This window comes from Flintibacter faecis, assembly GCF_014287875.1.
Classification (GTDB): Bacteria; Bacillota; Clostridia; order Oscillospirales; family Oscillospiraceae; genus Lawsonibacter; species Lawsonibacter faecis_A.
Genome location: NZ_JACOPN010000001.1, coordinates 57,672 through 173,014 on the forward strand (window position 1 = coordinate 57,672; position 115,343 = coordinate 173,014).

106 protein-coding genes (2 of these 106 cut by a window edge) are annotated in these 115,343 nt (G+C 61.9%); 51 read left to right on the forward strand and 55 right to left on the reverse strand.

What is annotated here, in order from left to right; translation table 11 throughout:
- The 19 genes from H8S55_RS00250 to H8S55_RS00345 all read right to left on the reverse strand — a co-directional run.
- On the reverse strand, positions 1-595 hold the start of the coding sequence (locus H8S55_RS00250; protein ID WP_186877323.1) for a UDP-N-acetylmuramoyl-tripeptide--D-alanyl-D-alanine ligase. Its footprint begins 803 nt before the window's first position; only the first 595 of its 1,398 coding nucleotides appear in the window; the start codon lies at positions 593-595; the stop codon falls past the left edge of the window.
- Between the two features lie 5 nt (positions 596-600).
- Positions 601-1,653, reverse strand: coding sequence for a D-alanine--D-alanine ligase (locus tag H8S55_RS00255; RefSeq protein WP_186877324.1), 1,053 nt, complete (start codon positions 1,651-1,653; stop codon positions 601-603).
- Between the two features lie 169 nt (positions 1,654-1,822).
- Entirely contained in the window at positions 1,823-3,202 is a 1,380-nt protein-coding gene (locus H8S55_RS00260; RefSeq protein ID WP_366467047.1) for an MATE family efflux transporter, read from the reverse strand.
- A gap of 273 nt (positions 3,203-3,475) precedes the next feature.
- A complete protein-coding gene (gene aroQ, locus H8S55_RS00265) occupies positions 3,476-3,910 on the reverse strand; it encodes a type II 3-dehydroquinate dehydratase (protein ID WP_186877326.1) in 435 nt (144 codons plus the stop codon).
- Positions 3,907-5,136 (reverse strand): shikimate kinase, encoded by a 1,230-nt coding sequence (locus tag H8S55_RS00270; RefSeq protein ID WP_243200411.1) that lies wholly within the window; start codon positions 5,134-5,136, stop codon positions 3,907-3,909. Before H8S55_RS00270 ends, aroQ begins: the two co-directional genes overlap by 4 nt.
- Position 5,137: 1 nt before the next feature.
- Positions 5,138-6,286, reverse strand: a complete 1,149-nt coding sequence (gene pheA, locus H8S55_RS00275; RefSeq protein ID WP_186877327.1) for a prephenate dehydratase — start codon at positions 6,284-6,286, stop codon at positions 5,138-5,140.
- 31 nt (positions 6,287-6,317) lie between these two features.
- Entirely contained in the window at positions 6,318-7,433 is a 1,116-nt protein-coding gene (aroC, locus tag H8S55_RS00280; RefSeq protein ID WP_186877328.1) for a chorismate synthase, read from the reverse strand.
- Complete coding sequence (aroA, locus tag H8S55_RS00285; RefSeq protein ID WP_186877329.1) at positions 7,414-8,652, reverse strand: 3-phosphoshikimate 1-carboxyvinyltransferase; 1,239 nt, start codon at positions 8,650-8,652, stop codon at positions 7,414-7,416. The genes aroC and aroA overlap by 20 nt, the downstream gene beginning before the upstream one ends.
- Positions 8,649-9,707 (reverse strand): 3-dehydroquinate synthase, encoded by a 1,059-nt coding sequence (aroB, locus tag H8S55_RS00290; RefSeq protein ID WP_186877330.1) that lies wholly within the window; start codon positions 9,705-9,707, stop codon positions 8,649-8,651. The genes aroA and aroB overlap by 4 nt, the downstream gene beginning before the upstream one ends.
- Positions 9,708-9,740: 33 nt before the next feature.
- Positions 9,741-10,763 (reverse strand): 3-deoxy-7-phosphoheptulonate synthase, encoded by a 1,023-nt coding sequence (gene aroF / locus H8S55_RS00295; RefSeq protein ID WP_186877331.1) that lies wholly within the window; start codon positions 10,761-10,763, stop codon positions 9,741-9,743.
- 428 nt (positions 10,764-11,191) lie between these two features.
- Positions 11,192-12,352, reverse strand: a complete 1,161-nt coding sequence (locus H8S55_RS00305) for a sodium ion-translocating decarboxylase subunit beta (protein ID WP_186877333.1) — start codon at positions 12,350-12,352, stop codon at positions 11,192-11,194.
- A gap of 15 nt (positions 12,353-12,367) precedes the next feature.
- A complete protein-coding gene (locus H8S55_RS14565) occupies positions 12,368-13,036 on the reverse strand; it encodes an OadG family transporter subunit (RefSeq protein ID WP_186877334.1) in 669 nt (222 codons plus the stop codon).
- A 14-nt stretch (positions 13,037-13,050) separates the two neighbouring features.
- Entirely contained in the window at positions 13,051-13,464 is a 414-nt protein-coding gene (locus tag H8S55_RS00315) for a biotin/lipoyl-containing protein (RefSeq protein ID WP_186877335.1), read from the reverse strand.
- A gap of 202 nt (positions 13,465-13,666) precedes the next feature.
- On the reverse strand, positions 13,667-14,803 hold the full coding sequence (hgdB, locus tag H8S55_RS00320; RefSeq protein WP_186877336.1) for a (R)-2-hydroxyglutaryl-CoA dehydratase subunit beta: 1,137 nt from the start codon (positions 14,801-14,803) through the stop codon (positions 13,667-13,669).
- Positions 14,800-16,263 carry a (R)-2-hydroxyglutaryl-CoA dehydratase subunit alpha gene (gene hgdA / locus H8S55_RS00325; protein WP_186877337.1) on the reverse strand — a complete coding sequence of 488 codons (1,464 nt, stop codon included), beginning with the start codon at positions 16,261-16,263 and terminating at the stop codon, positions 14,800-14,802. Before hgdA ends, hgdB begins: the two co-directional genes overlap by 4 nt.
- 61 nt (positions 16,264-16,324) lie before the next feature.
- The gene (hgdC, locus tag H8S55_RS00330; RefSeq protein WP_186877338.1) at positions 16,325-17,122 is read right to left on the reverse strand and encodes a (R)-2-hydroxyglutaryl-CoA dehydratase activase HgdC; all 798 of its coding nucleotides are present in this window, start codon (positions 17,120-17,122) and stop codon (positions 16,325-16,327) included.
- 117 nt (positions 17,123-17,239) lie between these two features.
- A complete protein-coding gene (locus H8S55_RS00335; protein WP_366467207.1) occupies positions 17,240-18,988 on the reverse strand; it encodes an acyl-CoA carboxylase subunit beta in 1,749 nt (582 codons plus the stop codon).
- Between the two features lie 106 nt (positions 18,989-19,094).
- On the reverse strand, positions 19,095-19,898 hold the full coding sequence (gene gctB, locus H8S55_RS00340; protein ID WP_186877340.1) for a glutaconate CoA-transferase subunit B: 804 nt from the start codon (positions 19,896-19,898) through the stop codon (positions 19,095-19,097).
- A gap of 22 nt (positions 19,899-19,920) precedes the next feature.
- A complete protein-coding gene (locus H8S55_RS00345) occupies positions 19,921-21,018 on the reverse strand; it encodes a CoA transferase subunit A (RefSeq protein ID WP_147563414.1) in 1,098 nt (365 codons plus the stop codon).
- 276 nt (positions 21,019-21,294) lie between these two features.
- On the opposite strand from H8S55_RS00345, the gene H8S55_RS00350 reads away from it, so the two are divergent.
- Positions 21,295-22,131, forward strand: a complete 837-nt coding sequence (locus H8S55_RS00350; RefSeq protein ID WP_186877341.1) for a helix-turn-helix transcriptional regulator — start codon at positions 21,295-21,297, stop codon at positions 22,129-22,131.
- A 207-nt stretch (positions 22,132-22,338) separates the two neighbouring features.
- Here H8S55_RS00350 and H8S55_RS00355 read toward each other — a convergent pair whose 3' ends face one another.
- The 15 genes from H8S55_RS00355 to H8S55_RS00425 all read right to left on the reverse strand — a co-directional run bounded on the left by H8S55_RS00355 (position 22,339) and on the right by H8S55_RS00425 (position 39,779).
- Positions 22,339-23,652, reverse strand: coding sequence for a 5-methylcytosine restriction system specificity protein McrC (locus H8S55_RS00355; RefSeq protein ID WP_186877342.1), 1,314 nt, complete (start codon positions 23,650-23,652; stop codon positions 22,339-22,341).
- Positions 23,627-25,192: an McrB family protein gene (locus H8S55_RS00360; RefSeq protein WP_186877343.1), complete on the reverse strand. Its 1,566-nt coding sequence runs from the start codon at positions 25,190-25,192 to the stop codon at positions 23,627-23,629. The genes H8S55_RS00355 and H8S55_RS00360 overlap by 26 nt, the downstream gene beginning before the upstream one ends.
- 27 nt (positions 25,193-25,219) lie before the next feature.
- Positions 25,220-26,095 carry a YitT family protein gene (locus H8S55_RS00365; protein ID WP_147563417.1) on the reverse strand — a complete coding sequence of 292 codons (876 nt, stop codon included), beginning with the start codon at positions 26,093-26,095 and terminating at the stop codon, positions 25,220-25,222.
- A 40-nt stretch (positions 26,096-26,135) separates the two neighbouring features.
- Positions 26,136-26,660 (reverse strand): CDP-diacylglycerol--glycerol-3-phosphate 3-phosphatidyltransferase, encoded by a 525-nt coding sequence (pgsA, locus tag H8S55_RS00370; protein WP_147563418.1) that lies wholly within the window; start codon positions 26,658-26,660, stop codon positions 26,136-26,138.
- Between the two features lie 49 nt (positions 26,661-26,709).
- Positions 26,710-28,035 (reverse strand): 30S ribosomal protein S12 methylthiotransferase RimO, encoded by a 1,326-nt coding sequence (rimO, locus tag H8S55_RS00375; RefSeq protein WP_186877344.1) that lies wholly within the window; start codon positions 28,033-28,035, stop codon positions 26,710-26,712.
- 24 nt (positions 28,036-28,059) lie between these two features.
- Positions 28,060-28,686: a regulatory protein RecX gene (locus H8S55_RS00380; RefSeq protein ID WP_186877345.1), complete on the reverse strand. Its 627-nt coding sequence runs from the start codon at positions 28,684-28,686 to the stop codon at positions 28,060-28,062.
- 3 nt (positions 28,687-28,689) lie between these two features.
- A complete protein-coding gene (recA, locus tag H8S55_RS00385; protein ID WP_186877346.1) occupies positions 28,690-29,820 on the reverse strand; it encodes a recombinase RecA in 1,131 nt (376 codons plus the stop codon).
- A 134-nt stretch (positions 29,821-29,954) separates the two neighbouring features.
- A complete protein-coding gene (gene prmC, locus H8S55_RS00390) occupies positions 29,955-30,818 on the reverse strand; it encodes a peptide chain release factor N(5)-glutamine methyltransferase (RefSeq protein WP_186877347.1) in 864 nt (287 codons plus the stop codon).
- Between the two features lie 39 nt (positions 30,819-30,857).
- Positions 30,858-31,853 (reverse strand): DUF1385 domain-containing protein, encoded by a 996-nt coding sequence (locus H8S55_RS00395; RefSeq protein ID WP_243200412.1) that lies wholly within the window; start codon positions 31,851-31,853, stop codon positions 30,858-30,860.
- A 42-nt stretch (positions 31,854-31,895) separates the two neighbouring features.
- A complete protein-coding gene (locus tag H8S55_RS00400; protein ID WP_186877348.1) occupies positions 31,896-33,323 on the reverse strand; it encodes a sensor histidine kinase in 1,428 nt (475 codons plus the stop codon).
- Positions 33,324-33,377: 54 nt separating this feature from the next.
- Positions 33,378-34,067 carry a response regulator transcription factor gene (locus tag H8S55_RS00405; protein ID WP_147563424.1) on the reverse strand — a complete coding sequence of 230 codons (690 nt, stop codon included), beginning with the start codon at positions 34,065-34,067 and terminating at the stop codon, positions 33,378-33,380.
- A 42-nt stretch (positions 34,068-34,109) separates the two neighbouring features.
- Positions 34,110-35,576, reverse strand: coding sequence for a hypothetical protein (locus H8S55_RS00410; RefSeq protein WP_186877349.1), 1,467 nt, complete (start codon positions 35,574-35,576; stop codon positions 34,110-34,112).
- Between the two features lie 218 nt (positions 35,577-35,794).
- Positions 35,795-36,994 (reverse strand): M20 metallopeptidase family protein, encoded by a 1,200-nt coding sequence (locus tag H8S55_RS00415; RefSeq protein WP_366467058.1) that lies wholly within the window; start codon positions 36,992-36,994, stop codon positions 35,795-35,797.
- 86 nt (positions 36,995-37,080) lie between these two features.
- On the reverse strand, positions 37,081-38,493 hold the full coding sequence (locus tag H8S55_RS00420) for a YfcC family protein (RefSeq protein WP_186877351.1): 1,413 nt from the start codon (positions 38,491-38,493) through the stop codon (positions 37,081-37,083).
- An 83-nt stretch (positions 38,494-38,576) separates the two neighbouring features.
- Positions 38,577-39,779, reverse strand: a complete 1,203-nt coding sequence (locus tag H8S55_RS00425) for an MFS transporter (RefSeq protein WP_186877352.1) — start codon at positions 39,777-39,779, stop codon at positions 38,577-38,579.
- Positions 39,780-40,032: 253 nt separating this feature from the next.
- Between H8S55_RS00425 and H8S55_RS00430 the strand changes: the two genes are divergently transcribed.
- Positions 40,033-40,923: a LysR family transcriptional regulator gene (locus H8S55_RS00430; RefSeq protein WP_186877353.1), complete on the forward strand. Its 891-nt coding sequence runs from the start codon at positions 40,033-40,035 to the stop codon at positions 40,921-40,923.
- A 67-nt stretch (positions 40,924-40,990) separates the two neighbouring features.
- Here H8S55_RS00430 and H8S55_RS00435 read toward each other — a convergent pair whose 3' ends face one another.
- On the reverse strand, positions 40,991-41,464 hold the full coding sequence (locus tag H8S55_RS00435) for a pyridoxamine 5'-phosphate oxidase family protein (protein ID WP_147563427.1): 474 nt from the start codon (positions 41,462-41,464) through the stop codon (positions 40,991-40,993).
- Positions 41,451-42,035, reverse strand: coding sequence for a DUF4364 family protein (locus tag H8S55_RS00440; protein WP_186877354.1), 585 nt, complete (start codon positions 42,033-42,035; stop codon positions 41,451-41,453). Before H8S55_RS00440 ends, H8S55_RS00435 begins: the two co-directional genes overlap by 14 nt.
- Positions 42,036-42,240: 205 nt before the next feature.
- Here H8S55_RS00440 and H8S55_RS00445 point away from each other — a divergent pair, with 205 nt between their 5' ends.
- A complete protein-coding gene (locus H8S55_RS00445) occupies positions 42,241-43,098 on the forward strand; it encodes a hypothetical protein (protein ID WP_186877355.1) in 858 nt (285 codons plus the stop codon).
- A 49-nt stretch (positions 43,099-43,147) separates the two neighbouring features.
- On the opposite strand, the gene H8S55_RS00450 is transcribed toward H8S55_RS00445, so the two are convergent.
- A complete protein-coding gene (locus tag H8S55_RS00450; RefSeq protein ID WP_186877356.1) occupies positions 43,148-44,356 on the reverse strand; it encodes an S-layer homology domain-containing protein in 1,209 nt (402 codons plus the stop codon).
- A 190-nt stretch (positions 44,357-44,546) separates the two neighbouring features.
- Here H8S55_RS00450 and H8S55_RS00455 point away from each other — a divergent pair, with 190 nt between their 5' ends.
- The 3 genes from H8S55_RS00455 (at position 44,547) to H8S55_RS00465 (ending at position 47,602) form a co-directional block, all read left to right on the forward strand.
- Entirely contained in the window at positions 44,547-46,004 is a 1,458-nt protein-coding gene (locus H8S55_RS00455) for a PstS family phosphate ABC transporter substrate-binding protein (protein ID WP_207721650.1), read from the forward strand.
- 44 nt (positions 46,005-46,048) lie between these two features.
- On the forward strand, positions 46,049-46,867 hold the full coding sequence (locus H8S55_RS00460) for an MBL fold metallo-hydrolase (protein ID WP_186877357.1): 819 nt from the start codon (positions 46,049-46,051) through the stop codon (positions 46,865-46,867).
- A gap of 180 nt (positions 46,868-47,047) precedes the next feature.
- On the forward strand, positions 47,048-47,602 hold the full coding sequence (locus H8S55_RS00465; protein WP_186877358.1) for a biotin transporter BioY: 555 nt from the start codon (positions 47,048-47,050) through the stop codon (positions 47,600-47,602).
- Positions 47,603-47,699: 97 nt separating this feature from the next.
- On the opposite strand, the gene H8S55_RS00470 is transcribed toward H8S55_RS00465, so the two are convergent.
- A complete protein-coding gene (locus tag H8S55_RS00470) occupies positions 47,700-48,965 on the reverse strand; it encodes a competence/damage-inducible protein A (protein WP_186877359.1) in 1,266 nt (421 codons plus the stop codon).
- 358 nt (positions 48,966-49,323) lie between these two features.
- Between H8S55_RS00470 and H8S55_RS00475 the strand changes: the two genes are divergently transcribed.
- From H8S55_RS00475 to eno, 6 genes are all read left to right on the forward strand, one after another.
- The gene (locus tag H8S55_RS00475) at positions 49,324-49,812 is read left to right on the forward strand and encodes a tRNA (cytidine(34)-2'-O)-methyltransferase (RefSeq protein WP_366467063.1); all 489 of its coding nucleotides are present in this window, start codon (positions 49,324-49,326) and stop codon (positions 49,810-49,812) included.
- A 65-nt stretch (positions 49,813-49,877) separates the two neighbouring features.
- Positions 49,878-51,074: a phosphoglycerate kinase gene (locus H8S55_RS00480; RefSeq protein WP_147563935.1), complete on the forward strand. Its 1,197-nt coding sequence runs from the start codon at positions 49,878-49,880 to the stop codon at positions 51,072-51,074.
- 126 nt (positions 51,075-51,200) lie between these two features.
- Complete coding sequence (gene tpiA, locus H8S55_RS00485) at positions 51,201-51,974, forward strand: triose-phosphate isomerase (protein ID WP_147563934.1); 774 nt, start codon at positions 51,201-51,203, stop codon at positions 51,972-51,974.
- Between the two features lie 54 nt (positions 51,975-52,028).
- Entirely contained in the window at positions 52,029-52,187 is a 159-nt protein-coding gene (locus H8S55_RS13985) for a triose-phosphate isomerase (RefSeq protein ID WP_227144393.1), read from the forward strand.
- A gap of 55 nt (positions 52,188-52,242) precedes the next feature.
- Complete coding sequence (gpmI, locus tag H8S55_RS00495; protein WP_186877360.1) at positions 52,243-53,757, forward strand: 2,3-bisphosphoglycerate-independent phosphoglycerate mutase; 1,515 nt, start codon at positions 52,243-52,245, stop codon at positions 53,755-53,757.
- A 108-nt stretch (positions 53,758-53,865) separates the two neighbouring features.
- A complete protein-coding gene (gene eno / locus H8S55_RS00500) occupies positions 53,866-55,170 on the forward strand; it encodes a phosphopyruvate hydratase (protein ID WP_186877361.1) in 1,305 nt (434 codons plus the stop codon).
- Between the two features lie 62 nt (positions 55,171-55,232).
- Here eno and pdxR read toward each other — a convergent pair whose 3' ends face one another.
- Positions 55,233-56,633, reverse strand: a complete 1,401-nt coding sequence (gene pdxR, locus H8S55_RS00505) for a MocR-like pyridoxine biosynthesis transcription factor PdxR (RefSeq protein ID WP_186877362.1) — start codon at positions 56,631-56,633, stop codon at positions 55,233-55,235.
- 134 nt (positions 56,634-56,767) lie between these two features.
- On the opposite strand from pdxR, the gene H8S55_RS00510 reads away from it, so the two are divergent.
- The gene (locus tag H8S55_RS00510; protein WP_186877363.1) at positions 56,768-57,286 is read left to right on the forward strand and encodes an ECF transporter S component; all 519 of its coding nucleotides are present in this window, start codon (positions 56,768-56,770) and stop codon (positions 57,284-57,286) included.
- Positions 57,287-57,348: 62 nt separating this feature from the next.
- On the opposite strand, the gene H8S55_RS00515 is transcribed toward H8S55_RS00510, so the two are convergent.
- Positions 57,349-57,642: a hypothetical protein gene (locus tag H8S55_RS00515; RefSeq protein WP_186877364.1), complete on the reverse strand. Its 294-nt coding sequence runs from the start codon at positions 57,640-57,642 to the stop codon at positions 57,349-57,351.
- 287 nt (positions 57,643-57,929) lie between these two features.
- Between H8S55_RS00515 and H8S55_RS00520 the strand changes: the two genes are divergently transcribed.
- Both H8S55_RS00520 and H8S55_RS00525 read left to right on the forward strand, forming a co-directional pair.
- The gene (locus H8S55_RS00520) at positions 57,930-58,745 is read left to right on the forward strand and encodes a collagen-like domain-containing protein (RefSeq protein ID WP_186877365.1); all 816 of its coding nucleotides are present in this window, start codon (positions 57,930-57,932) and stop codon (positions 58,743-58,745) included.
- 61 nt (positions 58,746-58,806) lie between these two features.
- On the forward strand, positions 58,807-59,901 hold the full coding sequence (locus tag H8S55_RS00525) for a tetratricopeptide repeat-containing glycosyltransferase (RefSeq protein ID WP_147563927.1): 1,095 nt from the start codon (positions 58,807-58,809) through the stop codon (positions 59,899-59,901).
- Between the two features lie 158 nt (positions 59,902-60,059).
- Here the strand turns inward: H8S55_RS00525 and H8S55_RS00530 are convergent, their stop codons facing one another.
- The 3 genes from H8S55_RS00530 to H8S55_RS00540 are packed head-to-tail and all read right to left on the reverse strand — an operon-like array spanning position 60,060 to position 62,181.
- Positions 60,060-60,617: a peptidoglycan-binding domain-containing protein gene (locus H8S55_RS00530; protein ID WP_186877366.1), complete on the reverse strand. Its 558-nt coding sequence runs from the start codon at positions 60,615-60,617 to the stop codon at positions 60,060-60,062.
- Position 60,618: 1 nt separating this feature from the next.
- Positions 60,619-61,773, reverse strand: coding sequence for a peptidoglycan-binding protein (locus H8S55_RS00535; protein WP_186877367.1), 1,155 nt, complete (start codon positions 61,771-61,773; stop codon positions 60,619-60,621).
- A 9-nt stretch (positions 61,774-61,782) separates the two neighbouring features.
- Complete coding sequence (locus tag H8S55_RS00540) at positions 61,783-62,181, reverse strand: spore cortex-lytic protein (protein ID WP_186877368.1); 399 nt, start codon at positions 62,179-62,181, stop codon at positions 61,783-61,785.
- A gap of 270 nt (positions 62,182-62,451) precedes the next feature.
- Between H8S55_RS00540 and H8S55_RS00545 the strand changes: the two genes are divergently transcribed.
- The 10 genes from H8S55_RS00545 (at position 62,452) to ppdK (ending at position 75,639) form a co-directional block, all read left to right on the forward strand.
- Positions 62,452-62,931: a MarR family winged helix-turn-helix transcriptional regulator gene (locus H8S55_RS00545; RefSeq protein ID WP_186877369.1), complete on the forward strand. Its 480-nt coding sequence runs from the start codon at positions 62,452-62,454 to the stop codon at positions 62,929-62,931.
- A 1-nt stretch (position 62,932) separates the two neighbouring features.
- The gene (locus H8S55_RS00550) at positions 62,933-64,672 is read left to right on the forward strand and encodes an ABC transporter ATP-binding protein (RefSeq protein WP_186877370.1); all 1,740 of its coding nucleotides are present in this window, start codon (positions 62,933-62,935) and stop codon (positions 64,670-64,672) included.
- Positions 64,672-66,726, forward strand: coding sequence for an ABC transporter ATP-binding protein (locus tag H8S55_RS00555; RefSeq protein WP_186877371.1), 2,055 nt, complete (start codon positions 64,672-64,674; stop codon positions 66,724-66,726). Before H8S55_RS00550 ends, H8S55_RS00555 begins: the two co-directional genes overlap by 1 nt.
- A 230-nt stretch (positions 66,727-66,956) precedes the next feature.
- Entirely contained in the window at positions 66,957-67,343 is a 387-nt protein-coding gene (locus tag H8S55_RS00560; RefSeq protein ID WP_147561537.1) for an Hsp20/alpha crystallin family protein, read from the forward strand.
- A gap of 138 nt (positions 67,344-67,481) precedes the next feature.
- Positions 67,482-70,076, forward strand: coding sequence for an ATP-dependent chaperone ClpB (gene clpB, locus H8S55_RS00565; protein WP_186877372.1), 2,595 nt, complete (start codon positions 67,482-67,484; stop codon positions 70,074-70,076).
- 205 nt (positions 70,077-70,281) lie between these two features.
- Entirely contained in the window at positions 70,282-70,662 is a 381-nt protein-coding gene (locus H8S55_RS00570; RefSeq protein WP_186877373.1) for a GntR family transcriptional regulator, read from the forward strand.
- Positions 70,659-71,519 (forward strand): ABC transporter ATP-binding protein, encoded by an 861-nt coding sequence (locus H8S55_RS00575; RefSeq protein WP_186877374.1) that lies wholly within the window; start codon positions 70,659-70,661, stop codon positions 71,517-71,519. Before H8S55_RS00570 ends, H8S55_RS00575 begins: the two co-directional genes overlap by 4 nt.
- A complete protein-coding gene (locus tag H8S55_RS00580; RefSeq protein ID WP_186877375.1) occupies positions 71,516-72,160 on the forward strand; it encodes an ABC-2 transporter permease in 645 nt (214 codons plus the stop codon). Before H8S55_RS00575 ends, H8S55_RS00580 begins: the two co-directional genes overlap by 4 nt.
- Positions 72,161-72,172: 12 nt before the next feature.
- Positions 72,173-72,682: a cob(I)yrinic acid a,c-diamide adenosyltransferase gene (locus H8S55_RS00585; RefSeq protein ID WP_186877376.1), complete on the forward strand. Its 510-nt coding sequence runs from the start codon at positions 72,173-72,175 to the stop codon at positions 72,680-72,682.
- A gap of 323 nt (positions 72,683-73,005) precedes the next feature.
- Positions 73,006-75,639 carry a pyruvate, phosphate dikinase gene (gene ppdK / locus H8S55_RS00590; protein WP_186877377.1) on the forward strand — a complete coding sequence of 878 codons (2,634 nt, stop codon included), beginning with the start codon at positions 73,006-73,008 and terminating at the stop codon, positions 75,637-75,639.
- A gap of 81 nt (positions 75,640-75,720) precedes the next feature.
- Here the strand turns inward: ppdK and H8S55_RS00595 are convergent, their stop codons facing one another.
- Entirely contained in the window at positions 75,721-76,647 is a 927-nt protein-coding gene (locus tag H8S55_RS00595) for a reverse transcriptase family protein (protein ID WP_186877378.1), read from the reverse strand.
- A gap of 429 nt (positions 76,648-77,076) precedes the next feature.
- Here H8S55_RS00595 and H8S55_RS00600 point away from each other — a divergent pair, with 429 nt between their 5' ends.
- Positions 77,077-78,027, forward strand: coding sequence for a 3'-5' exonuclease (locus H8S55_RS00600; protein WP_186877379.1), 951 nt, complete (start codon positions 77,077-77,079; stop codon positions 78,025-78,027).
- Between the two features lie 56 nt (positions 78,028-78,083).
- On the opposite strand, the gene H8S55_RS00605 is transcribed toward H8S55_RS00600, so the two are convergent.
- The 3 genes from H8S55_RS00605 to H8S55_RS00615 form a co-directional block, all read right to left on the reverse strand.
- Positions 78,084-78,878 (reverse strand): HAD-IIA family hydrolase, encoded by a 795-nt coding sequence (locus H8S55_RS00605; RefSeq protein WP_227144374.1) that lies wholly within the window; start codon positions 78,876-78,878, stop codon positions 78,084-78,086.
- A 172-nt stretch (positions 78,879-79,050) separates the two neighbouring features.
- On the reverse strand, positions 79,051-79,524 hold the full coding sequence (locus tag H8S55_RS00610; protein ID WP_186877380.1) for a DUF4358 domain-containing protein: 474 nt from the start codon (positions 79,522-79,524) through the stop codon (positions 79,051-79,053).
- Between the two features lie 45 nt (positions 79,525-79,569).
- Complete coding sequence (locus H8S55_RS00615) at positions 79,570-80,487, reverse strand: GDSL-type esterase/lipase family protein (protein ID WP_186877381.1); 918 nt, start codon at positions 80,485-80,487, stop codon at positions 79,570-79,572.
- A 320-nt stretch (positions 80,488-80,807) separates the two neighbouring features.
- Here H8S55_RS00615 and H8S55_RS00620 point away from each other — a divergent pair, with 320 nt between their 5' ends.
- The 6 genes from H8S55_RS00620 (at position 80,808) to H8S55_RS00645 (ending at position 89,348) form a co-directional block, all read left to right on the forward strand.
- On the forward strand, positions 80,808-82,406 hold the full coding sequence (locus H8S55_RS00620; RefSeq protein ID WP_186877382.1) for an HD-GYP domain-containing protein: 1,599 nt from the start codon (positions 80,808-80,810) through the stop codon (positions 82,404-82,406).
- Positions 82,406-83,014 carry an Hpt domain-containing protein gene (locus tag H8S55_RS00625; protein WP_186877383.1) on the forward strand — a complete coding sequence of 203 codons (609 nt, stop codon included), beginning with the start codon at positions 82,406-82,408 and terminating at the stop codon, positions 83,012-83,014. Before H8S55_RS00620 ends, H8S55_RS00625 begins: the two co-directional genes overlap by 1 nt.
- 95 nt (positions 83,015-83,109) lie before the next feature.
- Positions 83,110-85,644 (forward strand): ATP-binding protein, encoded by a 2,535-nt coding sequence (locus H8S55_RS00630; RefSeq protein ID WP_207721652.1) that lies wholly within the window; start codon positions 83,110-83,112, stop codon positions 85,642-85,644.
- Positions 85,645-85,754: 110 nt separating this feature from the next.
- Positions 85,755-87,077 (forward strand): electron transport complex subunit RsxC, encoded by a 1,323-nt coding sequence (gene rsxC / locus H8S55_RS00635; protein WP_186877385.1) that lies wholly within the window; start codon positions 85,755-85,757, stop codon positions 87,075-87,077.
- Positions 87,074-88,732: an RnfABCDGE type electron transport complex subunit D gene (locus H8S55_RS00640; protein ID WP_186877386.1), complete on the forward strand. Its 1,659-nt coding sequence runs from the start codon at positions 87,074-87,076 to the stop codon at positions 88,730-88,732. The genes rsxC and H8S55_RS00640 overlap by 4 nt, the downstream gene beginning before the upstream one ends.
- 28 nt (positions 88,733-88,760) lie before the next feature.
- Positions 88,761-89,348, forward strand: coding sequence for an Rnf-Nqr domain containing protein (locus tag H8S55_RS00645; RefSeq protein WP_186877387.1), 588 nt, complete (start codon positions 88,761-88,763; stop codon positions 89,346-89,348).
- Between the two features lie 57 nt (positions 89,349-89,405).
- Here H8S55_RS00645 and H8S55_RS00650 read toward each other — a convergent pair whose 3' ends face one another.
- Both H8S55_RS00650 and H8S55_RS00655 read right to left on the reverse strand, forming a co-directional pair.
- Positions 89,406-89,579, reverse strand: a complete 174-nt coding sequence (locus H8S55_RS00650) for a DUF1540 domain-containing protein (RefSeq protein WP_147561502.1) — start codon at positions 89,577-89,579, stop codon at positions 89,406-89,408.
- 51 nt (positions 89,580-89,630) lie between these two features.
- The gene (locus tag H8S55_RS00655; RefSeq protein WP_186877388.1) at positions 89,631-90,488 is read right to left on the reverse strand and encodes a DUF2238 domain-containing protein; all 858 of its coding nucleotides are present in this window, start codon (positions 90,486-90,488) and stop codon (positions 89,631-89,633) included.
- 116 nt (positions 90,489-90,604) lie between these two features.
- Between H8S55_RS00655 and H8S55_RS00660 the strand changes: the two genes are divergently transcribed.
- From H8S55_RS00660 to H8S55_RS00675, 4 genes are all read left to right on the forward strand, one after another.
- Positions 90,605-90,826 (forward strand): hypothetical protein, encoded by a 222-nt coding sequence (locus tag H8S55_RS00660; protein ID WP_366467075.1) that lies wholly within the window; start codon positions 90,605-90,607, stop codon positions 90,824-90,826.
- A gap of 57 nt (positions 90,827-90,883) precedes the next feature.
- Complete coding sequence (locus H8S55_RS00665) at positions 90,884-91,240, forward strand: sulfite exporter TauE/SafE family protein (RefSeq protein ID WP_147561496.1); 357 nt, start codon at positions 90,884-90,886, stop codon at positions 91,238-91,240.
- A complete protein-coding gene (locus H8S55_RS00670) occupies positions 91,228-91,602 on the forward strand; it encodes a TSUP family transporter (protein WP_366467077.1) in 375 nt (124 codons plus the stop codon). Before H8S55_RS00665 ends, H8S55_RS00670 begins: the two co-directional genes overlap by 13 nt.
- Before the next feature lie 140 nt (positions 91,603-91,742).
- A complete protein-coding gene (locus tag H8S55_RS00675) occupies positions 91,743-93,053 on the forward strand; it encodes an alpha-amylase family glycosyl hydrolase (protein WP_186877389.1) in 1,311 nt (436 codons plus the stop codon).
- A gap of 64 nt (positions 93,054-93,117) precedes the next feature.
- On the opposite strand, the gene H8S55_RS00680 is transcribed toward H8S55_RS00675, so the two are convergent.
- Entirely contained in the window at positions 93,118-93,915 is a 798-nt protein-coding gene (locus H8S55_RS00680) for a cell wall hydrolase (RefSeq protein ID WP_186877390.1), read from the reverse strand.
- Between the two features lie 192 nt (positions 93,916-94,107).
- Here H8S55_RS00680 and H8S55_RS00685 point away from each other — a divergent pair, with 192 nt between their 5' ends.
- From H8S55_RS00685 to gluQRS, 8 genes are all read left to right on the forward strand, one after another.
- On the forward strand, positions 94,108-94,845 hold the full coding sequence (locus H8S55_RS00685; protein WP_147561490.1) for a WecB/TagA/CpsF family glycosyltransferase: 738 nt from the start codon (positions 94,108-94,110) through the stop codon (positions 94,843-94,845).
- A 2-nt stretch (positions 94,846-94,847) separates the two neighbouring features.
- Positions 94,848-95,516, forward strand: coding sequence for a dTMP kinase (locus H8S55_RS00690; protein WP_186877391.1), 669 nt, complete (start codon positions 94,848-94,850; stop codon positions 95,514-95,516).
- A gap of 419 nt (positions 95,517-95,935) precedes the next feature.
- Positions 95,936-96,481, forward strand: coding sequence for a DJ-1 family glyoxalase III (locus tag H8S55_RS00695; RefSeq protein WP_186877392.1), 546 nt, complete (start codon positions 95,936-95,938; stop codon positions 96,479-96,481).
- On the forward strand, positions 96,462-97,040 hold the full coding sequence (locus H8S55_RS00700) for a 5-formyltetrahydrofolate cyclo-ligase (RefSeq protein ID WP_186877393.1): 579 nt from the start codon (positions 96,462-96,464) through the stop codon (positions 97,038-97,040). The genes H8S55_RS00695 and H8S55_RS00700 overlap by 20 nt, the downstream gene beginning before the upstream one ends.
- 33 nt (positions 97,041-97,073) lie before the next feature.
- On the forward strand, positions 97,074-98,201 hold the full coding sequence (gene mltG, locus H8S55_RS00705) for an endolytic transglycosylase MltG (RefSeq protein WP_186877394.1): 1,128 nt from the start codon (positions 97,074-97,076) through the stop codon (positions 98,199-98,201).
- Positions 98,202-98,263: 62 nt separating this feature from the next.
- The gene (locus H8S55_RS00710) at positions 98,264-99,484 is read left to right on the forward strand and encodes a peptidase U32 family protein (RefSeq protein ID WP_147561481.1); all 1,221 of its coding nucleotides are present in this window, start codon (positions 98,264-98,266) and stop codon (positions 99,482-99,484) included.
- 28 nt (positions 99,485-99,512) lie between these two features.
- Complete coding sequence (locus H8S55_RS00715) at positions 99,513-99,884, forward strand: metallopeptidase family protein (protein ID WP_147561480.1); 372 nt, start codon at positions 99,513-99,515, stop codon at positions 99,882-99,884.
- On the forward strand, positions 99,881-100,813 hold the full coding sequence (gene gluQRS / locus H8S55_RS00720; RefSeq protein WP_227144358.1) for a tRNA glutamyl-Q(34) synthetase GluQRS: 933 nt from the start codon (positions 99,881-99,883) through the stop codon (positions 100,811-100,813). The genes H8S55_RS00715 and gluQRS overlap by 4 nt, the downstream gene beginning before the upstream one ends.
- A 49-nt stretch (positions 100,814-100,862) precedes the next feature.
- Here gluQRS and H8S55_RS00725 read toward each other — a convergent pair whose 3' ends face one another.
- From H8S55_RS00725 to H8S55_RS00740, 4 genes are all read right to left on the reverse strand, one after another.
- On the reverse strand, positions 100,863-102,038 hold the full coding sequence (locus H8S55_RS00725) for a DUF4234 domain-containing protein (protein WP_186877395.1): 1,176 nt from the start codon (positions 102,036-102,038) through the stop codon (positions 100,863-100,865).
- A gap of 34 nt (positions 102,039-102,072) precedes the next feature.
- Positions 102,073-102,474: a DUF2752 domain-containing protein gene (locus tag H8S55_RS00730; RefSeq protein ID WP_207721654.1), complete on the reverse strand. Its 402-nt coding sequence runs from the start codon at positions 102,472-102,474 to the stop codon at positions 102,073-102,075.
- 75 nt (positions 102,475-102,549) lie between these two features.
- Positions 102,550-103,485, reverse strand: coding sequence for an alpha/beta fold hydrolase (locus H8S55_RS00735; protein ID WP_186877396.1), 936 nt, complete (start codon positions 103,483-103,485; stop codon positions 102,550-102,552).
- A 50-nt stretch (positions 103,486-103,535) separates the two neighbouring features.
- A complete protein-coding gene (locus H8S55_RS00740) occupies positions 103,536-104,120 on the reverse strand; it encodes a hypothetical protein (RefSeq protein WP_186877397.1) in 585 nt (194 codons plus the stop codon).
- Between the two features lie 295 nt (positions 104,121-104,415).
- Between H8S55_RS00740 and H8S55_RS00745 the strand changes: the two genes are divergently transcribed.
- The 5 genes from H8S55_RS00745 (at position 104,416) to H8S55_RS00770 (ending at position 113,432) form a co-directional block, all read left to right on the forward strand.
- Complete coding sequence (locus H8S55_RS00745; RefSeq protein ID WP_186877398.1) at positions 104,416-106,905, forward strand: ATP-dependent helicase; 2,490 nt, start codon at positions 104,416-104,418, stop codon at positions 106,903-106,905.
- A 408-nt stretch (positions 106,906-107,313) separates the two neighbouring features.
- Positions 107,314-109,023: an efflux RND transporter periplasmic adaptor subunit gene (locus tag H8S55_RS00755; RefSeq protein WP_186877400.1), complete on the forward strand. Its 1,710-nt coding sequence runs from the start codon at positions 107,314-107,316 to the stop codon at positions 109,021-109,023.
- Positions 109,024-109,035: 12 nt separating this feature from the next.
- Complete coding sequence (locus H8S55_RS00760) at positions 109,036-109,731, forward strand: ABC transporter ATP-binding protein (protein WP_147561471.1); 696 nt, start codon at positions 109,036-109,038, stop codon at positions 109,729-109,731.
- Positions 109,728-110,978 (forward strand): ABC transporter permease, encoded by a 1,251-nt coding sequence (locus tag H8S55_RS00765; RefSeq protein WP_186877401.1) that lies wholly within the window; start codon positions 109,728-109,730, stop codon positions 110,976-110,978. The genes H8S55_RS00760 and H8S55_RS00765 overlap by 4 nt, the downstream gene beginning before the upstream one ends.
- Positions 110,979-111,011: 33 nt before the next feature.
- A complete protein-coding gene (locus H8S55_RS00770; RefSeq protein ID WP_186877402.1) occupies positions 111,012-113,432 on the forward strand; it encodes an S-layer homology domain-containing protein in 2,421 nt (806 codons plus the stop codon).
- Positions 113,433-113,488: 56 nt separating this feature from the next.
- Here H8S55_RS00770 and H8S55_RS00775 read toward each other — a convergent pair whose 3' ends face one another.
- Positions 113,489-113,893: a hypothetical protein gene (locus H8S55_RS00775; protein ID WP_186877403.1), complete on the reverse strand. Its 405-nt coding sequence runs from the start codon at positions 113,891-113,893 to the stop codon at positions 113,489-113,491.
- 291 nt (positions 113,894-114,184) lie between these two features.
- Between H8S55_RS00775 and rimP the strand changes: the two genes are divergently transcribed.
- Complete coding sequence (rimP, locus tag H8S55_RS00780) at positions 114,185-114,640, forward strand: ribosome maturation factor RimP (RefSeq protein ID WP_186877404.1); 456 nt, start codon at positions 114,185-114,187, stop codon at positions 114,638-114,640.
- Positions 114,641-114,660: 20 nt separating this feature from the next.
- Positions 114,661-115,343: the 5' portion of a transcription termination factor NusA gene (nusA, locus tag H8S55_RS00785; protein WP_186877405.1), read on the forward strand. Its footprint extends 502 nt past the window's final position; only the first 683 of its 1,185 coding nucleotides appear in the window; the start codon lies at positions 114,661-114,663; the stop codon falls past the right edge of the window.

Sequence of the window (115,343 nt, forward strand, 5' to 3'; positions counted from 1 at the left end):
GCCGCTCGATGTGGGCATCGCCGATGTTGGTGATGACCCCAACGTCGGGCCGGACGATGTCGGCCAGATAGTCGATCTCGCCGGGGCGGTCCATGCCCATCTCCAGCACACACACCTGCACGGTGCGGTCCAGGCGCAGGATGGTCAGGGGCAGGCCGATGTTGTTGTTAAAGTTCCCCTCGGTCTTCAGCACCCGGAACCGGGTGCCCAGCACGGCGGCGATCATGTCCTTGGCCGTGGTCTTGCCCACGCTGCCGGTGACGGCCACAAATGGGATGTCGAACCGGGCCTTATACCAGGCGGCCAGGTCCCGCAGGGCCCGCTGGGTGTTGGCCACCTTCACATAGAACTTATCCTCCCGATAGCTCTCCCGCTCCCGGGCGGTGAGACAGCCCACTGCGCCGCTCTCCAGGGCGGCGTTGATATAGGCGTGGCCGTCGAACCGGTCCCCCACCAGGGGGATGAACAGGGAGCCGGGGTGCATGTTCCGGCTGTCCGTGTCCACCTTTTGCATGATGGCGGAGGGATTCTGAAAGGGGCCCAGCAGAGTTCCGTTCACGGCCTGAAGCAGCTGGCCCAAAGTGATCTCTTCCACGGGTGTTACTCCCCCTTCTTTCTGGCTTCCAGGGACTTCTGGATGACGACCTCGCACAGCTGGCCATAGCCGATGCCCACTGCGGCGGCCTCCTGGGGCACCAGACTGGTGGGGGTCATGCCGGGCAGGGTGTTGATCTCCAGGAAATAGGGGGTGCCGTCCTCGGTGACGATAAAGTCCGCCCGGGAGTATACCGCCAGCCCCACCGTCCGGAACACGGTGAGGGCCGCCTGGCCGATCTTCTCCTCCCACTCCCGGGGGATCTCCGCAGGGCAGACCTCCAGGGCCGCGCCGGGCTGATACTTGTTCTCATAGTCATAAAAGCCCTGCTTGGGGATGATCTCGATGGAGGGCAGGGCCTTACCGTCCAGCACGGCCACCTGGATCTCCCGGCCCTGGATATACTGCTCCAGCACCGTGCGTCCGCCCAGGCGAACGCTCTCCTCCAGGGCGTGACGCAGCTCCTGGCGGGTCTTGGCGATGAACACGCCGATGGACGAGCCGCTGGCGATGGGCTTTACCACCACGGGCAGCTCCGTTTCAGCCGTCAGGGTGTCCAGGTCCTCCTCCGTCACCGTCACGGTCTGCCACTTGGGGGTGGTCACCTTTTCGGCCACCAGCTGCTTGGTCAGGTCCTTGTCCATGGCGATGGCCGAGCCCAGATAGCCCGAACCGGTGTAGGGCACGCCCAGCAGGTCCAGGGCGGCCTGGATGCGGCCGTCCTCGCCGCAGGCCCCGTGGAGGGCCAGATAGACCACGTCCGCCCCGGCGCACAGGTCCAGCACCCCGGGCCCGATGGCAGAGGGACCCTTGGTCTTGCGGCTCTCCCGCACCTCATCCAGGTCGGGGGCCTGACGGCTTACCTTCAGGAAAGCCTCCGGGATGGGGGCCCCATACAGGGCCTCCGGCTCTTTATCCCAGTCATCCAGTCCAAAAAACAGATCGACCAGCGCCACCTGATGTCCCCGGTCCCGCAGGGCTTGACACACCATGGCTCCAGAGGACAGCGACACGTTGCGTTCCGGGCTGAGTCCCCCGGCCAGTACCACGATCTTCATATTCAACAGCACCTCGTTTTTCCTTTTCGGCACACTTACACTTATTGCATGATACACTATATGCTAGCTGAACATTTTAGCACATCCCCCGTCAATGCGCAAGCCGGGGAAGGATTTTTCCATTCCATGCGAAACCCCCGGTCCTCATTGGCCGGGGGTTTCGTCAAAATCACAGATGTCTGGGCAGCTTCTCCCCGTCTTTCAGCCGTCCCAGGGGGCGGTAGAGCGTGAAATACATGGTGGCAAAGCAGGCCAGGCCGCCCACCAGCTGAGAGGCCGCCTCGGCATAGAACACGCCCATGGTGCCCATCCAGATGGGCAGGATGACAGTGAGGGGGGCGTTGATGATGGCCTTGCGCAGCAGGTAGAAGAATACCGCCTGCTTGGACCGGCCCAGGGCCACGAATACCGACTGCCCCGCCGACTGCAGGGACATGGGGATGAACAGGGCGAAATAGACCCGCAGAGCGGGCACGCCGGCGGCGATGACCTCCGGCTCGCTGTTGAACACCCGGATCATCAGCTCGGGCAGGACCATGGCCGCAGCCCAGAAGGCGGCGGCATAGGCCACCGTCAGTCCGCAGCTGAACCGGATGGACTTGCGCACCCGACTGTAGAGCCCTGCGCCGTAGTTAAAGCCCATCACCGGCTGGGAGCCGTTGCTCAGGCCGTGGACAGGCATGAAGAACACCTCCCGCAGGGAGTTGATGATGGTCATCACGCCCACATACAGGTCGCCGCCATAGCTCTGCAGGGTGGCGTTGCACACGATCTGCACCAGACTGTTGGTCATGTTCATAAAAAAGCCGGACAGACCCAAAGCCACGATGCGCTTTACCCGCCGGGCCTGCAGAGGCAGACAGCCGAGCTTCAGGGTGAGCAGGGCCCGCCGCCCGGTGAGGAATTTCAGCACCCAGGCCGCCGAGATGCCCTGGGAGATGACGGTGGCCAGGGCCGCCCCCTTCACCCCCATGTCCAGCAGGAAGATGAAGATGGGGTCCAGGACGATGTTCACCGCCGCCCCCAGCACCACCGTCATCATGCCCACCGAACCAAAGCCCTGGGCATTGACAAAGGGGTTCATCCCCAGGCTGATCATCACGAACAGGGTGCCCATGAGATAGATGGTCATGTAGTCGTCGGCATAGGGAAAGGTGGCATCGCTGGCCCCGAAGAGATAGAGGATGGGCCGCTTAAAAATCAGAAAGAAGGCGGTGCAGATCGCCCCCAGGATGAGCAGCAGGGAGAAGGAGTTGCCCATCACCCCCTCGGCCTCCTCCCGGTCCCCCTGGCCCCGGCAGATGGAGAAGATGGGCCCGCCCCCGGTGCCGCACAGGTTGGCAAAGCCCATGATGATGGACACGATGGGGATGGTCACGCCTAAACCGGTGAGGGCCAGATGGCTGCTGCCCGGCAGGCGGCCCAGATAGATGCGGTCCACCACGCTGTACAGCACGTTCACCAGCTGGGCCGCCGTCATGGGCAGGGCCAAGGACAAAATATTCTTGGAGATGCTCCCCTTGGAAAAATCGCTTCTGTTCTCGCCCACCCGGGCCGCCTCCTTGGTCTTGCGTTTGATGACATATAGTTTAACACGCATTTTATAAAAAGAAAATAGCGATGTTTACAATGTCGTTTTGGGAAAACACCCCCCTGTCGCACAGTCCGCCAAACCGTAATGTAGGGGCCGCTGTCCTCAGCGGCCCCTTGGACAGACGAGGACATCCGCCCCCACGTCACGGGGACAGAATACGGCGCTGTTTCCCACAAAAAAGGGCAGAGGGCGGAAAACTTCTCCGCCCTCTGCTGTGGGTTCTGTGTGTTACTTCTGATATTTATCCGCCAGATACCGGATGGCCTCTACATAGCCCTGAAAGCCCAGGCCCATGATGGTCTTCTCGCAGGCCAGGCGGACGTAGGACACCTGCCGGAAGTCGTCCCGGCTCTTCACATCGGACAGGTGGACCTCCACCGCGGGCAGGGCCACCGCCTTCAGCGCGTCCAGAATGGCCACGCTGGTGTGGGTATAGGCGGCGGGGTTGATGACGATGGCATCCTTGGCCCCATAGGCCGCCTGGATTTTGTCCACCAGGTCCCCCTCGTGGTTGGACTGATAGACCTCCACCTCCACGCCGAGCTCGGCGCAGGTGTCCTCCACCAGCTTCACCAGCTGGGGATAGGTCTCCTTTCCATAGATATCCGGCTCCCGGATGCCCAGCATGTTCAGATTGGGCCCGTTCAGCACCAGCAGCTTCATAGCTTCAGCCTCCTTATGATCTCGTCCGCCGCCCGGTCCACCCGGTCATTGTCCACCGTCAGGTCGGCGGTCTGTTCGTACAGGGGCAGGCGCTTTGCGTACAGCTCCTCCAAGGGGGTCGTCTGGGACACGGGCCGCCCGTCCAGGGGCAGCTGGTCCAGGGGCCGCCGCAGGAAGATGACGGTGGAGTTCTCCCGCATGGGGGCCCAGTTCTCCCGCCGGGTGACGATGCCGCCCCCGGTGGCGATGACGGTGCCCGAGGCCCGGCCCGCCTGGCACAGGGCCCGGTGTTCCAGGGCCCGGAAGGCCTCCTCCCCTTCCCGGGCAAACAGCTCCGGGATGGGGCAGCCCGCCGCCTGGACCACCAGGGCGTCGGTGTCCACCAGCGTGCGGCCCAGCCGCTGGGCCAGGGCCCGGCCCACGGTGGTCTTGCCGCAGCCGGGCATACCGATGAGAAGCAGATTCCGGGTCTCCCGCTCCATCTGGGCGGTAATCTCCTCCACCCGGCCATCCGGGATGGCGGTGTCCAAAAAGCGCTCCGCCGCCGCCTTGGCCTGGGCCACCAGCATCCCCAGTCCGTTGGCCCGGCACAGCCCTCGCTCCTCCGCCTGGAGGAGCAGCCGGGTGCGGGCGGGGTTATAGATGAGGTCAAAGACCCCCTCTAAATTGGGCAGGCGGTTCAAATCCACCGGTGAGACCTCCGTGTTGGGATACATGCCCACGGGGGTGGCGTTCACCAAGATCTGTGCGTCGGCGTGGCGCTCCAGATTTTCATAGTTGTCCGGTCCGGACCGGGAGATGAACACGATCTCCCCCGCCCCCAGGTCCTCCAGCACGGTCTTCACCGTGGGGGACACGCCGCCCGTACCCAGGATCAGGGCCTTTTTGCCCCGGAGCTCCGCCCCGGCGGAGCGGAGCATATAGGCAAAACCGTCGTAGTCGGTATTGTGGCCCAGAAGGGTGCCGTCCTTCTGCCGGACGATGGTGTTCACGCTGCCGATGCGCCGGGCCTGGTCGGTCAAAGTCCGGCAGAAGGGGATCACCGCCTTTTTATAGGGGATGGTCACGTTCAGCCCCTGAAACGTACCGTGGGTGAGAAAGTCCGCCAGCTCCTCCGGCTTTTTCTCCACCAGCTGGTAGTCATACCCGGCCAGCTTCCTGTGGATGGCGGGGGAAAAGCTGTGGCCCAGCTTCTCCCCCAGCAGGCCATATTCCAGCTCGCTCATATCAGCAGATGACCTCGTGATAGGTGCCCAGATAGCGCAGCTGCTCGCTCTCGGCCTCCAGGTCCCGGAACAGCTTTTCCATCTCGGGGGCATAGACCGAGGCCTCCACGTCGAAATAGAACATGAACTCAAACTCCCGACTGGGCAGGGGGCGGCTCTCCAGCTTCTGCAGGTTGATGTTCAGGGCATAGAACTTGGCCAGCACGTTATACAGGGTACCGGGCTTGTGGGGCAGGGTCATCATCAAAGAGGTGCGGTCCGCCCCGGGATAGATCTCCGGCTTTTTGGAGATGCAGATGAACCGGGTGTAGTTGTTGTCCTGGTCCTGCACGTTGTCCCGGACGATCTCCAGGTCATACTGCTCGGCGCAGAGGCGGGAGGACAGGGCGGCCACGTCGCTGCGCTCTGACTGGGCCACCATGCGGGCGGCCACGGCGGTGTTCTCCACCACATGGACGGCCACATTTTTCAGCCCGGCCAGAAAACCGGCGCACTGGCTGATGGCCTGCTCGTGGGAATAGATGTCCCGGATGTCCTCCAGCTTCGTCCCGGGCTTGGCCAGCAGATTGTGGCTCACCTTCAGCCGGGCGGAGCGGACGATGGAGAAGTTGTGCCGGATCATCAGGTCGTACACCGCGTTCACCGAACCGGCGGTGCTGTTCTCGATGGGCAGGATGCCATACTGGCACATGCCGCTCTCCACCGCCTTGAACACGTGGTCAAAGCTCTGGAAATACAGGATAGAGGGGGCCTTGAACAGCCGGTCACAGGCGATCTGAGAGTAAGCGCCCTCGATGCCCTGGCAGGCCACGGTGGGCCGCTGGGGGAACAACTGAGGGGTCTCCTCCATGGCCTTTTTGATCCCGTCATAGACCTTAGAGCCCCGGCCCAGCTTGCCATTCTCATAGGAGCGGCTGGCAGCCATGATGGTGCGGTACATGGACTGAATATAGTCGGCCAGCTCCTCCCCGGCCTCCTGGCCCACCTTGCTCAGCAGAGCCCGCTCCCGCCCGCTGTCCAGCACGGGGATGTTGTTGGCCTTCTTATATTCGGCCACCTGGGCCACCGTCTCCATGCGCTGCTTCATCAGGTCCACGATCTGCCGGTCGATGGCGTCGATGTCCCCGCGCAGCTGCTCTAACTCGCTCATGACATTTCCTCCTTGTTATATCTTTATTGGTCTATACGGTTCGTTGTTGATTTTCCTTCAAAATTGCCGGGGCATCCAGCAGGGTGTCCAGCAGGACCAGGGCGGCGGCGGCCTCCACCACCGGCACAGCCCGGGGCACGATGCAGGGGTCGTGGCGGCCCACGATGGACAGTTTTTCCTCCGTCCCCCGGCTGAGGGACACGCTATCCTGCTCCCGGGCAATGGACGGAGTGGGCTTAAAGGCCGCCCGGAAGATGAGGGGCATCCCGTTGGTGATGCCGCCCAGAATGCCCCCGGCGTGGTTGCTTTTGGCGGTGACATGGCCGTCCTTCATGGTGAAGGGGTCGTTGTGCTCCGAGCCACGCATCCGGGCCGCCTTAAAACCGGCCCCGAACTCCAGGCCCTTCACCGCAGGCACGCCGAACAGGGCATAGGCCAGGCGGCCCTCCATGCCGCCGAACATGGGGTCTCCCAGTCCAGCGGGCAGTCCGGTGGCCATGCACTCCACCACGCCGCCCACCGAGTCCTGTTCCTCCCGGGCCAGCAGAATGACCCGGCGCATCGCCTCCCCCGCCTTGGGGTCCAGGGTGGGAAAGGAAGCGGTTTTCAGCTGCTGAAAGGTCTCCCGGCGCTCCCCCATGGGGTCGAAGGGCCGGTCCTCCACCTGGGCCACCGCCTGAATGTGGGCGGCGATCTCAATGCCCCGGCGGGCCAATATCTGTAGGGCGATGCCCCCGGCAATACACAGGGGAGCGGTGAGCCGCCCGGAGAAGTGCCCTCCCCCCGCCACATCCTGAAAGCCGCCGTACCGCACCTGGGCGGTGTAGTCGGCGTGGCCGGGGCGGGGCACATCGTGGAGGGAGGAATAGTCACGGGACCGGGTGTTGGTATTCTCAATGACGGCGGCCAGGGGGGCGCCGCAGGTGACGCCGTCCGTCAGGCCACACAAAAACCGGGGCTTGTCCGCCTCCTTCCGGGGGGTAGCGGTGGCATCCCGGCCCGGGGCCCGGCGCTGGAGAAAGCGGTCCAGCTCCTCCAGGTCCACCCGCTCCCCGGCGGGCAGGCCGTCCACCGTCACGCCGATGGCCGGGGCGTGGGACTGGCCGAAAATGGATACATGCAGATTTTTACCCAGATATGAGGACATCCAGATCCCCTCCTAACTGACGGTAGTCCTCCCAAAAGCCGGGGTAGGACTTGTTCACACACTCCGCCCCCAGCAGCGTCACCGGGCGGCGGCAGGCACAGGCCGCCACGGCGGCCATCATGGCGATGCGGTGGTCGTTGCAGCAGTCCACCGCCGCCCCACCTTCCAGGGCGGGCAGGCCGTGGAAGGTCAGGCTGTCCGCCCCCTCCTCCACCGCCGCCCCAAGGGTGCGCAGAGTCTGGGTGACGGTGGCCAGCCGGTCGCTCTCCTTCAAGCGCAGCCGGGCGGCGTTGACAAGGCGGCACTCCCCCGTCCGCACCGCCGCCATGGCGGCCAGGGGGGGCACCAGATCGGGACACTGGGACACGTCCAGCGCCACGTCCCCCGGCCGGGCCAGCTGCCGGGAATAGGGGACCACCCGCATGTCCCCCTGGGCGGAGGACCGGTTCAGATTCAAAATCTCCACCTGACCGCCCAGCAGGTTGGCCCCGTACCAAAAGGCGGCCTGGGACCAGTCAGTCTCCACCGCCCCGTCCGTCCCCACATAGGCCTGGGGGCCGGAGAGTCGATAGCCGCTTGCCGTCTCCTGAACAGATACGCCGAACTGGTCCAGCGCCTGGAGGGTCATGGACACATAGTCCCGGCTCTCCAAAGGGGTGGTCAGGGTGACGGCGCTCTCCCCCTCCACCAGGGGCAGGGCATACAGCAGTCCGGTGATGAACTGGCTGGACACGTCCCCGGGCAGGGCGTACTCCCCGGGCGTTAAACGGCCCTTCACTGTGAGCCCCCCGTCCCTCTGCTCCCAGAAGATGCCCTTCCGGTGGAACAGGTCGAAATAGGGCTTTTGGGGCCGCTGCATCAGCCGCCCGTGGCCGGTGAACACGCCGCCCCCCGCCGCCGCCAGGGCGATGGGGATGAGAAAGCGCAGGGTGGAGCCGCTCTCCCCGCAGTCAAAGCGGGGCAGCCGGCCGGCAAGCTGCGCCGCTCCCCCCAAACCCCCAACGGTGAGGGTGCGATCCTTTAAGCTCCATCTGGCCCCCAGGGCCTCCATGCAGCTCAGGGTCGCCCGGATGTCCTGGGACAGGTCCACATTTTCCAGCCGGCTCTCCCCCCGGGCCAGGGCGGCGGCGATGATCAGCCGGTGGGCCTGACTCTTGCTGGGGGGCGGGGTCACGGCCCCGGCCAGCTTGCCCGGCCGGATGACGACGGTGGTGCTCATAGAGGCATCCCCAGCTCCAGCACCCGCCGCAGCTCGTCATAGTTGGTGGGATAGAGCCCGCACCGGCCCAGCACCTGGGGCTGGATCAGGGTGATAGCATCCCCACGGCGCTTCTTGTCCGCGTGGGCGGCCTCCAGCAGCTCGTCCACGGACTTGTCCGTGGTCTTGGGCAGGTGATATTTGTCCAGCAAAGTCTCCAGCACCGTCCAACAGGCGGGGGGGCACTTCTTCTGGCGCACACAGGCCCGGGTCATGATGGCCATGCCCATGGCCACCCCCTCCCCGTGGTAGAGAGAATAGCCGCTGCAGCGCTCGATGGCGTGGCCGATGGTGTGGCCAAAGTTCAGCACCTGGCGCACGGCGTTGTCCTGCTCGTCCTGGGCCACCACATCCCGCTTGATGGACACGCAGTGGGCGATGACCCACTCGATGTCCGTGCCGGGGGTGTTCTCCAGCAGAAAGTTGATCAGCTCCTGGCTGCGGATCATACCGTACTTAATGATCTCCGCCCAGCCCTCGGCCTCCACCTGGGGGGACAGGGTGGCCAGTACGTTGGTGTCGCACAGGACCAGGTGGGGCTGGGTGAAGGTGCCCACCAGGTTCTTGCCCTCGGGCAGGTCCACAGCGGTCTTGCCCCCCACGGAGGAGTCCACCACCGACAGCAAGGAGGTGGGCAGCTGCACACAGGGGATGCCCCGGAGGTACAGGGAGGCGGCCAGCCCCGCCATGTCCCCAGTGACGCCGCCGCCCAGGGCAAACACGGCATCCGACCGGGTCATGCCCATTTGGGCCAGACAGGTCAGCAGCCGGACCAGGGTGTCGGTGTTCTTGGACTGCTCCCCGGCGGGGAATACGAAGTGGTCCACCTGAAAGCCTGCATCCTCCAGACTGGCCTGGACCATGGCCCCGTAAAGGGGCCACACGTTGCTGTCAGAGACGATCATGGCGTGCCGTCCTTTGATGAGGGGGGCGGACAGCTCGCCGGTGCGGGTCAACAGGCCAGAGCCGATGCGGACCTCGTAGTCCCGGGATGCGTGTACAGAAATGGTCTCCATGGAAAAAAGCGCCTACCTTTCTAAATTCGCTGCTTATTGCTCGTCCAGCCCGGCCACGGTGGCCCGGATGGCGTTCACCGCCTTGGCCACCTCCACGAACTGCTCTGGCCGCAGGGACTGGGCGCCGTCACACAGGGCGTGGGGCGGATCGTTGTGGACCTCGATGATCAGGCCGTCGGCCCCGCAGGCGGCGGCGGCCATGGCCATGGGCTTGACATAGCGGGCCACGCCGGTGGCGTGGCTGGGGTCCACGATGACAGGCAGGTGGGTCATCTCGTGGAGGGCGGCCACGGCGGACAGGTCCAGGGTGTTCCGGGTGGCCGTCTCAAAGGTGCGGATGCCCCGCTCGCACAGGATCACGTTCTCGTTGCCCCCGGCCATGATGTACTCAGCACTCATCAGCAGCTCCTGCAGGGTGTTGGCCAGGCCCCGCTTGAGGAGGATGGGCTTGCGGGTGCGGCCCAGCTCCTTCAGCAGCTCGAAGTTCTGCATGTTCCGGGCACCCACCTGGATCACATCCACGTCCTCGAACAGGGGCAGGTGGTTGGCGTTCATGATCTCGGTGACGATGGGCAGGCCGGTGGCCTGTTTGGCCTTCACCAACAGCTCGATGCCGTCGGCCTTCAGACCCTGAAAGGCGTAGGGGGAGGTGCGGGGCTTGAATGCGCCGCCCCGGAGCATGGTGGCCCCGGCGGCCTTCACGCTCCGGGCCACAGAGATGATCTGCTCCTCGCTCTCCACGGAACAGGGGCCGGCGATCATGGCGAAGTGGCCCCCGCCCACCAGGCGCTTGTCCTCGCCCACCTGGATGACGGAGTCCTGGGGGTGAAACTTGCGGTTTGCGCTCTTATAGGGCTCGGACACCCGCTTCACATTCTCCACGATATCCAGTCCACGGATGAGGTCGCTGTCCAGCTTGCTGGTGTCACCGATGACGCCGATGATGGTGGAGTAGTCGCCGGTGGACAGGTGGGTACGCAGGTTCTGACTCTCGATCCAGTGGATCAGGTCGTTTACCCGCTCTTTTTTTGTTTCCGGCTTGACAATGATGATCATAATGCTCGTCCCTTTCTTTTGTCTGATGCGGCGCTTCCCCAGGCCACGAAAAAAGGACCCGCGGTGAAGTGTTTCTCACCGCAGGCCCTGTAACGTCCTTTGAATCCTTACGCAAAGGTGGTCACGCCATTGTTTGCAGCAAAAAGCACTTTTACTTTGTCGGTCCAAAAGCCGTAAAAGTAAAAGTAGCCAAAAAAGAAAGCGGCAAACAGATTCAGCATGACGGTACTCCTTTCCGCAGATATCGGAAATTCTGTGGGTATCATAGCACCGGGACTTTACCCTGTCAATAGGTTTTTTTCTTGTTTATAAACTTTTTTATTCCGGTGTTCTCCCGCCCTACCTGCACAGTGGACGGGAAAGATGGGAAAAAGCGCACCGGCGAAACCTCGTCGGTGCGCTTTTGTTGGCATAAAATCGGGGTTCGATCAGCCGCCGAACACCTTGATCATGAAGCCAGCGGCAACAGCGGAGCCGATAACACCGGCCACGTTGGGGCCCATGGCGTGCATGAGCAGGAAGTTAGCGGGGTTCTCCTTCTGGCCCACGTTCTGAGACACACGGGCGGCCATAGGCACGGCGGACACACCGGCGGAGCCGATGAGGGGGTTCACCTTGCCCTTGGTCAGGACGTACATCAGGTCGCCGAACAGCAGACCACCGGTGGTGGACAGCATGAAGGCGCACAGGCCCAGCACCACGATGGAAATGGTCTGGGGAGTCAGGAAGGTGCTGGCAGTGGCCTTAAAGCCCACGGACAGGCCCAGGGGGATGGTGACGATGTTCATCAGGCCGTTCTGGGCGATGTCGGACAGACGCTCGGTCACGCCGCACTCACGGAACAGGTTGCCCAGCATCAGCATACCCAGCAGGGGGGCGGTGTCGGGGATCAGCAGGACCACGAAGATGGTCACGGCGATGGGGAAGATGATCTTCTCGGCCTTGGAAACGGTGCGCAGCTGGGTCATCTTGACCTTGCGCATCTCCTTGGTGGTCAGGGCCTTCATCAGCGGGGGCTGGATCATGGGGATCAGGGCCATGTAGGAGTAAGCCGCGATGGCGATGGCGGGCAGCAGATCCACAGCCAGTTTAGACGAAGTCAGGATGGCGGTGGGGCCGTCAGCGCCGCCGATGACACCGATGGCGGCGGCCTGCGCGGGGGTGAAGCCCAGGCACAGCACGGCCAGCAGGAAGGCGGTGAAAATACCCAGCTGAGCGGCAGCGCCCAGCAGCAGGGACATGGGGTTGGCCAGCAGGGGGCCAAAGTCGGTCATCGCGCCGATGCCCATAAAGATAATGGACGGATAGATGGCATATTGGACACCCTGATAGAGCACCCACATGAAACCGACGGTGCCGCTGTGAGTGGCCGCGTCGTACACGGGCTCGTTAAACAGGCCGGTGACAGGCAGGTTGGCCAGCAGCATACCAAAGGCAATGGGGACCATCAGCAGGGGCTCATAGCCCTTGACGATGCCCATGTACAGCAGAACGCAGGCGATCAGCAGCATCACAACGGTACGCCAATCCAGAGCGGCAAAGCCGGAACCCTGCATGATCTTAGTCAGAACCTCAACAACAAAATTCATACTTTACCCCTCCTTTCAACCCAGAGTGACCAGCAGGTCATCGGTGTTGACAGTGGTGCCCACCACGGCGGACACGGACTTGACGGTGCCATCCACAGGTGCAGAGACCTCGATCTCCATCTTCATGGCCTCCAGCACCACCAGGGTGTCGCCGGCCTTGACGGTGTCACCCACCTTGCACTCCACCTTGAAGATGTTGCCGGGCATGGGGCTGTTCACGGCAGTCTCACCGGCAGCCACGGCTGCGGGAGCAGCAGCAGGAGCGGGGGCGGCAGCGGGAGCAGCAGGAGCGGGGGCAGCAGCAGGGGCGGGAGCGGCCGCAGGAGCAGCCACAGGGGCGGCAGGGGCGGCGGCGATGTTGGTGATCTGGAAGGAGCCCATGGGCATACCGGACTCCTCGGCCACGGCAGCCATCATCACGGCCACCAGCTCACCCTCGTCCACAGCGGGAGCGGCGGGGGCGGCAGCCGGTTTGGGGGCGGCAGCGGCCTTCTGAGCGGGGGCAGCGGCAGCCTTGCCCTTGCCCTCGATAGAGCCCACGACCTTGGAGATCACGACGATGACCACCGCCAGGATGGCCAGCATCAGGAACACCACCAGCAGACCGCAGACGGCAACCATCAGGGCGTCGCCCACGGAGAGCGGGGTGTTGGGGTTCAGAATTGCTTTTTCAACACTAGGCATAGACGGTGGCCCCCTTAACCCAGGGTGACCAGCAGGTCGTCAGTGTTGACGGTGGTGCCCACAACAGCGGACACGGACTTCACGGTGCCGTCCACGGGGGCGGAGACCTCGATCTCCATCTTCATGGCCTCCAGGACCACCAGGGTGTCGCCAGCCTTCACAGCGTCGCCCACCTTGCACTCCACCTTGAAGATGTTGCCGGGCATGGGGCTGTTCACGGCAGTCTCACCAGCGGCCACGGCGGCCTTGGGGGCGGCGGGGGCAGCAGCGGGAGCGGGGGCGGCAGCAGGAGCGGGGGCGGCGGGGGCAGGAGCAGCCACAGGAGCGGCAGCCACGGGGGCGGCCACAGGAGCGGCAGCGGGGGCGGCGCCGGTCTTTTCCACAGTCACGCTGTAAACCTTGCCATTGACGGTAACATTGTAGTTCATAGCTTGTTTTCCCCTTTACTTTTTTGATCTGACACATCGTTTGGGCCCGGCTTTCACACCCAGCCCGGTTTTCTTTAGATTTCATTTCTCCCGCACTGGCGTGTGCGGGAGAAATGAATCCGAATTCGAGAAATTATAACATCTTTGCTTGACGGGTGTCAAGCGGTTCGCCCCGGCTTCCAGTTACTTCTTAACAGAAGTCTTACAGCACGTCGGCGAAAGCCTGGATGGCGGTGCTGGCCTGGCCGAAGTCCCGCATCTGCTGATCCACGCCCAGCTTGATGTGGGGGATATCGGCGGCGTCCAGCGCCTTCTTCAGGTAGGGATACTCCATCTCCTCGGGGTCGCAGAACTGCTGCATAAACAGTACCAGGCCCTGAGCGCCGGACTTCTTGACCAGCTCGGCCACGAACTCGCCCCGGCGGTTCTTGTTGGAGTGCTCATCATACAGCAGGTCGTCGTAATCCTGGTCGGCGAACTGCTGAGCCAGAGCCATCATGGGGTCGCCCTCCTCGCTGGCATCCACGCGGAAGGAGCGGCTCTCCTGAGCCACGTCATCGGCGGCGATGGCGATCTTGTTGTCGTCGAAGATCTGCAGCAGCTTGGGGTTGTCGCAGATGATGCCGGAGGTGACGATCTTCTTGCCGGTCCAGTTGGCGGCGGGCAGCTTGGCCAGCTCGGCATTCAGGGCCTCCAGCTTCTCGGCGAAGACGGCGGGCTCCATGAACCAGGCGGCACGCAGCACGGCGGAGCGCTTCACGGCGGTGATGACATCGCAGTGCTCGCTGGCCAGCTTGACAAACTCACGGCGGGCGGCGCGGCTGCGGTTCATGACCTTGATGGCCTGACGCAGGGCGTCGTCGGTGATGGCGGCGCCGGAGATCTTCTCCAGCTCAGCCTTGACGTGCATGTACTGGTCCACGGTGAACTGCAGGCCGAAAGCGGGCTTGCGGTGCTGGGGGTGGGCCAGGAAGATGCAGGGCAGCTTGCCCTCCATGGCCACGCGGAAGTTCTGGCTCATGGGGCGCAGGGTGTCGCAGATGGTGGGGGTGATGATGCCGTCCAGCTGATCCATGGTGCCGTCCAGCAGCATCTCCAGCGCCAGCTGAGCGATGGTGCAATAGAAGGTGGCACAATACTCCTTGGCCATGGAGATGGTCTTCTTGTTGCTGCCCCAGATGCCCATGGGCACCATACCGGCGGCCACGACCAGCTCCACGGGAGCAAAGTAGGGCAGGATACCGATGACCTTCTTGCCCTCGTTCTTATAAGCGGTCAGTACGCGGTGAGGATGCTCAGCAACCTCCGCAAACTCTTTCAGCATAACCTCGGTGCTCATTTCTCAGCGCCCTCCTTTTCAGCTTTGTTAGCCTCCATGGCCTCGACCAGGCCCTGAACACGGGTCTCGTACTGGGCCTCGTTGAAGTTTCTGGGGTCGGCCTGGTCGCCGTCGAAGCCGGCGCAGGGCACGCCCAGATCCTTGGTGAAGCGGCGCTGCATCTCGGCCATGTAGCCGGACCAGGGCTTGCAGGAACGGTTGTAGTGAACCAGCACGCCATCCACCTTGTTGTCACGGCAGATGCCCTCACGCCAATCCACGCCCTGCTCGATACACACGGAGTTGGGGGCCTTGTAGTAGGCGCGGGCCATCTCGTCGATGTTGTTGTACACAAAGCCGAAGGCGGGGGCGTACACCACGGCGGTGACGTTGACGCCGTTGGCCTTCAGAGGCTTGAACAGGTTGGGCAGCTTGGGCCAGCAGGGAATACCCTCGAACATCACACGATACTTCTCGGGGAAGGGCAGAGTGGAGGTGCCCTCCTTGATGTTCTTCTCCAGGTCCTCGGCCAGCAGGGCGAAGGCGTCGGCGGCAGCTTCCTTGCCGCGGGCGGTGACCACGTCGGCCATGTGGTTGAACAGGTCGAAGCCGCTCATGGGGGCGGGCTTGTACTGCAGATAGTCGCAGACCTTCAGCCAGTTCTGAGCGGTGCGGTTGGCGTGCTTGCAGGCAGTCTCGAACTTCTGCTCGTCGAACTTCTTGCCGGTCAGCTTCTCCAGCTGGTGGATGGCGGCATCGAACTGAGCGCGGACATAGGCCACGTTGGTATCGGCCACCTCAACGGTGTTGTTGTAAGGAATATCGATCATGATCAGGGGGATGTTGCACATACGGGCGATATTCTCATACCACTTGGTCATGCAGTTGCAGATGTTGTTGCAGCACAGCACGAAGTCGGGCTGGGGGATGCGCATCTGCTTATAGGGCTTGATGGCCTCCCGGCGGAAGTTCTTATAGGCGATCTCCTTCTCGGTGGTCTCGGGCAGAGCCTCGATCTCGTGGATATCGTCCAGAACGGTGTAAGGCACCTGAGTCTTGGGGTCCTTCTTGGGCTTGCCGGTCTCGGGGTCGATGACCACGTTGCCGTTCTCGTCCTTCAAAGGCTTGCCGCTCTTGGGGTCGATGATGAACTCCAGCGTCTCGGGGTCGAACTTGCGGGAAGCACGCTTGCCGGCGGCATAGGCCAGGCTGATGCGGGCGTAGCCGCAGATGTCGTTATCAAAGCCCAGGTCCTCGGCGGCCTGGCACATGATCTCGCCGTCACGCTGAGCGGCGATACCGGCAGCCTGGTTCTCGGGGTACATAACGTTCAGGTCGAACGCCTCGGCCAGCTCACAGGGGAACTTGGAGCTGGACCAGCCCACCAGCTTACCCTGCTTCTTGGCCTCACGGGCATCGGCATACACGTCATCGACGACCTTGCGCAGAGCCAGGACGCCGGGACTGACTGTTTTAGCCATAGTAAATTTCCTCCCTACTTATATTGTGACATGTGTTATGACATACACTGCAGCGGTCTTTTCAGGCCCGCTGCGCCTTTTGGTACTTCTGATAAGCGAACAGAGCAGCGCCCAATGCGCCGTTGTACTGAGTCAGGGGCGAGATGTGGACCTCATGTCCCAGCGCCTCCTCCAGCGCCTTGACCACGCCGGAGTTCTGGGCCACGCCGCCCGTCATCACCACCTGATCCCGGATGCCCACCCGGTGGGCCAGCCCGGCAACACGGGAGGCCACAGAGCGGTGGATACCGTTAATGATGTCCCGCTTATCCGTCCCCATAGACAACTGGCTGATGACCTCGCTCTCGGCAAACACCGTACAGGTAGAGCTGATCTCCACCTGCTTGGTGGACTGGGCACCCAGCATGCCAAGATCCTGCACCTTCACCTCCAGCACCCTGGCCATCACGTCCAGGAAGCGTCCGGTTCCGGCGGCACATTTGTCATTCATTACAAAGTTGGTCATCACGCCGTTTTCCACCTGCAGAATCTTCACATCCTGACCGCCGATGTCAACGACCGTGTGGACCTGGGGGAACAGGAACGTAGCGCCCTTGGCGTGACAGCTCAGCTCGCTCATCTGAGCGTCTGCGATCTCCTCCAGGGAGTTGCGCCCGTAGCCGGTGGCCAACACAAAGGCCATCTCGTCTTTGCTCTTTCCAGCCTGCTCCAGCACCTCGCTGATGGCCCGCTGGGGGCCGCTGGTACCGGCGCCAACAGAGATCAGGGACTTTGCCACGATCTCCTTGCCGTCGGCCAGCATGACGCACTTGGAAGCAGTGGAACCGATGTCAATTCCTAAGGTATAGATATGATCCATGGTAACGCTCCAAATATTCAAAATTTCGTCCGCCGGAGAACATACAGGCCATTTCTCCGGCATTCATGGGTGCTCCGGGGTCCTGGAGACCCCGGAGTCGGAAACCGCCTGAAAAAATTACTTCTTCAGGGAGTCGTAATCCTTGATGGTTCTGGGCAGCAGCATCTGGTGGAAGGGGCAGATGGACTCGGGGTTCTGATAGCAGGAGTCGGTGAAGGCCACCAGATAGTTGCGCATCATGGGCAGGTCCACGATCTCGTCCACCAGGCCGGCCTGAGCGCAGAACAGAGGCTTGGACTTGCGGTCGTAGTCGTCGATCAGCTCGTTCATCTTGTCGATGGTGCCCTGCAGGTCCTTGCCCGCCTTCTGATCCTTGGCCAGACGGCCGGTGTACATGGCGTTGGCAGCGGTCTTGCCGTTCATAACGTTGATCTCGGTGGCAGCGGTGCCCAGAGAGAAGGCGTTGTTGTCGTTGCCCTGAGGGCCGCCCAGGACGTAGTGGGCAGCGGCGGTGCCGCGGCGCAGGGTGATCTCCATCATGGGCAGCTTGCTGCTCTGGATGGAGTAGATCAGGGACTGGCCCAGACCCAGCAGCTCGGCGACCTCGGCGTCGTCGCCCACGTCGATGCCGGTGGTATCCTGGATCCAGATCATGGGCAGGCGGTCACGGGCGCACAGGGTGACGAACTCGTTCATCTTGATCAGGCCCTGGCGATACAGCTTGCCGCCCACGCCCATGGACTGGCCGTACTTGGCGACCTTGTACTCGGGGTAGTTGGGGATGATGCCCTGGTTGTTGGCGACCACGCCCACAAGCAGGCCGTCCACCTTGGCGATACCGGTGATCATCTCGGGACCGTAGCCCTTCTTATACTCCATGAACTGGCTGCCGTCGAACAGACGGGCAATGACGGAGTACATGTCATAAGCACGGTTCTTGTTGTTCAGCACCAGATCGTACAGCTCCACGTCGGAAGCGGCGGGAGACTGGGGAGTGTCCACACGGAAGAACTCCAGATCATAGCTGGGCAGCATGTCCACATACTTCTTGATGGTGGCGATGACGCCCTCCTGAGTGGGGCACACCTCGCGGAAGAAGCCGGTCTGACCATAGTGGACGGACACAGATCCGGGAGGATCGGCACGCAGGCCCTTGGTGGCCTCGATCTGGGCCAGAGCGGCCTCCATGTCAACGTGGGGCTTGGGGTTCATGCCGCCCACGATACCGGCGCCGCCCACGGCCATGTTGGCCTTCTCATGGGCGATCAGTACGGTGGGAGAGATGGAGTGGTAGCCGCCGCCGGCGGGGTTGGTGCCGTGGATGCCGACGATGACGGGCACGCCCATCTGGTTCAGCTCGGAGTTGCGATAGAAGGGGGTGCCGCCGCCCCGGCGGTTGGGGTACACCTTCTCCTGCTGGTCCAGCTCAACGCCGGCGCACTCCAGCAGATAGATCAGGGGGATGCGCAGCCGCTTGGCGGTGTCGCTGCCCCGCAGCAGGTTGTCGGCCTGACCGGGAACCCAGGTACCGGCGTGCTTCTTGTTGTCAGAGGCGATGATGCAGCACCACTTGCCGTTGACACGGCCCAGACCCTTGATGATAGAGGTGGAGCCGTTCTTGTTCTCCTGGGGGTTATACAGGCTGTTCAGGGGGCACCAGGTACCGGCGTCCACCAGCAGAGAGACACGCTGCATGGCGGTGAGCTGGCCCTTGGCGTTCATGGCCTCGTCGGGCTTGCCGGCCTCCAGGGCGCTCACAACGTGGGCGTGGATGTCATCCTCGATGGCGCGCAGCTCGGTGGCGTTCTCGGCATTGGCCTTGACGGGCTTGCCGACCACGGGCATGTTCTGGAAATAACGGGGCATGGAATAGTTACCCAATGTCAGTTCCTCCTAAAATATTTTGTATATGGGGGTGGTCCCTCTCCCCCCGGGCGGCCAAGATCAGCCCCCCGGGAGACAGGGTGTTTTCTTAGTCCTTGGGGACCTTGATGAAGGCCTGGCCGGGGTCGATCTCCTCACGGATCAGCTTGATGATCTCGGGGCTGGGGCCCTCCATCAGCTGGGCGCGGGACACGTCAATCTCGAAACCGGTGTTCTCCTGGACCATCTCGGGGCTGGAGAACGGATAGTAGTAAGCCAGATACATCCGCTTGGTCTCGTCATCAAACTTCATGATGCCCAGGTCGGTAACGACCATCTGGGGACCGCGGTTGCCGGGCAGGCCGGCACGCTCACGGCCGCCGGGGCCGTCCATCCAGCCGCAGGAGGTGATGTAGTCGATCTTCTCCATGAAGCGGCGCTTCTGGTGCTGCATCATGATGACGGTGTTGCAGAAGCCGGCAATGCCGTTGGCGCCGCCGGAACCGGTGAAACGGGTCTGGGGCTTGACGTAGTCGCCCTTACCGTAGATGCAGGTGGAGTTCACGTTGCCGTAGGGGTCGATCTGGGCGCCGCCGATGAAGGCCACCAGGCGGTCGGCGTCGTGCAGCCACTCATTGGCCTCGAAGCCGATGAAGCGGATGTTGGGCCACTGCACGGCGCAGTGGGCCATGAAGCGGTTGTCGCCCACGGAACGGGGCACCTCAACGGGATCGCAGTCCATCAGGCCGCTCTCCACGATGGGGTGGCAGGAGGGGCACACGGCCCGCTTGGCCAGAGAAGCGCCGATCAGGGGCAGACCGGTACCCACGATGACGATCTGGTTCTCCTTGATGTTCTTAGCAATGGCATAAGCCTGCATTTCCTGCTTGGTATACTTGGTGTAATCAGACATTTTCAATATCCTCCCTGTTTTCTCAGTGTCTGGTGGAGTAGCCCAGGTGGGGCTCGTTCTTCAGGCGCAGCAGACGGGAACCGCCGATTTTATCCAGCAGCTCGTCCTGATCCTTGACAGAGTAGACCCACTTGTCCAGGAAATCCTTAAAGGTCTCGGGGATGGCCACGTCGGCGGCGGCATCATCGGCGGCCTTCTTGGCGCGGGCAGCGGCATCGGCCAGCTTGGCATCCTCGGGCTTGGCGGCGGCGGCCTTCTCGGCCTTGGCAGCGGCCTTGGCCAGCTGGGCCTTGGCATCCTCGCCGTCCTGGTACTTAGAAGCCTTGTCGTACTCCTTCAGGGCGTGAGAGTCGTTGTCGTAGTAGTTGTAGCACTGAGAGGGCCAAGCGCCATAGGGGCAGTGGACCACGGCATCCACACACTGGCCGAAGATGCGGGTCAGGGTGGGATCGCGGCGGATGTACTCGTCGCTGACCAGGTCCTCGCAGGTCACGATGACCTTGCGGGCGGCCACGGCGATGTCAACATCGTGGAACTCGTCGCCCTCGATGATGCAGGTGCCGTCGGGGCTGGCCTTCTGCACGTGGATGATAGCGGTGTCCAGCTTGGGCACGGGGACAGCGATGACCTGCTCGCCGGGGTTGAAGGGGTTCTCCACCCGGACCAGCTTCTTGTCGTCCACCTTCTCCAGGGTCTTGCGGACCTCCTCGCTGATGCCCCAGTACTGCTCCAGACCGGAACCCTGCATCAGGCGCACAGGCAGGAAGGGCAGGCCCAGGGAGGCGGCGTGCAGCTGGAGCATCAGGACGTCCTGAGAGTAGTCCTCATAGGTCAGCTGGCCCTTCTCGATGGCAGCACGGAACCGGCGGGACACGTTGGTGTAGCCGGAGTTGGCGGTGTAGCAGTTGATATAAGCCTTCACACGGCCCTCGCCGATCATCATGTCCCAATCGCCGCCGGCAGGACCGGCCCAGACGGTAAAGTCCTTCTGGCCCTGACGCAGGATCTCATACACCGCAGCATAGGGCTTGCGGTTGGTGGTGAACCCGCCGAAGGAGATGCAGTCGCCGCTCTCGACGAACTTCTCCACCGCGTCGTGCAAGGAATACACTTTGTTCATGGTAAAACCTCCGTTGCAAAATGTTTTTTGGTTTTCTTGCTTGTTTGCTTCCTCTGGTTTTCAAGGTACGAAAAACCGCGCATACGCGCTATTTATCGGCTATTTATTTTAGCACAGGTCGTCCAGTGGGTCTAGCTTTAATTTAGCAAAAAGTTTGCATATCTTCTCCTTCCATGCTATAATAACAGAGAACAGCGGGATCGCCCCCATTTGGGGCAGATGTCCCCCCGCTTTTCGCCGTTCTTCCCCCGGCATCCGTTACGGAGGTTTCTGACTATGACCAACGTGGAATTCCACTTACAACTCAATCACAACGACACCTGGAACATGAGCCGGCTGCACTTTCACGACCATTTCGAGTTTCTCCTGCCCCTGACCAGTCCGGGCAATATCTTCGTCAATGACCAGGTCTATCCCCTTCAGCGGGGCACCCTGTACCTCATCGGCGAGAACACCCTCCACCGCACCATGGCCACCGGTTTTCATGCCCGGTACATCCTGCACATCAGCCGAAAGGCCCTGGATCAGCTGTCCACCCCCCAGACCGATTTTACCCAGCTGACCCACGACTCCTTCCGCCGGGCCACTCTAAACGCAGAGGAGATGACCGGCCTGATCGAGCTGTTTCAGGCCCTGGAGCGCAACAAAAACGACGGCTCCTTCGGCAGCGACATCCACCAGATGACCGCTCTGCTGAACCTGCTGGTCTATGTGGCCCCCGCCCTGAACGCCGCCACTGCCGGCGAGGCCATCCGAAACAAGGACTTTCTGCGTGTGGCCCCCATTCTGGACTATATCCGGGACAACCTGTCCGACCCCCTCACCCTGGACCAGATCGCCAGCCAATTCTATATCAGCAAGCACTATCTCTGCCGCATTTTCAAGGCGGCCACCGGCTTTTCCGTCATGGAGTATATCATCTACAGCCGGGTGCTGCGGGCCCGGCAGCTGCTGCAGGAGGGGGTTAGTGTGCAGCAGGCGGGGGAACGCTCCGGTTTTTCCGACAACTCCCATTTCATCCGCACCTTCGGCCACCTCACCGGCATCACCCCCGGTCGATATGCCAAGGAGTACCAGTCCAGCGACCAGATCCTGCTGCGAGAGAACCTCTAAGCCGGTTTTCCACCGGGTTTTCCCCATTTTATGAAATTTCGTTGGTCAATATCTGCAAATTGCGCTTTACTCTATAAAACTATTACTTTAGCACACCAGTGTCTAATAAATGTCTAAACCAGAGGATATGCCCGGGCATATTCTCTGGTTTCTTTTATGCCCCGATGCAGCAAAGCAGGGCGGCCAGATGGCCACCCTGCTCTTTGTTCATGTAAACGCACGGACGAACGCCCGTTCCCGCTGTCTCATGCACACAGCAAACTCTGAATAGCTCTGTGCATCTGCCGGGATCTGCAAACCGTGCTTGATAACGCTGATATCCCCCCGTGGGACGACATTTGCCTCATAGGTTGAGCCACGGTTCATCCACAAGTTCAGGTCGCCCGCCCCCTCCGCCTCGGGATATAGATAGTAACCGGTCTTAGCATCAAAGCGGAACATATAGGCCAGCACCTGCAAATAGTCCCGGTTTCCGATGTTGCCCATGGGCTTATATTTTGCGTCGGCAATGATCCGCTTCTCGCTGTCCCTGCTGATAAAATCAGGATAGATCAGTCCGGCATTTCTGTGAAACAGTCTCTGGGCACCCTCGCCGCTCTTATTGCTCGGGTGGTAGAAGATATCCCTAATGAGCAGATTGACATACTCCTCCCACAGCCATGCGCCGTCAAACAGGACACCGTATATCTGTCTGGAACCCGAACCGATCTGATGCTTCTGTCGCTGAAGGATCAGCAGGCACAGCCGCTGCAAGGCGAGATATTCCCGGAAATAGGCGTGGCGGACGGCGTTTCTCTTGTTCTGTTCTATGATTTTCTGCCGGTCACAGGGTGCATACCCCGGCGTGGCATCGACGACCCGCTTTACCTCGTCCTTCACCTTCACAAGCAGCCTGTTCCCATAGTGCTTTCCCCTGATAAACTCCACCGTATGCCGCACCAGCTCCATCAGGCTGTTATCAAAGGAAAACTCCCGCTGGTGATAGGCAATCTTCCCGGTAAACGGCGTGTTCCGCTTGATATGCCTGGCCACATCAATGGTGCCTTTCACATTCCCGTCGTTGTATTGACGACGGATGTACTGTTTAAACGGGCCCTTCCGCATGGCAACTTTGAGATAGCGGGGAAACAGGAACAGCAAAAACTGAAACAGCCGGTTATCCTGGTCGGCATCGGTCTCCATATCCACAATATTAGGAAAGTCCAGGACCCGGTCTAACAGATACTGAAAAAAGTAGTCCTCCCCGCCGCCGCAGAAGCGGGACCGGATGATAAGCCGCTCATCGCCCCAGCCGAGAAACCCCATTGCATTGCCGGTGCGATAGCCGTCGTTGATGCTCTGGAGGATCATCTGATCTTCGGTCATATCCTCCGCATCTTCTACAGCCTCGGGAAACAGGAATACCCCCTCCCGCTCCAGCTGTTCCAAGGTCTTGTCCGCAATTCTGTCCGTCAGCTTTCCGATATGAGAAAAGGCTTCTTTCTTCTGCCGGGAATTATCCCGGATCTTCAGCAGCTTCATTGGTGTCACCTGGGTTGGGGCTCTGATAGCCGTAAGCCTTCGCAAAACGGTCCATCAGGCCCTTCTCGTCATACATGCCCTGAACATATTCCTGCAGGAGCGGCTGCAAATAGTCGGTCCAAAGCCGGTCAAAATCCAGGGTCTTCAACTTCAGGAAGTAGGATGCACCAATCTGATAGTGCTCGTTCAGGTCCTCCACGCCGGCAATTTCTTTATTGAGGGCGGCCATCCTTCTGATCGCTTCGTCCTTTAGTGCCTCATCTTCCAGCGACGCAAGCATTTCCAGGCGCTCGTCCGCTTTCAGCTCCACAAAGCGGAAGCGGCGGCGCATAGCAAAATCAAAGCTATCCACAGAGCGGTCAATGTCATTCATTGTCCCGATGATATAGACATTCTCCGGGATATAGAATTTCTTATCCGGGTCATCATGCAGATTGGAATACTGGGTGGAAATTTCCCCTGCCCTGCCGCGATACCCGGGGTCTATGGAAAAGAACAGCTCTCCGAAAATTTTCGATATCTCGCCCCGGTTGATCTCGTCGATAATGAAGATGTACTTTTTCAGCTTTTCCTGTTTTACCTGTGCCTTTGAAGCCGTAGTTTTCTTTGCCTGAATAGCCTTATAGATCGCAAAGTCATAGGAGTATCCCTGTGTAGCGAATGTCTTTTCGAAAAAAGCTGTAACATCCTTTATCTTTTCGAACTTCTGCCCGGACTCCAGCATTTTTCTCACTTCGTCCAGATTCAAAGTGAGCCTGTTCGCTGTCTCATTTCCAGGAATGGAAATATCAATATGCCTGTCGTCTACGCTCGTTATCGTAAATTTGTTCCCATTGATGGTCTTGAACGTGTCAACGCCGAATTCAATGTCGGAGAAAAATTCTGTCATAGCCTCCTGGGCAGAGCGTTCGTTTTCCATCACTTCTTTGGGCTTTTGGGAATCCTCGTAATTTTTTCTGGCGCAGTCCACAAATTTTTTGAAAATGCCGTCCCGCAGCGCAAATCCCATGGTCCCATCGGCGTTGAGCTTGGGCCTCAGCCCCTCCACAAAGTCGGAGTAGTCATAGCTGGGGTGGAATTGGACGAACTCCACCTGTTTCTTCTGCTCGTCCGTGAGGAGCGTATAATCATCAAAATAGCCGTCGCTGATGATATCCGCTGCGATCTCCCTGGCCAGATAGGACTTTCCGGTGCCTGGGGCGCCTCGGAAAATCAGATTTTTGGATTCGATCAGCATGGCAGAGAACGGATTCCGGTATCCCCCGGACTGCTCAAACTTCTCCTGCTGCTTGGTCTCAATGGAAAAGCCCATGCTCTCCAGACAGTTTCTTGCATCCTCGCTGCCAAAGGACGCTGTAGAAATATCTGTCCCGTTCGCCAAGTGGTCCGCCACGGCCACCACATACTTGGGCGGATAGGTTTTCCCGTCCTCCGATACGAGCACATATTTCGTACTCACGTTGTGCTCGGGAACACCCTTCTCGTCGATGAATTTCAGGGCATCCATAATATCCTGTTTGTTCAACTTCGGTACAGCCACGCCGCGCCTCCTGTTTGACGATATAGTTTAATCCCTCGGGTCCCGGTAGAAATTCCCCATCAGCTTTTCCGTGCGGATGACGTTTACAAAGGCCTGGGGGTCGGCCTGCTTGACCTTGCGGGTCAGGCGGCGGAGCTGGTTGCTGCCCACCACGGAATAGATCATCACACAGGGCTCCCCGTTATAAAGGCCCACGCCCTCGATAAGGGTGGCGGTGTGGCGGGTGTCCTGAATCTGGGCGCACACGCCCCCGGCCTTCTCCCGCCCGGTGACGATGAACAGCGTCATCCGCCGCCCGTCCGGGTCCATCATACGCACCACTTGGGTGCTTGCGAATTGGAAAATGATAGAGTACAGCGCCCGATCCCAGCCAAACAGCGCACCGGCCACCATAAGCATGACCACATTGCCGCAGAAGATATAATTCCATGCATTGATGTTCTTCCGCTCGGCCAGGGCGATGGCGATAAAGTCAGTTCCGCCGCTGGTGATGCGCACCTGCAGACACAGGCTGATGGCAAATCCGTTGACCAAACCGCCGAACACGCAGATGAGCAGGATGTCCTCCGTCACCGGGACGGCAGGGATCATATCGGTAAAAAAGCTGGAAAACACGATGGCCAGACAGGAATACATCGTAAACCGTTTGCCGATCAGTTTCAGACTTACCGCCGCAGGAATGGCATTGAACAGCAGATTGAGCGGTGCAAAGGGCAGGGTGATGTGCCAATACTCCTGAGCGCACCGCTGCAGCAGACGGGTCAGGCCGGTAAAACCGCCGGGAAACAGGTCGCCTGCCTGCACAAAGCTTTTAAAATTCAGGGCCACGATGACAGAATACACCATGATGACCAGCATTCGCAGGCCCGCCTCCCGCAGGGGGCCGTTTTTGATCTTGTCCATGCATCTACTCCTTACATCAGATCTTCCAGGCTGTTTTCCGTCACTCTGCCGCAGTCAGCACGTCCAGATTCTTGGTGAAATACTCCACACCGGAATAGATGGTGGTCAGCACGATCACCGCCACGCAGATGCTGTTCACCCAATAGCCGATGGGCAGCAGCATCAGCACGATGCACACCATGGTGCTGGCCGTTTTCACCTTGCCGGACCAGCCGGCGGCGATGACCCGGCCCTTATCTGCGGCGATCATCCGCAGACCGGATACGGCAAACTCCCGCACGATGACGATGAGCAGGGCCCAGGCTGGCATCTGGCCGATCTCCACGAACCACAGCATGGCCGCCGTCACCAGACACTTGTCCGCCAGGGGGTCCATAAACTTGCCGAAATCGGTGATCTGGTTATAGTGCCGGGCGATGTAGCCGTCCAGGGTGTCGGTGATGCTGGCCAGGGCAAAGATGGCCAGCGCCCAGTAGTTGGCCCCGGGCACATGCAGATACAGCACCAGCAGAAAGGCCGGGATCATCACGACCCGCAGCAAGGTCAGCTTATTGGCGGTATTCATGGGTCTTAAATCTCCTTTATGCGCTTATATATGCGCTGTGTATTCTGGTTTATTCGTCGATCTCTCCGGTCAGGTCCCCATCCATGGTGCCGGTGATGCGCACATTCACAAAGCTCCCGGCGGGCACCAGCCCGGCTGCGGTGAAGTACACATGGCCGTCGATCTCCACCGAGTCGGCATAGGTCCGGCCCACATAGCACCCGGCCTGGCTGTCAAAGCCCTCGCACAGGACCTCCATCACCGTGCCCAGGCGCTGCTCGTTATATTCGTCCATCACCCGGGACTGCAGATCCACCACCAGCTCCACCCGGCGCTGGGCCACGTCCGGGTCCACCTGGTCGTCCATGGCGGCAGCCAGCGTCCCCTCCTCCGGGGAAAACTGGAATACTCCCGCCCGCTGGAGCTTCTCCTCCCGCAGGAACTGACACAGCTCCTCAAACTCCGCCTCGCCCTCGCCGGGCAGGCCGCAGATGAGAGAGGTTCGCAGCACCACGTCGGGCATAGCGTTCCGCAGCTTGGCAAACAGAGCCTGGATGTCCGCCTTGGTGGTGTGGCGGCGCATAGCCTTTAAAATCCCGTCGTTGCAGTGCTGGATGGGGATGTCCAGATAGTGGACGATCTTGGGGTTTTGGGCCATGGTCTGGATGAGCTCGTCGGTGATGACCTCGGGATAGAGATAGTGCAGACGGACCCAGTGGAAGTCCAGCTCGCACAGCTCCCGCAGCAGCCCTGCCAGGCTGGAGCCATCCTTCCGGTCCATGCCATAGCGGGTGATATCCTGGGCGATGACGATGAGCTCCTTCACCCCGGCCTGGGCAAGCCCTCTGGCTTCCGTCAACAAAGCGTCCATAGACCGGCTGCGGTAGCGGCCCCGCAGCTTGGGGATGATGCAGAAGGCACAGCCGTTGCTGCAGCCCTCGGCGATTTTCAGATAGGCAGTGTAGGGCGGGGTGGTGACGATGCGCTCCCCGTCCTCATAGGTGGTGTGGATGCCGGCGAAGTGCTCGGCCTTCTCCCCGGCCATCAGCTCCTCCACGGCGGCGACTACGTCGGTATAGCTCCCCGTGCCCAGCATTCCGTCCACCTCGGGCAGCTCCTTGCGGATATCGTCAGGATAGCGCTGGGTCAGACAGCCGGCCACCAGCAGCTTTTTCAGCTTTCCCTCCTCTTTCAGGCGGCCCAGCTGCAAAATATTGTCAATGGCCTCGCTCTTGGCCGACTCAATAAAGCCGCAGGTGTTCAGCACCGCCACGTCGGCCCCCTCGGGCTCGCCGGTGATGGTGTGGCCCGCCTGGCGGCACAGGGCCATCATCTGCTCGGTGTTCACCAGATTTTTGGCGCAGCCCAGGGAGACAAAGGCAATTCTATAAGGCATCGTTTTTTCGCTCCTAGTTTTTGTTTAGTCGTATTCTATGTCGATCCCGGTCTCATACCGGGCCAGGGCATCCCGGATATCGGACCAGGAGAAGCCCCGGCGGGCCAGGGCGGCGGTGACCTTTTGCAGCTGCTTCCGGTCCCCCGTCCACCCCGTCAGTTTCTTTTGCAGAAAATCGTCGATGGCCTGAGTAGAGTCCTCCACCCGGGCCAGAGCCTCGTCCCATTCTTCCCGCGGGACACCCCGGCGATACAGCTCGTCCCGCAGCTTCTTTTCGCCAAAGCCCCGGGCGGAGTATACCTCCACGATCCGCGCGGCATAGGCCGCCTCGTTGAGATAGCCCAGCTCCTCCATGCGGTCGCACACGGCATCCGCCTCCTCCGGTCCGGCCCCCCACTCATTCAGCTTTCGGGTCAGCTCCCGCCGGGACTGGGGCTTGCGGGAGAGCAGCTCCAAAGCCCGCTCCCGCATTTGGCGGCTTCGCAGGCCGGCGGTCAGGGCGGCGGCCTCCTCCTCGGTCAGCTCCCGGCCGGCATACAGGGCGAAGTCTGCGATCTCCTGCTGGCCCACCCGCAGGATCGAGCCGTCCTCCACCATGGCCAGCCAGCGGCCCTGCACCCGCTGCGAGGGTTTCAGCTCCTGAATGACCACGGCTTAGTCCTCGTCCACGGGGCCGTCCATAAAGTCATCGGCGGACACGTCCACCGCCTGGCCCGCAGACTTCTTCTCCGGCTTGTCCGCCTTGCCGCTCTTCATACCCATAAGCTTATAGGCGTTGGCCCGGACCTCGGCCTCCACTTTTTCGGCCACGTCGGGGTTATCTTTTAAATACTGCCGGGCGGCATCCCGGCCCTGGCCGATGCGCAGCTCGCCCATGGAGAACCAGGAGCCGGACTTCTGGATGATGTCCAGCTTCACCGCCAGGTCCACCATCTCCCCCCATTTGGAGATGCCCTGGCCATAGAGGATCTCAAACTCCGCCTCCCGGAAAGGGGGCGCCACCTTATTTTTCACGATCTTGGCCCGGGTGCGGTTGCCGATGATCTCGCCGCCCACCTTGATGCCCTCGATACGGCGCACGTCGATGCGCACAGAGGCATAGAACTTCAGGGCCCGGCCGCCGGTGGTCACCTCCGGGTTGCCGTACATCACGCCCACCTTTTCCCGCAGCTGGTTGATGAAGATGACGATACAGTTGGTCTTGGCGATGGAGCCGGCCAGCTTGCGCAGGGCCTGGCTCATCAGACGGGCCAGCAGACCCACGTGGGCGTCGCCCATGTCCCCCTCGATCTCGGCCCGGGGGGTCAGGGCGGCCACCGAGTCCACCACCACCACGTCCAGTGCGCCGGAGCGCACCAGGGCCTCGCAGATCTCCAGCCCCTGCTCGCCGGTGTCCGGCTGAGAGATGAGCATGGAGTCGATGTCCACGCCCAATGCCTGGGCATAGGCGGGGTCCAGAGCGTGCTCGGCATCGATGAAGGCCACCTCGCCCCCCCGTTTCTGGGCCTCGGCCACGATGTGCAGGGCCAGGGTGGTCTTGCCGGAGGACTCCGGCCCGTATATCTCGATGATGCGGCCCTTAGGCACGCCGCCGATGCCCAGGGCGATGTCCAGCGACAGAGAGCCCGTGGGGATGGACTCCACCACGATGCCCGTGTTCTCGCCCAGGCGCATGATAGAGCCCTTGCCATAGTTGCGCTCGATCTGGGCCATGCAGGTCTCCAGTGCTTTCTTCTTATCCTCAGCGGGGCTGGGGGATTCTAAAGGCGGTTTTTTGCTTGCCATATCCTCTTTTCTCCTTTCCGGCCGGAGATTTTCCGGCCCGCCAAAACCGGGGCGCTTGCCGCCCATTCTGTTATATCTATCTATTTCGCAGCTTATTTTAATCGAAACGCTGTCCCATAAACCGGACAGGAGACTCAGTCCCGGGCGGTGCCCTCCACCACCCGCCAGATGCCCTGGGTATCCTGGGCGCTCTGGATGTCCTGATAGCCGTTTTGGGCCAGGATATCCTCCACCGCCGGGGCCTGGCCCAGCCCGACCTCGAACAGCAGGGCACCGCCCAGGCGCAGGGCGGCCTTCCACTTGGGGGTGATGGCCCGGTAATAGTCCAGGCCGTCCTCTCCCCCATCCAAAGCCATCCGCGGCTCATAGTCCCGGACGGAGGCATCCAGCCCGGCGATGTCCCCGGAGGGGATATAGGGCGGGTTGCACACGATTACGTCAAAGTCCCACAGGGCGGGGCTGGGGTTGTCCAGGGCATCCACGGAGAGACAGGTGACTCGGGCATTCAGGCCGTTGCGCCGCACATTCTGCTTGCAGGTGCGCAGGGCCCCCTCGGACAGGTCGCCCAGCACCACCCGGCAGGTCGGCACCTGGGAGGCGATGGCCAGTCCCACGCAGCCGCTTCCGGCGCACAGGTCCAGCACTCGGGCACCCTCCCCGGCCTCCTGGGCCCGGGCGATGCCCCGCTCGGCCAGCAGCTCTGTGTCTGAGCGGGGAATGAGCACATCCCGGCTGATGTCCAGGGGCAGGCCATAGAACTCCCACTCCCCGATGATATAGGCCACCGGTTCCCCCGCCAGCCGCCGCTGCACCAGCTCCTCCACCCGCTTTTCCAGCTGGGCGGAGGCATATAGAGGCATATCCCGATACAGCTGTTCCCGGCTCTTGTCGGCGGCGTAGCACACGATCTCCCGGGCCTCCAGCTGGGCGGCCTCTACTCCGGCCTTTTTCAACTTGGCCCGGGCATCCAGATACAGATTATTATAGGTCGTCGCCATGACTTCCCACCTCGTCTTTCCTCTCTCGATCCGCCTTATTTACCACGCATCCGTGCCTTTCTCCTCCGGCAGGACCAGCTCCAGGGCGTGGATACCCACCTCGATCATGGAGTCGTCCGGCTCGAAGGTGGTGAAATTCTGCAGCCACAGGCCCGGGGCCACCAGAATGCGGGTGATGGGCCCGTCGTGGCGGCCGGCCCAGCGGTTGAATTCATAGCTGATGCCCACGATCACCGGCAGCATGGCCAGGTGGGCCAAAAAGCGCAGCAGCGCATTGTGTACGGGCCAGATGGCAAACACCGCCGTGGACACCAGAATAGAGATGGCGATGACCATGAACAAAAAGCTGGTGCCGCACCGGGGGTGATGCCGGGGCTGGATGCGCACATTTTCCACCGTCAGCGGCAGCCCCGCCTCATAGCAGAAAATGGTCTTGTGCTCTGCCCCGTGATAGGAGAATACCCGTTTCATCTCCTTCATCCGGGAGCACAGGGCCAGGTAGCCCACAAAAATGACGATCTTCAGCAGGCTCTCGGCCAGGTTCCGGGCCAGCATGGAGTCGGTGAACAGCACGATGAACGCCCCCAACAGGGTGGGCAGCAGGAAGAACAGGCCGATGGACATCCCCACCCCCAGCAGCACCGCCAAGGTGGTGATGACCGAGGTGGCCTTTTCGCTGCCCAAGTGCTGTTCCAGCCACTGCTCCAGCTTAGACTCCTCCTCTTCCTCCCCGCTCTCCCCGTCCTCGGGGAAAAACTCTGCCGAGTACATCAGGGCGGTGACCCCGTTGTACATGGAGTCGGCAAAGTTCACAACACCCCGGAGAAAGGGCAGCCCTAAAACGGGATAGCGGTCCTTGATAAAGCGCAGGTCCTTCACCTGGGTCTCCAGCTGGCCGTCGGGCTTGCGCACCACCACGGCCTGTTTCTTTGGGCCCCGCATCATAATGCCTTCGATCAGGGCCTGACCGCCGCACATGGTCTTGAAGGCGGTATTTCGGCCCTGTTTATTCTCTTTTGTCTGGTTTTGCAGCATGAATGGTCTCCTTACTATGTTCCGGCGCTCCGCCGGAGCGGGTCACGCCTCGATGGGCAGGCGGATGGTGACGGCGCAGCCGCCCCCCTGGGCATTGCCGATGTCCAGCACGCCCTCGTGGCGGGTGACGATCTCCTCGCACACCGCCAGGCCGATGCCGGAGCCCCGGGCCTTGGACGTGCCCTTATAAAACTTGTTTTTGATGAAGGGCAGCTCCTCCTGGGGTACGCCGGGGCCATAGTCCCGGATGCGCACCACCGCCTCTGTCCCCTCCTGGGCCACAGACACATCGATGCGCTTGCCCGAGCCGCCGTGCTTGGCGGCGTTGTCCAGCAGATTGCAGAACACCTGGCGCAGCCGCTCCGGGTCGCCGGAGATGGGCAGCACCTCCTCCGGGCAGTCCTGATAGGTCAGCTCGATGCCCTCTCGCCGGAAGAACTTCTGATAGGTATACACTGCGTCCTCCACCTCGGCCTTCAGGTCCAGGGGCTCCACCGACAGGGTGAAGCGCCCGTCCTCGATGCGGGAGAACTCCAGCAGCTCCTCCACCATGTTGGTCAGGCGGTGGGCCTCGGAAACAATGATGTCCATGCCCTTCTGCACGTCATGGGGGTCGGTGAGCTCGCCGCTCTGCAGTGTCTCCGCCCAGCCGTTGATGGCGGTGAGGGGAGTGCGCAGCTCGTGAGAGACGGAGGAGATGAATTCCGACTGGGTCTTTTCCGACTGTTTGATCTTCATGGACATGTCGTTGATGGTGTCGGTCAGCTCGCCGATCTCATCGTCGAATTTCTTCTCGATCTGCACCCCGTAACTGCCGTCGGCGATGAGCCGGGCCGTCTCGGTAATGCTGGCCAGGGGCTCTACAATAGAGCGGACGAAATAGAGGTTGGAGAAATAGACCATGGCGAAGATGGCCACGGCGATGGCGGTGATCACCGCCATGGAGAAGATGAACTGCCGGTCGATGGCGGACAGGGAGGTCACATATCGGACCACGCCCACCGTCACCCCCTGATAGACCACCGGGCTGGAGGCCGCCAGGATTCGCTCCTTGGTGGAGGGGTCCCGGCCCATCCAGTGGGTGGTGATCTGGTTTTCCAGGGCGCCCCGGATGTCCTCGGTGTCCGGGGTGGCGCCGGTGGTCAGGTCGTTGCCCGAATAGACCACCGCCCCGGTGGCATCCAGAAATTGCAGCTCCAGATTGTTTTTCTCCTCATAGCTGCTAACAGCCTGCTGGGCCGCCGCCCAATACTGGGTACGGGTATAGCTGCGAAAACTCCCGGCCGCCGAACTGGCCCGGCCTGTTAAATCGTTGGCCGTGCTGGAATAGTAATAGTTCCACAATGCGGCAAAAAAGGAGCCCAGGGCCAGGGCTAAAATCAGCAGCACCACGCCGATGCTGTTGAGCAGCCACCGCTTGCGGATGCCCCGTATCTTTACCTGGTCATTCAAATCGGTCTTTTTGGCCACCGCGCTCCCTCCTTCTCTAAAAAATTTTCCACATGTTTCAGCAGGGCTGTGGATTTATCCCCGCCATTTATAGCCATAGCCCCAGACTGTGTTGATATAGATGGGCTTTTGGGTGTTGTCCTCGATCTTGATGCGCAGACGACGGATGTTCACGTCCACGATCTTCAGCTCACCGAAATAATCCTTGCCCCACACCGCGTCCAGGATCTCCTCCCGGGCCAGTGCCTTGCCCGGGTTCTCCATAAACAGCTTGACGATGGAGTACTCCACCTGGGTCAGCTTCACCCGCTGGCCGTTTTTCTCCAGGGTGCGGTTGCGGGTGTTCAGCAGGAAGGGCGGGTCGCTGATCTCGTCGGCGGACAGGCTCTCCGTATCCCCGCCGGTGCGGCGATAGAGGGCATCCACCCGGGCGGTGAGCTCCGCCGGGGAAAAGGGCTTGGTCACATAGTCGTCCGCCCCGGTCATCAGGCCGGTCACCTTGTCCATCTCCTGGGTGCGGGCGGTGAGCATGATGATGCCGATCTTGTTGTCCATGGCCCGGATGCGGCGGCAGACCTCAAAGCCGTCAATGCCGGGCAGCATGATATCCAGCAGGGCCACCTTCACGTCCGGGTTCTCCTTCAGGGCCGCCAGGGCGTCCTCCCCGGTGCCCGCCTCGATGGTGGTATAGCCCGCCCGCTTCAGGTTGATGACTACAAAGCTGCGGATGTTCTCCTCGTCCTCCAGGACCAGGACCTTTCTCATCTGGAGCTCACTCCTCTCTCAACGCCACTCAGAGCGCTATATTCAGCTGTACCAGCTGGTCTGAATGGTCTGGAAATTTTTCATCAGCAGGTCGTTTTCTGTCAGGCCGCAATCCCAGCCGCAGTCATAGAACTGGGCGGCGTAGATCACGTCCTCCTCCTCCCGCAGGGTGATGAACCCCTCTGCCTGGGCCCGGGTGGCACGGTTGCTGCCGGTGAGTTTATAGATGCTCAAAAAGGGCACTGCCGGCTCGTTCTCCCCCTGCCACAGGGAGAACACCACCTGCCGCTGGCCGGACACCACATCGCTGCGGGAGACGGTGACTTTGCCCTCCCAGCTGTCCGGTATCTCCAAAAACCAGCCGTCGGTCACGTTGTAATAGGTGCCCATCACCCGGCTGCGCTGGCCGGTCTGGCTGTACTGATACCAGTCCACCAGCCAGGCGCTGGCCCCGCCGGGGTCCCGGTCCTGGGGCAGCATCCGCACTTGGGGCAGCTCCAACACTACGTCGTTGTTGACATCGCTGGGACCCAGCTCCGCCATGCCCCGCAGGCGCTCCCGGCTGACCCCATGCTCGTCCAGGGCCAGGTTCGCCAGGCGCATCTTCCCCTCGTGCTCCCCGGCCTGATAGGCCACCACGTCGATGGTGCGGCTTCCGTCAGACTGGGCGCAGGTGATGTACAGGGCGGGGGGATAATAGGTTCCGGCCAGATACCCCGCCGTCACCCGGTTCAGGCCCGTGATCCCGGCGGACAGAGCCACCGTGCTCAGGCTCTCCATCCGGCCGTTGCGCCAGCCGTACAGCTCCACCTGGCCGCTGAGGGCAGCGGCATCCAGCCGGACCACAGCCACCTCGGTGCGGGTATCCTGGTCGATGTCCAACAGACGATAGCCGCTGGAGTAGGCCCCTCCCTCCACGGCGGTGCTGCAGCTGGTCAGCAGCAGCTCGGTGGCCCGGAGGGAGGCCTGGTCCGCCGCCTGATTCTGGGCGGGGACGGCGGTGTCCTCCACGGGCTCCAGCTCGTCCAGGGTATAGGCCCCCAGCTGATACACGCCGGTGTTCACCTGCCAGTTCACCACCAGCTCCTTGCTGCCCGCGCCGTTTAGGTCCACATAGTCCACCGAGTAGATGGCCGAGCCGTCGCCTTCCACCAGGCCCCGGACCTGGTAGTCTCCGTCCACGGCGGTAAAGATATAAATTTTCAGGGATTTTTCCACGCCGGGCACCCGGATAAAGGCCACGGCGCTCTCCCGCTGGCCGTCCCCATCCAGGTCCTGGAGCTGGATGGAGGCGGTGTTGTCCCCGGAGACAATGACCGCATCCTCGCAGCCGACGCCGAACTGCCCCTCCAGCCCGGTCTTTACCGAGCGAATGGCCTCTGCCAGCTGGTCATAGCCCGCCGAGCGCTCCGGCCGGCGATAGAGCTCGTCCGGCGGACGGAACAGGCAGCCCGTCAGCAGCAGCGCCATGGCTATCCACAAAAGCAGCCCCAGTGTCTTTCTCCTCAATGCCGCCCGCCCCTTTCCTGACAAAATCTTATGCTGCGCATTCGATAAAAATCCTGTTTATCATCATACCACAAATCCAGAAACTTGCCTACCTGTTTCCTAAAAAGTTTTTATGGGAACGGCAAAGCTTATCCCCCGCAGCCTTTCGGCCACAAAAAATCCCCCCCGGCAGAGCCGGGGGGCAGGCATATTATACTTTTTGTGCAGCAACGGCACGCTTACCGTTCTTGCGTCAAGATCTCCAGCGCCGTTTCCAGAAAAAGCGCTGAGCCGAGATACAGCTTGCTGTCATCAATACAGAATTTTGCGTTATGTGCGGGATATATCTTCCCATCGCAGGGACAGGGGGCGGGACATTGCAGATAGAAATAACACCCCGGCGCCTTCTGGAAGAAGAAGGCGGCATCCTCGCCGCCCATTTCAGGGCGCTCTAAGATATGGGAATGTCCGGGGCCCATGACCCTGTCTGCCGCATTTAAAAAGTGCTGTACCACCTTGGGGTCGTTGATGACCGGAGGATATGGGTCTCGAAATTCCAGATCATACTCCCCCCGCATCATCGCAACGGTGTGATCTACGATTTCCCGAATGCGCCGGAGCACATAGTTCCGGGACTCCATATCCACGTTTCGGATGGTGCCGATCACCTCGGCAGAATCCGGGATGATATTGGTCGCACCCTTTCCGGCGCGAAGTGTGGCGATGGTCAGCACCGAAGGCTGAAACGGATCCATCTCTCTGCTGATGATGTACTGGAGGTTATTGACCACCAAGGCCGCAATGGTCACCGGATCAACGCACTTTTGCGGCGCAGCGCCATGGCCCCCTCTCCCCCGGATCGTCAGATAGAGCTGGTCATCTGCGGCGCTGCAGTGGCGGTAATTCACGGCTACATCGCCACAGTCAAACGGGCCTTTGTCCGACACATGCAGCGCCAGTATGTAATCCACACCGTCCATAGCGCCGTCCCGGACCATGGGTTCCGCACCGCCCGGAAACTCTTCTCCGGGCTGAAACAGCAGCCGCACCATGCCGGGGAGCGTGCTCTCCCGTTTTTTCAGCACTTGGGCAAGGCCCAGCAGCATTGCGGTGTGGGCATCGTGTCCACAAGCGTGCATATTCTCGTTTGTGGAAGCAAAGTCCAGGCCGGTCTCCTCCTGAATGGGGAGCGCATCCATATCAGCCCGCACCGCAACGGTCAACTGCCCAGGCCGCCCGATATCCACGACCAACCCGGAATGCGTGGGAAACTCCCGGTATGTCAGGCCCATTTTACACAGCTTTTCTTTGACATAGGCTTCCGTTTTCGGGAGCTTCAGTCCGATCTCCGGAATCTGATGCAGCTCCCGCCGCCAACGCTGAATAACCGGCTGAAGATCTTTCGCATCTTGATAAGAAGGCTCCATTATTTCAAACACTCCAATCTGCAAAAAGATATAATAGCTATATAACACAGGGTACAAAGGCCGTTGCCGGCGATCAATTCAGAACTTTCTATGCGTTATCAGAAGGGGCCGTAGCCGGAGATCGTTGCGTAAATCAGGAAGGCAAAAGCCACAAGCCACCACAAGAAGAACAGCGGGATCAAATACCGAAACCACTTGGAGTAAGGGACCTTGGCCATGGCCAGCGCCGCCATGATGGTGCCGCCGGTGGGGGTGATCACGTTGGTAAAGGAATCGCCAAACTGGAACGCCAGAACGGCAGTCTGCCTTGTCACGCCGATTAGATCCGCCAAGGGGGCCATAATGGGCATGGTAATGGCGGCCTGGCCGGAGCCGGAGGGTACCAGCAGATTGATTAGATCCTGTACCACGAACATACCGCACGCAGTAAGCATGGGGGGCAGACCCACCAGTGTCTGGGCCAGCGCATGGATGATGGTGTCCATGATGTTGGCATCGGTCATGATGATGGTAGTCGCACTGCACAGGCCGATCATCACATTGGCAAACAGCAGATTATTGCAGCCCTTCAAAAACTCGTCCACGATCTGGTTGGGGGTCAGGCCGCCGCAAACGCCGGCCAGGATCCCCACCACCAGGAACAAAGCGGCCAGCTCGTCAATGTAAAAGCCAAACTCAAGCACGCCCACGACCATGCCGATGATACCGCCCACAAAGATGATCAGAACCAGGATATGCCGCTTGGTCAGGGCCGGTACACTGCTGAGATCGATGGCATCCTCCCGCCTATGGTCGATCTCGTACATAGCGCTGCTCATGGGGTTCTTCTTCACTCTGACGGCTCGGAACATCACATACACGATGCTGACGCCCAGCAGAGCCACAAAGGCCGCAAATCTCAGTCCGATGCCGGAGAACATAGGCAGGCCGGAAATACTTTGGGCCACTCCCACCGTAAATGCGTTGGTACAGCCACCGGCGTATCCGGCTCCCGCAGCGCCAAAGACAATGCCCATTGCGGTCAGGGAGTCAAAGCCCATGGCAATACAGATGGGAATGATCAGGGGGACAAATACAAGAAATTCCTCATAGTTGGCTGCAAAGCAGGAGCCCATGCCGAAGATCAGCATGCAGACCGGGATCAGGAAAAGCTCTTTTCCCGCCATCTTTTTGACCATGTTGCCCATTCCGCTGCGGATCGCTCCGGTGGCATCCATAATGCCAAAGGCGCCGCCGATGATAAACAGGAAAAAGATCACATCACTTGACTTTTGCAGACCTAATGTAAGCGACTTGAATATGTCAAACAGCTTGACCGGATTTTGCTCCACATAGTGGAAGCTGTTGGGGTCTACGATCATTCTGCCGGTGGAGGGGTCCGCAATGCGATCAAAGACGCCGGCCGGAACAATATAAGTTGCGACTGCACAGAACAGGACGATTGCCACCAGGATCAATATGGGGTTTGGGGCTTTCATCGAGGTGATCTTCTTTTTTTCTTTGTTACTCATTTCTTTCTTCCTCCTTCATTCTAACACCGGACTTCCGGTCTTTCGACGGTGGATACTAGGGGCCCGCTCGCTGGATCATTTGATCACAATGGAACACGATGTCTTGCTCGATGCCTCTGCTGTCCGAAGTCAGCCAGCGCAAATGCCACAGAAAGGAAAAATATAGCGGAAGAGATGATAAACGGCAGCTTGTTCCCAAGGCTATAGATGAACCCGGCGCACAGGGCGCCGAAAACCTTTCCTCCGAATTGGAAGGAGTTGAACTGTCCCGCCAGATGTCCGCTGTCCTCTGGCCCGCCGCTGTCGGAGAGAATGCCCTGTTGGAAAGGAAGATAGAGCGCATTCACCGCATAATAAAGGAAATTGCCGATCACAAAGGCCGCCGGGGATCTTAGCAGGCAGACCCCATAGGTGATGGTCCCACACAGCAGGAGCACCGGGATCAGGGACAGCCGCAAATCGAATTTTTTGGCAATCCAGGTCCCGATCGTAACCGTCATGACCAGCGTGATCAAACCAATTCCGGCCCGGATCAGCCCGTTGTAATAATTCGGAAAGTTCAGGGCTTCTTTTACGTAGTAGTTATAGGCGTTATCATACCCTGATGCGGCGAAGTTGGACAAAAATACAGTCAGGAAAAACAGGGGGTCAAACAGCTTCATTCGCCTACGTTTCTGTCCACTCTGCTTGGAAACGGACTCTTGCACTTTGATGGACACTTCCGGGTCCTTCAGAATGGAGAACAGGACTGCACCCAGGATCAGCAGCACCAGGATCTGAATACGGAACATCAACTGGATGGATACCGTGCCGATAAACCCGCCGATTGCATAACCAGCCGCACATCCAACGGTAGTCGTTGCGGAATAATATAGCATCAAACGATGGTTTTGGCCGCTGGGGGCAACCGCAATGAGATAGGCAAGGGAGGCTACCGCCCCGGCTGAATATGCAGCCCCTCCCATAAAGCGGCACAGAATGACAACGGATTGGGAGGTAGAGATGCTGAACACCACCTGAACCAGCGCATAACCGATGAAGCTTCCGCCCAGGATATTTGTGTATCCGTATTTTTCACATAACTTTCCCCAAACGGGGGAGAGCAGGAAACAGGCCCCTGCCATCGCAGCGTATCCCACGCCGAACATATAATCCGGAAAGCCCAATTCCAGGAAAAGTGCCGGGGTGATCGGATTGATGCAGTTTGAAAAGACTGTAAACAGGCTGAACAACAGCATTACCCGAAAAATCGTCGCTTTCCTGTGGCGGGCAAAAAATGAATGCACGATATCACAACTCCTTTGATCCTGTTTGCTTTTCGGCGACACATGAACTGTGAAAACCGCCAAAGAATACACCGGATCTTGGGTTTATTATAGACGCATTGCCCGTCATTTGTAAAACAAGTCCTTTTTATCATTATGATAAACAGGACGCAGGCCGTCATCCCCTTGTGCCCCTGCTCCTTGGATCGGTTTTATGCTTGACCAAGTCGCCGAAATATGGCAAAATAATGCCGATTGGATGGTGGGGATTTCCATGGATATTGAAGAATTGAAAACTTTTTTGTGTGTTGCAGACACAAAAAACTTTAGTCGCTCAGGCGATCTGCTCTTTGTCACGCAGTCTGCCATCACTGCTCGGATCAAATCGCTGGAAAAGGAGCTGCATTGTCAGCTCTTCACACGCAGCAACGCCGGCGTAGAATTGACCATGTACGGAGAGACCTTTTTGCGCTATGCGAAAAACGCCTACAACCTGATCGAAGAAGGCTCCAGAATGCTCAATCTCTCCGCAAAATACACCTCATTTCTGAGTGTAGGCGCTCCTGATTCCGTATGGCGTTATAATTTATTTCCCTTTGTCCCTCAGCTCAGGCACTCCAACCCAGATGTTGCCCTTCGGCTCCTCTGCGAGCATTCAGCCACGCTGACCGCCGGACTTTTGGACGGCGCTGTTGATCTGGCTGTCGTATTGGCCATGCCCAACCACCGTATGATCCACGTTGAACCGCTGTGGTCCAGCGATTTCGTTCTGGTGAGAAGTCCGAATCTTCGCCTTCCAAATGTGCCATTCACCCCGGAGACGATACATCAATTTCCGTTTATCAAAATGTTCTGGGGACCTCCATTTCACGAGTGGTTTGATGCCGCTTATCAGCCAAGTGTTTTTCCCTACCAAATAGACCGCCTTTTTCTTTACATGGATCTGCTGGTCCACGCAATGGGGGTGGGCTTTCTGCCCCGCCGCATTGCAAGCACGCACTTGAAGGATGGGACGCTGATCGAGATCCCCTATTACGCATCAGAAAGTACTCCCCGCGAAACCGGATTTCTGGTCTGTCTCAACAAGCGCGCAGAAGAATTTTCCCCCTTTATCAAGAGAATCCAAGATATCTTTCAAGAGACGGACCCGGCTGACCTCAGTTGAGTCTTTTATGTATCAAACAGGCGCCCTGCGGGTATTTGAAAATCCCGCAGGGCGCCTGATGGTAAATTCACTTTTTCAGCTTAGCCTTTCCGGTGATCTGGTCCATGGAAATACACCACACGGCGGTGGCGGACATACTTTTTTCGATGGCCCTCTCCAGGCTCTCCCCCAGATCGTGGGGAGTGAGCTTTCGGCACAGGGCCCGCAAGGCATCGGCCTTTTCCTTCGTATCGGTCACTTCGGCGGCCCGGCCCATGACCACGACGGACTGAAAATAGGTGGTGTACATGGCGGGGGCCACAAAAGCGGGGTCGTCTGCCCCCACAAAGGTGACGCACACCCGTCCGTCCCGGTGGAGCAGATCGGTCTTATGCCCCTGCTTGGCACAGTGGAAATAGAGCTTATCGCCTGCTCGCACCAGAGACAGGGGGATGCAGTAGGGGGCACCGTCCTCAGTGGCAAAGGCCACCGTGCCGTGTTTGCAGCGGTCGATAAGCTCCAAAGAAAATTCCAGGCTCTGTTCCCGGTCACTTCTTCTCATAGTCAGTCTCCTTTTTTGTGTCTTTTGTGTCGTCGCCGGGCTTGGCCTCGGCGGGTTTGGTCAGCAGGGTGACGATGTGGTAATAGAGGGCAGTGGGGTCAGACTGGAACCGGTGGGCCATGGCGGCAGCCTGAGGGCGGCTGGGGGTGAGCAGCTCCAGTTGGAGCAGGGGGGTGCCCACGTCGTCCAGACGCAGGTGGAGGGTGCAGGTGCCGTCCTCGTTGTCGCTCACGTCCGCCTGGACCTGGGCCTGGCGGCGGATGGCATCGTTCACCCGGACCAGATTCTCGTCGCAGTGCATCCGCACGGAATAGGGCAGACTGCTCTCGCAGATCTCGCTGTTGCGGCGGCCCTTGTCGGTGATGGAATAGTGCTGCTCCTCGTCCCGCTCCAGCTGGCCCGTCTCCACCATGTGACCCACGGCCTCGGTGAGAGAGAAGTAGTCCACGCCCTCGTCGCACAGGGCCAGCTCCAGTAGTTGGAGAAAGGTAACAGGCCCGGCCACCCGGGACATGATGTACAGCACCAGCAGCTTTAAGTCTAATTCACTTTGGATAAATCCCATAGGCATGACGACCGCTCCTTTCCCTTTGGGGCACGGACTGATGTTCGATACATATTCATCAATATTATAGCCCGGCCTGGAAAAAGCCGCAAGCCCTAAATTTGCCCGGAAGCACCGATCCCGGGGCGGAACATAGGATGTATCGGCTCAAAGCCCAGGGCGGGCACGGAAAATGGCCGCCCGTGTCATCTTTTTGTTAGGAGGGAACCCTATGCCAGAAGTGGTCGTGCCCGGTCCCGTGACCGAGGAGCGCCGCATCCGGGAGGCGGTGTGCGTACACACGAAGAAAATTTTCGATTCCTGCCGGGATAAGGACTGTATCGAGGACCTGCGGGTCTATCTCACCCGGAGCTCCCAGGAGGCGGTGGACCGGGCCGTATCGATAAAGGCAGGCTGCGCCCAGCTGCTGTACGCCTACATCGATGTGGAGCCCGTCACCTTCAACCGGGGCTTTTACACTGTGGACGTGCGGTATTACTACCGCATCTCCGCCGATGCCTTTGTGGGCACGGTCCGCCCGGTGGAGGTGACCGGGCTGGCGGTGTTCGACAAGCGGGTCATTCTGTTCGGCAGCGAGGGAAACGCCAAAATTTTCTCCTCCCAGGCCGGGTGCGGGCCGGACAGCCAGCGTCTGCCCAACACCACCGCCCCCGTGGCCGTGGTGGAGGCGGTGGACCCCCTGATCCTGGGAATGAAGCTGCTGGACGTGTGCGACTGCCGCCCCTGCCCCTGCCAGTGCCAGTGGACCGACGTGCCCCCGGCGGTGGCCGCCGCCTTCCCGGAGGAGCTGGCCTTCACCGGAGAGTCCCACCGGATGTATGTCACCCTGGGCCAGTTCTCCATCATCCGCCTGGAGCGGGACACCCAGCTGCTGACCCCTGTGTATGACTACTGCATGCCCGAGAAAGAATGCCCCTGCGACGGCGGCAGCTGTCAGGAGGACCCCTGCGAGCTGTTCCGCAAGGTGCAGTTCCCTGTGGGCGAGTTCTTCCCGCCCAACGCCATTACCCCCAGGGGCAGCAGCTATCAGGACATCAAGTCCGGCGGCTGCAGTTGCTCCTGCAGCTGAAAAATTCAAGCAAAAAGGACCGCCTCGGCGGTCCTTTTTGTCGTCCTATTTAGGTTTCCTGCGCGGGCTCCAGCATGGTCTGGCAGAAGGTGCGCAGCACGGCGGCCAGCTCGCAGCGCTTGATGCCATTGATGGGCCGCAGGGTGTTGTTCTCATAGCCGGACAGCAGCCCGGTGGACACTGCCCACTCCATGGCCGTTCGGCCCCATTCAGACACGCTGCCCCCGTCGGCAAAGCCGGACAGGGACTTGCCCTCGGCCACGTCCAGCCCCTGGCGCTTGGCGTACTGCTGGAGCACCAGGGCCAGCTGCTCCCGGGTAAGGGGGGTGGTGGGCAGGAACTTGTTGCCCGAGCCGCTCATCAGCCCCTCCTGGCTGCACCAGTTCACCGCCTGATAGCACCAGTCGCCGGAGGACACGTCGGAAAAGTGGGCGGACTTGTCCGCCTGGACAGAGCCGCCCATGCGCCACAGGATCTGTGCCAGCTGGGCCCGGGTGACGGAGCCGTTGGGCAGGAAGGCATCGCTGCCCGCGCCGGAGAAGAAGCCCTGCTCCAGGGCGTACTCCACTGCGCCATAGTACCAGGCGGTGGCGGGCACGTCGGAGGGGACGATCACCGAGTCATACAGGCGGACATAGTAGGACAGGACATATTCCTGCTTGTCCGTGGGGGAGTTATAGTGGAGGGACACGAAATAGAGGATGCCCTCGGCGCTGGGGCTGGCCGCGCCTGCCTCGGGCAGGGTCTGGCCGCTGCCAGCGGTGTTCCGGGCCTTCAGCACCTCCTGGCCCCGCTGGGCCAGGGTCTTGGCGGTGAGCAGATAGGTCTGCCCGGCCTTCAGGGTGGCGTTGGTCCCCGTCCAGGCCGTCAGCTCGCCGGTGGCAGTCATGGTGTCGCACACTGGGCGGTCCTCGCCGTCCAGCATCTCATAGATGCCGTCGCCGTTCAGGTCGGTGAGATAGTCCACCTCTACCCACACCCCGTCGGCCTTGGGCTGGATATAGAAGGCGGGGTCGCCGGCGGCCCGGTTCACCCGGCAGTCATACCGCACGGCATCATCGGCCAGAAACAGGCCGGAGCTGCCCCGGCGATAGAGCTTGATGTGCAGATTCACCTCCGGGGAGTCGGTGGTATTGGCATGGATGAGAAAAGAAGCGAAGCCGGTGGACAGGGGGTCCACAGCGGACACAGGCAGCATCATAGAGATGGACATGACCAGGCAGAGCACCAGGCCAAGCCAGCGTTTACACTTGAACATAAAGGTCTCCTTTCGGTTTGGTGGTTTGGATACGAAGTCCATTATAACCAAAAATGCCGGGTTTGACAAGAAAGAGGGGCGGTTTCTCTGGCACGAAAACCGTTTTTCCCGGTGGACAGGCCCCTTTGGGCTGTGATATAATAGCAAAATAAACAAATGTGGTGATGATATGGGCTGGATTTTCAACATTTTGTCTTGCTATGGTCTGATCCCTCTGGGGGCGTCTTTTCTGGGTGCGCTGCCCCTGTTCTTCGGGGGCCCCTCGTGGACCTGTCTGGTCACAGTCCCGCTTCTGACCTGGCTGATATATTTCTCCCTGGATGGACGGGTGGACCAGCGGCGGGGAGCCCGGATCAACGGCATCTCCCTGCTGCTCCTGGCCCTCTGCTTCACGGTGCTGATGGTCCTGGGAAAGGGCAGCGTGGACAGCACGGCGGTGGGGCAGCTGCTGTGGCTGACCCTTCCCTTCTGCCCGCTGTGGCTGATCTTGTCCCTTATGGGGGAGCGGCTGATCCTGGTTCTGGCCATCTTTTTGACCTATGCCGCCGGATATCTCTTCTGCACCTGCCGGAAGGGGGAGCGCCCCCGGTGGCGGCGGCTGGTCCTCCCCGGGGTGGGGCTGGCCCTGTGCGCCGCCCTGTGTACGGTGCTGTATTGCAGCCGGCCGGAGGCGCGCTATGGGGGCCACGGCTTTGCCTATATGAGCGGCTTCTCCAGCACCGACTTCAGCCAGTACATGGTCTACAGCCAGCCCGGCAGGCTGGCCGCTCTGGACCACCCGGCATCGTTCCAAATAGAGGACCAGGCGGATATGCCGGTGATGGACGGAGCGGAGGCCTGTTACCCCCTGTACGCCGCAGCGGCGAAGGCGGTGTATCAGGACATCGCCGCCATAGAAGCCGATTGGGCCCACAGCGGAGCGGACACCGGGACCAACGGGAAGATCGTCACCTTCACCAACACCGTGATGGGCTTCGACCGGCTGGTGCGGGGGGATGCGGACCTGTTTTTCGGGGCCAGACCGTCGGCAGACCAGCTGGCGTATGCGGCGGACCTGGGAGTGGAGCTGGAGATCACCCCCATCGGCCGGGAGGCCTTTGTCTTTTTTGTGGAGGAGGACAACCCGGTGGACAGCCTGACCCGGGAGCAGCTGCGGGCCATCTACCACGGAGACGTGACCGATTGGAGCCAGGTGGGCGGGACGCCGGGAGAGATCGCCGCTTTCCAGCGCCCGGCTGGCTCCGGTTCCCAGACCATGATGGAGTATTTCATGGGGGAGGTCAGCCTGAAGGAGCCCTTGACCTATGAGATGGTGGACTCCATGGCGGGGGTCATTCGCCATGTGGCCCAGTATGCCAACGAGCATGGAGCCCTGGGCTACTCCTTCCGGTATTTTATCGAGGGGCTCAGCCAGGAGCAGGGGGTCAAGCTGCTGGCAGTGGACGGGGTGTCCCCCGACTTGGCCCACATTGAGGACGGGAGCTATCCCCTCACCGTCCCCCTGTGCCTTGTCACACGGAAAGATGCCCCCAACCCCAACGTGAAAAACATGATCGACTTTTTCCTCTCCCCGGACGGACAGACCCTGGTCCGGGAGACGGGCTACGGGGCCTTGGCGCCCCGGGAGCCCCGGCCGGAAGGGGAATAAACACAAGAGATCGAACAACGCACAACAGAAAGGAAGCGGCAGAAATGGGCACACGGCTGACCGTGATCGTGGACAATGTGGCCGTGGGGGACTGGACGGGAGAATGGGGCCTGTCCATCCTGGCGGAGCATCGGGGCAAGCGTATTCTGGTGGACACCGGGGCCTCAGAGCTGTTCCAGAAAAACATGGAGCGGCTTGGGCTGTCCCTGGCGGAGGTCGACTATGGCGTGCTCAGTCACGCCCACTTCGACCACGCCAACGGAATGCCCTGCTTTTTCCGGGAGAACCAGACGGCGGACTTCTATGTGCAGGAGGCGGCGGAGGAAAACTGTTATAAAAAACCCCAGGTGTTTTATCAGTACATCGGGATGCCCCGGCACGTGCTGCGGGACTACGCCCACCGCATCCGCCGGGTATCCGGCAAATACCTCCTTTCCGACGGGGCGTGGCTGCTGGGCCACACTACGCCCGGGCTGGCCGCCGCCGGGAAGCGGGAGCGCATGTACCGCCGAAAGGGCCTTTGGTGGCGGCCGGACGACTTTGCCCACGAGCAGAGCCTGGTGCTGGAGACGGACAAGGGACTGGTCATCATCAACAGCTGCTCTCACGGCGGGGCGGCAAACATCATCCGGGAGGTCCGTGAGGCATTCCCTCACCAGTCGGTCTACGGACTGGTGGGCGGCTTTCATCTGTTCAATAAGACGGACGAAGAGGTGCACCGGCTGGCTCTGGAACTGACACAGGCCGGGACGGCCTTCCTCTGCACGGGACACTGTACCAAGCAGCGGGCTTATGACATTTTGCATCAGGAACTGGGCGACCGGCTCCACCAGCTGCAGGTCGGGTTGGTCATGGAGTTCTGATCCGCTGCGGCCTGTCCCACGGGTCTGCGATGAACAGCATACCCTGTACGGCTTGTGGTTTCGCCCCTGATCGTAAATCATTTTAAACACAGGTTGACAAAGAGAGCGGCAGAATGTATACTTTCTAAAAAATACGTTTACGGTCCGGCCTGTAGACTGGGCCCGGAAAGGAAGCATACCATGCAGACCGCAAAACACCCTGCGCTGCCCCTGGCGATGACGGCAGTGATGGCCGCTGTCATGGCGGTGGTGGCCCCGTTCTCCATCTCCATTGGCCCCATTCCCCTGTCCCTGTGTACCTTGGTCATCTATATGAACGCCTATATTCTGGGCTGGAAGCGGGGCACCGTGGCCACCCTGGTGTACATTCTGTTGGGTGCAGTGGGGATGCCCGTATTCAACAGCTTTTCCGGCGGCCTGGGCGTGGTGGCCGGGCCCACCGGCGGCTATATCGTGGGCTATCTGCCCCTGGCCCTCATCTGCGGACTGGCGGTGGCCGCCGCCCCTAAGAACCGGGTGGGGCAGTTTATCGGCATGATCCTGGGCACGGCGGTGCTGTACGCTCTGGGCACCGCCTGGTACTGCGTCCAGTCCGGCAACCCTCTGGGCGTTGCCATGGGCTACTGCGTCATCCCCTTCCTCCCCGGCGACTTCATCAAGATGATCGTGGCCGCCGGCGTGGGTCCCATGATCCGCACCGGCCTGGAGAAGGCCGGGCTGTATCCTCAGGGCTGAATTTTCTTTCCTTTGATACTGACACGCTGACACATATACGATTTTCCCCAGCAAAAAGGACCGTCCAGCCCGGACGGTCCTTTTTGCGCTTATGGGGTCAAACGGTTTCTTCGTAGGGCAGGCCGGACAGATACCGCCTGGCCAGATCAAAGGCGTGGGTGGCCGTCTGGGTACGCAGGCGGGCCCGCACCGGGCGTGCGCCCAGGTGCAGCTGCTTCACATGGGTGCCGTCGGCGGTGGCGATGGCCACGAACATGGTGCCCACCTCGTTGCCCCGGTCGTCCCGGTCCGGCCCGGCCACGCCGGTGGAGGACAGGGCGATGTCGCAGCCCAGCACCCGGCGGGCCCCCTGGGCCATGGCCTGGGCCACGGGGGCGGACACTGCGCCAAACCGGTCCAGCAGCTCCTGGGACACCCCCAGCACGCCGTGCTTCACCTCGTTGGTATAGGAGACCACGCCGCCCTTGAACACTTGAGAGGCCCCCGGCACATCGGTGAGCCGCTTGGCCATCAGGCCGCCGGTGCAGCTCTCGGCGGTGCCCAGGGTCATGCCCCTCTGCCGCAGCAGGTCCTCCACCACCGCCTCTATAGAGGGCACGTCCACGCCGTAGACCTTACTGCCGAACAGGGCCTTGAGCTGGTCCACCGTGGGCCGGAGCAGGGCCTGGGCCTCCTCCGGCGCAGCCGCCTTGGCGGTGACCCGCAGCTCGCACTCCCCCTCTTTGGCATAGGGGGCCAGGGTGGGGTTGGTCATGGCGTTCATCTGCTCTCTCAGCCGGGCCTCCACGGTCGCCTCGCCGATGCCGAAGAGCTTGATGGTGTGGGAGAGGATGACCCCCTCGGACAGCTGCCGGAGATAGGGTGCAGCCCGATATTGGAACATGGGGCCGCACTCGCTGGGGGGGCCGGGGAGCATGATAACGTGGACTCCCTCCGCCTGAAAGGCACAGCCCGGGGCGGTGCCCCAGTCATTGGAGAAAATGGTGCAGCCCTCGGGCAGCATGGCCTGTTGAAAAATATTCTCCGTGACGGGCCGGCCCGTGCGGACAAAGTGGCTGCGGATGCGCCGGGCCGACTCCTCGTCGTATATCAGCTTTTTTCCAAAGGCCTGGGCCAGGACGTTTTTGGTCAGGTCATCGCAGGTGGGGCCCAGACCGCCGGTGGTGATGATGATGTCCGCCCGCTGTCTGGCGATGTCCACCGCCCGGCGGACCCGCTGGGGGTTGTCCCCCACCACAGTGTGGTAATAGACATTCAGTCCCAGGGCGCTCAGCCCCTGGGAGAGCATCTGCGCATCGGTATTGACAATGTTGCCCAGCAGCAGCTCGGTTCCCACCGACAGGATCTCCACGGTATGAGACATAATAAACAAGACCTTTCCCACCCCGGGCCGCGCCGGGGGTGTTGTGATAGCTGCCGCCATTATAACACGGCCCCGGCGGGAAGAAAAGGCGGCAGAAATACAAATTTCCCGGGAAACCGGAACTCTTTGGGAAGAATAAACCAGAACTAAAGCCTGAAAATCGGCGATTAAGCTTCCCGCAAGGCCGCTGACCGCTCCTTTAAAAGAGCACTAAGCCGTGGAAACGGGCAAAAACAGAGGCCACACCCCGGATTTGGCAGGAAATTTGAATTTTTTGCGATTTTTCGACCAAATTACAGTTGAAATTCTCGGGATTTTGGAATACAATGATAGCCGCATGAAAGAGGAGGGCCAAAACGTGCTGAATATCGTACTGGTCGAACCGGAAATTCCCCAAAACTGCGGCAATATCGCCCGCACCTGTGCCGCCACCCGCAGTCGGCTGCACCTCGTCCGCCCCCTGGGCTTTGACATCAGTGAAAAGGCGGTACGCCGGGCGGGACTGGACTATTGGCACATGGTTGACCTGACGGTGTACGACGATTTGGACCACTTTTTCTCCCTGCATCCCCAGCCCGATGTGTGGCTGGCAACAACAAAAGCCCCAAGAGACTATTCCCAAGCTCAGTTTTCTCCCGACTGCTGGCTGATGTTCGGCAAAGAGACCGCCGGACTGCCGGAGTGGCTGCGGGAAAAATACCGCAGCCGCTGCATCCGCATCCCCATGCGGGAGGATGCCAGAAGTCTGAACCTGGCAAACTCCGTGGCCGTCCTGACCTACGAGGCGCTGAAGCAGAACGGGTTCCCCGGTCTGTCCGGCGCGGGCAGTATGGCGGCGGAACCATAACGCGCGATCTCTATTCCTTACATATTGAGTCTTCATCTTGTACTGACGGAAAGGGGTTCCCAAACATGAATTACAACAAAAAGACCGTAACGGACGTGGACGTGAAGGGCAAAAAGGTCCTGCTGCGCTGCGATTTCAACGTGCCCATGGCCAAGGACGGCAGCGGTGTCATCACCGATGACAAGCGCATCCGTGCCGCCCTGCCCACCATCCAGTACCTGCTGGACAACAACGCCGCCGTGATCGCCTGCTCCCACATGGGCAAGCCCAAGGGCGAGGTAAAGCCCGAGCTGAGCTTAAAGCCCGTGGCCGCCCGCCTGAGCCAGCTGCTGGGCAAGCCGGTCATCATGGCCGACGACGTGGTGGGTCCCGATGCCAAGGCCAAGGCCGCCGCCCTTCAGCCCGGCCAGATCATGCTGCTGGAGAACACCCGCTTCGAGCCCGGCGAGACGAAAAATGATCCCGCCCTGGCCAAGGCCATGGCCGACATGGCCGACCTCTATGTGTCCGACGCCTTCGGTGCGGTCCACCGCGCCCACGCCTCCACCGCCGGCGTGGCCCAGTATCTGCCCGCCGTGTCCGGCTTCCTGATCCAGAAGGAGCTGGAGGTCATCGGCGGCGCTCTGGCCAACCCCAAGCGCCCCCTGGTGGCCATTCTGGGCGGCTCTAAGGTCTCCTCCAAGATCGGCGTCATCAACAACCTGCTGGAGATCGCTGACACCGTCATCATCGGCGGCGGCATGGCCTATACCTTCTCCGCCGCCATGGGCGGCAAGATCGGCGACAGCCTGCTGGAGGCCGACTGGGAGGAATATGCCCTGAAGATGATGGACAAGGCCAAGGAGAAGGGCGTGAAGCTGCTGCTGCCCGTGGACACCGTGTGCGCGGACAAGTTTGCCCCCGATGCCAACAGCCAGGTGGTAAAGTCCGGCCAGATCCCCGACGGCTGGGAGGGCCTGGATATCGGCCCCGAGACGGTCAAGCTCTACTGTGATGCCGTGGCCGACGCGGGCACCGTCATCTGGAACGGCCCCATGGGCGTGTTCGAGTTCCCCGCCTTTGCCAAGGGCACCCAGGCCGTGGCCGAGGCCCTGAGCAAGACCTCCGCCATCACCATCATCGGCGGCGGCGACAGCGCCGCTGCGGTGCAGCAGCTGGGGTATGCCGACAAGATGACCCACATCTCCACCGGCGGCGGCGCCTCCCTGGAGTTTATGGAGGGCAAGGAGCTGCCCGGCGTGGCCTGCCTGCTGGACAAGTAAGCAATTTCCATTATCCCGTCAAACGCATATCATGTCCGCCCCGGGCAGCCCAGCTCCCACCCCGGGGCCCGGAGCGGCGGACGAGCGTCTTTTGCAAATATTTTATTTAGTTAGGGAGAGAACACCATGAATCGTCGTTATCGTAAGACTATCATTGCCGGAAACTGGAAGATGAACAACACCCTGTCTCAGATGAAGGCCTTTGCCGAGCAGATCAAGCCCATCATCCCCAAGGGCAAGTGGTGCAATGTGGTGCTCTGTGTCCCGGCGGTGAACATCACCAGCGCCGTCCGCCTGTTCAAGGACTGTCACATCGCCATCGGCGCTGAGACCTGCCACTACGAGGACCACGGTGCGTTCACCGGCGAGATCACCGCCGAGATGATCAAGGAGGCCGGGGCCAAATATGTCATCATCGGCCACTCCGAGCGCCGCCAGTATTACAACGAGACCGACTTCACCGTGAACAAGAAGGTCCACGCCGCCATCAACGCCGGCCTCATCCCCATCGTCTGTGTGGGCGAGAGCCTGGAGCAGCGGGAGCTGGGCGTGACCATGGAGCTCATCTCCTATCAGGTCAAGTGCGCCCTGGCCAACGTGCCCGCCGACAAGATGCGCCACGTGGTCATCGCCTATGAGCCCCTGTGGGCCATCGGCACCGGCAAGACCGCCACGGCCGAGCAGGCCGGCGAGGTGTGCCAGGCCATCCGCGCCGTCATCCGCAAGCTGTACGGCGCTCATGTGGCCCGCTCCGTCACCATCCAGTACGGCGGCTCTATGAACGCCAAGAACGCCGCCGAGCTGCTGGCCCAGCCCGACGTAGACGGCGGCCTGATCGGCGGTGCCTCCCTGAAGCCCGCCGACTTTGTGGAGATCATCAACTCCGCCAACCAGGAGTAAGACCAGCCGTCTACGTCGTGGGCCCCCAATCAGAGCCCAGCGAAGCGGGTCTTATTGGGAGAGGAGGAGCAAGGGAGCGGGCGCAGCTTTCGCCGCCAGGCGGAAGCGGAGCTTAGCGGACTTTGCGACGACGAAGACGGCGGCCTGATCGGCGGCGCCTCCCTGAAGCCCGCCGACTTTGTGGAGATCATCAACTCCGCCAACCAGGAGTAAGGGATGTCCCGGAGGGGGGACAAACTTTTCCAGATCAAGAGGTATTAAGGACTTTATGAAAACACCGACTACTTTGATTATCATGGATGGCTTTGGCATCGCCCCCAAGGGTCCGGGCAACGCCGTGGCTGACACGCCCAAGCCCAACCTGGACCGCATCTTCGCCCAGTGCCCCGGCTGCCGCCTGGCGGCCTCCGGCCTGGACGTGGGCCTGCCCGAGGGGCAGATGGGCAACAGCGAGGTGGGCCACACCAACATGGGCGCAGGCCGGGTGGTCTTTCAGGACCTGCCCCGCATCAGCCGGGACATCGACACCGGGGCCTTCTTCCAGAACCCCGCCTTTTTGGACGCCATGTCCAACTGCCGGGAGTGGGGCAGCGCCCTGCATCTCATGGGTCTGCTGTCCGACGGCGGTGTCCACAGCCACATCAACCACCTGTTCGCCCTGCTGAAAATGGCGGGGGAGCAGGGCATTGAAAAGGTCTATGTCCACTGCTTCCTGGACGGGCGTGACGTGCCCCCCAGCTCCGGCAAGCACTATGTGGAGCAGCTCCAGGCCAAGATGCAGCAGCTGGGCGTGGGCAAGATCGCCACGGTGATGGGCCGCTATTACGCCATGGACCGGGACAAGCGCTGGGACCGGGTACAGCAGGCCTACGACGCCATCGTCTGCGGCCAGGCCCCCTACGAGGCCGATGCCGCCGAGGCCGTGCAGAAGTCCTATGACGCGGGTGTCACCGACGAATTCGTCAAGCCCGTGGTCTGCCTGAAGGACGCGCAGCTCCAGGACAACGACTCGGTGATCTTCTTCAACTTCCGCCCCGACCGGGCCCGGGAGATCACCCGCTGCCTGGTGGACGAGGACTTCACGGATGTGGAGCGCAAGACGGGCTTTGTCCCCGTGGACTTTGTCTGCACCACCGAGTATGACGCCACCATGCCCAACGTGAGCGTGGCCTATCCCCGGCAGAAGCTGGAGAACATCTTCGGCGAGTATATTTCCAAGCTGGGTCTGACCCAGCTGCGCATCGCCGAGACGGAGAAGTATGCCCATGTGACCTTCTTCTTCAACGGCGGCGTGGAGACCGTCTTCCCCGGGGAGGACCGGTGTCTCATCCCGTCCCCGAAGGTCGCTACCTATGACCTGCAGCCGGAGATGTCCGCCTATCAGGTGGCGGAGGAGGCCTCTCAGCGCATCCTCAGCGGGGCCTATGACGTGATCATCCTGAACTTTGCCAACTGTGACATGGTGGGCCACACCGGCGTGTACGAAGCGGCCTGCAAGGCCGTGGCCACCGTGGACGAGTGCGTGGGCAAGGTGGTGGAAGCCACCAGCAAGATGGGCGGCGTGTCTCTCATCACCGCCGACCACGGCAACGCAGAGAAGATGACGGACGAGGATGGTGAACCCTTCACCGCCCACACCACCAACCTGGTGCCCTTCTATATCGTGGGGGCCAGCGTGAAGCTGCGGGACGGCCGTCTGGCGGACATCGCCCCCACCATGCTGGACCTGATGGGGCTGGAGAAGCCCGCCGAGATGGACGGCAAGACCCTCATCGTCCCCTGAGCTTTTTCTTGATTTTTCTATACCGTTCCGGTGCGGGACACCGCACTTTGGATAAAGTTTTGCGCACGGCGGAGCCACTCCGCCGGAAAACGAAAGGAGTTAATTCCCATGAAGCAGATGATCGAGATCGTTGACGTTCTGGGCCGCGAGATCCTGGACAGCCGCGGCAACCCCACCGTTGAGGTGGAGGTCTATCTGGAGGACGGCACCATGGGCCGCGCTGCGGTCCCCTCCGGCGCTTCCACCGGTATTTACGAGGCCTGCGAGCTGCGTGACGGCGACAAGGGCCGTTATAACGGCAAGGGCGTTGAGACCGCCGTGAAGAACGTGAACACCGAGATCGCCGAGGCCCTCATCGGCACCAACGTGCTGGATCAGGTGGCCATCGACAAGATGCTCATCGATCTGGACGGCACTCCCAACAAGAGCCGCCTGGGTGCCAACGCCATTCTGGGCGCCTCTCTGGCCTGCGCCAAGGCCGCTGCCGAGAGCCTGGGCACCAGCCTGTATAACTACATCGGCGGCGTGAACGCCAAGCAGCTGCCCGTGCCCATGATGAACATCCTCAACGGCGGTGCCCACGCCACCAACAACGTGGAGATCCAGGAGTTCATGATCATGCCCGTCTCCGCTCCCTCCTTCCGGGAGGCCCTGCGCCGCTGCGCCGAGGTGTTCCACACCCTGAAGACCGTGCTGAAGGAGAACGGCACCCCCGCCGCCGGCGTGGGCGACGAGGGCGGCTATGCCCCCAACCTGAAGAAGGACGAGGATGCCCTGAAGGTCATTGTCCAGGCCATCGAAGAGGCCGGCTACAAGCCCGGCGAGGACTTTATGATCGCCATCGACGCCGCCTCCTCCGAGTGGTGGGACGAGGAGCAGAAGCTCTATGTCCAGCCCAAGTCCGGCAAGAAGCTGACCCAGCAGCAGCTGGTGAACATGTGGAAGAAGTTCGCCGACAACTACCCCATCATCTCCCTGGAGGACGGCATGGCCGAGACCGACTGGGAGGGCTGGTCCATGCTGACGAAGGCCATCGGCGACCGGGTACAGCTGGTGGGCGACGACCTGTTCGTCACCAACGTGGAGCGCCTGTCCACCGGCATTGAGAAGAAGGTGGCCAACGCCATCCTGATCAAGGTCAACCAGATCGGCACCCTGACCGAGACCCTGGACGCCATCCAGATGGCCAACCGGGCCGGCTACACCGCCATCGTGTCCCACCGCTCCGGCGAGACCGAGGATGCCACCATCGCCGACATCGCCGTGGCTCTGAACGCCGGCCAGATCAAGACCGGCGCCCCCAGCCGCACCGACCGCGTGGCCAAGTACAACCAGCTGCTGCGCATCGAGGAGGAGCTGGGCGACATCGCCGAGTACCCCGGCCTGAAGGCTTTCTTCAACCTGAAGAAGTAATTTTTGCCCCGATATTCAAAATCCTCCGGGCTGCATATGCGGCCCGGAGGATTTTTCTGTCTTTATTCCGCCCCCATGACCTCCGTCAGAATGTCCAGTGCCTGGGCCAGGTACTCCAGATCCGCACCGGGATAGTTCACCACCAGGGTGTGGGGCCGGGCGGCGGCGCAGGTGTGCTGATAATCCGAAAGAAAGGCCAGCCGCAGGCCCCGCCCCTCCGCCCTTCGGGCCAGCGTCTCGTCAGGCAGCTTCGTATCCAGTTCCAGCAGAAAGTGCAGTCCGGCGTTCTCCCCCATCACCCGGCACCGTCCGGCCAGGGGGCTCCCCTCGATGGCCCGAAGCACCGCATCCCTTCTCGCCCGATAGAACACCCGCATCCGGTTCACATGGGCATCGAAATGCCCCTCCTCCAAAAAGCGGGCCAGGGTATACTGCTCCATGGCGGGCACGGTGCAGGAATAAAAGCCCAGCTTGGCCTGATACTCCCCCAGCAGGGGCCTGGGCAGCACCATGTATCCGATCCGCAGCGAGGGGGCCAGGGACTGGGAGAAGGTGTTCATATAGATGACCCGGTCTGCCCGGTCGATGCTGCGCAGGGTGGGGATGGGGCGGCCGGTGAAGCGGAACTCGCTGTCATAGTCATCCTCGATGAGGTAGCGCCCGGGGGCCTCCCCGGCCCAGCGCAGCAGGCTCTGCCGCCGGGCGATGGGCATCACCGCTCCGGTGGGGAACTGGTGGTTGGGGGACAGGTGGAGGATGTCCGCCCCACTCTCCTCCGCCCGGGCCGGGTCCACCCCCTGGCCGTCTACGGGGAGATAGGCGCACTTCGCCCCGTTCAGGGCGTACACCCGCCCCGCTTTAGAGTAGCCCGGGTCCTCCACCCCATAGACCCGGTCACGGCCCAGCAGCTGCACCAGCAGATTATAGAGATACTCTGTCCCCGCCCCCACCACGATCTGCTCCGGGTCTGCGGCGATGCCCCGGAACTGATAGATGTGCCGGGCCAGAGCCTGGCGCAGGGGCAGAGCTCCGCTGTGGGGCATCGAGGGCAGCAGCCGCTCCCCCTCCTCGGTGATGACCCGGCGCATGAGCCGGGCCCACACGGAGAAAGGAAAACCCTCCGTCCCGCTGCCGCCGCTGGACAGGTCCAGCAGCCACCGCCGTCGGGGGGCGGTCTGCCGCAGCTGGGTCTCCTCCGCCGGGGGCCGGTCCGGCCGCACCTCCACCGGACAGACGAAATACCCCCGCTTCTCCTCCGAGCGGAGATAGCCCTCCGCCACAAGCTGGGCATAGGCGTTCTCCACCGTGACCACCGCCGTCTCCAGGTGCCTGGCCAGGGCCCGCTTGGACGGAAGCTTCTCCCCGGCGGTCAGCCGCCCGGACAAGATATCCTCTTTGATGCAGCGGTAGAGATAATCATACCGGGCCAGGCCCCCCCGGCGCTCTAAATCATAGGTCAGCATAGGCTCCTCCATCTGGTCTTATAAAAAAGTTTTAATTTGGTCCTTTCATTCATACCAGATATGATTAAAATACAATTCAAGCAAAAAAGCAAGGGAAACCGTTTTTTCCCTCTGCCGAAAAAGGAGCGAGACATATGACTGATTCCAAGATCCGCAAGCTGGTGCTCTCCGCCCTGATGGCCGCCCTGTGCACCGTTATGACCATGGTCATTCAGGTGCCCTCCCCCATGCAGGGCTATGTAAACCTGGGCGACTGCGCCGTGCTCATCTCCGCCTGGATGCTGGGCCCCCTGTATGGCGGAGCTGCCGCCGGCATCGGCTCTGCCCTGGCCGACCTGCTGTCCGGCTATGCCCACTATGTCCCCGGCACATTCGCCATCAAGTTTCTCATGGCTGCGGCCGCCGCTTTGATCCTTCGGGCCATGACCAAAAAGGCCCCCTCCGCCATGCTGGCCGGTCAGGTGGCGGGCGGCGTGGCCGCCGAGGTCATCATGGTCCTGGGCTATTTCGCCTATGCCAGCCTGTGGCTGGGCAAGGGTCTGGCTGCCGCCGCCTCCATCCCCGGCAACATCGTCCAGGGCGTGTTCGGACTGGTGGCCGCCACGGTGGTCTACACCGTCCTCAGCCGCAGCAGAGCCGTGGTCAAAGTTTGACCCCACCCCATACGCAGATGCGCAAATTGCCGCCAGACGAAAAGACGTCCGGCGGCAATTTTTTATGCCTTTTCGTTGTGCGCTTCGGCCTGCTCCTCCAGCCACCGGACCATCTGGTCCATGCCTTCTAATGTGCGGGGAAAGCTGTTTGTGGCCGTGATCTGGCTGAGGGACTTGGTCAGCGGTCCGGGCCACACCTCCACATCCAGCGTATACCTGGGCTCCCCCTCCGGCTGATCTTCCGGCGGATCGTGTTTCACGGGCTGGATAAAAAAGCGGGTGTTCCCCTTGCTGCCATACCATACGTTGCCGTTCTCCCAGAACAGCAGAGTTGGCATCTCCATGTGTTCGCTCATTGATATCCTCCTGGTTATTTAGAACGGAATCCCCCCGCCGCTGATGCGGCCCTCCCCCCTTTCACAAGGGGGCTGTTTTTCTCTTTGATCAGGCCCCCTTGTCAAAGGGGGCTGGCATCGCCGCAGGCGATGACTGGAGGATTCTGCAACAGTATTTTTATTATGCCAAAAAAGCCGCCGGATGTAAAGCCGCCAATCTTCCCATAAGACACACCCCGTGCCCCGCTGCATAGAATGGACCGTGGCACTGCCACAGCACATGCACTGAAACGGCAAAGGAGCGCATTATGAAACAATACTATCCTTCCGATTGGGAGCGGCGCTGCAGCGGCGGCGTGTACGCCTCTCTCAGCGGCGGCTGCTGCCGCCCGGAGCCTCCCTGTCCTCCGCCCCCTGCGCCGCCCGGGCCTCCGGCTCCGCCGCCCTATCCTCCCTATCCCCCCATGCCCGGCCCCATGGGGCCCACCGGTCCCCAGGGGATCCCCGGGCCTGACGGGGCCACCGGCCCAACCGGCCCACAGGGTATCCCCGGCCCACAGGGCGCACAGGGACCCCAGGGGCCTCAGGGCGTGCCCGGCCCCGCCGGGGCTGCCGGAGCCATCGGGCCTGTCGGCCCCACCGGGCCCACCGGAGCGACCGGAGCCACGGGCGCTACGGGAGCCATAGGCCCAACCGGCCCTGCCGGTCCTGCCGGGGCAACCGGTGCTGTCGGTCCTGTCGGCCCCACCGGGCCCACCGGGGCCACAGGCGCTCCGGGAGCCATAGGCCCAACCGGCCCTGCCGGTCCTGCCGGGGCAACCGGTGCTGTCGGTCCTGTCGGCCCCACCGGGCCCACCGGAGCCACCGGAGCCACGGGCGCTGCGGGAGCCGTAGGCCCCACCGGCCCAACCGGACCTGCCGGTCCTGCCGGAGCAACCGGCGCTGTCGGCCCCGCCGGCCCTGCCGGACCTGCCGGGGCCACGGGCGCCACAGGCCCCGCCGGAGTCGTCACCCCCGGAGAAGCGGTGACGGATCTGGCCCCCGGCGCCAGCCAAGCGGACATCATTCTGAAGATCAACGAGCTGCTGGGCTCCCTGCGGGGGGCCGGACTGCTGGCCAACTGACCGTCTGAACTGCGGCGCTCTCCACCGGGGAGCGCCGCAGTTTCCACAGGGAGGGAGAAACATGGGGAACTATCACGTCTGCGTCTATGCCATCTGTAAGAACGAGGCCAAATTTGCCCGCCGCTGGATGGACTCCATGTCCGAGGCGGACCACATCGTGGTGCTGGACACCGGCTCCACCGACGGCACGCCCCAGCTGCTGCGCAGCCTGGGGGCCAGCGTCACGGAGGAGGTCATCTCCCCCTGGCGCTTTGACACCGCCCGGAACCGCTCTATGGAGCTGATCCCGCCGGACACAGATATCTGCGTCTGTACCGACCTGGACGAGGTGTTCCACCCCGGCTGGCGGGAACTGTTGGAGCGGGCCTGGTCCCCCGGGGCGGGGCAGGCCACCTATCGCTACACCTGGTCCTTCCAGCCTGACGGCTCGGAGGGGGTGGTGTTCTGGTATGAGAAGGCCCACGCCCGCCGGGGCTATCAGTGGGTCCACCCGGTACACGAGGTACTGTGCTGGACCGGTCCGGGCAAGCCGGGGCCCACGGTGGTGGCCGATGGGGTGCAGTTGGATCACCACCCGGACCCAAAGAAGTCCCGGGGGCAGTATCTGCCCCTGCTGGAGCTGTCCGTGGCGGAGGACCCGGAGGATGACCGGAACGTCCACTATCTGGGCCGGGAATACCTGTACTATGGCCGCTGGGACGACTGCATCGCCACCCTGAAGCGGCACCTGGCCATGCCAAGCGCCGACTGGCCCGACGAGCGGGCGGCCTCTATGCGGTACATCGCCGCTGCCTATGACCGCAAGGGACAGCCGGACAAAGCCCGGGACTGGTATCTCCGGGCGGTGGCCGAGGCTCCCCACCTGCGGGAGCCCTATCTGGACCTGGCCCAGCTGCTCTACCGCCAGGAGGCGTGGGACGGGGTGCTGTATTTCACCGGCTGCGCCCTGACCATCACCCGCCGCCCCCGCACCTATATCTGCGAGGCCGCCCCCTGGGGCAGCCTGCCCCACGACCTGCGCTCCATCGCCTTCTACGCCACGGGCCGCCTGCCCCAGGCGCTGGAAGCGGCCCGCCAGGCTCAGGCGCTGGAACCGGACAACACCAGGATACGGGAAAACGTGTCCCTGCTGGAAACGCTGACCCATCCAAACTAACAACAAAAGACCGCAGCGTTTGCCGTCAGCGAGGGAGACGGATCGCCACGTCGTGGCTTCGCCCCTCCTCGCAATGACAGACACTGCGGCCTTTTCAGCGACCCCCTAACTCCTAACTCATCCCTCCTAACTCATCCCTCCTAACTCCTAACTCAAATTCATCCCCAGCCCCCGGAATATTTCTGTTCCAGCTGCTCTAAGTCCTTCACCACGAACAGCTCATACAGCCGGGCCAGAGCGTCCCAGGTGGCCTGATCCATCACGCCGGTGACGGGCAGCCCGGCCCGCTCCTGCAGCCAGCGCACGTTCTGCTCCGAGGCCGTCCCGTGCCGCCCGTCGGGCAGGTCGGGGGACACCCCATCCAGATAGTAGGACAGCAGCCGGAACATCAGCTGAGGCAGGGCCATGAACTCCCGCTCCTGACCCGGAGCCACCTGGCACCCCTCCCCGGGAAAGGCCCTCAAAGCCCTGGGGGCGGCCTGCTCCCGCTCCAGCCGGCTCCAGGCCCGGCTGATCTCGTCCCAGGTCCTTCGGTCCACCACCCCGGTGACGGGCCGGAGCAATTCCCGCTGGAAGAGCATCACCGCCTCCAGCGTCTTCTCCCCGAACACCCCGTCTGGGGTGAGCCTGGGCAGAAAAGGGTGCTTCTCCGCCAGTCGGGACAGCATATATTGCAGGCCCCACACCGGGCGGACCATCTGGGCGTTGTGTTCCATGTCATCCTCTCCCCTTTCGATCCGTCTGCCCCAGCCGCAGGGCATAGCCCGGATATTGGCCCAGGCGCGCCATCTCCTCCTCCAGGGCGTCCTCCTCCCGGATAAAGCGCTGGAACATGGCGTTCCAGGTGGCCGGGCCGACCACGCCGTCATCCGCCAGCCCCGCCCAGCGCTGATAGGCCTGCACCGCACGCTGAGTCTCCGGGCCGAACACCCCGTCTGGTGTCACCGGGGTCAGGGCATCGTCAAACTCCGCCAGCAGGGAGAGCATATCCTGCACCGCCGTCACTCCGTCTCCCCGGTCCCCCAGGCGCATGGTCCCCGGAAACTGAAACCGCAGGCGGTACATGGTCTGTCCCTGGCTGACCAGCTCGGCCAGACCGGTGACCCCCACATAGAGATAGACCAGCTTATACCAGGTCCCCTTGCCGATGACCCCGTCCGGGGTCAGGCTGAACACCCGCTGAAACTCTTTCACCGTCTCCTCCATCTCCCGGGTGAACAGGCCGATGGTGGGGTATATTTTAGGGATCGCCGGATAATTCTGCGCCACCCGGTTGAGCATCACCTGGGCGGTGAGCACCTGGGGGCCGAAGTCCCCCAGGCGCAGGGGTGTGCCGGGATAGGAGTGCTCCAGGTCCCGGACGGGGGCATCCAGCACCAGTTCGATGTCATCCCCATAGTACCGCCGCAGGATGTCCATAAAGTTATAGCCCGCCTGGGCCAGCTCCTGGCTGCCCCACTGGGACAGGCCGTCGCATTTTGTGGTGGTGCCGTTGCAGAATTTTGCGCTCAGTGGCTCTACAAAGCCCACCCGGCGGATATAGTCGTCGAAGAATTCGTCCACCACCTGGCTGATGGGCTGAAAGATGTCCCTCCCCCGGATAAATTTCTGGTCATAGGCGGTGGTGGAGGTGATCTGAAAATCATAGCCCCGGCTGGGATAGAACTCGGTATACACCCGGTTCAGCGCAAAGGACACGATGGCCAGCACGTTGGCCCGGATGGCCGCCGGCTCCCAGGTGGGGTAGATCTCGCTGGAGGCCACGTTTTTCACATAGTCGGGAAAGCTCACCGTCACGTTCTCCGCCGCCTGATCCGGGGCACCCAGATGGACGGTGATGGTGCGGGGGATATAGGGAAAGATCACCGGCATCCCGTCACCTCACAGATCCTGGGCGGGAATATCCCGCACCGTCCGCTGCTGCAGGCTGCTCTGTCCCCGCACCAAGGGGATGAGTTCCATATTCTGTACCGTCTCCACCCCGGGGAAGATCTGCACCCCGTCCACCTGCAGCATGGCATAGCCCGGGTGCTCGGCCCACACGCTGCACACCGAAAAGCACTTCGGGCCGTCCGCCGCCCCGGGGGCGATGCTCTCCTCAGCCGCCGGGGCCGGGATGTCCACAGAGGTAATGCGCCCGCTGCTGTCTGTGGACTGAAGACTGAGCAGGCGGTATCGCCCGCCCTCCCCCTTCTGCAGCACCGCCACCGTGGCTCCCTCCAGAGGCAGCTCCGCCTGGGTGGTGTACACCCGCACACTCAATCTGCCCATCTGTTTCATAGCCTCTCCTCCTCGTTTTGGCAGTTTGCCCATGCTATGCCGGGGCCGGGCGGTTGGTTCCCGGGGCAGCGCGTGGTCAAATAGCTGACCTTTTTCCCCGGTCTCTGAGACAGATTCGGCGCTTGTACGAAAAATATAAACAGAATTGAAACGATAGGAAAAAGCCGTTGACATTGGGCGGCGGCGTGGTAAAATAATAAGCACCTTAACGATAAATAGGTTAACAATAGAGGCAGGACCACTGTCCCGCCACTGAAAGGAGGCAACGCCATGCCTATCCCCAGCGATCAGCTGGAGCTGCTCAGCCAGCAGATCAACCACGCCCACCGCAGCGCCGTCAGCGAGGAGCTCAGCCGCCGGGGCCTAAGCGAGATCGGCCACCCCATGCTGCTGACCATTTTAGAGGGGTATCAGAGCGACGACCCGGAGGGCCACGCCCAGCGGGACCTGGCCGTGCTGCTGCATATCTCCCCCGCCGCCGTGGCAAACTCCCTGAAATCCCTGGAGCGGGGGGGCTATGTCCGCCGGGAGCCGGGGCAGAAGGATGCCAGGCGCAACCGGGTGATGCTGACGGACAAGGGCCGCTCTGCGGTGGAGGGCTGCCAGGCGGCCTTTCAGGCCGTGTCCGAGCGGATGCTGGCCGGCTTCACCCAGGAGGAGCGGCAGCAGCTGCTGGTCCTGCGCCGCCGGATGCTGGAAAACCTGCGCCGCCCCGCCCCGCAGCCACCCCAAGTAAAGGAGGAATCTTAATTTGCTTTCCCTGTTTATGACTCACCTCCAGGGATATCAGAAAGAGGCGCTGAAATCGCCCATTCTCATCATTCTGGAGGTCATCTGCGAGCTGCTGCTCCCCCTGGTCATGGCCCAGATCGTGGACACGGCCATCCCCGCCGGAGACGTGGGGCTCATCTTCAAGCTGGGGGCGCTGATGCTGGTACTGGCCGCAGTCTCTATGCTCTGCGGTGTGCTGGCCTCGAAATATGCGGCCTTTGCCAGCCAGGGCTTCGGCGCCAATCTGCGCCAGTGCCTGTTTGACAAGGTACAGGAGTTTTCCTTTGCGGACATCGACCGCTTCTCCTCCGCCTCTCTCATCACCCGCATGACCAACGACGTGAACAACATGACCATGATGCTGGCCATGGGTCTGCGGATGCTGGTGCGGGCCCCGGTGATGCTTGTGGTGGCCGTTGCCGTCAGCTGCTATCTCAATGCCAGACTGGCCCTGATTTTAGCGGTCATCATCCCCCTGATGATGCTCGTCATCGGATATCTGATGAAAACCTGTACCAAGCTGTTTAAAACCCTGCAGACCAAGATCGATGCCCTGAACAACACCCTGCAGGAGAATCTGGTGGCCATCCGGGTGGTAAAGGCCTTTGTCCGGGAGGACCACGAGCGGAAGAAGTTCAAACAGTCCAACGACGATCTCACCGGGGCCGCCCTGTCTGTGGGTATGCGCATCATCGCCATCATGCCCGCAATGATCATCGCCATGAACGCCGCCACGGTGGCCGGGCTGTACTTCGGCGGCAAAATGGTCATGGGGGGCACCTTTGACCTGGGCCGGCTCCAGGCCTTTTTGAACTATGTGTTTCAGATCCTGATGAGCGTGATGTTGGTGGCCATGTCCCTGCTCCAGCTGTCCCGGGCCCAGGCCTGCGCCGCCCGCATCCAGCAGGTGCTGGACACCCGGCCCTCGGTGGCCGACCGGCCGGAGACAGAGGGCGCGCTTCTCCCCGCCCCCCGGGGTGCGGTGGAATTCCGGGACGTGTCCTTCAAATATCAGGCCGCCGGCAGCGGGGACGACGTACTCTCCCACATCAGCTTTACGGTGGAGCCGGGCAAATTCCTGGCCATTGTAGGCGGCACGGGCACGGGCAAGTCCTCTCTGGTCAACCTGATCCCCCGGTTCTATGATGTCACCGGCGGCGCAGTGCTGGTGGACGGGGTGGACGTGCGGGACTATCCCCTGGAGGAGCTGCGGGGGCGCATCGGCATGGTGCTGCAGACCAACGTGCTTTTTACCGGCACCATCCGGGAGAACTTGCTGTGGGGCGACCCCAACGCCACCGAGGAGGACATGATCCGGGCGGCCAAAGATGCCCAGGCCTATGACTTTATCATGTCCTTCCCCGACGGGTTCGACACCGTGCTGGACCAGGGGGGCGTGAACGTCTCCGGCGGCCAGAAGCAGCGCCTGTGCATCGCCCGGGCCATGCTGCGCAAGCCCGCCATTCTCATTCTGGACGACTCCACCTCCGCCGTGGACTCGGCCACCGAGGCGGCCATCCGGGAGTCCTTCGCCAGGAATCTGAAGGGCACCACCGTCATCATGATCGCCCAGCGCATCTCCTCGGTGCAGTATGCCGACGAGATCATCATTCTGGACGACGACCACATTGCCGGACAGGGCACCCACCGGGAGCTGCTGGCCAGCAACAGCATCTATCAGGAGATCTATCGCTCCCAGCAGGAAGGGGTGGGTGAATAATGCCGGGACCCAATCGCGCCCCCAGAGGGGGCTATCAAAAGCCGAAAAATCTGAAAAAGACGGTAAGCCGCCTGCTGGGCTACCTCACCCGCAGCAAACTGCCCCTGCTGGCTGTGCTGGTCTTTTTGCTGCTGTCCGTGGCCACCAACATCGGCGGCTCCTATATGATGCGGGGCATCATCAACGACTTTGTCTGGTCGGGCTGCACCGACTTTGCCGGATTGGGCCGGGCGATCCTGCTGCTCATCGCTGTGGAGCTGCTCTCCGCTGCAGCCACCTATGGCCAGTCGGCCATTATGGTCCAGCTGGCCCAGCGGGGGGTGAACCGCCTGCGCCGGGACCTGTTTGACAAATTGCAGGACCTGCCCCTGTCCTATTTCGACCGCCACCCCCACGGCGAGCTGATGAGCCGCTTCACCAACGACGCAGACAACGTGCAGCTGGCCCTGGAGCAGAGCGTGGTATCCATGCTGTCCAGCTGCTTCACCTTTGTGGGCCTGGTGGTCATGATGCTGATCATCAACTGGAAGCTGTTTGTGGTCACCGCCCTGGTGCTGGCTTTGACCATGACCCTGTTCAAACAGCTGGGCGGACGCAGCCGCCGCTTCTATCAGCAGCAGCAGGCCGCCCTGGGCAAGGTCAACGGCAGCATCCAGGAGACCATCGAGGGGCTGAAAGTGGTCAAGGCCTTCACCCACGAGGAGCAGGCCAAGGCCGACTTTCAAAAGCTGAACCAGGCCTATCGGGATGCGGCCCAAAAGGCCAACTTCTATTCCACCATGATCATGCCCGTGTCCGGCAACCTGATGAACATCAGCTATGCCCTCACCGCTGCGGTAGGCGGTCTGCTGTCCGTCCTCCAGGGCTTTGACCTGGGCGGTCTGGTGGTCTATCTGAACTACTCCAAACAGGTGGGACAGCCCATGAACCAGATCTCCCAGCAGATGACCACCCTGCTGTCCGCCATGGCGGGCGCAGAGCGCATCTTCCAGGTGATGGACACCCAGCCCGAGACGGATCAGGGCCAGGTGACTCTGGTCCGGGCCAAAAAGGAAAACGGGGTGCTCACCCCCCTGGCCCCCGGTCAGGCCCGCACGGGCACCTGGGCCTGGAAAGTACCCAAAAGTCAGCCCATGCGCCTGGTGCGGGTGCTGCACCTGCCCGACAAGACCGCTGTAGAGCTGCCCGAGGACGCTGATCCCTCCGGGGAGAACAAGGGCTGGGCCTGGAAATACCCCGGTCCCGACGGGATCATGGGCCTGCACCCCATCCGTGGTGCGGTGCGCTGTGTGGAGGGGGAGGATGCCGCCTATGTGGAGCTGAAGGGTGCGGTGCGCTTTAACCATGTGGACTTCTCCTATGTGCCCGGAAAGCGGGTGCTCCACGATGTGTCCGTCTACGCCAACCCCGGCCAGAAGATCGCCTTTGTTGGTTCCACCGGTGCGGGAAAGACCACCATCACCAACCTCATCAACCGGTTTTACGAGATCGAGGGCGGCCTGATCACCTACGACGGCATCGACGTGCGCTCCATCCGCAAGGACGACCTGCGCCGCTCTCTGGGTGCGGTGCTCCAGGACACCCACCTGTTCACCGGTACCATTATGGACAACATCCGCTATGGCCGCCTGGACGCCACCGACGAGGAGTGCATCGCCGCCGCCAAGAGCGCCAACGCCCACTCCTTCATCCGCCGCCTGCCCCAGGGGTATGACACCGTCATCACCGGGGACGGGGCCAGCCTGTCCCAGGGCCAGCGCCAGCTGCTGTCCATCGCCCGGGCGGCGGTGGCCGACCCGCCGGTGATGATCCTGGACGAGGCCACCTCCTCCATCGATACCCGCACCGAGGCCCTCATCCAGAAGGGCATGGACGCCCTGATGGAGGGCCGGACGGTGCTGGTCATCGCCCACCGCCTGTCCACCGTGCGCAACGCCAACTGCATCGTGGTCATCGAGCACGGCGAGATCGAGGAGAAGGGCGACCACGAGCAGCTGCTGGAGCAGCAGGGCCGGTATTACCGCCTGTACACCGGTCAGTTCCAGCTGAACTGAGACCTGCGCCACTCAGCAGCATACCACGCCGCCTGCCGGAGCTTACAGCCGGCAGGCGGCGTGTCTTTCTGTCTATTTTAGCACTCAACACACAAGACTGCTAACGTTTACAGTTTAGACACAATTTTTGCAAGAATTGTTCACAGGCAGGCGGTATACTATGGACAAAGTTAAGAAGAGCTCCGGGCCAGGCGAGCATACCGGGCCAGAGCTTGAAAGGAGTTTTTTCCATGTTTTATACTTTGATCCCTACCGACCGCCGGGCCGGAGAATATAGTTCCAACCAGTCTCAGCAGCCCGTCTCCTTCTGCGTGGATATTCTGGACCAGGGGGACAGCTACCGCATGGAGGCCGAGCTGCCCGGCTTCCGCAAGGAGGACATCTCCCTGACCGTGAAGGAGGATGTGCTCACCGTCGCCGCCCACCGGGAAAAGGAGCAGCAGGCGGGCCAGTATGTGTGCCGGGAGCGCCGCGCCGGCGATGTGCGCCGGAGCTTTGATGTGTCCGCCATTGAGCAGGAGGGCATCCGGGCCGCCTTTGAAAACGGCGTGCTGGTGCTGACCCTGCCCAAGGCCTCCGCCGTGAAGCCCGAGCGGCGCAGCATCTCCATCCAGTAACGTCACTTTTTACGAAGGTTTTCTGAAAACCCTCTTGAAAGCGAGAGGGTTTTGTTATACAATTAAATTAGCACTTAATCATGTCGAGTGCTAAAACTCAAGCTGTTTTCGGGAACCCGAACGAAGGAGGTTTCTATTATGAATATGAATCAGCTCACCCAAAAATCCCTCGCCGCCATCCAGGGTGCCCAGAGTCTGGCCCAGCAGTATGGTCAGCAGCAGATCGAACAGCAGCATCTGCTGCTGGCTCTGGTGGCCGATCAGGAGGGCTTTATCCCCCAGCTGCTCACCGCCATGGGTATGACCGTGCCCAGCTTTTTGGCGGCGGCGCAGGCAGAGGTAAATAAGCTGCCCAAGGTGTCCGGCGGCGGCCGGGAGGCGGACAAGGTCTATGTGGCCCAGGATGTGGACCGGGCCCTGAACGCCGCCGAGGAGACGGCCAAGTCCATGAAGGACGAGTATATCTCCGTGGAGCACCTGTTCCTGGGGCTGCTGGACACCGCCAACCCCGCCCTGAAGGAGCTGTTCCGCACCTATAACGTCACCAAGGAAAAGGTGATGCAGGCCCTGGCCTCCGTCCGGGGCAACCAGCGGGTCACCAGCGACAACCCGGAGGAGACCTATGATGCCCTGAAAAAGTACGGCTCTGACCTGGTGGAGCGGGCCCGCCAGAACAAGCTGGACCCCGTCATCGGCCGTGACGACGAGATCCGCAACGTCATCCGCATCCTGTCCCGGAAGAGCAAGAACAACCCCGTGCTCATCGGCGAGCCCGGTGTGGGTAAAACGGCCATCGCCGAGGGTCTGGCCCAGCGAATCGTGAAGGGCGACGTGCCCGGCAGTCTGAAGGACAAGACCATCTTCGCCCTGGATATGGGCAGCCTGATCGCCGGTGCCAAGTACCGGGGCGAGTTTGAGGAGCGGCTGAAAGCCGTGCTCAACGAGGTGAAGAAGTCCGAGGGCCGGATCATCCTGTTCATCGACGAGCTGCACACCATCGTGGGTGCGGGCAAGACCGAGGGCGCTATGGACGCAGGCAACCTGCTCAAGCCCATGCTGGCCCGTGGCGAGCTGCACTGCATCGGCGCGACTACCCTGAACGAATACCGCCAGTATATCGAAAAGGATGCCGCCCTGGAGCGCCGGTTCCAGCCCGTGATGGTCAGCGAGCCCACGGTGGAGGATGCCATCGCCATCCTCCGTGGCCTGAAGGAGCGCTACGAGGTATATCACGGCGTGAAGATCACCGACGGTGCCATCATCGCCGCCGCCACCCTGTCCAACCGCTATATCACCGACCGGTTCCTGCCCGACAAGGCCATCGACCTGGTGGACGAGGCCTGCGCCATGATCCGCACCGAGATGGACTCCATGCCCACCGAGCTGGACGTGATCCAGCGGAAGATCATCCAGCACGAGATCGAGGAGGCCGCCCTGAAGAAAGAGACCGACAAGCTGTCTCAGGAGCATCTGGCCGAGATCCAGAAGGAGCTCTCCGACATGCGGGAGGAGTTCAAGGCCAAGAAGGCCCAGTGGGACAACGAGAAGGGGGCCATCGGCAAGGTCCAAAAGCTCCGTGAGGACCTGGAGGCGGCCAACGCCGCCCTGGAGAAGGCCCAGCGGGAGTATGACCTGGAGAAGGCCGCCGAGCTGCAGTACGGCAAGATCCCCCAGCTGAAAAAGCAGCTGGAGGAGGAGGAGAAGATCGCCAACGAGGGCAAGGCCCGCTCCCTGCTGCGGGATAAGGTCACCGAGGAGGAGATCGCCCGCATCATCCAGCGCTGGACCGGCATCCCCGTGGCCCGTTTGATGGAGGGCGAGCGGGAGAAGCTGCTCCACCTGGAGGACATCCTCCACAAGCGTGTGGTGGGTCAGGACGAGGCGGTGCGCTTGGTGTCCCAGTCCATCCTGCGCAGCCGGGCCGGCATCGCCGATCCCAAGCGGCCCATCGGCTCCTTCCTGTTCCTGGGCCCCACCGGCGTGGGCAAGACCGAGCTGGCCAAGACTCTGGCCGAGGCCCTGTTCGACTCGGAGAAGAACCTGGTCCGCATCGACATGACCGAGTATATGGAGAAGTTCTCCGTGTCCCGCCTCATCGGCGCTCCTCCGGGATATGTGGGCTATGAGGAGGGCGGCCAGCTTACCGAGGCGGTGCGCCGCAAGCCCTATTCCGTCATCCTGTTCGACGAGGTGGAGAAGGCCCACCCCGACGTGTTCAACATCCTGCTGCAGGTGCTGGACGATGGCCGCATCACCGACAGCCAGGGCCGCACGGTGGACTTTAAGAACACCATCATCATCCTCACCTCTAACCTGGGCAGCCAGTTCCTGCTGGACGGCATCCAGCCCGACGGCGAGATCAGCCAGCAGGCCCGGGACCAGGTGAACGAGCTGCTCAAGCGCTCCTTCCGCCCCGAGTTCCTGAACCGTCTGGACGAGATCGTGTTCTACAAGCCCCTGACCAAGGACAACGTCACCCACATCATCGACCTGATGGTGGACGAGCTGAACCGCCGTCTGGAGGACAAGCAGCTCACGGTCCGCCTCACCGACCAGGCCAAGACCCACATCATCGACGAGGCCTATGACCCCGTATACGGCGCCCGTCCCCTGCGCCGCTACCTGCAGCACACGGTGGAGACCCTCATCAGCCGGAAGATCATCGCCGATCAGGTGAATCCCGGCCAGGTCCTCACGGTGGACTGCAAGGACGGCCAACTGACGGTGGAGTAAGTTCCCGTTTCCTATCATCTCAAAAAACACCCCCGGAGCGCTGCGGCACTCCGGGGGTGTTTGCTGTCCCAAATTTTCTCTTGACAACTTCCGCCTCCCGTTGTATTGTATATGTAGTATATATACAGTGATTTCAATCAAACGCATTTTGCAGCCCTCTCCCCGCCCCGGGCGGGGGCGGCAGATGCGTTGAAAGGGGCGGAATATGGACATTCTATTAAGCAACTCCAGCGGAAAACCCATCTATCAGCAGATCGCCGACCAGGTGAAGGAGCAGGTCTGCTCCGGGACGCTGACGGCGGGGGAGGCCCTGCCCTCTATGCGTCTGCTGGCCAAGGAGCTGCGCATCTCGGTCATCACCACAAAGCGGGCCTATGAGGAGCTGGAGCGGGACGGTTTTCTGGAGAACGTTCCCGGCAAGGGCTGCTTTGTGGCCCCACAAAACCGGGAGCTGCTGCGGGAGGCCCAGCTGCGCCGGACGGAGGAATTTCTCAGTCAGGCGGTAGAGGAGGCCCGCAAGGGCGGCATCACCCTGGAGGAGCTGGAAGAAACACTCACCATTTTGTATAAAGGGGATATATTATGACAAATTGTATTGAAGTCAAGGGGCTGTGCAGGTCCTTCGACGGCTTTGCCCTGAAAGACGTCTCCTTCACCCTTCCGGGGGGCTGTATCATGGGCCTTATCGGGGAGAACGGCGCCGGTAAGACCACCACGCTGAAATGCCTGCTGGGGACGATCCGCCGGGACGAGGGGACCGTCTCCCTGCTGGGCTGCGACCCCTGGAGCCAGCCCCGTCAGGCCAAGGCGGAGGTGGGCGTGGTGCTGGACGACTGCTTTTTCCACGACAGCCTTCGTCTCAAAGACATCTCCGCCATCCTCGCCCCCGTGTTTCCCTCCTGGGACGATGGGCTGTTCCGGGACTATCTGGACAAATTCCAGCTGCCGGAAAAAAAGACGGTAAAGGAGCTGTCCCGGGGGATGAAGATGAAGCTGTCCCTGGCCGCCGCCCTGGCCCACCGGCCCCGGCTGCTCATTTTGGACGAGGCCACCGCCGGACTGGACCCGGTGGTCCGGGACAGCATTCTGGAGGAGCTGCTCTCCTTCGTCTCCGACGAGGAGCACGCCGTCCTCCTGTCCAGCCACATCACCGGGGACCTGGAGAAGATCGCCGACTACATCACCTATCTCCACCGGGGGAAGGTCATCCTGTCCGGGCCCAAGGACGAGATATTGGAGCGGTATGGTCAGGTGGGCTGCTCCGCCGCCCAGCTTGCCGCCCTGGAGCCGGAGCTGCTGACCCGGGTGCGCCGGGGGGAGTTTGGCTGCCACGCCCTTGTGGCAGACCGGGCAGCTTTTCAGCGGGTCCACCCGGAGCTTCCTGTGGAGCCGGTGACCCTGGACGATATCATGCTGTTTGTGGGAAAGGGGGAGGCCGTATGACCGGCTTGATCTTAAAAGATGCCCTGGTGCTGAAAAAGAGCCTGAAGAGCTATCTGCTTCTGCTGGCCGTGTACGCGGTGCTGACCGTCACCGGCCTATTCTCGATAAGCTTTGTGGCCGCCTTTTTAGAGGTCATCGCCATGATGCTGCCCATGTCCGCCTTCGCCTTTGACGAGCAGGCCCACTGGGACCGGTATGCCGCCGCCCTGCCCCTCAGCCGCCGGGACCTGGTGGCCGCCCGGTATCTGTTCACCCTGCTGGTGCTGCTGTGCGCTGCGGCCTTTGGGGCGGCCATGTGTGCGGTGCTTTCCTTCTCTGGGGACTGGGATGCGGTGACCGAGTGCGGCATGAGCATCGCCGCCACCCTGCTGGTGGGGGTGCTGGCCCTGTCGGTGTCCATGCCCCTGAACTATCGCCTGGGGCCGGAGCGGGCCCGGATAGCCCTGTACGTCACCCTCCTGCTGCCCGTGGCCGCCCTCTTTGTCTCCATCAAGGGCGAACTGTGGTCCGGCAGTCAGGTGACCCGTCTGGAGGAGCTGCCGCCCCTGCTGCTCCTGCTCCCCTATCTCCTGCTGGTCGGGGTGGCCCTGGCGGTGTCCTTTGCCGTCTCCTGCGGGATCATGGCCGAAAAAGACTGTTAAGGGGGTGCTATCATGATCCATCTCTATCACGGCGACGGCAAGGGCAAGACCACCGCCGCCATGGGCTTGGCCCTGCGCATGGCGGGGCGGGGAAGGCCCGTGGTCATCGCCCAGTTTTTAAAGGGGGCGGACAGCGGCGAGCGCCCGGCTCTGGCCCGGCTGCCCCAGGTGACGCTCCTCCCCGTGCCGGAGCGGGTAAAGTTTCTCTTCGCCATGACGGAAGAGGAGCGGCAGCAGGAGGCCAGACGGGCCCGGGAGCTGCTTGCCCGGGCCAAGCAGGCCGCCGCCGACCCAAATTGCGGCCTGGTGGTGCTGGACGAGGTGTGCGACGGGGTGAACGCCGGGCTGCTCCCCCTGGCAGAGCTGCTCTCCCTGCTGGACTGTGCCAAGGCGGAGGTGGTCCTCACCGGGCGGGACCCGGCGGCGGAGCTGGCGGCCCGGGCGGACTATGTCACCCGCTTTCAAAAGGAAAAGCACCCCTTTGACCGGGGTATCCCCGCCCGCACCGGGGTAGAATTCTAAGCCGGACCGGGAACGAAAAAAATTTACAGTTTTTTTACGACGGATTCGTCCGCCCGATTGTTTCCGGTTTTTCATCTTTTTTCGATTTTTCTTTATTTTTCCTGCGGTTATAAAAGAAAATAGGCCCCTTCTTTTAAAATTCATCAAATCTGGGCATTGCAATAATTCCTGCAAATGATTATAATGGTCCCGTAGCAATGATACGCAAAACAACGACAGATCATCGTTTGCAGTCAGCGGGTTTTTCCGCCGGCCTCCCCGGAGAGAGACGGGGCGGATCTTTGCGGGAAAAACTGCTGATAAGAAGAAAGGATTGATGGAAAATGGCTACTAAATTCGTATACCTTTTCTCTGAGGGCAACGGCAAGATGCGCGAGCTGCTGGGCGGCAAGGGAGCCAACCTGGCCGAGATGACCAACCTCGGTATGCCCGTGCCCCAGGGCTTCACCATCACCACCGAGGCCTGCACCCAGTACTATGAGGACGGCGAGCAGATCAATGACGAGATCCAGGCTCAGATCATGGAGTATATCGCCAAGATGGAGGAGATCACCGGCAAGAAGTTCGGCGATCTGGAGAACCCCCTGCTGGTCTCCGTCCGTTCCGGTGCCCGCGCCTCCATGCCCGGCATGATGGACACCATCCTGAACCTGGGTCTGAACGAAGAGGTGGTGGAGGTCATCGCCAAGATGTCCGGCAACCCCCGCTGGGCCTATGACTGCTATCGCCGCTTCATCCAGATGTATTCCGACGTGGTCATGGAAGTGGGCAAGAAGTACTTCGAGGAGCTCATCGACCAGATGAAGGCCAAGCGCGGTGTCACTCAGGACGTGGAGCTCACCGCTGAGGACCTGAAGGAGCTGGCCGGCCAGTTCAAGGCCGAGTACAAGTCCAAGATCGGCCAGGACTTCCCCACCGATCCCAAGGAGCAGCTGATGGGTGCCATCAAGGCCGTGTTCCGCAGCTGGAACAACCCCCGTGCCATTGTGTACCGCCGCATGAACGACATCCCCGGTTCCTGGGGCACCGCCGTCAACGTCCAGTCCATGGCCTTCGGCAACATGGGCGACGACTGCGGCACCGGCGTGGCCTTCACCCGTAACCCCGCCACCGGCGAGAAGAAGCTGATGGGCGAGTTCCTGACCAACGCCCAGGGCGAGGACGTGGTGGCCGGCGTGCGCACCCCCATGCCCATTGAGGAGATGGCCCAGAAGTTCCCCGAGGCCTTTGCCCAGTTCCAGTCCGTGTGCAAGACCCTGGAGGACCACTACCGCGACATGCAGGACATGGAGTTCACCGTGGAGCACGGCAAGCTGTATATGCTCCAAACCCGCAACGGCAAGCGCACCGCCGCCGCCGCTTTGAAGATCGCCTGCGACCTGGTGGACGAGAAGATGATCTCCGAGCAGCAGGCCGTGGCCATGATCGACCCCCGCAACCTGGACACCCTGCTCCACCCCCAGTTCGACCCCGCCGCCCTGAAGAAGGCCACCCCCGTGGCCTCCGCCCTGCCCGCCTCCCCCGGTGCCGCCTGCGGCAAGATCGTCTTTACCGCTGAGGATGCCAAGGAGTGGGCCGAGCGGGGTGAGAAGGTGGTCCTGGTCCGTCTGGAGACCAGCCCCGAGGACATCGAGGGCATGGTCGCCTCCCAGGGCATCCTCACCGTCCGTGGCGGCATGACCTCCCACGCCGCCGTTGTGGCCCGCGGCATGGGCACCTGCTGCGTCTCCGGCTGCGGCGCCATCAAGATGGACGAGGAGAACAAGCAGTTCGAGCTGGCCGGCAAGACCTATCACGAGGGCGACTGGCTCAGCCTGGACGGCTCCACCGGCAACATCTACGGCGAGGCCATCCCCACTGTGGATGCCTCCATCTCCGGCGAGTTTGGCCGCATCATGGCCTGGGCCGACAAGTACCGTGCCATGAAGGTCCGCACCAACGCCGATAACCCCCGTGACACCGCCCAGGCCGTGAAGTTCGGCGCTGAGGGCATCGGCCTGTGCCGCACCGAGCACATGTTCTTCGAGGCCGACCGTATCCCCGCCATCCGGGAGATGATCTGCTCTGACACCGTGGAGCAGCGTGAGAAGGCTCTGGCCAAGCTGGAGCCCATGCAGCAGGGCGATTTCGAGGCCATGTACGAGGCCCTGGAGGGCCGTCCCATGACCGTCCGCTTCCTGGATCCCCCTCTGCACGAGTTCGTGCCCACCGAGGAGGCCGACATCGAGAAGCTGGCCCACGATATGAACAAGTCCGTGGCCGACATCAAGGCCATCATCGCCTCCCTGCACGAGTTCAACCCCATGATGGGCCACCGTGGCTGCCGTCTGGCCGTGACCTTCCCCGAGATCGCCGCCATGCAGACCCGCGCCGTCATCAAGGCCGCCCTGAATATCAAGGCCAAGCACCCCGACTGGGATATGGTCCCCGAGATCATGATCCCCCTGGTGGGCGAGGTCAAGGAGCTGGCCTTCGTAAAGAAGACCGTGGTGGAGACCGCCGATGCCATCATCAAGGCCGCCGGTTCCGACATGAAGTATAAGGTCGGCACCATGATCGAGATCCCCCGCGCCGCTCTCACCGCCGACCAGATCGCCAAGGAGGCCGAGTTCTTCTCCTTCGGCACCAACGACCTGACCCAGATGACCTTCGGCTTCAGCCGCGACGACGCCGGCAAGTTCTTGGATGCCTACTACGCCAACAAGATCTACGAGAGCGATCCCTTCGCCCGTCTGGATCAGACCGGCGTGGGCCGTCTGGTGGAAATGGCCTGCAAGCTGGGCCGTCAGACCCGCCCCGACCTGAAGCTGGGTATCTGCGGCGAGCACGGCGGCGACCCCTCCTCCGTGGAGTTCTGCCACAATGTGGGCCTGGACTATGTCTCCTGCTCCCCCTTCCGCGTGCCCATCGCCCGCCTGGCCGCCGCTCAGGCTGCCATCAAGAACCCCCGCAAGTAAGTTTTTTGTACAATATGACAGCAAACACCCCCGGTTCTGCGGAACCGGGGGTGTTTTTATCTTTTATCAGCGGATATATTCTCATCTCTCCAGCGTATGCAGCTGCTGCATCACCCAGCGTCTCTCTTGCCTCAGTTCCTGATCGTCCGGCATAACAGAACAGGCATAGTTGATCCGCCCCAAGAGCTTTGGCAGATATTCCTCGGCCCTTTCCCCGCTGCCCATCCTCTGTAGATGAGCAGCCACGCCGAACTTCCGACAGTAATACACCTCCTGGCGCAGCTTCTTCCGGTACGCTGCCGGAATACGCAGGCCCTCGTTGACCACCAATCCCGTCACGCTCTGCCGCTGTCCCCGGACCGCCCGAACGGTTTTCTTCTCGTTCAGAAACAGGCCCATTTTCCGCAGCTCTGTCCGCACAAGACTGACGACCTCCCGGCTGTCAAAATCACCGGAAAATGTCATGTCGTCGCAGTATCGGGTATAGGCGATCCCTCTGGCATCGCACCACCCGCCCACCGTGCAGTCAAAATCCCGCATAATGATGTTGGAGATCACCGGAGATGTAGGTGCGCCCTGGGGCAGCGCATCTTTATGGACACAGAGGATCGTCAGCAAAATTCGGATGGACTCAGAATAGTCCTCCGCCGGAAACGCCTTTTCCTTAACGGTGGCATAGAGGATATTGTCAAAGAAATGGTGAATATCCAGCTTGAGCAAGACGTTTTTTCCCACATGCGGCCTTGCGTTGACAATGGTACTGCCGCCGGGACGGTATGCCGTGGCATAGGGTGAGACGGGATAGGCAGACAGAAGTCTGTCCGCGATCCTGCGCTGGACTGTTTTCAAAAACTCATCCGGCACATGCAGCTCCCGGAACTCTCCCCTGTCATTTTTGGGGATCTTTACGCTGCGGTAATGCTTCCAGGACGCATTGCTGACGGAATAGAGCGCTTTTACCGAAATCCCCAGCAGACGTTCCAGATCAGAATAGCTTTTGCAGACCATGCTTACGTCCTCCTTGTGGAACAAAACAATGTGAATGCTAAGCTGCGCAGCTGTATTTTAAGCACACGGCGTGTGCCTTTTATACAGCGGAGCAGATTAGGCTGAACGAAGTGAATCAAACTAAGCTGTGCTTCCCAGCAGCGACTCGCTGCCGGTGCCAATAAAATCTGGCTTGCGCTAATGTTCCACACATCTGTTTTTCAAAGCTCTGATCCTATCATATCCAGTACCATGGACAGATTCTGTCTATCTGATGAATCTTTTGCATGATTATGTCGCTTTAATTCTCTGATAAAAAGCCGCTTTTGTCAAGTGCGGCACGCTGTACTTGTTTTTATAGCCTTTCCAGGTCGGGGGTGTTCTTGTTTCGTTGCATCTGCGCCGCACTTGTGATATGATGTTCAGGACATCAACACAGGAGCGGCTTACATGATTATTTTTGATTTGGAGTGGAACCACGGCTATAAGCCCCGGCTCCCGGATGAGATTTTGCAGATCGGCGCGGTGAAGGTAGACCGGCTGGGTGGGCGGATCATCGACACCTTCAACGCCTATATCCACCCCTCGGTGTATAAAAAGCTCTATCACAAGGCCAAGGAGCTGCCGGACAAGGACCTTTATCTCACCTCTCCCCTGGATTTTCCCGCCGCCTATCGGGCCTTTTACGACTGGTGCGGCCAGGACGCCGTGTTTGCCGGGTGGGGCACCCAGGATGTGCCCACTCTGGCCAAAAGTGCAGCGTATTATCACCTGCCCCAGCTCACGGTGGAGCAGGAGTATGACCTGCAGGCCGCCTTTTCCCGCACCCTGGGCGTAACAAACTGCATCGCCCTGGAGAAGGCCGCCGCCTACTGCGCCATCCCCTATACGTTCGAGTTCCACAACGCCCTCCACGACTCCCTCTATACCGCCCTGGTGGGGGAGTTTGTCAAGCCGGACTGCCTGACAGTCCCCCCTGCCGAGCCCACTCCCCTGGCGGAGCTGGCCCCCCTGTGCCAATCTAAGGCCCTGCCCGGACCCTTTGCGGAAAAATCCCTGCTGCTGGGCGCCAAGGCCGCCCGGCGGGTGGTCTGCCCCACCTGCAAAAAAATCTACGGGGTCAGCGTGTGGCACCCCTTTGACGACGCCGTCTACTACAGCCGGGTGAAGTGTCAGGAGCATGGCCGGCTGCTGTGCCGGGTGGACGTAGCTCCCGCCCCCGGCGGAAGCTGGAAGGGCACCCAGCTGGTCCTGCCGGAGATGGACGCTGAGACCGCCGCCTACCGTGCCGCCAAAAAGCACGAGCCCATCCTCTGCACCAGGCCCCGCAGCTACCACAGAAGACACCACGGCCACCGGGGAAACCGTGGGAACAGAGGAAACAACCGAAAAGCGGGATAAAAAACTGCCCCCAAGCCGTTCCAACAGAACAGCTTGGGGGCGGTCCATATTCTGATTTACAGCTCGCCGTGAGCCAGCTTCACAATGTCGCCCACGCCGGACAGGACCACAGAGGGGCGGTAGGCATAGGTGTTCAGGGTCTCCTGGGTGGACACGCCGGACAGGACCAGCACGGTGGACATGCCGCTCTCCAGGCCGGAGATCACGTCGGTGTCCATCCGGTCGCCCACCATCACCGCATCGGCGGAGTGGCAGTTGAGCAGGCGCAGGCCGGTGCGCATCATCAGGGGGTTGGGCTTGCCGCAGAAGTAGGCCTTCTTTCCGGTGGCCAGCTCGATGGGGGCCACCAGAGCGCCGCAGGAGGGGGCGATGCCGCCCTCCACAGGGCCGGACACGTCGGAGTTGGCCCCGATGAGCTTGGCCCCGTTGTACACCAGGTTGGTTGCCTTGGTCAGGGTGTCCAGGGAGTAGGCCCGGCCCTCGCCCACCACCACATAGTCGGGGTTCACGTCGTTCATGGTGATACCGGCATCGTACAGGGCGTTGAGCAGACCGGCCTCGCCGATGGCAAAGACGGAGCAGCCGGGGGCCTGCTCCCTCAAAAAGGCAGCCGTGGCCAGGGCACTGGTATAAAAGTGGTCCTCAGACACGTCCAGGCCCAGCCGAGCCAGCTTCTGCTGCAGTTCCCGGGGGGTATAGCCGCTGTTGTTGGTCAGAAACAGGAACTCCTTCTCCTCGTCCTGGAGCCACTGGATAAACTCCGCCACCCCGGGCAGCACCCGGTTACCGTGGTAGATGACACCGTCCATATCGCAGATGAAGCCGCGCTTGGCGTTAAAATCAAGGTTCATGATGGTCCTCCTAAAACAGGGGAAAGTCTGTCACAGACTTTCACAAAATGAAAATCGGTAGGTCCAGCATATACCCTTTCCACGTTCCCGTCAACCGGGCTTTGGTAAAAAAGGCATTAAAAAAGCAGCATCCCCCGGTTTTTGAACCGGGGGATGGGCATTTCCTGGAGCTTTAGTTCTTCACGGCATCCATGGCCGCATTCATATTCTCGGCCACCACCAGCAGGACGGTGTTCTCACGGGCGGAGGTCCAGGCGCTCTCCAGCTTGGGGATCTCCTCGGGGCGATAGTCCTTGTTGGTGTCGATCTGCTTCTGGAGATAGCCGTCCAGGGCAGTCATGGCCGTCTGGGCGGCATCCTCGCTGTCCAGGATCAGCACGGCGGCCTCCTCGCAGGTGGCCCCGGCGGAGCGCAGCACGGCGCAGTCGGTGAGCTGCGCCCGGTCAAGGCCCGCGTCGGCCAGTCCGTACAGGGCAAATGCGGTGTCCCCGTCCACGCTCTCCAGCTCCTCGGAGAAGGCCCCGGCCTGGGCGATCTTATCTACATCGCCGGTAGTATAGGCGCTGCCGCCTGTTCCGCTGCCGCCGCAGCCGGTCAGCGCTGCGGCGCACAGGGCCGCCGCCAGCATCATCCGCAAAAATTTCATGTTGAAAACTTCCTTTCTCTCTATGTCTATCGGAATGGAACACGATCAGACCTGGGGCTGCTCCCCGGTGGGATACAGGGTGTCAAAGTCCACGGTGTGGGTCTGGAGATAGGCCAGCCACTGCTTGCACCAGTCGCTGCGCAGATGGACGCCGTCCTTGCTGGCCTCGGCGGGCAGCTCCCCGTTCTCGTTGACAAATTCAGAGTACAGGTCCAGATAGGCCACCTGCTTCTCCTGGGCGGCCTTTTTGATCAGGTCGTTGTACACCCGCAGGTGCTCGTTGGTGAGATAGGTCCGCTTGGTGGTCTGGGCAATGACCTCCTCGTTCAGGGGGATCAGATTCTGGATATAGATGACCGCGTGGGGCTGGATGCGGCGGATGTCGTCAATGGCCTTGCAATAGCTGTCGTAAAAGCCCTGGTCGTCGTAATAGCCCAGCTCGTTCACCCCCAGGGAGAGATAGACCTTGCCGTACTGCTGCAGGGCCAGGGCCTCCAGCAGGGTATATTCTTTTCCGTCGATGGTCAGGGCCTTTTTCTCCTCCAGCTTGAAGATGGACAGGCCGTTGGAGGTCAGATTTTTTCCGGTGCCGATGCCGCTGTAGATGAGAAAGCCGTCGGTGCGGGAGTCGCCCACAAAGGCGGCATCGTCAAAATAGCGGTTGTCCACCGCCTCCCGCTCCGGGACGGGCTGGCTGAAGTCATAGCTGCTCTGGGCGCTGATCGCCGGGGCGGAGCCGTCAGGCTGCTGAGACTGGTCCGGCTGGCTGGCATCGGGCTGCTGGGTACTCCCGTCGCCGGAAGAAGCGCTCCCGCCGCTTTGGCTGGCAGAACTGGCGGAGGAGGAGACGCTGCCGTCCGCACGCTGGCTGGAGGCGGCAGGCTGGGTCTTGCCCCCGCAGGCAGACAGGGTCAGGACAATCGCAAGGGCGGCGGAAAGTGCGCCGCAGAATTTTTTGGTCATAAGGGGGATACTCCTTTTCGGTTACAAACAGAGATAAAACAGATGTACGCGTTTCGTACCTAAAGAGAATACCACATTCCCGGCAAATTTCAATATGTCTTTTCTTAAAAATCTCTGAATTTCACCCCTGATCGTACACGCTCACCATGCAAAGGGACGAGGGCGGATATTTTTTTGCGCCTGGGGCCGAATTTGTGAAAATTTAGGGTGGCAAATGGAGACAAACGTGATAGAATGTAATCTGGATTTTTGTGTTAGCGGCGTGGGCTGTATCCCAGTCTATGCGCTTGATCGCCATGAAGAGAGAAAGTGATGAACGCATGAGTATTGAACTGCAAACGAAAACCAGATCCCGCATCCTTATCGTGGACGACTCCGGCATGAACCGGATGATGCTCTCTGAGCTGCTGGAGGATCGGTATGACATTCTGGAGGCATCCAACGGCGCAGAGGCCCTGTCCCTCATCCGCCAAAATCTGAGCAGTCTGGACCTGGTGCTGCTGGACATTGTCATGCCGGAATTGGACGGCTTCGGCGTGCTGGCCAACATGAAAAAGCGCCGCTGGCTGGAAGTTATCCCCGTTATCATGATCTCCTCCGAGGGGGACTCCGCCTCAATCGAGCGGGCCTTTAACCTGGGGGCCTCCGACTATATCCAGCGGCCCTATAAGGGCTTTTTGATCCACCGGCGCATCATCAACATCCTGGGGCTGTTCCAGCGCCAGCGGCGGCTGATGGGCCTGGTGGAGGAGCAGGTGTATGAAAACGAAAAGAACAGCCGGATGATGATCGACGTCCTGGGCCACATCGTGGAGTTTAGAAACGGCGAAAGCGGGATGCACATCCACCACATCCAGGTCATCACCAAGCTGCTGCTCCACCACCTGGTGGAAATGACCGATGCCTATTCCTTGAGCGAGAGCGACATCGCCATGTACTCCACCGCCTCCGCCCTCCACGACATCGGTAAGATCTCCATCGACGGCGACATTCTGAATAAGCCCGGACGGCTGACCCCGGAGGAGTTTGAGATCATCAAGACCCACGCCCTCATCGGTGCGGAGATGCTGGAGCAGCTGCCCTTTTACTCGGACAACCCCCTCATCCACGCCGCCTATGAGATCTGCCGCTGGCACCACGAGCGGTATGACGGACGGGGCTACCCCGACGGCCTGAAGGGCGAGGAGATCCCCATCTCCGCCCAAGTCACCGCCCTGGCCGACGTATACGATGCCCTGACCAGCGTGCGCTGCTATAAGGCGGCCATCCCCCACGAGAAGGCCATGGAGATGATCTTAGACGGCCAGTGCGGCGCGTTCAACCCCCTGCTGCTGCAATGTTTAAAGGACGTGCAATATCAGGTGGCCGATGCCATGCGCAGCGACGGCGCTCAGGAGGAGCCGGACCGCCAGGCGGTGCTGCGCACCACCGAGGAGCTGCTGGAGCAGGCCCCCGGCGAACACGTCCTGTCCCAGGTCAAGCTGCTGGAACAGGAACGGCTGCGCCAGGAGTTCTTCACCGCCGGGGTGCAGGAGATCCAGTTCATCTACGATGCCGAGCTGAAAACGACCGCCATCTTAAAGGGGGCCGACCAGTTGGGGACTGGCGAGGTCGTTGTGAACTGGGCCGACCAGGATCAGAGCTTTCTGGGGCCCGAAAACATGGAGCTCATTCAGAAGAAGGTCCGCGCCGCTACCCCGGAGCAGCCGGAGGTGCATCTGCGCTGTCTGCTGTGCGGGCGCAACGGAGCGCTCCACTGGCAGACCATCCTCCTGCGGGTGCTGTTCACCGAGCAGGGGGGCAAACCGGTGTATACCTCCCTTCTGGGCCGTATCCTGGCCCCGGAGCAGGAGCCCGGCCTGCCCAGCGCCGGCAAGGTGACGGACCAGTGCGATTCGGATGACCAGCTGCAGGCCTGATGGGCCAGCTGCGCTGCGTGTTCGATGTGGTCCGCCTGGTGGACCCGGAAAAAATGCAGGTGCTGGACGACGGTGCCGGCGGCAGCACCCGGGGCTGCAGCTATCCGCAGTGCCACACCACCTTTCTACAGTATGTGAACAACTATAACCAGCAATTCTATCAGGACGTGCTCACCGGGGCCGATAACCAGAATTCCCTGCCCCCTGCAGTGAACAGGAAGCAGATACAGAAAGGACACTTTGTCATGAATTTAAAAGAACTCTATGCCTGCTGCGGCGGCGACTTTGATACTGTGATGGATATCTGGCGCTCGGACGAGCGGGTGGCCCGTTTTCTGGGCCGCTTTCTGGAGGACGGCAGCTATGCCAACTTCCACAAGTTTCTGGAAGCGGGCAACCTGCCCGAGGCCTTCCGCGCCGTCCACACTCTGAAGGGCGTGTGCCTCAACCTGTGCCTGACTCGTCTGAGCGAGTCCAGCGCCACCGTCACCGACGCTCTGCGCGGCGGAGCGGATCACACCACCCCCGCCATGCTGGCCCGCTTTGATGCGGACTATGCCCAGGTGATCCAGTCCATTCGGACCTATCTGGCGGAACATCAGGTCTGATCCCGGCACGTTCTCTGCGCCCGTATCTCCCCCGCAGCATTCATATACATGCAAAAATATACTATATGTATATATCTGAAAGGACTTCGATCTGATTGGAGCAAGTATTCAACGCAACCAAAAAACATATCCGCATAGGAAACCGAAACGTCCTGCTGCTGCTCATTACTGTGGCGCTCCTTTTTCTGGGTGGGCTGTACGGCACCTATCGGGGCCTGATCGCCAACTCCACCCAGATGGGAGAGGAGCTGGTGCAGAGCTATGTGGCCGAGGAGGAGCGCAACATGCTGCTCTATCAAAACGTGGTCAAGGTGGGCGTGACCTACTTAGACCAGCTCACCGACCAGGGCCTGCCCATGGAGGAGGTCTCCCGCCGCCTGTTTGACTATATGGACACCACCTCTCACGCCCTGAGCGACACGAAGCTTTCTTTGTCTCTGGCCATGAATGGGCGGCTTATCGATCACTCCGACCTGCCCATTCCCGACGACTATAACTATCTGGACTCCGTATGGTACGCCCAGGCCGCCGCCGTCCCGGGGGAAGTGGTCTTTACCGACCGGTTCGTCTGCGCCATCGAGCACATCGACGAGGTGGTGGCGGCGGCAGTCTCCCCCAAGACGGGCTATGCCGTGCTGCTCAATCTGCATCAGGAGAATTTTGCCTATCGCCACCGGGACCTGAACCTGGGAGAGGGCAGCGCCTATTATCTGTTCGACAAAAACGATCACCTGCTGTATGCCAGCACCCCATTCTCCGATGTCTCCTCGGAACAGATCGAGGCATATTGCGAGACCATGCGGCGCAGTTTTAACGTCCAGAACGGTCAGGACATCACCGATTTGAACGGCAAGCCCCGCGCCTATTTCTCCGCCCCCATGAGCAACGGCTGGATCTGTGTCCTCACCGTGCCCCGCGCCGCCCTCATCGCTGGGATGCACCAGGTGCTGGTGAGCTATGTGCTGATACTTCTGGCCGCCCTGGCGGTCATGTTCTTTTTGTTGCGCAGGAGCCACAATCTGCGGCAGCACCTGATCCGGGTGAGCGCCATGGTCCAGGCCCTGTGCAACTCCTTCTATGCCATCTATTTGGTGGACATCAGAAATGAGCGGTACGAAGTGCTCAAGCAATCCCACGACAGCCGCTTCCATCTGGAGAAACAGGGCCCCTATCAGGAGATGCTGCAGGCTTTTCTATCCGTCATGCATGAGGAGACCGCCAGGGAATTTTCCGACTGCTTCTCTTTGGAGCACCTGTCCCAGCTGGCTCAAGACCGGGTAAAGAACTTTGGCGGCGACTTTCAGCGCATCTCGGACGACGGGTTTACGTGGATCAATGTAAACGTCATCGTGGACCAGCCCCTCAGCCGGGGCGAGGCCCTGCTGGCCTTTCGCCTGGCGGACACAGACCGGCAGCAGCACAGCCGCCTGGTGAAAGAGGCCATGGCGGCCGCCGATGCCCACGAGCGGGCCCAGCATCAGTTCTTCGCCAGCATGAGCCACGACATGCGCACCCCCCTGAATATCATCCTGGGGATGAATCAGCTCTCTGCCCGCTCCGACTGCACCAAAGAAAAGCGGGCGGAATACACCCGGGAGATCGACCAGGCCGGGCGCCAGCTGCTTTGTCTCATCAACGACATTTTGGATCTGTCCTGCATGGAGCAGGGCCAGCTGTGCCTGGAAACGCATGAATTTGACCTGTGTCAGGCCCTGTCCGGCCACGTGGCCCACTTCCAGGCTCAGGCGCAGCAGCAGAACAAATCCTTCACCTTCCACATGGACGTGGAATACCCCATGGTCCTGGGGGACAAGGTCCGCCTGCTCCAGATCATGGACAATCTGCTGTCTAACGCCCTGAAGTATACCCTGCCGGGGGACAGCATCTCCGTCACCCTGTCTCAGGCGGGGGCGGACAACAAAAACTATCTCTTCGTGGTAGCGGACACGGGCATCGGCATGTCCCAGGAGTTTTTAAAACGGCTCTATGACCCCTATGCCCGGGAACGGCGCTTCGGGGCCAATTCTGTTATGGGCAGCGGCCTGGGGCTGACCATCGTGAAAAATCTGGTCAGCCAGAATGGGGGCGACATCTCCGTGGAGAGCGCTCCGGGGAAGGGCACCTGTTTCCGGGTCACCCTGCCCTTTGTCCACGCCAAGTCCGCCCAGGCCGGCCCCGTTCCGGCTCCCGCCGCTGCCGACTACTCTCTCAGCGGAAAACATGTGCTGGTGGCCGAGGACAATCCGTCTAACCGGGACATCCTCACCGAACTTTTAACGGAGGATGGGGCCATTGTCACCGGGGCCGCCGACGGACAGGAGGCGGTGGATGCCTTCTCCCGCTCGGCCCCCTTCTTCTTCGACGTGATCCTCATGGACCTGCAGATGCCCCGGCTGGACGGCTGTCAGGCCGCCCAGGCCATCCGGGCGCTGGACCGGCCCGATGCCAAGTCGGTGTTCATCCTGGCCCTCACGGCCAACACCGCTGCCGAGGACATGGGCAGCTCGGTAACGGCGGGAATGGATGCCCACCTGTCCAAGCCGGTGCCCATTCCCGTCATCTGCCGGACTCTGGCCCGCCTGACCGCCAAACGAAAGAGCGACCAGGCGGAAAATGAGACGAAACTGTAAACTTTTCCTCCTCAGGCTGGACAGTTCTCCCGGTTTTGGATTATGATATTAGCTGCGCATTCCGCTCAAAAAAGCGGCGTTCCGTTTTTTTGATGCTTGGAGGTCTTTTCATGTTTTATTCCTTCTTCGGCGGGGTCAATCCCGCTCCACACAAAGAGAATACCCGGCGTAAGCCCATCGCTCAGCTGGAGCAGCCCCCCCGGCGGGTCTATCTGCCCCTGACCTCCGGCCGGGACCAGGCTCTGCTGCCGGCGGTGAAGCCGGGAGACACGGTGCAGGTGGGACAGCCTGTGGCCATCAGCCGGGGGCTGGAGTCCACCGTCCACGCCAGCGTCTCCGGCAGGGTGACGGCCATTGAGGACTGCCCCCACGCCAAGCTGGGCACTGTCTCCGCCATCGTCATCGAGAACGACGGCCAGGACACCCCCTGGTCCGGGCGGCCCGAGCCCCTGATCCCCGAGCAGCTCACCCTGGAGCTGCTGCTGGGCCGGGTGCGGGAGGCAGGTATTACCGGCATGGGCGGCAGCGGCTTTCCCACGGCGGAGAAACTGCGCCAGGCCGCCGGCCGCGTGGACACCCTGATCGTCAACGCCGCCGAGTGCGAGCCCTATGTCACCGCCGACTATCGTCTGCTGCTGGAGCGCAGCGACAAGATCCTCCTCACCGCCCACACGCTGGCCCGGGCCCTGGGGGCCCAGCGGGCCGTGCTGGTCACCGAGGGGGACAAGCTGAAGGCGGTGGAGGCGGTGGAGCGCCGTCTGCGCCGCAGCAGCGGCAAGGTGGAGCTGCGCACCGTGGGCACCCGCTATCCCCTGGGGGCGGAGCGCCAGATCGTCCAGACGGTCACCGGGCGGGAAGTCCCCCCGGGCAAGCTGCCGGTGGACGTGAAGTGCGTGGTGCTGAATGTGGCCACCGTGTTTGCCATTCAGGAGGCCCTGTTCCAGGGCCGCGCCCTCACCCACCGGGCCGTCACCGTGTCCGGCGGGGCGGTGGCCCGGCCCCGGAACCTGTGGGTCCCTCTGGGCACCCCTCTGAAGGACCTGCTGGACTCGGTGGGCGGTCTGCGGGAGCAGGCGGACCAGGTCCTGCTGGGCGGGCCCATGATGGGCCTGCCCCTGGATGACCTGGCCGCCCCGGTGACCAAGGGCACAAATGCCCTCACCTGTCTCACCCGGTCAGAGCGCCGGGGAGCGGGGGAGCGGACGGTATGCGTCCGCTGCGGCAAGTGCGTCTCTGCCTGTCCCATGCACCTGGCCCCCGCCTTTATCCACCGGGCCCTGGAGCAGGACCAGCCCCGCAAGCTGCCTGTCCTCCACCCCCAGGACTGCATCTCCTGCGGCTGCTGTTCCTTTGTCTGTCCCGCCCGCATCCCCCTGCTGGAGCAGGTGGAGCGGGCCAAAGCCCTGGTATCGGAAGGAGGGGAACCCACATGAGCGAGCTGACCCGTTCTCTCCGGCTGCCCCCTCCGGCGGGCCACCCGGACTCTGCCCAGGCCATGATGCGGGACGTGCTGGTGGCCCTCACCCCCGCCCTGGCCATGGCCGTGTTCTTCTTCGGTCCCCGGGCCTTGCTCCTCACCGCCGTGTCGGTGGTCAGCTGCGTGCTGTTTGAAGGGGCCTACCGCCGCTTTACCCATCAGAGCGACACCCGCAGGGACCTGTCCGCCTGCGTCACCGGGCTGCTGCTGGCCCTCAGCCTGCCCGCCTCCGCCCCTTACTGGGCCCCGGTGCTGGGGGCCGCATTCGCCATTGTGGTGGTCAAGCAGTTCTATGGCGGGCTGGGCAAAAACTTTATGAACCCCGCCCTGGCCGGACGGATGCTGCTGGCCACCTTCCCCATGCTGATGACCAAGTGGCCCACCCCCCTGCACTGGCTGGGACTGGGCCGGGTGGATGCGGTGGCCTCCGCCACTCCTATGTCCTATCTCCACAGCGGGACGCTCCCACCCTTCAACCTGGGTCAGCTGCTGCTGGGCCAGCAGGGGGGCTGTCTGGGGGAGGTATCCGCCTTTATGCTGCTGCTGGGCGGGGGCTATCTGGTGCTGCGCCGGGTGATCTCCCCCCGCATTCCCCTGGCCTTTTTGGCCACGGCGGCCTTCTTTGCCGCCCTCACCGCCCCGGCGGATGTCTCCGTCGCCCGGTGGGTGGCCATGGAGCTGCTCAGCGGCGGTCTGCTGCTGGGGGCCCTGTTCATGGCCACCGACCCCACTACCTCCCCTATCACGCCCCGGGGACAGCTGCTCTTTGGGGCAGGCTGCGGGACTTTGACCATGCTGCTGCGTACCTGCAGCTCCTATCCCGAGGGGGTTGGCTGGGCCATTCTCACCATGAACTGCTGCGTGTGGCTGCTGGACCGGCTGGGTATGCCCCGGCGCTTTGGCGCGGGCCGGTTCTATGCCACCCGAAAGCTGCTGCGGCGCATCCGGAACAGCGTGAGCACGATCCACTTTGTCAAGCCCCAGCTGTCCTTCCACTTCGGCCACGGGGGCAAGGCCCCCGGCGAGGATCACCTGGACCAGATCCGGGAGCAGGCCAAGGTCATCGGCCACCTGTGCGTGGTGGTGCTCATCATGGGTGCAATGATCTTCTTCGTCCACCGCTACACCGACCTGGACACCGCCCGGACCGAGGCCGAACTGCAGACGGAGCGTCTGGCCCAGGTGATGCCGGCGGCGGCCTCCAGCTCCGAGACCCCCTATCGGGCCAACGGAGCATTGAGCATTCTGGCCGGATATTCCGCTGAAAACGAGCTGGTGGGCTATTGCGTAGAGGTCCAGGCCCAGGGCTTTGGCGGCGTGATCACCATGGAGGTGGGCGTGGACTTAAACGGCCAGGTCACCGGCGTGGCCGTCACCTCTCATAAAGAGACCACCGGCGTGGGCACCCGGGCCATGACCCCCGCCGCCCTCAGCCGCTATGTGGGCCGCTATGGCACTCTGCACACCACCGGCGAGAACGCCGTTGATGCCGTCAGCGGGGCCACCGCCACCTCCAACGCCATCACCGCCGGAGTCAGCCGCGCTCTGGCCATCGTGGCCAATTTGGATGCCACAGACGGCAGCGTGGACTATGTAGACGGCGAAGTGTAATGCCCGCAAGATAAAAGGAGACTTTGACATGGCTGTGATCGAGCTTGCCGGGGTGGCGCTGGCCGCCCTGCTGTCTGAAAATTTTGTGCTGGTCAGCTGCATGGGCATCGGCACCCGGCTGCGGGCCTTTCAGGACCCCATCGATGCCCTGCGCACCGGCTATTGCCTCACGGCGGTGATGGTGCTCTCCGCCCTGCTGTCCTGGCTGGCCGACTTCCTGGTGCTCACCCGCTTCGGCTGGCAGCACTTCCGGCTGCTGTTCCTCTGTCTGCTCATCCCGGGCATCATCGCCGGGCTGCGCCTGTTCGTCCGGGTGTGCCTGCCCGAGCTGTCCCGGCGGATGGACGACAATCTGGCCAGCATCGGGACCAACTGCGCCGCCCTGGGCTGTGCCCTGCTTATCAGCCAGCGCAGCTATGGCCTGGGCTCGGCCCTGGTGTTCGCCCTGTTCGGCGGCGCGGGGGCCACGGTGGCCATGGCCAGCTTTGCCAGCCTGCGGGAGGAGGTCAGCTTTCACCACTGTCCCCGGTGCTTCCAGGGGATGCCCATCCTCCTTATCACTGCCGGGCTCATGGCCCTGGCGCTGGTTGGCTTCTATGGACTGCACCTGACCTGAGACAGAATAAATCGCCGCGCAGACGATCAAACCGTCTGCGCGGCATTGCGTTGTCCCTTATTTCAGCTGGAAGGAGGCACACTCGGTGCCCTCGCAGCGGGTGGGGGAGCTGTCGCTGCAGCCCACGCGGATGGACTGGAGCGAGCAGCAGTTGTTGGGCTGGTTGTGATGGGCACAGCTGGCCACAGTGCAGTGGATGTTATTGTTGCAGTTGCAGGAATTGCGTTCCATAAGAAAACCTCCTCACATCGGATGGCTTTAGTATAGCCCGCACCCCGGCAATTATTCCTGCCGGGGCTGCTGCGTTTCGTTTTTTGTCTCCGGCCCGTCCGACTTCTCCACCCGGGGAATAAACCGGCGGGCAAAGCGGCCCTCGCCCCGGCTCTTCACATAAAAATAGCCGATGATGGAGAAGACCACCGCCCCCACAAAGTTTACCGCCAGGTCCTTCATGGTGTCCAGCAGACCAATATCCAGATAGCCCCCCAGCCCCAGGGGGATGTTCCCCTGCTCTGTCACCAGGATCACGTCGGTGATGCCCCGGACGACTATGGGGGTCTGTCCCCCGGTGGGGTCCAACATGACGGATCCGATGGTGTTCACAATGGCATCCTTCTGCATGTCCAGGAAGAAGAGCTGGTCCATGGTGCACTCGAAAAATTCCCACAGCACTCCGATGGTCATGGAGAAGCAAAAGGCCACGATGGCCATAAACAGGGGGGACAGGGACAGGGAAAAGCGCTCGTTCCGGTTGAACAGGTCCACCAGGGAGAAGCCGATGGCGGCACACAAAAATCCGTTCAGCGTGTGGAGCATGGTATCCCAGCCCTGAAACGTGGTGTAGAACTCCCGGATCTCGCCCAAGATCTCGGCAGCGTAGATAAACAGCAAAATGATAATTTCTAAGGTGTCCGGCAGCTGGATGCGCAGGGACCGCTCCAGTATGGCGGGCAGCAGCAGCAAAATCAGCGTGAGGACGCACAGGAACACATTTTCAAAGTTTTTGTTGAAAAACTGGGCGACCATCACCAGGATCACAGAAAAGCGCAGCAGAACGTATACTGTGGCGACCATCGGCTTTTCTCGCATGGCCTGACGCGGCCCCGGCAGAGGGGCGGGTCTTTGCTTTGTTTTTTTCATGAGCGTTATCCTCTTCGTCTGTTTTTGTTATATAGTATATCTATCCCCAGAAATAAAGTCAACGGGAAAAGGCGGGACACATTTTTTCCCCGCGGCATAGACTGCTCTTGTAGGAGGTGAAAAACTTGGACCTGCGCAACAAGACCATCACCGTGGGGGAGCTGCTGGACGACCCCCGTTCTAAAGCCGTGTTTCAGCGGCGCTTTGGCAAGCTGCTGCGCCACCCCATGGCCGGGGCCGCCCGGGTGCTGACCCTGAGGCAGCTGAGCGAGATGGCGGCGGTGTATCTGCCCCAAAAGACCATTCAGGACACACTGAAGGAGCTGGAAGAGCTTTAACGCACATAACGCCGCCCCCTTTTTCCCATACTATGGACAAAGGGGGGCGGTATTTTGTTGTCCAAAGAGAAGGGGCGCTGGCTGCTGGCGGGCGGGCTGGCAGGACTGGTGAACGGCTTTTTCGGCGGCGGGGGCGGCAGCGTGCTGGTCCCCCTGCTCACCCGGCTGTGCAAGCTGGACCAGCGGCGGGCCTTTGCCACGTCGGTTGCGGTGATCCTGCCCCTGTGCATCCTCTCCGCCGCCGTCTATCTGGCCCGGGGACGGCTGGACATGATGGCCGCCCTGCCCTATCTGCTGGGCGGAACGCTGGGGGGCTGGCTGGGGGGCCGGTGGTTCCGAAAGACCCGGGTGGACTGGCTGCGGCGGCTGTTCGGGGCGCTGCTCCTCTGGGGGGGCGTGCGGTGTCTGCTGTGATGGGCTGGCTCATTCCCCTGGCGGTTGGCACGGCCACGGGGGTGCTGTCCGGCTTTGGTGTGGGGGGCGGGACCCTGCTGCTGGTCTATCTCACCGCCGTGGCCGGGGCGGATCAGCACCTGGCCCAGGGGATCAACCTGCTCTACTTCCTCCCCGCCGCCCTGCTGGCCCTGCCCGCCCACAAGAAAAACGGCTATCTGGACACGAAAGCCCTGCCCTGGCTCATCGGCTCCGGCCTTATCTGCGCCGCCCTGGCCGCCTGGCTGTCCTCCGGACTGGAGGTAACGCTCCTGCGCAAACTCTTCGGCGGTTTTCTGATCGTCGTCGGTCTCCATGAAGTCTTTTCAAAAGTTAGGAGTTAGGAAGGATGAGTGATGAGTTAAGTCCCACCTCATCACTCCTAACTCCTAACTCCTAACTCCTAACTCTCTACCGCTTGCGCTTTCCCGACAAATGGCGTATGATGGGACCAAAGGCGCGTGGGCGCAGGGAGGTTTTTATCATGTGGTTTGAGCAAGCTGTGATCTATCAAATTTACCCGCTGGGTCTGTGCGGGGCTCCGGCGGAAAACGACGGACATCTGGAGCCCCGCATTCTCCGTCTGTTGGACTGGGCAGAGCACATCCGGGCGCTTGGTGCGGACACGGTGCTGCTGAACCCGGTGTTCGACAGCGACCGCCACGGCTATGACACCCGGGACTACTTCCACCTGGACCCCCGCCTGGGCACCGACGATGACCTGGCCCAGGTCTGTCAGACTTTTCACCGGGCGGGACTGCGGGTGCTGCTGGACGGGGTGTTCAACCATGTGGGCCGGGGCTTTTGGGCCTTTCGGGACGTGCAGGAGAAAAAGTGGGACAGCCCCTACAAGGACTGGTTCCACCTGAACTTCGGCGGCAACACCAATTATAACGACGGCTTTTGGTACGAGGGCTGGGAGGGCCACAACGAGCTGGTGAAGCTGAACCTCTGCAACCCCGCCGTGGTGGAGCACCAGTTTCAGGCCATCCGCTCCTGGGTGGAGCGCTTTGACATCGACGGCCTGCGGCTGGACGTGGCCTATTGCCTGTCCCCGGACTATTTAAGGCAGCTGCGCAGCTTCACCCAGAGCTTAAAGCCCGACTTTGTCCTGGTGGGCGAGACCCTCCACGGGGACTATAACCGTTGGATGGGCCCGGAGCTGTGCCACAGCGTGACCAACTACGAGTGCTATAAGGGCCTGTGGTCCAGCTTCAACTCCCTGAACCTGTTCGAGATCGCCCACTCCTTGAACCGCCAGTTCGGGCCGGAGCAGTGGACCCTGTACAAGGGGGCCCACCTGCTGTCCTTCCTGGACAACCACGACGTGACCCGCATCGCCAGCCAGCTCACCGACCCGGATCACCTCCGCCCCGCCTATGCCCTGATGTTCGGTATGCCCGGGGTCCCGGCGGTGTACTATGGCAGCGAGTGGGGCATCCAGGGGGAGAAGCGGGACGGGGATGCCGCCCTGCGCCCTGCTCTGGAGAAGCCCGAATGGAACGACTTGACCGACTTCATCGCCAAGCTGGCCCGCGCCAAGCGGAACAGCCCCGCCCTGTGCCATGGCGGCTATCGGAACGTGCTGCTCACCAACCGGCAGCTGATCTTCGAGCGCGCCTGCCCGGAGGAGCGGGTGCTGGTGGCCATCAACGCCGACCACCAGCCCTTCCACGCCCACTTCGACGCCGGGTGCGGCCAGGCGGTGGACCTGATCTCCGGCCAGACCCACGACTTCGGCGGCGGCAGCCAGCTGCCCCCCTGCTCCGCCTTCTTCTGGAAAATGGAACGATAACATAATCAGCCGCCAGTGCATCTTCCATTATGCTCCGGCGGCTGATTTTGTATTTTGACTCAGTTCATCCGTAAAATTTATGGCAGCCGATGGTGCCGTAATAGGCGCGGCTGGTGGATATCCAGGTCCCGGCGGACAGGGCGGGGGCGTAGAAGTAAAGGCTATCCCCTACAGGGGCGGCCCCCTCCAGGCAGAGCTTGGCGGCCAGCATCGCCGAGTCAGTGGGCCGGTCATAGATGGTCCCGTTGGACACCGGCTCGAACTGCACGCCGTATTTCCGGTCAAAGACCACCTCCTTCACCGTGTTGGGGAACTGGCCGCTGTTCACCCGGTTCAGCACCACGTTGCCCACGGCGATCTGCCCCAGCAGCGGCTCCCCCCGGCTCTCGGCGGAGATGATGCGGGAGAGCCAGTATAGGTCCGTCTCGTCATAACTCGCCTGGGGCGGCACGGCCCCGGCAAGCTTCAGCCGGGCAGCGGCGCTCTCTCCGTCCCAGGTGAGCTCCGCCCCGGCGGCGCTGGCCACCACGGACAGGGGCAGGACAGTCACGCCATGCTCCGCCCGCACCCCGCCGGGGACATACAGGGCCCGGCCATTGGCGGTGACGTAGAGCGCTCCGGGGACGGCCTCTAAAGTCAGGCCCGCTCCGGCCAGCCGGGCCTCCTCCCCCGTCCAGGTCAGCGTCCTCCCGGTGAGGGTGGAAAAAGCCCGCAGGGTTACATAGCTGGTCCCCTCCTCCACCCAGGCGTCGCTTGCACTTAGCGTCTGTCCGTCCACTTCGATCTGGGCGGCATGGGCGGGTATGGTCAAAGCCAGCGCGGCCAAAAGGGCGGCGGCGCATCGTTTCCATCGTCGGTCCATCGTCAGTTCCTCCTTGTTTTTGTAACCAAATTGTAACCTTTTTCGCCCCACCCCGCAACAAGTAAATGTTGGAATGGGCCAGCGCTTTTCTTTTTTCATAGACTTTTTGCCTGCGCCATGGTAAAATACCAAAAGTGACCGCAGCGTTACCGGCTTGCGCTTCACCGAGATCACCCTGGGAGGGGAAACGATTTGAAAACCGAGATTCTTGGGGTCCGGTTCGACAACTTGACCCAGCAGGAGGCGGCCCAGCGGGGTCGGCAGCTGCTGGAGGAGGACAAGTTCCACTATGTTGTCACCCCCAACCCCGAATTTTTGCTGGCCGCAGAGAAGGACCCGGAGTTCCGCCGGGTGCTCAACGCCGCCGACCTGGTCCTGCCCGACGGCATCGGCGTGGTCTACTCCGCCAAAATTTTAGGCACGCCCCTGAAGGAGCGGGTCCCCGGCATCGAGTTTGCCGAGGCCATGCTCTCCGCCCTGAACGACATGGGCGGACGGCTCTATCTGCTGGGGGCCAAGCCCGGCGTGGCAGAGGAGGCGGGCCGCCGCATCTGCGCCCGCTATCCCGCTCTGGTGCTGTGCGGCACCCACGACGGATATTTCAAGGACGAGCAGGCCATCCTGCCCGAGATCGCCGCCGCCAAGCCCGACCTGCTGTTCGTCTGTCTGGGCGCCCCCAAGCAGGAGAAATGGATGGCCCGCTGGGGTCAGCACACCGGGGCCAAACTGGCCATCGGCCTGGGGGGCTGTCTGGACGTGTTCGCCGGAAACGTTCAGCGTGCCCCGGAGCGGTGGCAGAAGCTGGGTCTGGAGTGGGCCTATCGTCTGAAAAAAGAGCCAAAACGCATCGGCCGCATGGCTAAGCTGCCCCTGGTCCTGGTGAAGGCCGCCGGCCAGCGCATCCGCCCCGGCAAAAAGGGGGACGCATGAGCATGAACGGCAAGCTTATCGTATTCGAGGGCACCGACGGCTCGGGCAAGTCCACTCAGTTCCAAACGCTGTGCGACCGGCTGGACGGCATGGGGCGGAGCTATCAGCGGCTGGTGTTCCCCCAGTATGACCAGCCCTCCTCCGCCCTCATCCGCATGTACCTGGGCGGGGAGTTCGGCACCCACCCCCAGGACGTAAGCCCCTACGCCGCCTCCGCCTTCTACGCCGTGGACCGCTACGCCTCCTGGCGCAAGGTCTGGGGCGAGGACTATCAGAACGGCGGGCTCATCCTGGCCGACCGCTACACCACCTCCAACGCCGTCCATCAGGGGGCCAAGTGTTCCCCGGAGGAGCGGCAGGCCTTTTTCCGCTGGCTGGACGAGTTCGAGCACGACAAGCTGGGCCTGCCCCGGGCAGATCTGGTGATCTATCTGGACATGCCCACGGAACAGGCGGTGGAGCTGCTCCGCGCCCGGGAGGCCTCCACAAATACCAAGGCGGACATCCACGAGCTGGACACCGCCTATCTGGCCGCCTGCCGCACCTGCGCCCTTCAGGCGGCGGAGCAGCTGGGCTGGACCGTGGTCCGCTGTCTGGACGATGCGGGCCGTCTGCGCTCCATCGAGGATATCCACAGCGAGATCTGGGCGCTGGTGGAAAAAGAGTTATGAGTTAGGAGTGATGAGATAGGAGTGATTCATCACTCATCACTCATCACTCATCACTCATCACTAAAACTATGCGCCAACGGCGGGCGGACGCAGAGGTCCGCCCCTACGGTGCGTCTTATAGAGTTATGAGTTAGAAGTGGTGAGATAGGAGTGATTCATCACTCATCACTCATCACTCATCACTCATCACTCATCACTCCTAACTCATCACTAAAACTATGCACCAACGGCGGGCGGACGCAGAGGTCCGCCCCTACGGTGCGTCTTATAGAGTTATGAGTTAGAAGTGGTGAGATAGGAGTGATTCATCACTCATCACTCATCACTCATCACTCCTAACTTATCACTAAAACTATGCACCAACAACGGGCGGACGCAGAGGTCCGCCCCTACGGTGCGTCTTATAAGGAGGTCATTCTATGGTCTATATTCTGCTCGCCCCCGGTTTTGAGGAGATGGAAGCTCTGGTCCCCGCCGACCTGCTGCGCCGGGCGGGTCTTGAGGTCGCCCTGACCACCGTGGGCCCCGCCCTGGTCCCCGGCGGCCACAACATCACCGTACAGGCCGACCTGACCCTGGACCAAGTAACGCTGAAGGCCGGGGACATGGTGGTGCTGCCCGGCGGCGGCATCGGCGTGGAAAATCTTTCCGCCTGCCCCGGAGTGGAGTCCCTGGTGCGCCGGGCCGCAGCGGACGAGCTTGTCTGGCTGGCCGCCATCTGCGCCGCCCCCACCCTGCTGGCCCGGTGGGGCCTGTTAACGGGCAAAAAGGCGGTGTGTTACCCCGGGCTGGAGGACCAGCTCACCGGGGCCATCTCCCAGCAGGGGGTCAGCCTGGTGCAGGACGGCAAGGTCATCACCGCCCAGGGCCCCGGCGCCGCCTTTGATTTTGGATTCTATTTAGTAAAGACCCTGGCCGGAGCGGCCAGGGAGCAGGAGGTTCGTCATGGCACTTACTATCGCTGAAGAAAAGAAGCAGCTGCGCAGCAACATCCGCAAGACTCTGGCGGCCATCCCTCAGGAGGAACTCACTCGCAGCGACGATGCCCTGTTTGCCCGGTTCCTGGCCCTGCCCCAGGTGCAGCAGGCCAAGACCATCTTCGCCTTTTGGGGCATCCCCGGCAAAGAGCCGGAGACCGCCCGCATGATCCAGACCCTGGTCTCCCAGGGCAAGCGGGTGGGACTGCCCCGGATGCTGCCCGGCCACCTGATGGAGATCCGCCAGTACATGCCGGACCGGCCCATGGTGTCCGTCTCCTTCGGCATCTCCGAGCCCGACCTGACCTGCCCCATCCTGACCCAGGACGAGATCGACCTGATCCTGGTCCCCGCCGTGTGCTATGACAAGGCGGGCTACCGCCTGGGCTTTGGCGGCGGCTATTACGACCGCTGGCTGGAGCACTTCAACGGCTTCCGGGTGGGCATGTGCCGCAATGCGGTGCTCCAGGACAAGGTGCCCACCGAGCCCCACGACAGCCGGGTGGACCTGCTGCTCACCGAGACGGAGCGCATCGTCTGCGGCTGAACGCTGCAAGCAAACTTGATCAAGGAGGACCCTATGGCACAGGAAAGAAGAAGCCCCCGCGCCCCGTCAGACCATTCTGAAAACGGTCAGAGCTCCCGCAGTTCCGGCCGGCGAAGACACTCCCGCAGCTTTTCCGCCAGCTCCGGCGTGCTGTATGCGGTGGCCGTCATCGGCGTGTCCATTCTGCTGGCCTGCGTGTGCTGGATCGCCGCCAACGACGTGCTGGCCCTGAACAAGCCGGAAAAAGAGGTCACCATCACCGTGGACAAAGAGGACAGCTTTAACCAGGTGGCGGACCGGCTGAAAAAAGAGGGGCTCATCGAGTATAAGGGCCTGTTCAAGCTGTTTGCCTCTGTCACCGGAGGCAAGGCCAAGGTCTCCCCGGGGACCTATACCCTGAACACCGACATGGACTATCGCGCCCTGCTCTCCGGCATGAGCGTGAACTCCTCCACCAAGGCGGAGATCACCATCACCATCCCAGAGGGCTATACCGTCACCCAGATCTTCCAGCTGCTGGAGGACAACAAGGTGGCCACGGTGGAGGAGCTGACTCAGGCCGCCGCCGAGCATGACTACGCCTTCTCCTTCCTGCAGGACATCCCCCTGGGCGATGCCGAGCGGCTGGAGGGCTTTCTCTACCCGGACACCTATCAGTTCAACACCCCTCACAATGCGGTGTATGCCATCAACAAGATGCTGGTGAACTTCGACGAGAAGTACACCGACGACCTGCGGCAGAAGGTGACCGACAGCGGCTATTCCATCCGGGAGATCCTGACCATCGCCTCCCTGGTGGAGCGGGAGACCGACGGCACCGACCGGGGCAAGATCGCCTCTGTCATCTATAACCGCCTGAACAATCCCAGCTCCGGGACCATGGGCTATCTGCAGATCGACGCTACTCTGGCCTTCCTCAACGGCGGCAAGGTCCCCACCGAGGCGGACAAGGCCATTGACTCCCCCTACAACACCTATCTCTATAAGGGGCTGCCCCCCGCTCCCATCGCAAACCCGGGTCTTGATGCCATCAAGGCCGCCCTGGACCCGGAAAAGACCGGCTATTTCTACTACGCCCTGGGCGACGACAACACCCACAGCTTCTTCAAGACCCTGGACGCGCAGCAGCGCTTCCTGCGCACCCAGACCCGGTATAACTGATCTTATCCCCGCTCCCGCCTCGGGGGCGGGGATGCTTCCATCATCAAACAGGAGAGAAACACATGCGTGAGAAAAAAATCGAACTGCTCGCCCCCGCCGGGGACATGGAGCGGCTGGAGATGGCGGTGGCCTATGGGGCCGATGCCGTCTATCTGGCGGGCACCGCCTTCGGAATGCGCTCCTTCGCCGGAAACTTCACCCCGGAAGAGCTGAAGCGGGCGGTGGACCTGTGTCACAAAAAGGGCGTTCGGGTCCATGTCACCTGCAACACCATGCCCCGCAACGACGAGGTGGCCCGTCTGCCCGAGTGGCTGACCTATCTGGACCAGGTGGGGGTGGACGCCGTCATCCTGGCCGACGTGGGCGTGATGGCCCTGGCGGGGAAATACGCCCCCCATGTCCAGCGGCACATCTCCACCCAGGCCAGCATCGTCAACTATGAGACGGCCCGTGCCTGGCACGACCTGGGGGCCGACCGGGTGATCCTGGCCCGGGAGCTGTCCCTGGACGAGATCCGGGAGATCCGTGCCAAAACGCCCCCGGAGCTGGAGCTGGAGGCCTTTGCCCACGGGGCCATGTGCGTGAGCTACTCCGGCCGGTGCCTGCTGTCCAACTATATGACGGGCCGGGACTCCAACCGGGGGGCCTGCGCCCAGCCCTGCCGGTATCAATACGCCCTGATGGAGGAGAAGCGCCCCGGGGAATATTTCCCCGTGTACGAGGACGAGAAGGGCACCTACATCATGAACTCCCGGGATATGTGCACCATCGACCACGTGGCCCAGCTGATGGATGCGGGGCTGGACTCGTTGAAACTGGAGGGCCGGGCCAAGTCGGCCTACTATGCCGCCATCGTCACCGGGGCCTATCGCCACGCCATCGACGCCGCCCTGGCCGGGCAGCCCCTGGACCCGGTGTGGCGGGACGAGGTGGAGCACATCAGCCACCGGCACTACTCCACCGGCTTCTACTTCGGCCAGCCGGGGCAGTTCACCGAAGATTCCCGCTATATCCGGGACTGGCAGATCGTGGCCAAGGTCCGCTCCTGCACCCCCGACGGCCGGGCGGTGCTCACCCTGAACAACAAGTTCTCGGTGGGGGATCAGCTGGAGCTGGTGGGCCCCGGCCTGCGGCCCTGTCCCGTCACCGTGAAGGCCCTGTGGGACGAGGACGGCGAACGCCTGGACCAGGTGCGCAAGCCCCAGATGGTCTTTCAGCTGGATCTGCCCTGTCAGGCCCCGCCCCTGTCCCTGCTCCGCCGCCGGGCCGATCTGACACCCTGATCTTCCGCACGTTTGAGGAGGAATATTCATGATCCCAAGCTATGAACAGATGGGCGACTGGCTGGAGGAGATCGTCCAGCAGTTCCCCGCCCCCTTCTTTGCCGCCCTGGACGGGGGCGTACAGCTGGAGGAGCAGGCCCTGCCCGACCCCGACTTCCCCCACGGCCAGATGTACATCCTGGGGGAGTACTGCCACGACCTGCTGGGCCGCTATATCGTGCTGTACTACGGCTCCTTCGCCGCCCTGTTCCCTGATGGGGACGAGGAGACCTGGAAGGACGAGATCTTCGCCACTGTGGCCCACGAATTCACCCACCATATGGAGGACGCCGCCGGTCTCCACGCCCTGGATGATCAGGACATGGAGTTTTTAAACCAGGCCCGGCGTGACCTGCTGTGAGCGCCCCCGCCGCTTCCGTCTCCCCCGTCCGGGGCCGCTTTGCCCCCAGTCCCAGCGGGCGGATGCACCTGGGCAACCTGTGGTCCTGTCTGCTGGCCTGGCTGGCCGCCCGCAGCGTGGGGGGCGGCATGGTCCTGCGGCTGGAGGACTTAGACCCCGACCGCTGCCGCCCGGAATTCTGCGACCAGGTCATGGGGGACTTGGACTGGCTGGGCCTGGACTGGGACGGCCAGCCCATCTATCAAAGCCGGCGCACCCAGGCCTATGCCGCCGCCTTTCATGCCCTGGAGGAGCGGGGGCTGGTCTATCCCTGCTTCTGCACCCGGGCCCAGCGGCTGGCCGCCTCCGCTCCCCACCGGTCGGACGGGGCGGCCCTATACTCCGGCCGCTGCCGCCATCTGGCCCCGGAGGCGCGGGCCGCTCTGTCCGCCCGGCGTGTCCCCGCCTGGCGCATTCAGGTCCCGGAGGAGACGGTCTCCTTCCGGGATAAGCTCCAAGGGGACTGTGCCCAAAACCTGGCGGCGGAGTGCGGGGACTTTATCCTCCGCCGCTCGGACGGGGTGTACGCCTATCAGCTGGCGGTGGTGGTGGACGATGCCTTTCAGGGGGTCACCCAGGTGGTGCGGGGCAGCGATCTGCTGGACTCCGCCCCCCGGCAGCTGTGGCTGCAAAAGGAGCTGGGCCTGCCCCACCCGGAGTATGGCCATGTGCCCCTGCTCCTCTCCCCCGACGGCCGCCGCCTGGCCAAGCGGGACCGGGATCAGGAGCTGTCCCAGCTGAAGGAGCGCTTCACTGCCCCGCAGCTGGTGGGCCGTCTTGCCCTGGCCGCCGGACTCATCCCGGAATACGCCCCCATCACCCCGGCGCAGCTGCTGCCCTATTTTGCCTGGGACAAGCTGCCCCGGCGGGACTTTGTCTTTGAGCTGTAAAAAAAATCGTCGTATCCCAACCCGGATACGACGATTTTTGTCGCTGCGCTCAGATCCCGTGGGCCCGGTTATAGGCTGCACACAGCTGATTGCAGTTTTTGATGATGATATAGGTGGCCACCCAGGTGCCCAGACCACACAGCAGGGAGCCGATGACCAGCCACAGCAGAACGGTGGTGCCGTTTTCCTGAAAGCTCATGCCATACCGGGAGGCGTTGTTCGCCAGCCGGTTGCCCAGGCAGTAATACCAGTAGAAGGAGTAGATGCCGCAGGTGACCAGGCTGAGCAGAATGAGACCCAGCAGGCCCCGGGTGTGCTCCCCATCCCCGTCGCACACGGTGTTCACATCCTGGATCATGGAATACAGGAACACCAGGCCATAGATGCCGCAGGTGATGATGGTCAGCACCACATAGAGGACAAAGTTCCGGTCCTCGGTCACCGGGCGTGTCCAGTTGACCCCGGCACCGTAGTTGGCGGAAGCGGACTGATCCTGCGGCCGGGTGCCCTCCTGGCCGCAGGCGCTCCGGCCGCCGCCGGTGAAGCGCAGCTCCTTGATGGCGTCGGACAGGTCATAGCCCAGCTGGCGCAGCTGGTCGGCGCTCTTGCCCACCAGAGCCCGCTGGCCGTCTAAGTACATCAGCACCCACAGTCCGCCCACGGTGACGGCCAGGCCCAGCACGGACGTGACGAATCCGCCCCAGCTCCAATGCCAGCCATAGACCAGCCCGTCGATGAGCACCATCATCAGCGCCCGAATGGCCAGCACCGCCAGCGTGGCCAGGGACAGACAGGACACGCCCAGGAAATAGGCCTCCCGGTTTTCCCGGGTGCTCTTCAGGGCCATGGCCAGCAGCAGCAGGCACATGCACATATAGGCCCCGGACTGGATCATGGGCAGCAGCACATGGGTCAGGACTGTGGCTCCGTAGCAATAGCCGCCCAGCAGGACACCGACTGCGCCGAAGAAGCGGCCAATGGCCCGGACACCATAGACCACGGCGCACAGAATAGCAAAGATGGTCAGCAGGGCGTTGCCGCCGGTGACAGGTGCGCCGCCGGAGGGCGGGGGCGCGTCATAGCGATAGTTCCCGGTCTGTGTGGCAGTCGTCCCGTCGGGCTGGGGCGGGACCTGATCCGGCCCATTCTCCTGCTGTCTGGCCCCGCAATAGCTGCAGAACCGCTGGCCGTCGCCGATCTCTCGGCCGCAATGCTTGCAATACATATTGTTTCTCTCCTTTTCTCTCTGTTTTCTCTTTCTATGCTCCAAACACAACACGAAACAAAAGGCCTGTCTGGGGGGCGAAGGTGACGATGCTGTCCCCCGGGTCGGCCATACGCAGGGCGTACACCACCAGGAACAGGGCCGCCCCGGCCCACACCGCTCCCCGCAGCACCCGCCGGGGGATATGCCGCCGGAACAGAAACAGTCCCGCCGCCAGAACGGGTGTCCAGAACAGGGGGTGATAGCCCCAGGCCGCCGAAATATCCCCCCGCAGCAGGGCCAGCCAGGCCCGGGACATGCCGCACCCGGCGCAGGAGATCCCGGTGAAAAGCCGGATGGGGCAGGTGATGCCCAGGGCCTCCATCCCCCCGTAGAGCAGGACGACGGCCAATGCCGCCCCCAGCCAGGGCGGGAGAGCGCCCTTGTTCTCTCTCACGGCTCTCTCCCCCTTTGATCGTTTTGGACCATTATACCAGTCGGCGGCAGAAGTTGCAATTATGTTAAAAAATAATTAAGGTTTGGCCAGTCGGTCAGCCAGCCAGACGGCCAGTTCCTCCATCACCTGCTCCCGCTCCGGCTCGTTGAGCATCTCGTGCCGCCCGCCGGGGTAAAGCCGCACCGTCACATCCCGGCAGCTGCAGCGGCGAAACAGCGCCGCCACCCGGCGCACCCCCGCCCCCATGTCCCCCACAGGGTCACGGTCCCCGGAAAAGAGATAGATGGGCATATCTCCGTCCATGCGCCGGACGTTCTCCTCCCGGCCGATCCAGGCGATGCCCCCCAGCATATCCCGGAACATGGACACGGTGGGGCGAAAGTTACATAGGGGGTCCTGCTTCCGTCCCGCCGCCATCTCAGAGTCCCGGGTGGTCCAGTCCCCCTGACCCGGAGCGGGGTGGACCCGGGCGTTATAGGCCCCCAGGGACAGGGCATAGACCAGGGGGCTCACATAGTCCGGCCCCCGCCACCGGCACAGCAGGCCGGAGACCCCCCGGCCAAAAGCCACCAGGGCCGCCCGCTCCTGCCCCGTGCCCGACAGCACGGCGGCATCCACCGTCCCCGGCCAGCGGATGAGACAGGTCCGGGCCAAAAAGGACCCCATGGAGTGCCCCAGCAGCACATAGGGCAAGTCGGGCCACCGCTCCCCCTCCAGCCGCCGCAGGGCGTACACGTCCCGGACGACCAGGTCCCAGCCGCCCTCCGGGGCGAAAAAGCCGTATTTTCCGTCTGTCACCGTTGCCCCGTGGCCCAGGTGGTCCTCGCCGCACACCACATAGCCCCGCCGGGTGAAAAACTCCGCCACGTGGGCATAGCGTCCCATGTGCTCGGCAATGCCGTGGACGATCTGGAGCACCCCACGGGGCGTTCCATCCGGCAGCCACTCCACCGCCCGGATCGTATGCCGCCCGTCGGCGGAGGGATAGGTCAGGGTCCTGCGTTGGGACATAGATATGCCTCCTTTTTCATCTTAAGTGTAACGGAACTGCCCCCATAAAGTCAACCCAGCCGGTCCGGCTCCATGCGCTCCAGGGTCTGGCGGAGGGTGCGGCAGTGGCGGCGGAACTGGAGGGACAGCTCCTCCAGCAGTTCGGCCTGGGTGCCCGCTGATTGTTTCATTTGGTTCACACACAGCCCCTCCAGCTCCTCCTCCCGCTGATACTGCCGCCGCAGGGCGGGGGCCAGGGCCAGGGGCTCCGGGCTTTGGGGCGGCCTGTTGGAACGATAGTCCCGCCCCGTCTCCAGGTAATAGGCGGCACTTAACCGGCGCAGGGCCGTCCGGTCCTCTGCGGCCACCGCCCCTATGCTCTGGCCGTACCGCCCCGCCCGGCGGACCAGATTTTGGGCGCTTTCAAACGCCGCCCGGGTCCGGTCTATCAGCATCTCTAAGCTGGCCCCCGGTTCCCGCTCCGGGCCAGAATGCTCCTCCGGCAGGCTCTCCTGTTGTTCGGTCCGCTCCGACGGTTCCGGTTCCAGGGCGATGGGACTGCCCTCCCCGTCCGGCATCACCCTGGCCCACACCCGGCGAAAGGTCTCCGGGTCGGGATGCTGTTCCAGCACCCAGCCGCTCTCCTGCTGCGCCATATGCGCTCCCCCCTCTATTCAGAATGGCTCTTGCAGCACATTCTATGCCAGTTTTGAGTCAGAAGTTAGGAGTTAGGAGAGATGAGTGATGAGTTTCTCTCAACTCCTAACTCCTATCTCATCACTCCTAACTCCTAACTCCTAACTCCTAACTCCTATCTCATCACTCCTAACTCTGTCCAACTTGCTATTTTTCTTTCCCCATGATAAACTAAGCACCTGACCATCCAGACTCTTCTGCCCGGCCCTTTCTGTGGGCCGAGCGCTATTTTGATACAGAACGGAACGTGACATCATGCTTGACCACGAACAGGAAATTCGATTCGCCGCCGCCCGCCGACGGGCCATCGCCCGGGACTTTTACCGGCTGAACGCCCAGCAGCAGGAGGCGGTGCTCACCACCCAGGGCCCCCTGCTGCTGCTGGCCGGGGCGGGCAGCGGAAAGACCACCGTGCTCATCAACCGCATCGCCAACCTGATGCGCTATGGCCGGGGCTCTGACAGCCCGGAGGTCCCCCAGTGGGTCACCCCCGACGACCTGGCCTTTCTGGAGGGCTGCGCCCAGGGGGCGGAGCTGTCCCAGGAGGACCGGGAGCGGCGGGAGCGGCTGTGCTGCCTAGACCCCGCCCAGCCCTGGACCATCCTGGCCATCACCTTTACCAACAAGGCCGCCGGAGAGCTGAAGGACCGCCTGACCCGGATGCTGGGCCCCGCCGGGGAGGACGTGTGGGCCTCCACCTTCCACTCCGCCTGTGTGCGTATTTTGCGCCGGGACATCGAGAAGCTGGGCTTTGCCTCCTCCTTTACCATCTACGACTCCGACGACTCCCTGCGGGTCATCAAGGAGTCCATGAAGCACCTGAACATGGATGACAAGCAGTTCCCGCCCCGGTCCGTGCTGGGCTACATCTCCCGGGCCAAGGATGCCATGCTCCTGGCCGACGAGTATCTGGCCCAGTGCAAGGCCAGCGGGGACTTCCGCCTGACCAAGATCGCCAACATCTACATGGAGTATCAGCGCCGCCTGTGGGAGGCCAACGCCTTAGATTTCGACGACATCATCCTCCACACCGTCCGCCTGCTCCAGCAGTTTGAGGACGTGCGGGAATTCTATCAGAAAAAGTTCCGCTATGTGCTCATTGACGAGTATCAGGACACCAACCATCTGCAATATCTGCTGGCCTCCCTGCTGGCGGGGGGGTATCAGAATTTCTGCGTGGTGGGCGACGACGACCAGTCCATCTATCGCTTCCGGGGGGCCACCATCGAGAATATCCTGTCCTTTGAGCAGCAGTATCAGGGCTGCCGGGTGATCCGGCTGGAGGAGAACTACCGCTCCACCCGGCACATTCTGGAGGCCTCCAACGCCGTCATCCGCAACAACCAAGGCCGCAAGGGCAAGGAGCTGTGGACCAAGGCCGGGGACGGGGATCAGCTGACCCTGTACACCGCCATGAACGAGAACGACGAGGCCCAGTATGTGGCCGCCCGCATTCTGGAGGACTACAGCCAGGGCCGCCGGTGGAAGGACCACGCCATTCTCTACCGCATGAACGCCCAGTCCAACCAGATGGAGAACGCCTGCAAGAAAAACGGCATCCCCTATCGCATCATCGGCGGCACCCGGTTTTTTGACCGGGCGGAGGTGAAGGACATGGTGGCCTATCTGGCGGTGCTGAACAACCCGGAGGACGACCTGCGCCTGACCCGCATCATCAACAACCCGCCCCGGGGCATCGGAGCCAAGACCATCGAGACCGCCCAGACCATCGCCCGGCGGGAGGAGACCTCCCTCTATGCCGTCATCGACAACGCCCGCCTGTACCCGGAGCTGGAGCGCTCGGCGGGCAAGCTGGCCGCCTTTACCAATCTCATGGGGGAGCTGGCCGCCCTGGCCGGGGAGCTGCCCCTGGACCAGTTCTATGAGGAGCTGATGATCCGCACCGGCTATGCCGTCATGCTGGAGACTAAGAACACCGTGGAGGACCGGGGACGGCTGGAGAACATCCGGGAGCTGCTCACCTCCATCCGGGGCTATCTGGACGGGGCGGGGGACGAGCCTTCCCTGGCGGGCTTTCTGGACGAGATCGCCCTGTACACCGATCTGGACCGCCAGGACGAGGAGGACTGCGTGGTGATGATGACCATGCACTCGGCCAAGGGGCTGGAGTTCCCCGTGGTCTTTCTGGTGGGGGCCGAGGAGGGCATCTTCCCCGGCATCCGGGCCATCGGCGAGACGGACGAGATGGAGGAGGAGCGCCGGCTGTGCTATGTGGCCATGACCCGGGCCAAAGAGAAGCTCTATCTCACCTGCGCCCAGCAGCGGATGCTGTTTGGCCGCACCAGCAACAACCGCCCCTCCCGCTTTGTGGAGGAGATCCCCCAGGAGCTGCTGGAACGCACCGGGCGGGCCAACCGCTGGGACAGCGACAGCTGGGGCGGCGGCATCCCCAGCCGGGACTCGGGCTACGGCGGCTATGACCGCCCCGCCCCCGCCGGACACAGCGCCCAGGGCCGCAGCGCCGGCACAGCCGGCTATGGCGGCGGCTTTGTCCGGGCCATGAACGGCAGCGGACAAAAGCCCGCCGGCCGGCCCGCTCCCGCCCCTGCCCCTGCCGCCTCCTTCAAAAAAGGCGATACCGTGCGCCACAAGGCCTTTGGCAAGGGCGTGATCCTGTCCATCCAGAAGATGGGCGGCGACGCCCTGCTGGAGATCGCCTTCGACCAGGTGGGCACCAAGCGCCTGATGATGAAATCCGCCGCAGCGCATATGGAGAAGAAGTAACTATTTCAAACGGATTGCCACGTCGGGACTTTGCCCCTCCTCGCAATGACAGAAAACAGGGCTGCTGGTCCCTCCTTCGGCGGGGAAGCTGACATCCATGTCATTGCCAGGAGCGCAAGCGACGCGGTGATCCGTTTTCTCTCAGGGCTGTTTTTTGAAAAAAAAACACGAAAAGCCTGCAACATTTTCCTGCTCTCGTTCGTCTATTTCAGTGAAGCGCAAAACCGCCCTGACGGTTACAGGAGCATCTTAAGAATATCTTAAACTTTTGTAATCGCTTTGTAGTTGTTCCGGGCGGCGGAGAACGAATATAATGAAGCTGGGGGACGAGCACCGCCCCCGCAAAGGAAATGACCACACCGCCCTGCGGTTACATATGTGCAGGACTGTTGAAGGAGGATATTTACTATGGCAGAGATGACCACCGTCCAGCCCCAGGCCCCGGCTCCCGCTCCGGCTCCGGCCCAGGGCAAGCCCCCGTTGAAAAAGAAGGGGGCACAGAAGAAGAAAATGGCCAAGCGGCTGATCGCCCTGGCCGTGGCCGCAGCGGTATGTCTGGGCGGCGGCTTTGCCCTGCACCGCTTTTTGAATTCCGGTAGCGGCGACCTGGGAGAAATTTACGCCCAGCCCGCCTCCATCGGCAGCATCCAGAGCACCGTGTCCGGCAGCGGCACCGCCAAGGCCAAGGAGTCGGCGGCCATCACCCTGACCCAGAGCGGCACCGTGCAGGAGGTGCTGGTGGCCGGCGGCGACACGGTGACGGCGGGGCAGCCCCTGTACACCATCTACAGCCAGGCCGCCGAGGACGAGGTCAATAACGCCCGGAAGGCCCTCACCGACCTGCAAAAGGACATGGCCGACCTGCAAAAGGACGTGTCCAACCTCACCGTCCGGGCCCCCTTCTCCGGCAAGCTGATGGACGTAAAGGACTTCCAGACCGACCAGGACGTGTCCAAGGGCACCCCGGTGGCCACCATTGTCAACGACAAAAAGCTGAAGCTGACACTGTACTTCAGCTACGCCTATGAGAACAGCGTCAAAAAGGGCCAGGCCGTCACCGTGTCCGTCCCCGCCGTGATGGGCGACTTCAGCGGCTATGTGGACGACATCCACAAGGTGAGCTACATCTCCCCCGAGGGGGCCGTCCACTTCGAGGCGGTCATCGCCTTTGATAACCCGGGCACCCTGACCGCCGGGATGGACGCCGCCGCCGTGCTCACCGCCGCCGACGGCAGCAAGATCTACCCCTATCAGAACGGCAAGACCGAGTATTACGAGAGCCGCACCATCGAGTGCAAGGCCAACGGCCCCGTCACCGCCATCGGCAATCTGCGCAACTATGCCAACGTGTCTGCCGGGGAGGCCATCCTCACCCTGGGCTCCTCCACCCTGGACACCGATATCCGGGCCAAGCAGGAGCAGCTGGACCAGGCCCAGAAGAAGCTGGACGAGGCGGTCAAGGCCCTGGCCAACTTCCACGCCACCGCCCCCATCGACGGCACCGTCACCTCCTGCAGCCTGGTGGAGGGGCAGGACGTGAAAAGCGGCGACACCGTCATCATCATCTCCAACAACACCACCATGCTGGTCACCATCACGGTGGATGACCGGAACATCTCTTACATCAAGCCGGGCAGCTATGTAGACCTGACCTGGAACGATGCCACTTATCAGGGCCTGGTCACCTCCATCGACATGAGCAAGGCGGAGAGCGGCCAGGGCATGACCAACTATCCCGTGGTGCTCACGGTGGACAACCCGGACGGCAGCCTGATCGATGGGGCCTATCTGCAGTACTCCTTCGTCACCAGCCAGTCGGACAACTGTATCCTGGTGCCCACCAGTGCGGTGAAATACGTCAGCGATCTGGACGGCAACCGCCAGTCTGTGGTCTTTGTCCAGCGGGACGAGCGCCCCGACGACGTGCCTGAGCTGGACCTGCCCGACCCCATGCCCGGGGAGAAGCGGGAGTACCCCAGCGAGAAGGATGGCTATTACCCTGTCATCGTATCCACCGGCCTGTCCGATGCCCAGAACGTGGAGATCACCTCCGGCCTGGAGGACGGGGACACGGTCTTTGTGAACTACACCGTCACCGAGTCCGGCAGCAGCTGGTAAAGGGGGCGCGCCATGCTCATTGACATCAAAGATATCTATAAGATCTATAACGAGGGCCAGGAGAGCGAGGTCCGGGCCCTGGACGGGGTGTCTCTGGACATTGACCGCGGGGAATTCGTGGCCATTGTGGGCCAGTCCGGCTCGGGCAAGTCCACGCTGATGAACGTGCTGGGCTGTCTGGATATCCCCACCTATGGGGAGTATCACTTAAACGGGGTGGATGTGACCTCCCTGTCTGACAAGCAGCTGGCCCACATCCGCAACAAGGAGATCGGCTTCATCTTCCAGGGCTATAACCTGATCCAGGAGCTGGACGCTCTGGAGAACGTGACCCTGCCCCTCATCTACCAGGGCGTCTCGGTGTGGGACCGGGAGGACATCGCCATGGAGGCCCTGGCCCGGGTGGGCATGGACGACCGGGCCCACCACCGGCCCAGTCAGATGTCCGGCGGCCAGCAGCAGCGGGTGGCCATCGCCCGGGCCATTGCCACCCACCCCCCCATCATTATGGCCGACGAGCCCACCGGCGCCCTGGACTCTAAAACCGGGCGGCATGTGCTGGAGATCCTCCGGGAGCTGTACCGGGAGGGCACCACCATCCTGCTCATCACCCACGACGACGGCATCGCCGCCACCGCCCGCCGGGTGGTGCGGCTGTCAGACGGCAAGATCATTGCCGATCACCCCCAGGAGGTGGATTGGGCATGAACATCTGGCAGGCATTCACCATGGCCCTAAAGTCCATCGCCATGAAAAAGACCCGCTCCTTCCTCACCATGCTGGGTATCATCATCGGCGTGGCCAGCGTGGTCATCATGGTCTCGGTGGTCCAGGGGCAGAACAAGAAAAACATGGAGTATTTCGAGAAGATGGGCAACAACAAGATCAACGTCTCCGCCTACTCCTACTACGACACCAACAACGAGACCTCCCAAAAGCTGTATGACTACTGCCTGTCCCTGAGCAATCTGGTGGACGGCATCACCCCCGACGTGGAGCTGGGCAACAAGGCCACCGTGCAGTACGGGGCCAAGACCCTGGCGGTCAACGACTACAGCAACGGCAACTACGACTGGGAGAAGGCCATGCACATCAAACTTGGCTCGGACCAATACGGGGTGTGCAACAACTATACCCTGGCCGGGGGCCGGGAGATGTCCTTTTTGGACATTGAAAAGACCAACGCCGTGTGCGTGCTGGGGGCCGGGGCCAAGACCGCCCTGTTCGACTACACCGACCCGGTGGGTGAGACCATCAACATCAACGGCCGACCCTTCCTGGTGGTGGGCTATTACCAGCCCATGTCGTTGGACGGCTGGCCGGAGATGGACAACATCATCGTCCTGCCCTACACCTTCAACCGCACCATGAACCAGAACAGCACCATCAGCAGCTATGTGGTCAAGGCCAAAAGCGCCTCCGCCACCACCGAGGCCATGACTCTGCTGGATGCCTATCTGGCCGGACTGTTCCCCAAAAATGCCGACGGCCACAGCGACCGGGGCGACTATTATGTCCAGAGCAACAACAGCTCTGCCCAGGACATCAAAAACCAGAACACCATGCAGGCCCTGGTGCTGGGGGCCATCGCCGGCATCTCGCTGCTGGTGGGCGGCATCGGCATCATGAACATCATGCTGGTCACCGTGACCGAGCGCACCCGGGAGATCGGCATCCGCAAGGCCATCGGCGCCGAGCGCAAGAGCATCATCACCCAGTTTTTGATCGAGGCGGCGGTGATCTGCTCCATCGGCGGCCTCATCGGCATCGGCATCGGCTGCGTGGGCACTCTGGTGGCCGGAAAGCTGCTGCTGAACGAGACGGCCATGCTGCCCAGCCCCTTCATCACCATGGGAGCCTTCCTGTTCTCGGTGGTGCTGGGCGTGATCTTCGGCATGTATCCCGCCATCAAGGCCTCCGGTCTGCAGCCGGTGGTGGCCCTGCGGGCGGAGTGAGCTCAGCAAAGAGCAAAAGGAGTGACATTATTTATGAAAGAAAAGCGTGTGCTTTCTTTGGCCCTGGCGGCGGCGCTGGCCCTTTCCCTGTCCATTCCCGCCGGGGCGGCGGGCGGCTCGTCCTTTTCCGACGTGTCTGACCGGAACACCGCCGTCAACGCCGACGTGCTGCGGCTGATGGGCGTGGTGGACGGAGTGGGCGGCAACCGCTTCAACCCCAACGCCAACCTGACCCGGGCGGAGTTTTGCACCATGGTGGTGAAATTTTTGCAGAAGGGGGACCAGGTGGCTATGAACGCCACCCGGACCATCTTCTCCGACGTGACCAGCCGGCACTGGGCCCTGGGCTATGTGAACCTGGCCTCCAGCCTGACGGTGGGGGGCGGCGGCAGCTCCGGCTCCTCCGACGGCAGCGGGGACACCAGCGCCCCCGCTGCGGCCCTCATCTCCGGCGTTGGCAACGGCCGCTTTGACCCGGATGCCAAGATCAGTCTGGCCCAGGCGGCCACCATCCTCATCCGGGTGCTGGGCTATCAAACCAAGCAGGTGGGGGCGGTGTGGCCGGAGAGCTATCTGAACCTGGCCGCCTCCATCGGCCTGACCGACGGGGTGAGCGCCGGGGCCTACAGCCCCATCACCCGCGCCCAGGCCGCCCAGCTGTTCGTCAACGCCCTGTCCTGCAAGACCGGCGAGGGCAGCGACTACTATAAGAGCCTGGGCAGCGCCAAGAGCGACGTGGTGATGCTGGCGGTGAACGTGGAGTCGGAGGACGGCAGCGTGGCCCGTGGGGCCATCCGCACCTCTGGCGGGACCTATCTGCCCAAGGCGGACAACGTGACCCCCACCGGCCTTCAGGGCCGCCGGGGCACCCTGGTCACCAACGACAAGCAGGAGATCGTCAGCTTCATCCCCGACGACAGCACCGCCACCACCGTCACCCTGTCCGCCGATGCCCAGGCCGCCTATCTGAAGGGCACCGACGGCAAGCAGTACACCATCTCCGGCAGCACCCCCGTCTACACCGCCAGCAAGAGCGACGGGGAGAGCTATTCCAGCGCCCACACCTCCCTCTACGCCGGCAGTCAGGTCACCCTGTTCTCCCAGCGGGGCAAGGTCGTCTCCGTCTATGTCAGCGGCGGGGCCGTCTCCTCCGACGGGGATGCGGTGGTGGTCATGGGCCCGGCCAGTGCGGCCACATTCCACAAACTGACCGGCGGTGTGGAAAACTTCTCGATCCAGAAAAACCGCCAGACCATCGGCCTGTCCGGCATCAAGCCCTATGATGTGGTGACCTACGACGACCTGTCCAACACCCTCATCGTCTCTGACCTGCGCCTGACCTGCGTGCTGGAAAACGCCAGCCCCAACTTCAAGGCCCCGGAAAAGCTCACCGCTTTGGGACATGAGTTTGAAGTGCTGGATTCCGCATGGGACAACACGGGAGATTTCAGCACCGGCAGTCAGGTGGTCCTGCTGCTCACCGCTGACGGCAAGGTGGCCGGAATGGCCAAGCCCAGCGGTGACGTGGGCTCCACCGCCATCGGCACCGTGACGGCCAGCTCCGCCGAGGTATTCCTGCCCAGCGGCGGCACGTTGAGCCTGAAGGGCACCGTATCCAGCGGCGACAAGCTGGCCGGACAGCTGGTGTCCATCACCTCGGGCACCAAGGGCCAGATCGGAGCCAGCAAGCTGCCCACCCGCCGGGCCGGCAGCGCTTTCCTGGTCAGCGCCATGAAGCTGGACGGCTATACCGTCACCCCCGGCGTGAAAATTTACGAGCAGACCAACAGCGGTTCCATGAGCCGCATCACTCTGGGCAGTCTGAACGGGGCGGACGTGCCCGCCTCCTCCATCGCCACCTACCATCTGAACTCCTCCAATATGGTGGACTACATCGTACTCAAGGATGTCACCGGCGATGCTTATATCTACGGCATCATGGTGTCCAAGACCAACATCACCGAGGAGGAGGTGCTGGTGGTGGACAAGAACGGCAATCCCGTGGTGGACGAGAACGGAAACTGGAAATACACCACCAAGAAGACCGACCACAAGACCTGGACCCTGGTCAGCCGCCAGTCCACCCAGTTCAGCACCGAGACGGACTACTCCGGAAAGAACGGGGACTTTGTAGGCGTGTCCGTCGGCCAGAACCTTAGCGGCGGGACCATGATCCGGGACGTGAAGGAACTCACCGAGATCAGAAACGTCACCCCCAAGGACTTCTTCGAGAAGGACGGCAGCTACTACGTCACAATCAGCGGCAAGACCTACGCCGTATCGGAAAATGTGGAGTGCTGCAAAAAGGTGGGCGGCAGCCGCTATACTCAGGACGACTGGTTCCAGCAGAACACCGGCGCCGAGCGCCTGAACGCCTGCCGGGTGTCTCACCAGAACATGACCATCTACATTGACCCCGTGGGTCAGCAGGTGCGCATTGTGGTGGGGAACTGAATAAACGCCCAGGGAGGGCCGACGAAAGTCGGTCCTCCCTGGCTTTTTGTCTGTTCTCAGCGGTATCCGGTGGCATCCTTCACGGTGTTCTCCACGCCGTTTTTGGCCTCTTTGGCGGCGTTTTTTACATCGCCTGCGGCCTTCTCCCCGGCGTTTTTCACGTCCCGCCCCATATCTTTGGCGGCCTTTTCCGTGTCGTCCAGCATATCCCGCACGTCCTGGGTGAAGTCCCGCTGCGCCCTGCCCGCCCGGTCCCGGATCTTTCCGGTGCGCCCGGCGGAGTAGTGCCCGTCCTCCAGATAGTCATAGGCGCTGCGGGCGCTGCGCTGGTCCGGGCCGCTGTTGCCCGTGCCGGTGCGGCTGGCCGTGGGGTCGCCGCTGTTGGCGGTGCCGCCGCAGGCCGTCAGGCCCAGCGACAGGACCAGGGCGGCTGCCGCCGCCGCGTATTCCCGTCTGCTCACTGTGCATTCCCCCCGCTTGTTGCTGCGGAAGTTCCATCCGGGGCTTATTGTGTGCGTTTTTGTTGGGAATGATGCTGGAATTTTTTGCGCTGACTTTGCGCTTTCCGGCGAAAAATTCCCGCCTCTTCGGCAAAAAAACTCTTTCCCTCCCCTTGCATTTGCACGCCCGGTATGGTATAGTCTTATTGTAATTAAGGTAGTATTGGTAAGAGTGGGGTCAAGGCTCCGCTCTTTTTGATTGACTAAATGGGCCGAAGCACCTGTTTTTCGGCCCGGTGGGAGGAGTATTCCATGGCAAAAGTGACCGACGTTGTGGCCCAGCTGGCCGCCCCTGTGGTGGAGCAGGCGGGCTGCTCCCTTTGGGACGTGGAGTATGTGAAGGAGGCCGGGGAGTGGTTCCTGCGGGTGTATATCGACAAGGAGGGCGGCGTGTCTATCGACGACTGCGAGGCCGTGTCCCGTCCCCTGTCCGACCTGCTGGACGAGGCCGACCCCATCGAGGGCAGCTATACCTTCGAGGTGTCCTCCGCCGGGGCGGACCGGGTGCTGAAAAAGCCCGAGCACTTCGCCCGGTTCCAGGGGCAGGAGGTAGAGGTCAAGCTCTATCGCCCCCGGGACGGCCGAAAGGACTTTGTGGGCGTGCTCCGGTCCTGGCAGGACGGAGACGTGACCCTGGACGTGGGCGGCGAGCCCGCCATCTTTGAAAAAAAAGAGATCGCGCTGGTACGGCTGTACCCCCGCTTCTGATACTTTAGGAGGAACACACTGTGGCTAAGAGAACGACAAAACCCGCAAACAGCAATGAACTGGACGGCAAGGAGTTTTTTGCCGCCATCGCCCAGATCGAGCAGGAGAAGGGCATCAAGCCCGGTTATATGATGGAGAAGATCACCCAGGCTCTGCTGTCCGCCTATCGCCGGGACCACGAGGGCGTGGGCGACAACCTGGTCATCGACGCCGATCCCGACACCTGCACCGTCCGCCTGTTTCTGAAGAAGGACATCGTGGAGGAGGTAGACAATCCCGCCACCGAGATCAGCCTGGAGGAGGCCCGCCTGGTCCTGCCCCAGGCCCAACTGGGCGACGTGGTCCGCATGGAGATCAAGCCCAAGAACTTTGGCCGCGTGGCCGCCCAGACCGCCCGCCAGGTCATCGTCCAGGGCATCCGCGAGGCCGAGCAGGGCATGATCTATGACGAGTTCTGCAACAAGGAGCACGAGCTGCTCACCGGCATCGTCACCCGCATCGACCCCCGCAACGGCTCCGTCACCCTGCGCATCCACTCCGGCTCCGAGTTCACCGATGCCTATCTGGGCACCAACGAGCAGGTGAAGGGCGAGCACTATGTAGAGGGTCAGCGCCTGAAGGTGTATGTGGTGGAGGTCCGCCACGCCACCAAGGGCCCCCAGGTCCTCATCTCCCGCACCCACCCCGGCCTGGTCAAGCGCCT

Excerpts from the sequence above, each read along its gene's own strand:
- H8S55_RS00255 (WP_186877324.1), bottom strand. The coding sequence starts at position 1,653 with ATGAAGATCGTGGTACTGGCCGGGGGACTCAGCCCGGAACGCAACGTG.
- aroQ (WP_186877326.1), bottom strand. The coding sequence starts at position 3,910 with ATGAAGCTGCTGGTGCTGAACGGGCCCAATCTGAACATGCTGGGCATC.
- H8S55_RS00270 (WP_243200411.1), bottom strand. The coding sequence starts at position 5,136 with ATGAGCGAGCTGGAATATGGCCTGCTGGGGGAGAAGCTGGGCCACAGC.
- pheA (WP_186877327.1), bottom strand. The coding sequence starts at position 6,286 with ATGAGCGAGTTAGAGCAGCTGCGCGGGGACATCGACGCCATCGACCGG.
- aroC (WP_186877328.1), bottom strand. The coding sequence starts at position 7,433 with ATGTCCTCATATCTGGGTAAAAATCTGCATGTATCCATTTTCGGCCAG.
- aroA (WP_186877329.1), bottom strand. The coding sequence starts at position 8,652 with ATGAGCACCACCGTCGTCATCCGGCCGGGCAAGCTGGCCGGGGCCGTG.
- aroB (WP_186877330.1), bottom strand. The coding sequence starts at position 9,707 with ATGGAGACCATTTCTGTACACGCATCCCGGGACTACGAGGTCCGCATC.
- aroF (WP_186877331.1), bottom strand. The coding sequence starts at position 10,763 with ATGATCATCATTGTCAAGCCGGAAACAAAAAAAGAGCGGGTAAACGAC.
- H8S55_RS00305 (WP_186877333.1), bottom strand. The coding sequence starts at position 12,352 with ATGAATTTTGTTGTTGAGGTTCTGACTAAGATCATGCAGGGTTCCGGC.
- H8S55_RS14565 (WP_186877334.1), bottom strand. The coding sequence starts at position 13,036 with ATGCCTAGTGTTGAAAAAGCAATTCTGAACCCCAACACCCCGCTCTCC.
- H8S55_RS00315 (WP_186877335.1), bottom strand. The coding sequence starts at position 13,464 with ATGAACTACAATGTTACCGTCAATGGCAAGGTTTACAGCGTGACTGTG.
- hgdB (WP_186877336.1), bottom strand. The coding sequence starts at position 14,803 with ATGAGCACCGAGGTTATGCTGAAAGAGTTTGCGGAGGTTGCTGAGCAT.
- hgdA (WP_186877337.1), bottom strand. The coding sequence starts at position 16,263 with ATGGCTAAAACAGTCAGTCCCGGCGTCCTGGCTCTGCGCAAGGTCGTC.
- hgdC (WP_186877338.1), bottom strand. The coding sequence starts at position 17,122 with ATGGATCATATCTATACCTTAGGAATTGACATCGGTTCCACTGCTTCC.
- H8S55_RS00335 (WP_366467207.1), bottom strand. The coding sequence starts at position 18,988 with ATGCCCCGTTATTTCCAGAACATGCCCGTGGTCGGCAAGCCCGTCAAG.
- gctB (WP_186877340.1), bottom strand. The coding sequence starts at position 19,898 with ATGTCTGATTACACCAAGTATACCAAGCAGGAAATGCAGGCTTATGCC.
- H8S55_RS00345 (WP_147563414.1), bottom strand. The coding sequence starts at position 21,018 with ATGAACAAAGTGTATTCCTTGCACGACGCGGTGGAGAAGTTCGTCGAG.
- H8S55_RS00350 (WP_186877341.1), top strand. The coding sequence starts at position 21,295 with ATGACCAACGTGGAATTCCACTTACAACTCAATCACAACGACACCTGG.
- H8S55_RS00355 (WP_186877342.1), bottom strand. The coding sequence starts at position 23,652 with ATGAAGCTGCTGAAGATCCGGGATAATTCCCGGCAGAAGAAAGAAGCC.
- H8S55_RS00365 (WP_147563417.1), bottom strand. The coding sequence starts at position 26,095 with ATGGACAAGATCAAAAACGGCCCCCTGCGGGAGGCGGGCCTGCGAATG.
- pgsA (WP_147563418.1), bottom strand. The coding sequence starts at position 26,660 with ATGAATACCGCCAATAAGCTGACCTTGCTGCGGGTCGTGATGATCCCG.
- rimO (WP_186877344.1), bottom strand. The coding sequence starts at position 28,035 with ATGCCTTATAGAATTGCCTTTGTCTCCCTGGGCTGCGCCAAAAATCTG.
- recA (WP_186877346.1), bottom strand. The coding sequence starts at position 29,820 with ATGGCAAGCAAAAAACCGCCTTTAGAATCCCCCAGCCCCGCTGAGGAT.
- prmC (WP_186877347.1), bottom strand. The coding sequence starts at position 30,818 with ATGGCGACGACCTATAATAATCTGTATCTGGATGCCCGGGCCAAGTTG.
- H8S55_RS00395 (WP_243200412.1), bottom strand. The coding sequence starts at position 31,853 with ATGCTGCAAAACCAGACAAAAGAGAATAAACAGGGCCGAAATACCGCC.
- H8S55_RS00405 (WP_147563424.1), bottom strand. The coding sequence starts at position 34,067 with ATGAGAAAGGTCCTGGTCCTGGAGGACGAGGAGAACATCCGCAGCTTT.
- H8S55_RS00420 (WP_186877351.1), bottom strand. The coding sequence starts at position 38,493 with ATGAGTAACAAAGAAAAAAAGAAGATCACCTCGATGAAAGCCCCAAAC.
- H8S55_RS00430 (WP_186877353.1), top strand. The coding sequence starts at position 40,033 with ATGGATATTGAAGAATTGAAAACTTTTTTGTGTGTTGCAGACACAAAA.
- H8S55_RS00435 (WP_147563427.1), bottom strand. The coding sequence starts at position 41,464 with ATGAGAAGAAGTGACCGGGAACAGAGCCTGGAATTTTCTTTGGAGCTT.
- H8S55_RS00440 (WP_186877354.1), bottom strand. The coding sequence starts at position 42,035 with ATGCCTATGGGATTTATCCAAAGTGAATTAGACTTAAAGCTGCTGGTG.
- H8S55_RS00445 (WP_186877355.1), top strand. The coding sequence starts at position 42,241 with ATGCCAGAAGTGGTCGTGCCCGGTCCCGTGACCGAGGAGCGCCGCATC.
- H8S55_RS00450 (WP_186877356.1), bottom strand. The coding sequence starts at position 44,356 with ATGTTCAAGTGTAAACGCTGGCTTGGCCTGGTGCTCTGCCTGGTCATG.
- H8S55_RS00460 (WP_186877357.1), top strand. The coding sequence starts at position 46,049 with ATGGGCACACGGCTGACCGTGATCGTGGACAATGTGGCCGTGGGGGAC.
- H8S55_RS00465 (WP_186877358.1), top strand. The coding sequence starts at position 47,048 with ATGCAGACCGCAAAACACCCTGCGCTGCCCCTGGCGATGACGGCAGTG.
- H8S55_RS00470 (WP_186877359.1), bottom strand. The coding sequence starts at position 48,965 with ATGTCTCATACCGTGGAGATCCTGTCGGTGGGAACCGAGCTGCTGCTG.
- H8S55_RS00480 (WP_147563935.1), top strand. The coding sequence starts at position 49,878 with ATGAATTACAACAAAAAGACCGTAACGGACGTGGACGTGAAGGGCAAA.
- tpiA (WP_147563934.1), top strand. The coding sequence starts at position 51,201 with ATGAATCGTCGTTATCGTAAGACTATCATTGCCGGAAACTGGAAGATG.
- gpmI (WP_186877360.1), top strand. The coding sequence starts at position 52,243 with ATGAAAACACCGACTACTTTGATTATCATGGATGGCTTTGGCATCGCC.
- eno (WP_186877361.1), top strand. The coding sequence starts at position 53,866 with ATGAAGCAGATGATCGAGATCGTTGACGTTCTGGGCCGCGAGATCCTG.
- pdxR (WP_186877362.1), bottom strand. The coding sequence starts at position 56,633 with ATGCTGACCTATGATTTAGAGCGCCGGGGGGGCCTGGCCCGGTATGAT.
- H8S55_RS00510 (WP_186877363.1), top strand. The coding sequence starts at position 56,768 with ATGACTGATTCCAAGATCCGCAAGCTGGTGCTCTCCGCCCTGATGGCC.
- H8S55_RS00515 (WP_186877364.1), bottom strand. The coding sequence starts at position 57,642 with ATGAGCGAACACATGGAGATGCCAACTCTGCTGTTCTGGGAGAACGGC.
- H8S55_RS00520 (WP_186877365.1), top strand. The coding sequence starts at position 57,930 with ATGAAACAATACTATCCTTCCGATTGGGAGCGGCGCTGCAGCGGCGGC.
- H8S55_RS00525 (WP_147563927.1), top strand. The coding sequence starts at position 58,807 with ATGGGGAACTATCACGTCTGCGTCTATGCCATCTGTAAGAACGAGGCC.
- H8S55_RS00530 (WP_186877366.1), bottom strand. The coding sequence starts at position 60,617 with ATGGAACACAACGCCCAGATGGTCCGCCCGGTGTGGGGCCTGCAATAT.
- H8S55_RS00535 (WP_186877367.1), bottom strand. The coding sequence starts at position 61,773 with ATGCCGGTGATCTTTCCCTATATCCCCCGCACCATCACCGTCCATCTG.
- H8S55_RS00540 (WP_186877368.1), bottom strand. The coding sequence starts at position 62,181 with ATGAAACAGATGGGCAGATTGAGTGTGCGGGTGTACACCACCCAGGCG.
- H8S55_RS00545 (WP_186877369.1), top strand. The coding sequence starts at position 62,452 with ATGCCTATCCCCAGCGATCAGCTGGAGCTGCTCAGCCAGCAGATCAAC.
- H8S55_RS00555 (WP_186877371.1), top strand. The coding sequence starts at position 64,672 with ATGCCGGGACCCAATCGCGCCCCCAGAGGGGGCTATCAAAAGCCGAAA.
- H8S55_RS00560 (WP_147561537.1), top strand. The coding sequence starts at position 66,957 with ATGTTTTATACTTTGATCCCTACCGACCGCCGGGCCGGAGAATATAGT.
- clpB (WP_186877372.1), top strand. The coding sequence starts at position 67,482 with ATGAATATGAATCAGCTCACCCAAAAATCCCTCGCCGCCATCCAGGGT.
- H8S55_RS00570 (WP_186877373.1), top strand. The coding sequence starts at position 70,282 with ATGGACATTCTATTAAGCAACTCCAGCGGAAAACCCATCTATCAGCAG.
- H8S55_RS00575 (WP_186877374.1), top strand. The coding sequence starts at position 70,659 with ATGACAAATTGTATTGAAGTCAAGGGGCTGTGCAGGTCCTTCGACGGC.
- H8S55_RS00580 (WP_186877375.1), top strand. The coding sequence starts at position 71,516 with ATGACCGGCTTGATCTTAAAAGATGCCCTGGTGCTGAAAAAGAGCCTG.
- H8S55_RS00585 (WP_186877376.1), top strand. The coding sequence starts at position 72,173 with ATGATCCATCTCTATCACGGCGACGGCAAGGGCAAGACCACCGCCGCC.
- ppdK (WP_186877377.1), top strand. The coding sequence starts at position 73,006 with ATGGCTACTAAATTCGTATACCTTTTCTCTGAGGGCAACGGCAAGATG.
- H8S55_RS00595 (WP_186877378.1), bottom strand. The coding sequence starts at position 76,647 with ATGGTCTGCAAAAGCTATTCTGATCTGGAACGTCTGCTGGGGATTTCG.
- H8S55_RS00600 (WP_186877379.1), top strand. The coding sequence starts at position 77,077 with ATGATTATTTTTGATTTGGAGTGGAACCACGGCTATAAGCCCCGGCTC.
- H8S55_RS00605 (WP_227144374.1), bottom strand. The coding sequence starts at position 78,878 with ATGAACCTTGATTTTAACGCCAAGCGCGGCTTCATCTGCGATATGGAC.
- H8S55_RS00610 (WP_186877380.1), bottom strand. The coding sequence starts at position 79,524 with ATGAAATTTTTGCGGATGATGCTGGCGGCGGCCCTGTGCGCCGCAGCG.
- H8S55_RS00615 (WP_186877381.1), bottom strand. The coding sequence starts at position 80,487 with ATGACCAAAAAATTCTGCGGCGCACTTTCCGCCGCCCTTGCGATTGTC.
- H8S55_RS00620 (WP_186877382.1), top strand. The coding sequence starts at position 80,808 with ATGAGTATTGAACTGCAAACGAAAACCAGATCCCGCATCCTTATCGTG.
- H8S55_RS00625 (WP_186877383.1), top strand. The coding sequence starts at position 82,406 with ATGGGCCAGCTGCGCTGCGTGTTCGATGTGGTCCGCCTGGTGGACCCG.
- rsxC (WP_186877385.1), top strand. The coding sequence starts at position 85,755 with ATGTTTTATTCCTTCTTCGGCGGGGTCAATCCCGCTCCACACAAAGAG.
- H8S55_RS00640 (WP_186877386.1), top strand. The coding sequence starts at position 87,074 with ATGAGCGAGCTGACCCGTTCTCTCCGGCTGCCCCCTCCGGCGGGCCAC.
- H8S55_RS00645 (WP_186877387.1), top strand. The coding sequence starts at position 88,761 with ATGGCTGTGATCGAGCTTGCCGGGGTGGCGCTGGCCGCCCTGCTGTCT.
- H8S55_RS00650 (WP_147561502.1), bottom strand. The coding sequence starts at position 89,579 with ATGGAACGCAATTCCTGCAACTGCAACAATAACATCCACTGCACTGTG.
- H8S55_RS00655 (WP_186877388.1), bottom strand. The coding sequence starts at position 90,488 with ATGAAAAAAACAAAGCAAAGACCCGCCCCTCTGCCGGGGCCGCGTCAG.
- H8S55_RS00675 (WP_186877389.1), top strand. The coding sequence starts at position 91,743 with ATGTGGTTTGAGCAAGCTGTGATCTATCAAATTTACCCGCTGGGTCTG.
- H8S55_RS00680 (WP_186877390.1), bottom strand. The coding sequence starts at position 93,915 with ATGGACCGACGATGGAAACGATGCGCCGCCGCCCTTTTGGCCGCGCTG.
- H8S55_RS00690 (WP_186877391.1), top strand. The coding sequence starts at position 94,848 with ATGAACGGCAAGCTTATCGTATTCGAGGGCACCGACGGCTCGGGCAAG.
- H8S55_RS00695 (WP_186877392.1), top strand. The coding sequence starts at position 95,936 with ATGGTCTATATTCTGCTCGCCCCCGGTTTTGAGGAGATGGAAGCTCTG.
- H8S55_RS00700 (WP_186877393.1), top strand. The coding sequence starts at position 96,462 with ATGGCACTTACTATCGCTGAAGAAAAGAAGCAGCTGCGCAGCAACATC.
- mltG (WP_186877394.1), top strand. The coding sequence starts at position 97,074 with ATGGCACAGGAAAGAAGAAGCCCCCGCGCCCCGTCAGACCATTCTGAA.
- H8S55_RS00710 (WP_147561481.1), top strand. The coding sequence starts at position 98,264 with ATGCGTGAGAAAAAAATCGAACTGCTCGCCCCCGCCGGGGACATGGAG.
- H8S55_RS00715 (WP_147561480.1), top strand. The coding sequence starts at position 99,513 with ATGATCCCAAGCTATGAACAGATGGGCGACTGGCTGGAGGAGATCGTC.
- H8S55_RS00725 (WP_186877395.1), bottom strand. The coding sequence starts at position 102,038 with ATGTATTGCAAGCATTGCGGCCGAGAGATCGGCGACGGCCAGCGGTTC.
- H8S55_RS00735 (WP_186877396.1), bottom strand. The coding sequence starts at position 103,485 with ATGTCCCAACGCAGGACCCTGACCTATCCCTCCGCCGACGGGCGGCAT.
- H8S55_RS00740 (WP_186877397.1), bottom strand. The coding sequence starts at position 104,120 with ATGGCGCAGCAGGAGAGCGGCTGGGTGCTGGAACAGCATCCCGACCCG.
- H8S55_RS00745 (WP_186877398.1), top strand. The coding sequence starts at position 104,416 with ATGCTTGACCACGAACAGGAAATTCGATTCGCCGCCGCCCGCCGACGG.
- H8S55_RS00755 (WP_186877400.1), top strand. The coding sequence starts at position 107,314 with ATGGCAGAGATGACCACCGTCCAGCCCCAGGCCCCGGCTCCCGCTCCG.
- H8S55_RS00760 (WP_147561471.1), top strand. The coding sequence starts at position 109,036 with ATGCTCATTGACATCAAAGATATCTATAAGATCTATAACGAGGGCCAG.
- H8S55_RS00765 (WP_186877401.1), top strand. The coding sequence starts at position 109,728 with ATGAACATCTGGCAGGCATTCACCATGGCCCTAAAGTCCATCGCCATG.
- H8S55_RS00770 (WP_186877402.1), top strand. The coding sequence starts at position 111,012 with ATGAAAGAAAAGCGTGTGCTTTCTTTGGCCCTGGCGGCGGCGCTGGCC.
- rimP (WP_186877404.1), top strand. The coding sequence starts at position 114,185 with ATGGCAAAAGTGACCGACGTTGTGGCCCAGCTGGCCGCCCCTGTGGTG.